The organism is Salinivibrio sp. PR932, from assembly GCF_001996125.1.
Taxonomy (GTDB): domain Bacteria; phylum Pseudomonadota; class Gammaproteobacteria; order Enterobacterales; family Vibrionaceae; genus Salinivibrio; species Salinivibrio proteolyticus.
In genome coordinates this window covers 1-88,842 of sequence record NZ_MUFM01000014.1, presented here as the reverse complement: position 1 = coordinate 88,842, position 88,842 = coordinate 1, and the positions used below count along the sequence as shown (strand labels likewise).

77 protein-coding genes, 4 tRNA genes and 1 riboswitch are annotated in these 88,842 nt (G+C 51.3%); of the genes, 52 read left to right on the top strand and 29 right to left on the bottom strand.

Annotation, left to right across the window (positions count from 1 at the left end; genetic code table 11):
• Positions 1–102 precede the first annotated feature (102 nt).
• Positions 103–179: transfer RNA gene (locus tag BZG84_RS09030), tRNA-Asp, on the top strand.
• A gap of 191 nt (positions 180–370) precedes the next feature.
• Here BZG84_RS09030 and ilvY read toward each other — a convergent pair.
• Positions 371–1,234, bottom strand: coding sequence for an HTH-type transcriptional activator IlvY (gene ilvY / locus BZG84_RS09025; RefSeq protein ID WP_077479963.1), 864 nt, complete (start codon positions 1,232–1,234; stop codon positions 371–373).
• Between the two features lie 131 nt (positions 1,235–1,365).
• Between ilvY and ilvC the strand changes: the two genes are divergently transcribed.
• Complete coding sequence (gene ilvC / locus BZG84_RS09020; RefSeq protein ID WP_069590337.1) at positions 1,366–2,853, top strand: ketol-acid reductoisomerase; 1,488 nt, start codon at positions 1,366–1,368, stop codon at positions 2,851–2,853.
• Between the two features lie 55 nt (positions 2,854–2,908).
• Here the strand turns inward: ilvC and ubiK are convergent, their stop codons facing one another.
• From ubiK to BZG84_RS09000, 4 genes are all read right to left on the bottom strand, one after another.
• A complete protein-coding gene (gene ubiK / locus BZG84_RS09015; protein ID WP_069590334.1) occupies positions 2,909–3,169 on the bottom strand; it encodes a ubiquinone biosynthesis accessory factor UbiK in 261 nt (86 codons plus the stop codon).
• A gap of 91 nt (positions 3,170–3,260) precedes the next feature.
• The gene (locus tag BZG84_RS09010; RefSeq protein ID WP_077663235.1) at positions 3,261–6,353 is read right to left on the bottom strand and encodes a multidrug efflux RND transporter permease subunit; all 3,093 of its coding nucleotides are present in this window, start codon (positions 6,351–6,353) and stop codon (positions 3,261–3,263) included.
• Between the two features lie 12 nt (positions 6,354–6,365).
• On the bottom strand, positions 6,366–7,472 hold the full coding sequence (locus BZG84_RS09005; RefSeq protein WP_077479960.1) for an efflux RND transporter periplasmic adaptor subunit: 1,107 nt from the start codon (positions 7,470–7,472) through the stop codon (positions 6,366–6,368).
• Positions 7,473–7,493: 21 nt separating this feature from the next.
• Positions 7,494–8,093 carry a TetR/AcrR family transcriptional regulator gene (locus BZG84_RS09000; RefSeq protein ID WP_232112113.1) on the bottom strand — a complete coding sequence of 200 codons (600 nt, stop codon included), beginning with the start codon at positions 8,091–8,093 and terminating at the stop codon, positions 7,494–7,496.
• 130 nt (positions 8,094–8,223) lie between these two features.
• On the opposite strand from BZG84_RS09000, the gene rep reads away from it, so the two are divergent.
• On the top strand, positions 8,224–10,245 hold the full coding sequence (gene rep / locus BZG84_RS08995; RefSeq protein WP_077479958.1) for a DNA helicase Rep: 2,022 nt from the start codon (positions 8,224–8,226) through the stop codon (positions 10,243–10,245).
• 55 nt (positions 10,246–10,300) lie between these two features.
• Here rep and BZG84_RS08990 read toward each other — a convergent pair whose 3' ends face one another.
• Entirely contained in the window at positions 10,301–10,735 is a 435-nt protein-coding gene (locus tag BZG84_RS08990; RefSeq protein ID WP_069590326.1) for a c-type cytochrome, read from the bottom strand.
• Positions 10,736–11,057: 322 nt separating this feature from the next.
• Here BZG84_RS08990 and BZG84_RS08985 point away from each other — a divergent pair.
• The 8 genes from BZG84_RS08985 to BZG84_RS08950 all read left to right on the top strand — a co-directional run bounded on the left by BZG84_RS08985 (position 11,058) and on the right by BZG84_RS08950 (position 18,385).
• Positions 11,058–11,134: transfer RNA gene (locus tag BZG84_RS08985), tRNA-Arg, on the top strand.
• 34 nt (positions 11,135–11,168) lie between these two features.
• Positions 11,169–11,244 (top strand) — tRNA-His (locus BZG84_RS08980).
• A gap of 25 nt (positions 11,245–11,269) precedes the next feature.
• Positions 11,270–11,346: transfer RNA gene (locus BZG84_RS08975), tRNA-Pro, on the top strand.
• Positions 11,347–12,112: 766 nt separating this feature from the next.
• Positions 12,113–13,831 carry an ABC transporter ATP-binding protein gene (locus BZG84_RS08970; protein ID WP_077479957.1) on the top strand — a complete coding sequence of 573 codons (1,719 nt, stop codon included), beginning with the start codon at positions 12,113–12,115 and terminating at the stop codon, positions 13,829–13,831.
• Positions 13,832–13,923: 92 nt separating this feature from the next.
• On the top strand, positions 13,924–15,477 hold the full coding sequence (locus tag BZG84_RS08965) for an ABC transporter substrate-binding protein (RefSeq protein ID WP_077678147.1): 1,554 nt from the start codon (positions 13,924–13,926) through the stop codon (positions 15,475–15,477).
• 56 nt (positions 15,478–15,533) lie between these two features.
• The gene (locus tag BZG84_RS08960; RefSeq protein ID WP_077479955.1) at positions 15,534–16,511 is read left to right on the top strand and encodes an ABC transporter permease; all 978 of its coding nucleotides are present in this window, start codon (positions 15,534–15,536) and stop codon (positions 16,509–16,511) included.
• A gap of 3 nt (positions 16,512–16,514) precedes the next feature.
• Complete coding sequence (locus BZG84_RS08955) at positions 16,515–17,453, top strand: ABC transporter permease (protein ID WP_069590317.1); 939 nt, start codon at positions 16,515–16,517, stop codon at positions 17,451–17,453.
• Between the two features lie 119 nt (positions 17,454–17,572).
• Positions 17,573–18,385, top strand: coding sequence for a hypothetical protein (locus BZG84_RS08950; RefSeq protein WP_077678146.1), 813 nt, complete (start codon positions 17,573–17,575; stop codon positions 18,383–18,385).
• 74 nt (positions 18,386–18,459) lie between these two features.
• Here the strand turns inward: BZG84_RS08950 and BZG84_RS08945 are convergent, their stop codons facing one another.
• Genes BZG84_RS08945 through hemC form a run of 4 tightly spaced genes read right to left on the bottom strand, consistent with a single transcriptional unit; the run spans position 18,460 to position 22,472 of the window.
• Positions 18,460–19,656, bottom strand: coding sequence for a heme biosynthesis HemY N-terminal domain-containing protein (locus tag BZG84_RS08945; RefSeq protein ID WP_077479953.1), 1,197 nt, complete (start codon positions 19,654–19,656; stop codon positions 18,460–18,462).
• Positions 19,653–20,783, bottom strand: a complete 1,131-nt coding sequence (locus BZG84_RS08940) for a uroporphyrinogen-III C-methyltransferase (RefSeq protein ID WP_077479952.1) — start codon at positions 20,781–20,783, stop codon at positions 19,653–19,655. Before BZG84_RS08940 ends, BZG84_RS08945 begins: the two co-directional genes overlap by 4 nt.
• The gene (locus BZG84_RS08935; protein ID WP_077479951.1) at positions 20,776–21,540 is read right to left on the bottom strand and encodes a uroporphyrinogen-III synthase; all 765 of its coding nucleotides are present in this window, start codon (positions 21,538–21,540) and stop codon (positions 20,776–20,778) included. The genes BZG84_RS08940 and BZG84_RS08935 overlap by 8 nt, the downstream gene beginning before the upstream one ends.
• Positions 21,537–22,472, bottom strand: a complete 936-nt coding sequence (gene hemC / locus BZG84_RS08930; RefSeq protein WP_069590307.1) for a hydroxymethylbilane synthase — start codon at positions 22,470–22,472, stop codon at positions 21,537–21,539. Before hemC ends, BZG84_RS08935 begins: the two co-directional genes overlap by 4 nt.
• Positions 22,473–22,862: 390 nt before the next feature.
• Between hemC and BZG84_RS08925 the strand changes: the two genes are divergently transcribed.
• On the top strand, positions 22,863–25,448 hold the full coding sequence (locus BZG84_RS08925; protein ID WP_077479950.1) for a class I adenylate cyclase: 2,586 nt from the start codon (positions 22,863–22,865) through the stop codon (positions 25,446–25,448).
• Between the two features lie 50 nt (positions 25,449–25,498).
• On the opposite strand, the gene cyaY is transcribed toward BZG84_RS08925, so the two are convergent.
• Positions 25,499–25,810: an iron donor protein CyaY gene (cyaY, locus tag BZG84_RS08920; RefSeq protein ID WP_077455777.1), complete on the bottom strand. Its 312-nt coding sequence runs from the start codon at positions 25,808–25,810 to the stop codon at positions 25,499–25,501.
• A 77-nt stretch (positions 25,811–25,887) separates the two neighbouring features.
• On the opposite strand from cyaY, the gene lptM reads away from it, so the two are divergent.
• From lptM to uvrD, 7 genes are all read left to right on the top strand, one after another.
• On the top strand, positions 25,888–25,998 hold the full coding sequence (lptM, locus tag BZG84_RS16205; RefSeq protein WP_101494787.1) for an LPS translocon maturation chaperone LptM: 111 nt from the start codon (positions 25,888–25,890) through the stop codon (positions 25,996–25,998).
• Between the two features lie 24 nt (positions 25,999–26,022).
• A complete protein-coding gene (gene lysA / locus BZG84_RS08910) occupies positions 26,023–27,276 on the top strand; it encodes a diaminopimelate decarboxylase (RefSeq protein WP_077678145.1) in 1,254 nt (417 codons plus the stop codon).
• Between the two features lie 8 nt (positions 27,277–27,284).
• A complete protein-coding gene (gene dapF, locus BZG84_RS08905; protein WP_077479948.1) occupies positions 27,285–28,115 on the top strand; it encodes a diaminopimelate epimerase in 831 nt (276 codons plus the stop codon).
• Positions 28,112–28,801, top strand: a complete 690-nt coding sequence (locus tag BZG84_RS08900; protein ID WP_077678144.1) for a DUF484 family protein — start codon at positions 28,112–28,114, stop codon at positions 28,799–28,801. Before dapF ends, BZG84_RS08900 begins: the two co-directional genes overlap by 4 nt.
• Positions 28,801–29,772: a tyrosine recombinase XerC gene (gene xerC / locus BZG84_RS08895; protein WP_077479946.1), complete on the top strand. Its 972-nt coding sequence runs from the start codon at positions 28,801–28,803 to the stop codon at positions 29,770–29,772. Before BZG84_RS08900 ends, xerC begins: the two co-directional genes overlap by 1 nt.
• Position 29,773: 1 nt before the next feature.
• Positions 29,774–30,502 (top strand): HAD-IA family hydrolase, encoded by a 729-nt coding sequence (locus BZG84_RS08890; protein WP_158011475.1) that lies wholly within the window; start codon positions 29,774–29,776, stop codon positions 30,500–30,502.
• 123 nt (positions 30,503–30,625) lie between these two features.
• The gene (gene uvrD, locus BZG84_RS08885; protein WP_077678143.1) at positions 30,626–32,806 is read left to right on the top strand and encodes a DNA helicase II; all 2,181 of its coding nucleotides are present in this window, start codon (positions 30,626–30,628) and stop codon (positions 32,804–32,806) included.
• Positions 32,807–32,892: 86 nt separating this feature from the next.
• Here the strand turns inward: uvrD and BZG84_RS08880 are convergent, their stop codons facing one another.
• Both BZG84_RS08880 and rarD read right to left on the bottom strand, forming a co-directional pair.
• Complete coding sequence (locus BZG84_RS08880) at positions 32,893–33,537, bottom strand: LysE family translocator (RefSeq protein WP_077479943.1); 645 nt, start codon at positions 33,535–33,537, stop codon at positions 32,893–32,895.
• Positions 33,534–34,466, bottom strand: coding sequence for an EamA family transporter RarD (gene rarD, locus BZG84_RS08875; protein WP_077479965.1), 933 nt, complete (start codon positions 34,464–34,466; stop codon positions 33,534–33,536). The genes BZG84_RS08880 and rarD overlap by 4 nt, the downstream gene beginning before the upstream one ends.
• A gap of 237 nt (positions 34,467–34,703) precedes the next feature.
• Between rarD and recQ the strand changes: the two genes are divergently transcribed.
• From recQ to BZG84_RS08855, 4 genes are all read left to right on the top strand, one after another.
• Positions 34,704–36,518 (top strand): ATP-dependent DNA helicase RecQ, encoded by a 1,815-nt coding sequence (gene recQ / locus BZG84_RS08870; protein WP_198536722.1) that lies wholly within the window; start codon positions 34,704–34,706, stop codon positions 36,516–36,518.
• On the top strand, positions 36,505–36,807 hold the full coding sequence (locus tag BZG84_RS08865; RefSeq protein ID WP_077479942.1) for a DUF3630 family protein: 303 nt from the start codon (positions 36,505–36,507) through the stop codon (positions 36,805–36,807). The genes recQ and BZG84_RS08865 overlap by 14 nt, the downstream gene beginning before the upstream one ends.
• A gap of 112 nt (positions 36,808–36,919) precedes the next feature.
• Entirely contained in the window at positions 36,920–37,588 is a 669-nt protein-coding gene (locus tag BZG84_RS08860) for a 7-cyano-7-deazaguanine/7-aminomethyl-7-deazaguanine transporter (RefSeq protein ID WP_077479941.1), read from the top strand.
• Positions 37,589–37,649: 61 nt separating this feature from the next.
• A complete protein-coding gene (locus tag BZG84_RS08855; protein WP_077479940.1) occupies positions 37,650–38,102 on the top strand; it encodes a GNAT family N-acetyltransferase in 453 nt (150 codons plus the stop codon).
• A 543-nt stretch (positions 38,103–38,645) separates the two neighbouring features.
• Here the strand turns inward: BZG84_RS08855 and elbB are convergent.
• Positions 38,646–39,296 carry an isoprenoid biosynthesis glyoxalase ElbB gene (gene elbB, locus BZG84_RS08850; RefSeq protein WP_077678142.1) on the bottom strand — a complete coding sequence of 217 codons (651 nt, stop codon included), beginning with the start codon at positions 39,294–39,296 and terminating at the stop codon, positions 38,646–38,648.
• 451 nt (positions 39,297–39,747) lie between these two features.
• Between elbB and polA the strand changes: the two genes are divergently transcribed.
• Together polA and BZG84_RS16620 are read left to right on the top strand one after the other, a co-directional pair.
• Positions 39,748–42,498 (top strand): DNA polymerase I, encoded by a 2,751-nt coding sequence (polA, locus tag BZG84_RS08845; RefSeq protein WP_077482015.1) that lies wholly within the window; start codon positions 39,748–39,750, stop codon positions 42,496–42,498.
• 196 nt (positions 42,499–42,694) lie between these two features.
• Positions 42,695–42,742, top strand: coding sequence for a hypothetical protein (locus tag BZG84_RS16620; protein WP_438616993.1), 48 nt, complete (start codon positions 42,695–42,697; stop codon positions 42,740–42,742).
• A 516-nt stretch (positions 42,743–43,258) separates the two neighbouring features.
• On the opposite strand, the gene yihA is transcribed toward BZG84_RS16620, so the two are convergent.
• Positions 43,259–43,912 (bottom strand): ribosome biogenesis GTP-binding protein YihA/YsxC, encoded by a 654-nt coding sequence (gene yihA, locus BZG84_RS08840; protein ID WP_077482013.1) that lies wholly within the window; start codon positions 43,910–43,912, stop codon positions 43,259–43,261.
• Between the two features lie 149 nt (positions 43,913–44,061).
• Here yihA and BZG84_RS08835 point away from each other — a divergent pair, with 149 nt between their 5' ends.
• The 5 genes from BZG84_RS08835 (at position 44,062) to hemN (ending at position 48,565) form a co-directional block, all read left to right on the top strand.
• Positions 44,062–44,679 (top strand): c-type cytochrome, encoded by a 618-nt coding sequence (locus tag BZG84_RS08835; protein WP_069590267.1) that lies wholly within the window; start codon positions 44,062–44,064, stop codon positions 44,677–44,679.
• Positions 44,680–45,392: 713 nt separating this feature from the next.
• A complete protein-coding gene (locus BZG84_RS08825; RefSeq protein WP_077481536.1) occupies positions 45,393–46,034 on the top strand; it encodes a class I SAM-dependent methyltransferase in 642 nt (213 codons plus the stop codon).
• On the top strand, positions 46,031–46,510 hold the full coding sequence (gene yihI / locus BZG84_RS08820; protein ID WP_077481524.1) for a Der GTPase-activating protein YihI: 480 nt from the start codon (positions 46,031–46,033) through the stop codon (positions 46,508–46,510). Before BZG84_RS08825 ends, yihI begins: the two co-directional genes overlap by 4 nt.
• A 13-nt stretch (positions 46,511–46,523) precedes the next feature.
• On the top strand, positions 46,524–47,018 hold the full coding sequence (locus tag BZG84_RS08815) for a DUF2489 domain-containing protein (RefSeq protein ID WP_077640167.1): 495 nt from the start codon (positions 46,524–46,526) through the stop codon (positions 47,016–47,018).
• Between the two features lie 173 nt (positions 47,019–47,191).
• Positions 47,192–48,565: an oxygen-independent coproporphyrinogen III oxidase gene (hemN, locus tag BZG84_RS08810; RefSeq protein WP_077481528.1), complete on the top strand. Its 1,374-nt coding sequence runs from the start codon at positions 47,192–47,194 to the stop codon at positions 48,563–48,565.
• A gap of 60 nt (positions 48,566–48,625) precedes the next feature.
• Here hemN and add read toward each other — a convergent pair whose 3' ends face one another.
• The 6 genes from add to glnA form a co-directional block, all read right to left on the bottom strand.
• Positions 48,626–49,627: an adenosine deaminase gene (gene add, locus BZG84_RS08805; RefSeq protein ID WP_077481538.1), complete on the bottom strand. Its 1,002-nt coding sequence runs from the start codon at positions 49,625–49,627 to the stop codon at positions 48,626–48,628.
• 85 nt (positions 49,628–49,712) lie between these two features.
• On the bottom strand, positions 49,713–52,256 hold the full coding sequence (locus tag BZG84_RS08800; protein ID WP_158074968.1) for a bifunctional diguanylate cyclase/phosphodiesterase: 2,544 nt from the start codon (positions 52,254–52,256) through the stop codon (positions 49,713–49,715).
• A gap of 120 nt (positions 52,257–52,376) precedes the next feature.
• The gene (gene glnG, locus BZG84_RS08795) at positions 52,377–53,786 is read right to left on the bottom strand and encodes a nitrogen regulation protein NR(I) (RefSeq protein WP_077481532.1); all 1,410 of its coding nucleotides are present in this window, start codon (positions 53,784–53,786) and stop codon (positions 52,377–52,379) included.
• On the bottom strand, positions 53,779–54,843 hold the full coding sequence (gene glnL, locus BZG84_RS08790) for a nitrogen regulation protein NR(II) (protein ID WP_077678141.1): 1,065 nt from the start codon (positions 54,841–54,843) through the stop codon (positions 53,779–53,781). The genes glnG and glnL overlap by 8 nt, the downstream gene beginning before the upstream one ends.
• 124 nt (positions 54,844–54,967) lie before the next feature.
• Complete coding sequence (locus BZG84_RS08785; RefSeq protein ID WP_077480058.1) at positions 54,968–55,525, bottom strand: DUF4124 domain-containing protein; 558 nt, start codon at positions 55,523–55,525, stop codon at positions 54,968–54,970.
• 111 nt (positions 55,526–55,636) lie between these two features.
• Positions 55,637–57,046, bottom strand: a complete 1,410-nt coding sequence (gene glnA, locus BZG84_RS08780) for a glutamate--ammonia ligase (RefSeq protein WP_069591248.1) — start codon at positions 57,044–57,046, stop codon at positions 55,637–55,639.
• 516 nt (positions 57,047–57,562) lie between these two features.
• On the opposite strand from glnA, the gene typA reads away from it, so the two are divergent.
• Positions 57,563–59,389 carry a translational GTPase TypA gene (gene typA / locus BZG84_RS08775; protein WP_077455753.1) on the top strand — a complete coding sequence of 609 codons (1,827 nt, stop codon included), beginning with the start codon at positions 57,563–57,565 and terminating at the stop codon, positions 59,387–59,389.
• Positions 59,390–59,447: 58 nt separating this feature from the next.
• Here the strand turns inward: typA and BZG84_RS08770 are convergent, their stop codons facing one another.
• A complete protein-coding gene (locus BZG84_RS08770; protein WP_077480055.1) occupies positions 59,448–60,083 on the bottom strand; it encodes a DUF2959 domain-containing protein in 636 nt (211 codons plus the stop codon).
• Between the two features lie 70 nt (positions 60,084–60,153).
• Between BZG84_RS08770 and BZG84_RS08765 the strand changes: the two genes are divergently transcribed.
• Genes BZG84_RS08765 through BZG84_RS08755 form a run of 3 tightly spaced genes read left to right on the top strand, consistent with a single transcriptional unit; the run spans position 60,154 to position 62,482 of the window.
• Entirely contained in the window at positions 60,154–61,107 is a 954-nt protein-coding gene (locus BZG84_RS08765; RefSeq protein WP_077480054.1) for a virulence factor BrkB family protein, read from the top strand.
• Positions 61,079–61,513 (top strand): D-aminoacyl-tRNA deacylase, encoded by a 435-nt coding sequence (gene dtd / locus BZG84_RS08760; RefSeq protein WP_069591243.1) that lies wholly within the window; start codon positions 61,079–61,081, stop codon positions 61,511–61,513. Before BZG84_RS08765 ends, dtd begins: the two co-directional genes overlap by 29 nt.
• Positions 61,514–61,537: 24 nt before the next feature.
• Entirely contained in the window at positions 61,538–62,482 is a 945-nt protein-coding gene (locus BZG84_RS08755; RefSeq protein WP_077480053.1) for a bifunctional GNAT family N-acetyltransferase/hotdog fold thioesterase, read from the top strand.
• Between the two features lie 4 nt (positions 62,483–62,486).
• Here the strand turns inward: BZG84_RS08755 and BZG84_RS08750 are convergent, their stop codons facing one another.
• From BZG84_RS08750 to hslR, 4 genes are all read right to left on the bottom strand, one after another.
• A complete protein-coding gene (locus BZG84_RS08750) occupies positions 62,487–64,337 on the bottom strand; it encodes an AsmA family protein (protein ID WP_077678140.1) in 1,851 nt (616 codons plus the stop codon).
• A gap of 126 nt (positions 64,338–64,463) precedes the next feature.
• A complete protein-coding gene (pckA, locus tag BZG84_RS08745) occupies positions 64,464–66,092 on the bottom strand; it encodes a phosphoenolpyruvate carboxykinase (ATP) (RefSeq protein WP_077678139.1) in 1,629 nt (542 codons plus the stop codon).
• Positions 66,093–66,421: 329 nt separating this feature from the next.
• Entirely contained in the window at positions 66,422–67,297 is an 876-nt protein-coding gene (gene hslO, locus BZG84_RS08740) for an Hsp33 family molecular chaperone HslO (protein ID WP_077480050.1), read from the bottom strand.
• A 42-nt stretch (positions 67,298–67,339) separates the two neighbouring features.
• Entirely contained in the window at positions 67,340–67,744 is a 405-nt protein-coding gene (gene hslR / locus BZG84_RS08735; RefSeq protein ID WP_077455747.1) for a ribosome-associated heat shock protein Hsp15, read from the bottom strand.
• A 202-nt stretch (positions 67,745–67,946) separates the two neighbouring features.
• Between hslR and gspC the strand changes: the two genes are divergently transcribed.
• The 14 genes from gspC to cysQ all read left to right on the top strand — a co-directional run bounded on the left by gspC (position 67,947) and on the right by cysQ (position 80,608).
• On the top strand, positions 67,947–68,909 hold the full coding sequence (gspC, locus tag BZG84_RS08730) for a type II secretion system protein GspC (protein WP_077678138.1): 963 nt from the start codon (positions 67,947–67,949) through the stop codon (positions 68,907–68,909).
• A 71-nt stretch (positions 68,910–68,980) separates the two neighbouring features.
• Positions 68,981–70,960 carry a type II secretion system secretin GspD gene (gene gspD, locus BZG84_RS08725; protein WP_077480060.1) on the top strand — a complete coding sequence of 660 codons (1,980 nt, stop codon included), beginning with the start codon at positions 68,981–68,983 and terminating at the stop codon, positions 70,958–70,960.
• A complete protein-coding gene (gspE, locus tag BZG84_RS08720) occupies positions 70,957–72,483 on the top strand; it encodes a type II secretion system ATPase GspE (RefSeq protein ID WP_077480048.1) in 1,527 nt (508 codons plus the stop codon). The genes gspD and gspE overlap by 4 nt, the downstream gene beginning before the upstream one ends.
• Complete coding sequence (gene gspF, locus BZG84_RS08715) at positions 72,483–73,718, top strand: type II secretion system inner membrane protein GspF (protein WP_077480047.1); 1,236 nt, start codon at positions 72,483–72,485, stop codon at positions 73,716–73,718. The genes gspE and gspF overlap by 1 nt, the downstream gene beginning before the upstream one ends.
• 4 nt (positions 73,719–73,722) lie before the next feature.
• The gene (gspG, locus tag BZG84_RS08710) at positions 73,723–74,181 is read left to right on the top strand and encodes a type II secretion system major pseudopilin GspG (protein ID WP_077480046.1); all 459 of its coding nucleotides are present in this window, start codon (positions 73,723–73,725) and stop codon (positions 74,179–74,181) included.
• Position 74,182: 1 nt separating this feature from the next.
• Positions 74,183–74,734 carry a type II secretion system minor pseudopilin GspH gene (gene gspH / locus BZG84_RS08705; RefSeq protein ID WP_077678137.1) on the top strand — a complete coding sequence of 184 codons (552 nt, stop codon included), beginning with the start codon at positions 74,183–74,185 and terminating at the stop codon, positions 74,732–74,734.
• Positions 74,734–75,099, top strand: a complete 366-nt coding sequence (gspI, locus tag BZG84_RS08700) for a type II secretion system minor pseudopilin GspI (protein ID WP_069591266.1) — start codon at positions 74,734–74,736, stop codon at positions 75,097–75,099. Before gspH ends, gspI begins: the two co-directional genes overlap by 1 nt.
• Positions 75,083–75,721, top strand: a complete 639-nt coding sequence (gspJ, locus tag BZG84_RS08695; protein WP_077480045.1) for a type II secretion system minor pseudopilin GspJ — start codon at positions 75,083–75,085, stop codon at positions 75,719–75,721. Before gspI ends, gspJ begins: the two co-directional genes overlap by 17 nt.
• Entirely contained in the window at positions 75,718–76,722 is a 1,005-nt protein-coding gene (gspK, locus tag BZG84_RS08690) for a type II secretion system minor pseudopilin GspK (RefSeq protein WP_077678136.1), read from the top strand. Before gspJ ends, gspK begins: the two co-directional genes overlap by 4 nt.
• Positions 76,691–77,956, top strand: coding sequence for a type II secretion system protein GspL (gene gspL, locus BZG84_RS08685; protein WP_198536720.1), 1,266 nt, complete (start codon positions 76,691–76,693; stop codon positions 77,954–77,956). The genes gspK and gspL overlap by 32 nt, the downstream gene beginning before the upstream one ends.
• On the top strand, positions 77,953–78,447 hold the full coding sequence (locus BZG84_RS08680) for a type II secretion system protein M (protein WP_077663208.1): 495 nt from the start codon (positions 77,953–77,955) through the stop codon (positions 78,445–78,447). The genes gspL and BZG84_RS08680 overlap by 4 nt, the downstream gene beginning before the upstream one ends.
• A gap of 2 nt (positions 78,448–78,449) precedes the next feature.
• Positions 78,450–79,196: a type II secretion system protein N gene (locus BZG84_RS08675; RefSeq protein WP_077480041.1), complete on the top strand. Its 747-nt coding sequence runs from the start codon at positions 78,450–78,452 to the stop codon at positions 79,194–79,196.
• Positions 79,197–79,237: 41 nt separating this feature from the next.
• On the top strand, positions 79,238–79,792 hold the full coding sequence (gene nudE, locus BZG84_RS08670) for an ADP compounds hydrolase NudE (protein ID WP_069591222.1): 555 nt from the start codon (positions 79,238–79,240) through the stop codon (positions 79,790–79,792).
• Between the two features lie 3 nt (positions 79,793–79,795).
• Positions 79,796–80,608 carry a 3'(2'),5'-bisphosphate nucleotidase CysQ gene (gene cysQ, locus BZG84_RS08665; RefSeq protein ID WP_077480040.1) on the top strand — a complete coding sequence of 271 codons (813 nt, stop codon included), beginning with the start codon at positions 79,796–79,798 and terminating at the stop codon, positions 80,606–80,608.
• A gap of 62 nt (positions 80,609–80,670) precedes the next feature.
• On the opposite strand, the gene sthA is transcribed toward cysQ, so the two are convergent.
• Entirely contained in the window at positions 80,671–82,086 is a 1,416-nt protein-coding gene (gene sthA, locus BZG84_RS08660) for a Si-specific NAD(P)(+) transhydrogenase (protein WP_077675680.1), read from the bottom strand.
• A 195-nt stretch (positions 82,087–82,281) separates the two neighbouring features.
• Between sthA and fabR the strand changes: the two genes are divergently transcribed.
• Positions 82,282–82,917 (top strand): HTH-type transcriptional repressor FabR, encoded by a 636-nt coding sequence (gene fabR / locus BZG84_RS08655; RefSeq protein WP_069586866.1) that lies wholly within the window; start codon positions 82,282–82,284, stop codon positions 82,915–82,917.
• An 11-nt stretch (positions 82,918–82,928) separates the two neighbouring features.
• Positions 82,929–83,312, top strand: coding sequence for a YijD family membrane protein (locus tag BZG84_RS08650; protein WP_077480038.1), 384 nt, complete (start codon positions 82,929–82,931; stop codon positions 83,310–83,312).
• An 89-nt stretch (positions 83,313–83,401) separates the two neighbouring features.
• On the opposite strand, the gene trmA is transcribed toward BZG84_RS08650, so the two are convergent.
• On the bottom strand, positions 83,402–84,505 hold the full coding sequence (trmA, locus tag BZG84_RS08645; RefSeq protein WP_077480059.1) for a tRNA (uridine(54)-C5)-methyltransferase TrmA: 1,104 nt from the start codon (positions 84,503–84,505) through the stop codon (positions 83,402–83,404).
• A gap of 121 nt (positions 84,506–84,626) precedes the next feature.
• Positions 84,627–84,859: riboswitch (cobalamin riboswitch) on the top strand.
• A gap of 31 nt (positions 84,860–84,890) precedes the next feature.
• Between trmA and BZG84_RS08640 the strand changes: the two genes are divergently transcribed.
• Both BZG84_RS08640 and murI read left to right on the top strand, forming a co-directional pair.
• Positions 84,891–86,705 carry a TonB-dependent receptor domain-containing protein gene (locus BZG84_RS08640; protein WP_077480037.1) on the top strand — a complete coding sequence of 605 codons (1,815 nt, stop codon included), beginning with the start codon at positions 84,891–84,893 and terminating at the stop codon, positions 86,703–86,705.
• A gap of 80 nt (positions 86,706–86,785) precedes the next feature.
• Positions 86,786–87,604 carry a glutamate racemase gene (gene murI / locus BZG84_RS08635; protein ID WP_077480036.1) on the top strand — a complete coding sequence of 273 codons (819 nt, stop codon included), beginning with the start codon at positions 86,786–86,788 and terminating at the stop codon, positions 87,602–87,604.
• Here the strand turns inward: murI and BZG84_RS08630 are convergent.
• The gene (locus BZG84_RS08630; RefSeq protein ID WP_077458406.1) at positions 87,558–88,007 is read right to left on the bottom strand and encodes an RNA recognition motif domain-containing protein; all 450 of its coding nucleotides are present in this window, start codon (positions 88,005–88,007) and stop codon (positions 87,558–87,560) included. The two genes, murI and BZG84_RS08630, sit on opposite strands and share 47 nt — an antisense overlap.
• Between the last annotated feature and the right edge of the window lie 835 nt (positions 88,008–88,842).

The window sequence follows — 88,842 nt, the reverse complement described above, 5'->3', positions numbered from 1 at the left end:
GTAGTGTGGGGTCTCCCCATGTGAGAGTAGGACATCGCCAGGCTTTGAATACAATTGATTAAAGCAAAGAGATATAAGTCTTTAGTCATACAGAATTGGTGCGGAGTGGTAGTTCAGTTGGTTAGAATACCGGCCTGTCACGCCGGGGGTCGCGGGTTCGAGTCCCGTCCACTCCGCCACTACTTTAGAAACCCTAGCTGAGAAGCTGGGGTTTTTTGCATTTAAGCTCCCCTGAGCCAGACGTCTTGGTCGCGGCACTTGCAGTGCGCGTTGACTCCCGTCCACTCCGCCACTATTTAGAAACCCTAGCTGAAAAGCTGGGGTTTTTTGCGTTTAAGCACCGGCATCATTGTGTTGGGGCTTTTTGTGTTTATCGCATGACATCGAGTAGAGCGTTGAGTAAAGGTTCTTTTGCGCGGGAAGCTTTACAACAAAGGCCTAGTTCGAGAGGTTGCACAATTTCTTGGCGTAATCGCTCAACCTTGTCTTTTACTGGGCTGTTATCAATCACCACATCTGGCGCGACACCAATACCACAGCCCAATGCCACCATACTGACAATCGCCTCATGGCCGGCTATTTGTGCGTAGACGTTTGGCTCGATACCTTTACCGGTCAACCATTGATCAGCGAGTTCGCGCGCTGTCCCTGCTTCGGGCAAGATTAATGGTGTGTGCTGCCAGTCAATGGCTTGTAGGTCAATGCCACTGCTGGCCATTGCCGGTGCGATAACCGACAAACTGACTGTATCAATTGGTTGAAACACTAAGCTGGATGACAAGCGTTTGGGTTTAGCGGCAATGGCAATGTCGGCACTATTGTCTTGCACCTTCTCTTCTGCTTGAGCGGGGTCGCCGGTTAGCAGTTGTAGCTCGATATTTGGGTATTGTTGACGAAAGCGCGCGAGGAGCTCAGGTAAATGGCTATAGCTTGCCGTGACTGAACAAAAGAGCGTGAGCTTACCGCCGAGCAAAGAGGCATGTTCATTGATACTGGCTTTAGTGGTGTGCCAAAGCTGCAGGATATCGCGTGCGACGGGAAGCAGCGTTTTACCTGCTGGGGTGAGATCGACCGCTTTATTGGTGCGAATAAACAAAGGCTGACCAATATCTTCTTCGAGACGTTGGATGATTCGGCTCAGCGCAGAAGGGCTGACGTGCATTGCTTGTGCGGCTCGGGTATAGCTTTTGGTGTCACAGAGGTGGAGAAAGCCTGTGAGTTGCTTTGCATTCATAATTTATTGTTGCTGTAACTGCAATGTTATGTTGTGAATATATCACTTTAGGCAATATAGTGGTTAGGGTAGTATCAAAAATACGCGGTGAAAACACACCCAATCACGGATTTGAATCAATGGAGCACCCCATGGCGAACTACTTTAATACCCTGAATTTACGTCAACAATTGGAACAATTAGGCGTATGCCGATTTATGGATCGTGATGAATTTGCCACCGAGGCCGAATTTCTCAAAGGTAAAAAAGTGGTGATTGTGGGCTGTGGTGCACAAGGGCTCAACCAAGGCTTAAACATGCGTGACTCGGGTCTTGATGTGGCTTATGCACTACGTCAGGCTGCTATTGATGAAAAACGGCCTTCTTATCAGAACGCGGTCGAAAATGGATTTGAAGTGGGCAGCTACCAAGATTTGATCCCACAGGCAGACTTGGTGATTAATCTTACGCCAGATAAACAGCACTCCAACGTGGTTGAAACCGTGATGCCACTGATGAAAGAGGGCGCTGCACTCGGTTACTCACATGGCTTTAATATTGTCGAAGTCGGTCAGCGTATCCGTGAAGACATTACTGTGGTTATGGTGGCGCCAAAGTGCCCGGGCACCGAGGTGCGTGAAGAATACAAACGCGGCTTTGGTGTTCCGACGCTGATTGCCGTTCACCCAGAAAATGATCCTAAAGGCGAAGGCTTTGAGATTGCGAAAGCATGGGCCGCTGCAACCGGTGGTCACCGTGCTGGCGTACTCGCCTCCTCATTCGTAGCAGAAGTGAAATCCGATCTGATGGGTGAGCAAACTATTTTGTGTGGCATGCTGCAGGCCGGATCCATCGTTTGCTACGAGAAAATGATCGCAGAGGGTGTTGAGCCAGGTTATGCGGGTAAGCTTATTCAGTACGGCTGGGAAACCATTACGGAAGCGCTGAAGTTCGGGGGCATCACCCACATGATGGATCGCTTGTCCAACCCAGCGAAAATCAAAGCCTTTGAACTGTCGGAGTCGCTTAAAGAACTGATGCGTCCTCTATATAACAAACATATGGATGACATCATTTCTGGCCATTTCTCCGCGACCATGATGGCCGATTGGGAAAACGGCGATAAAGACTTGTTCACATGGCGTGAAGAAACGGCACAGACCGCGTTTGAAAACTATCCCGAGTCGGATGTAAGCATCAGTGAGCAAGAGTTCTTTGATAACGGTATTTTGATGGTTGCTATGGTGCGTGCAGGGGTCGAGCTTGCTTTTGAAGTTATGGTGTCATCCGGCATTATCGAAGAGTCAGCGTATTACGAGTCATTGCATGAATTACCTTTGATTGCCAACACCATCGCGCGTAAGCGTCTTTATGAAATGAACGTGGTCATTTCAGATACGGCTGAGTACGGCAACTACTTATTTGCAAACGTCGCAACACCGCTACTGCGCGAACACTTTATGCCAACAGTGGGGGCTGATGTGATTGGTAAAGGACTCGGAGAAACCTCTAACCAGGTCGACAACGCCACCTTAATCGAGGTCAATGATCGTATCCGTAACCACCCGATTGAGTATATCGGTGAGGAATTGCGAGGCTATATGACTGATATGAAGCAAATCGCAATTAATAACCACTAACGACACAGTATGAGATGAAAGCCTGGCCAGTGGTCAGGCTTTTTTAATGATGGATTTAGGCATCAGTGTCTTGGTTGAGCTTTTTTTCCATCTCTGCAAGCTTGGCTTCAAGCTCGGTCAACTTTTGACGGGTGCGTAGTAGCACCTGGGTCTGCACATCAAACTCTTCACGGCTTACCACGTCGAGCTTGGTCAACTGGCCTTGAATGGCTTGGCGCACACGGCTTTCCATATCCGTGCCTAACTCTTTGACAGGCTGAGGCATGGCGTCGTGAATTTGCTTGGCCACTTGCTCAAGTTTTTTGGGGTCAAACATGGAATACTCCTTCATTAACTGCCTTTATTCTATGTAAATACGGGCAGCTTGTCGAAAGATGACAAAAGAGAAGGGCCCGAAGGCCCTTTAATTAGTGTGACGCGTGATAGTCTTTATCGAGCTTGTCGAGCTCATCGTCTTCGACAAACACAGGCAGTGGTTTGTGTTTGCTGGCCAGATAGGTGTAAATCACTGGCAAAACGAATAGGGTAAACAAGGTACCGATAGCAAGACCTGCCACGATCACAATCCCGATGCTAAAGCGTTGCTCGGCACCTGCGCCGGTCGCGAACATCAGAGGGATCAGGCCAGCAATCATTGCTGCAGTGGTCATTAAGATCGGGCGCAAGCGAATTTTAGCCGCTTCTTTGACCGCATCCATCCGACTGGCTTGATGATGCAGCTGCTGCTCTTTGGCCACCTCACAGATCAAAATACCGTGTTTGGTAATCAGACCTATCAAGGTGATCAACCCGACTTGCGAGTAGATATTCATCGACGACAGCCCCCATGCGAGCGCAATTAATGCACCACAAATGGCGAGCGGTACAGAGACCAAGATCACCAGTGGGTCGAGCAAGGATTCAAACTGAATCGCAAGGACCAGATAAATGATCGCTAAGGCGAACAAGAAGGTGGCATAGAGTGCGCTACCTTCTGTGACGTATTGGCGAGATTCACCGAGGTAATCGTGTTGATAGCCCTTAGGCAACTCTGCAGCTTTGCTTTCAAACCAGTCAACAGCAGTTCCCATGGTCACGCCAGGCGCTGCCACTGCACTGATTGTAGCGGCATTCAATTGGTTGAAATGCGGCAGTGAACGAGGCTCTGCGGTAATGTCGATATCAATCAGCGAACCGAGTGGAATCGACTCACCATTTGCCGCGCGTACGTAATAACCTTCGATAGACTCAGGGTTGAGGCGATATTTACGCTCAACTTGTGGGATCACTTCATAAGAGCGTCCATCAAAGTCGATACGATTCACATAGCCATCCGCCATCATGGTGCCAATGGTGGCACCGATGTCTTGCATGGTTACGCCGTAAGAGCCCGCCTTGTCTTTATCAATGCTGATGTTCATAGTGGCCGAGTCAAAGTTAAGGTTCAGCTCCGAATAGACGAAATTCGGACTTGATTGAACCTCTGACATGATTTCAGCCGTCACCTGATAGAGACTTTCAAAGTTATTCGGCGTCGTCACCACGAACTGGATTGGCAAGCCAGACGAGGCGCCGGGGAGCTCTGGCATCTCAAAGGTTGTGACGTTCATGCCCGGAATGTCTTTCACTTCCTCGGCCATGCGCTTCACGATTTCTGACTGGCTGGCTTCACGCTCACTCCATGGCACCAGAGAAGCAATACCAAATGCCTGATTCGACTTAGGTACGCCAGAGAAGACCTGAGAGAAGGCCACCTCTGGTTGTTCGTCGAGCTTTTGGTTCACTTCTGCCATGGTGTTTTGGATGTAATCCAAGTTTGCGGTCGAGGGGGCAGTACCCATCATCACGACCACCCCTTTATCCTCTGAAGGCGCAAGCTCGCTGGGGATAAAGCTGAACAGAACGGGCAACGACGCAAACACGATCACCGCGAAAGACAAGATAACCGGACGACGTTGCATCACCTTATCCAGCATGCCCGCGTAGCGCTCTGTCATACCGTCTAAGAGGCGATGGACTGTCAACTCAAAACGGCTAGGCTTTGCGTGGGCTTTTAGCATCGATGAACACATCACTGGCGAGAGGGTCAGTGCCACAATCCCAGAGACAAACACGGCCCCGGCAAGTGTTAGCGCAAACTCCTTAAACAATGAGCCGGTGATCCCGCCCATCATGGCGATAGGGGCATACACAGCCGCCAATGTCAGTGTCATTGAGATAACCGGCACGGCAATTTCTCGCGTACCAATAATGGCCGCACGGAAAGGCGATTCACCTAGCTTAATATGCCGGTCGATGTTTTCGAGTACCACGATCGCATCGTCAACCACCAAGCCGATGGCCAATACCATCGCCAGTAGCGTCATCAAGTTCAGCGAGAAGCCAATCATCTCCATGACCAAGGCCACACCAATCAAGGACAATGGAATGGTGATGATTGGGATGATAACGGCGCGGAATGAGCCCAAGAACAAGGTAATCACCACCAGTACGATAATGGCCGCTTCAATGATGGTTTTTACTACCTCATGGATGGACTCGTTAATCGCTTTGGTGGAGTCATACAGTACGTTCATTTGGATATTGCCCGGCATGTTGCGCTCGATTTCTGGGAGCATTGCAATCACGTCTTCGGCAATATTAATGGGGTTGGCGGTAGGCGCGGCATTGACCGCCGCGACCACTGCCTCTGAGCCATTCGCAATGGCACGGTAGCGATCGTGGCTTTTCTCTAGCGAGACTTTGGCAATATCCCCAAGGCGCACCACGCGACCCTCTTGGGTTTCGACCACCAAGTTACGGAGCTCCTCTGGGGTCGACACCTGGGTGTCGGCGCTACCGTTATAAACCATATAGGTACCGATAGCTTGACCGGTGGCGGACTGGTAGTTATTGGCACTCAGTACCGACATGACATCCGTGGCCGTTAGGTTAAACCCGGCCATTTTCTGAGGATCCAGCCAAACACGTAGACCGTATTTCACCCCGCCGTATAAGTCGATTTTCGACACCCCATTCACGGTAAACAGCTGAGGCTTCACGACCCGTTCGAGGTAATCAGTGATCTGGCTTGAATCGAGCTCCGGTGAGGTAAAGCCGATGTACATCACCGCAGTGGTTGAACCCGTCGACATCGATACTGAGGGGTCTTCTGCCTCAGTCGGAAGCTGCGCACGTACCGAATTGACCTTGGCAAGAATATCCGCCAGTGCCGCATTCGGATCTGTGTTTAGCTTCATGTTGACGGTAATCGTCGAGGTCCCCAGCACCGATTCTGAGGTCATAAAGTCAATATTGTCAGCTTGGGCGACTGCCTGTTCGAGTGGGGTGGTGATAAACCCCTGAATCAAATCAGCACTGGCACCATAGTAGCTGGTTGTGATGGTGACCACGGTATTGGTCATCTCCGGGTATTCCCTGACTTGCATCTTAAAAAGCGACTGCAAGCCTAGCAGCGCAATCAGTATACTGATTGAGGCTGCCAGTACTGGGCGCCGGATAAAAATATCAGTAAAGCGCATCACATCCTCGTCTTACAATTGAGGTAATTGTTCTGGTGGTGTGAGAGCGTCATTTTCGACGATTTTCACTTTTGAACCGTTGCTCAAGCGCACTTGGCCGGACGTTACCACGAGATCGCCAGGTGCGAGACCATCAATGATTCGGACTTGGTGGCCACGACGCTCGCCCACTTTAAGCACTTGCTGATAAGCACGCTTTTCGCCATCTTCTTCACGGATCACATAAACACTTTCGCCATACAAAGTGAAGTTAATCGCGGTTTGGTCAATCACGATTTGATCTTCAATGGTGGGCAAAATGATGTCTGCACGGGCAAACATCCCTGAGCGTAGTTGCCCATCGTTGTTGGGAATGTTGGCCTCCACTTTAATCAGGCCGCTTTGACTGTTGACGGCTGGCTCGATAGCACTAATTGAGCCGATAAATTCCATTTCTGGATACGCATCAACGGTGATACGCAGTGGCTGACTGAGACGGATTTTAGCAATGTCCGTTTGTGGCACGGTAAAGCGAAGCTTCATTACAGAGGTATCTTCTAAACGAGCAATATCGGTACCTGGCTGCAAATATTCACCCATAAAGACATTACGCAGACCAATAACCCCATCAAACGGCGCTTGGATATTACGACGGGCGATGGTGGCTTTCAGCGCCGCGATATCCGCTTGTAACGAACGATAATTCGCCTCGGCTTCATCGAGTGCTTCTTTGGAAATGGAGCCTTTGGCAAACAGACCTTGATAGCGTTTAAATTTTGCTTCCGCTGCAGGCAGGCGCGCTTGAGTGCTGGCGAGGTTGGCTTTTTCAACACTCGAGTCGAGCTCGACCAGGTTTTGCCCACGCTCGACGGTTTGGCCTGATTCAAAATTGATCACATCGACCACCCCTGCAATTTGCGTGGTTAGGGTAATCCCTTGATTTGGCTCGATAAAACCAATAGCGTCGATGGTGGGGGTCCATGGCTCAGCAGCAACCGTCACGGCCGTGACCGGATGGGTTGGTTCCGGCATATTTGCCATGTATTCCGCTATCTTTTGCTGCTTGAACAGGTTAAAGCCAATCACACTGCCAAACAGCAGCAGTGCAAGGATCAGCATGACAAAAAACCATTTTTTCATCGAAGTTAGCTCCGAACGTCGTTAGTGAAGAGAAATTGCATCCCAGCAAGCGCGAATTGCATCTGCGATAGTATCATCGCTCAGGGTTATAACACCCCGAACCTGTTTGCGAGCTAAACAAACCGCCGGTTCTAGCCCGAGAGCGATCAAAACTTCATCGTTCATGGGTTTGAATAGCCCTTGGTCTTTACCTTGTTGAATCACATGATAAAGATCAGCAAATGCAATGCGTTCCTGCTGAGTGTGTGCATGGTCATCACGTGGTAGTGCTTCGAATTGATCACGTGATAACAGGAGATGGTCGCGCTGTAACATCATGTGCCACGTATTGCGCCATAGGCGTTCAAATTGGTCGCGCAGTGTTGGTTCATCCTTAACCCCATGTTGAATGTGTGTCGCGCATTGCATCATCAGATGCGCCGATAATTGACGGAGTAAGTCATCCTTGTCATCGAAATAGCGATAAATGGTGCCAGCTGCTACGCCAGCATGCTTGGCGACTTGCTGCATCGAGACTTTATCGAGCCCACGTGTCGCAATGAGTTGCTCAGTGGCTGACAAAATTTGGGTGCGTTTATCCATACTGTGCATGGTATCAATAGTGAATGAACGTTCATTCATTTTAGTCGGATTTTTGCACGAATGACAAGGGCAAAGTGTAGTCAATCTTTGCGACAATCGCGCGGTAAGATAGACATGTGAGTGTTTCCCTCTACAATGCCAACTCAGGTTAAAAAGAGGCGTTGTCACCATGAAACTTAACCCCGCGCAGTCTGATGCGGTGCGCCATATTTCCGGTCCTTGCTTGGTTTTAGCGGGTGCTGGTTCAGGAAAAACACGTGTTATTACCCACAAGATCGCCTATTTGGTGCAACAATGTGGATATAAAGCGCGTCATATCGCGGCGGTAACCTTTACCAACAAAGCAGCGCGAGAAATGAAAGAACGTGTCGCGCAAACGCTCGGTAAACAAGAGTCGCGCGGCCTGATGGTGTCAACCTTCCACACTCTGGGTCTGAATATCATTCGACGAGAATACAAAACCTTGGGGCTCAAGGCGGGCTTTTCTCTCTTTGATGACCAAGACCAATTAGCGTTGCTCAAAACTTTGACCGAAGATGAGCTGGATAATGACAAAGATTTGCTGCGTCAATTAGTGCATACCATCTCGAATTGGAAAAATGCGATGCTGGGGCCTGATGAGGCACTGGCGCAGGCGCAAGGTGAGCGCGATCAGCTATTCGCTGCCTGCTATGCGCGTTATCAAAAACAAATGCGGGCGTACAATGCGTTGGATTTTGATGACTTGATATTGATGCCGGTGGCGTTACTTAGTCAGAATCAAGCGGTTCGGGAGCGCTGGCAAGCACGCATTCGTTACCTGCTCGTGGATGAGTATCAAGATACCAATACCAGCCAGTATCAGTTGGTAAAACTGCTGGTGGGCGAGCGTGCGCGCTTTACGGTGGTTGGGGATGACGATCAGTCGATTTACTCATGGCGAGGCGCCCAGCCGAAAAATCTCGTTTACCTGCAGCAAGACTTTCCTCGCTTGCATGTGGTGAAATTGGAGCAAAACTACCGCTCAACCAGTCGCATCCTCCGCGCGGCCAACATCTTGATTGCCAATAATCCGCATGTTTTTGAAAAAACGCTTTTCTCAGCATTACCTGATGGGGACATGCTAAAGGTATTGACGGCGAAAAATGAAGAACATGAAGCCGAGCGCGTGGTCGGCGAGCTGATAGGCCATCGTTTTCTCGGACGTACCCAATACAAAGATTACGCCATCCTTTATCGCGGAAACCACCAATCGCGTTTAATCGAAAAAGCGCTGATGCAAAACCGCATCCCTTATAAAATATCGGGCGGCACCTCCTTTTTTGCTCGCGCAGAGATTAAAGACATCATGGCTTATTTGCGCTTGCTGACCAACCAAGACGATGACAACGCCTTTTTACGTATTGTGAATACCCCGCGACGCGAAATCGGCCCTGTCACGTTGGAAAAACTGGGTAGCTACGCAAACCAGCGAGGCAAAAGCTTGTTTGCGGCGAGCTTCGAGTTGGGGCTGACACAGCATTTGTCGGGCCGAGGGTTGGCCTCGTTACAGGCGTTCACACGTTGGATTGTTGAATTGTCCGATCAGGCTGAACGTGGCGATACAGTTGCCGCAGTACGGGCGTTATTGCGCGATACCCATTACGAAGACTGGCTATATGAGACCTCATCCAGCCCCAAAATGGCGGAAATGCGGATGAAAAATGTCTCGGATCTCTACAGCTGGATAGTGGCTGACTTAGAGGGTGACAACCCGGATAATGTCGAGCGCAGTTTACGAGAAGTGGTTCAGCGCCTTACGCTGCGCGACATGATGGAGCGAGGCGAAGACGATGATGATGCCGATCAAGTACAGCTGATGACCTTACATGCGTCTAAGGGGCTCGAATTTCCCTATGTATATATGATTGGCATGGAAGAAGGTTTGTTGCCTCACCAGTCGAGCATCGACGAAGACAATATCGATGAAGAGCGGCGTTTGGCGTACGTGGGGATCACGCGGGCACAAAAAGCGCTGACTTTTGTGGTGTGTAAAGAGCGTCGCCAATTTGGTGAATTGATAAAACCGCAGCACAGCCGTTTTCTTGACGAATTGCCGTTTGAGGATGTGGAATGGGAGGCGAACAAGAAGCCCGTTTCACAACAAGAGCGCATGGAGAAGGGACAAGCCGCGATCGCGAACCTAAAAGCGATGTTAAACCAAAATAAATAAGCGCCGTTGATACGGCGCCTCTTATCACTCAGTCGAACGTAATAACCATTCCGTCTTAGAGTGCGTCTAGCATGTGCTCAATCGCGGCAACGATCTCGTCGTCAGAGCAGTCCATACAGGTGCCTTTAGCAGGCATCGCATTAAAGCCATTGATAGCGTGTTTGGTGAGGGTTTCCATGCCTTTATCGACACGAGGTCCCCAAGCGGCGGCGTCACCGGTTTTTGGTGCGCCTGCTGCGCCTGTGCTGTGGCACGCAGTGCAGTAGGTATTATAAACCTGATCGCCGGTACGCGGACCCGTCGGTTCAGCGGCAGCCGTTTCGACCGGGGCTTGACCGTCAAGGTATACATCACCCACTGGGGCAATGCGCTCGGCAATGGCGGATTTTTCACTCTCTGAGACTTCAAGCGCCTGTGCGGCTGAAGCAAACATGAAGGCAGCCACAGAGGCAACCATGATATGACGTAGACTCTTTCCCTTTGCGCTCACAATGACACTCCCACATTACTGGTGGCTTACGCCTTTTTCGTCTTATTTTGTCGCCAACCTCAAAGGGTGAATCAATGAAGACGTGATTCGGCCGCGACATTCATATTTCTCTACGGGCTCACCCAAACAGGGTAGGTTAACCCCGTGTAAAGATTAGGTGATTATAGCGCTTTAGATTGTTACGTTAAACCGTTATAGTAGAGACCTAACTGACGATTTCTACGCAATTTGTCCAAAAAGAGACCAGTCAGTAAAAAAATTAAAAAAAGTGCTAGACGGCTGGTAACGATATCCGTAATATTCGTCACCGCCAACGGGGCAAGCGCCCGTAGCTCAGTTGGATAGAGCGTTGGCCTCCGGAGCCAAAGGTCACAGGTTCAAATCCTGTCGGGCGCGCCATTCCGGGATAGAAATAGATGGCAAAAAATCAGTGGTGGCTGTAGCTCAGTTGGTAGAGCCCTGGATTGTGATTCCAGTTGTCGCGGGTTCAAGTCCCGTCAGCCACCCCATTATTCCCGCTAAAAGCGAAAATGTCGGTGAATAGCGCAGTTTGGTAGCGCATCTGGTTTGGGACCAGAGGGTCGGGGGTTCGAATCCCTCTTCACCGACCACTATTCAAACCCCAGCCTAACGGCTGGGGTTTTTTCGTTTTTACCTGTTCGTTTGGGATAGCGGGTCGGGGGCCGGAAGCCCGGTCGCGCGGAAGGCCGCCCCATCGAATTCCTCTTCACCGACTACCATTCAAACCCTAGCCTAACGGCTGGGGTTTTTTCGTTTCTAGGTCTGCTTATCATGATAGGTGCGTCTGTATAGACCCCTGTCTGATTTACCTACCTTGCCTGCCTATTTATTTTTTGTCGCGATGATGCGGCTTCATGAAGAAAAAGTCAGAAATTAGAGCTTAATCAAGAATCCCACACAGAAAAAACCCTGAATCTGCCCGATATCAGCGGCTACGCGATACTGCTGCTATACCTTAGATTAAACAGGGTAAAACACTGCTATTTTTGTTATTGATAAAATAGATAACAATTTACGCCGTTAATATCAGGGTAAAGCACTGGCAGTGTTTGATGAGTGTTAACAGGTTAGGCTTTATCTTATGCGTAATTTGTTTTACAACTGTGACACGGTAATGAGTCTGTATTTCACTGATATGAAATGTGTTTTGTATCTTTTGGTGTGAGTTTACAGAGAATGACTGTGAATGATTATTCGACCCTTAAGCAGGATTATGGCATATCCTGCTGTGTTGTTGATTTTTTGTGAAATGTTTGCCAGATTGGAATCCCCCTATTTTTTACTGGGTATCGGTTGAACAGGGCTCAGTCTGGACAAGGAGTACATCGTCACATTCGACGATGCCAAGGATGATAAATGGCACTGCTAGAAGTAAATAACCTACGAATAGAGTATCCGTCTCGTCATGGCGTTCATGCGGCAGTGAAATCACTGTCATTTACCATTGAACGCGGCGAGATCGTTGGTGTGGTCGGTGAGTCCGGCGCGGGTAAGTCGACGGTTGGCAACGCGGTGATTGACTTACTTAGCCCACCGGGACGGATAGCCAGCGGCGATGTGTACCTCGATGGCAAAAAGATTTCTGGTCTGACGCCCAATGAGATGCGCAAGGTTCGTGGGGATAAGATTGGCTTTATCTTCCAAGACCCCATGACATCGTTAAACCCACTGTTCACGGTGGAGCAGCAGCTGACTGAAACCATTCTTACCAATTTAAATGTGACTCAGCAGCAAGCCTATCAGCGGGCGTTGACCTTAATGGAGCAAGTGGGGATTCCAGATCCAGAAATCCGCATCAAACAGTACCCCCACCAATTCTCTGGCGGCATGCGTCAGCGTGTGGTGATTGCTATCGCCCTAGCCGGTGAACCCGATTTAATCATTGCCGATGAGCCTACCACTGCATTGGACGTATCAATACAGGACCAAATCCTGACGCTCATCCGTGACTTGTGTCAGCAGAAAAACGTCGGCTGTATGTTGGTGACCCATGATATGGGTGTGGTCGCGAATGTCACTGATCGCGTTGCGGTGATGTATCGCGGTGATTTGGTGGAAATTGGCACCACCCGACAAGTACTCGGTGAGCCACAACATCCTTACACGCAAAGTCTGATTTCGGCGGTACCACGCTCAGATATCAAGCTGGATCGCTTTCCACTGGTTAACTATATCGAAGAAGCTGGCGAAACCGTCGAGCTGGATATTAAAAACCATTGGCTGGGGCAAAGCCAAGATCAACGCGCTTATACCGGACCGTTATTGCAAGTCAAAGACGTATCGCTGCGTTTTGTTACCAAAGATTCGTTATTTGCCAGCCGCCGCGAATATGTTCAAGCGTCTGATCATGTCAGCTTCGATATTGTCGAAGGTGAAACCTTCGGGCTGGTGGGCGAGTCAGGGTCGGGTAAGTCGACCATTGCCCGTGCGATTACGGGGCTGTATCCGCCCAATACCGGACAAATCATTTTTGAAGGCATTGATCTCACCGCGATTAAGAGCGAACGGGCGCGACGGCCGATTCGTCGTCAAATGCAGATGGTGTTTCAGAACCCGTATTCGTCGATGAATCCGCGGATGAAAATCTATGACATTATCGCTGAGCCTATTCGCTTCCACCGCTTGGCAGACAATGAGTCTCAGATCCGTCAGATCGTGGGGGATTTATTGGATTATGTTGGATTAGGACGTGGCGCGGGGATCAAATACCCTCACGAGTTCTCTGGTGGTCAACGTCAGCGGATTTCAATTGCCCGCGCACTGGCAACGCGCCCGCGCTTATTGATTTGTGATGAACCTACGTCGGCGCTGGATGTGTCGGTGCAGGCCCAAATTCTAAACCTGCTTAAAGACCTACAAGACGAGCTCAATCTCACCATGCTGTTTATCAGTCACGATTTGCCAGTTATTCGACAAATGTGTGATCGCATTGGTGTGATGCGCAAGGGTCAGCTGTTGGAAGTGGCACCGACCGAGCAACTATTTACCGATCCTCAGCATGAATACAGCCGCAAGCTGATTTCATTGATGCCGGAATTTAAGGGAATGAGCACGGAAGGTTTGCAAACGGCATAGTTAGCCTGTGCCGTCGCGGCCAGATGGCCGCAATTGATTACCGATGCAAACACAGCAGGGGACACTCCCCTACGCATAAAGGAGCTATGCAAATGAAAACAATGAAGAGCAAGATTGCCGTGGCGCTGATGGCCGCAGGCCTAAGCTTTAGCGCAGCCGCTGCGGATATCACTATTGCTTACGATGCGGATCCTGTCTCACTTGACCCGCATGAGCAACTGTCTGGTGGCACGTTGCAGCTTTCTCATATGGTCTTTGATCCGCTAGTCCGTTTCACCCAAGAGATGGACTTTGAGCCACGCCTCGCGACCTCTTGGGAGCGCATGGATAACAAAACGGTGCGCTTTAATCTGCGTGAAGGTGTGACGTTCCACTCTGGTAACCCATTTACTGCTGATGATGTCGTATGGACGTTCAAGCGCCTCAAATCCTCGCCAGACTTCAAAGGGATCTTCACCCCGATTGTTGATATTAAAAAAGTCGATGCGCATACGGTAGACGTGATCACGGATGGCACCTACCCATTGGTTGAAAACGTGATGACCTATGTCTTCCCAATGGACAGCAAATACTACAGTGGTAAAACCGAAGACGGGCGTGACAAAGCAGAGCTGAAGAAAAATGGCTCAACCTATGCGTCAACACACCTGTCAGGGACCGGTCCTTACGTGGTTACCGAGCGTGAGCAAGGCGTTGTCGTGGAATTTAAGCGCAACGAAAACTACTGGGACACAGAAAGCGAAGGCAATGTCGACAACATCACCTTACGCCCAATTAAAGAAGACGCCACCCGCGTCGCTGCCTTGTTGTCAGGTGATGTGGATATGATTGCGCCGGTGTCACCGAATGATTACCGCCGTATCGAACGCTCTGATAACTTGCAGTTGGTGACCATGCCAGGGACGCGCGTGATCACTTTCCAAATGAACCAAAGTGTTGTTGATGAGTTTAAAGACCCGCGTGTTCGTCAAGCGGTTGCTTATGCGGTCAATAACGAAGGTATCGCGCAAAAAATCATGAAAGGTGCCGCCACGCCAGCTAGCCAGCAAAGCCCCGTCGGGTATGCAGGCTACAATGCTGATCTAGAGCCGCGTTATGACTTGGCCAAAGCGAAAAAGCTGATGGAAGAGGCGGGTTACCCAGATGGCTTCTCGATCACCATGATTGCGCCGAATAACCGTTATGTGAACGATGAAAAAATCGCTCAAGCGGTTGCGGCGATGATGGCGAAGATTGGGATTAAGGTCGATCTGCAAACCATGCCAAAAGCGCAATACTGGCCAGAGTTTGATAAGTGTGAAGCGGGCATGCAAATGATCGGCTGGCACCCAGATACGGAAGACTCCGCCAACTTTACCGAGTTCTTGACCATGACCCGCAATGCGGACACAGGTAAGGGCCAGTACAACTGTGGTCACTACTCAAACAGTGAAGTCGACAAACTGGTCACGGCGGCGAATTCAGAGACCGATCTCGAGAAGCGCAGTGCCATGCTGCAAAAAGTCGAGAAGATCCTGTATGACGACGCTGCTTTCCTTCCTCTGCACTGGCAGGATCCATCATGGGCCGCCAAAAATAACGTCAACATCAAACCGATTGTTAACGGTATGAACTTCCCTTATTTCGGCGATTTGGTCGTCGAGTAAGGGTGTAAAAGGGGGCCTGATAAGGCCCCTTCATCTCCAATCGCTTAGAGGCAAACATGGTAACGTTTTTAGTCAAACGTCTGGTTCAGGCACTGGTAGTGATGTTTGTGATCAGTCTGGTGGCGTTTGCTATCCAGGACAACCTCGGCGACCCCTTGCGGGAGCTGGTGGGGCAATCAGTATCAGAAGCGGAGCGTAACGCGCTGCGCGATGAGATGGGACTTAACGATCCCTTTATTACCAAGTACACCCGTTTTATCGGCAAAGCGGTACAGGGCGACTTGGGAAATTCGTACTTCTTTAAACGTCCCGTGGTGGACGTGATTTTAGATAAGCTGGTAGCGACACTGGAGCTCGTCGCTGGGGCGGCGTTAATTATCGTTGTCGTGTCGATCCCACTTGGGGTGTATTCTGCCATTCATCCCAATAGCATTCTCACCAAAGTCATCATGGGCTTCAGTATTGTGGGGATCTCGATACCTGTTTTCTTAACCGCCATCATGTTGATGTATGTGTTCTCGATTGAGTTAGGTTGGTTGCCGTCCTATGGGCGAGGTGAAACGGCCAATTGGCTTGGTTGGGAGTCCGGCTTTTTCACCTTGGATGGCTTGGCGCACTTAGTGCTGCCCGCGGTCTCGCTGGCATCGATCATGTTACCGCTGTTTATTCGCTTAGTGCGATCTGAAATGCTGGAAGCGCTTGGCACTGAATACGTGAAGTTTGCGCGTGCCAAAGGATTGCCCCAGAAGAAGGTGTACTACCAGCACGCGTTAAAAAATACCATGTTGCCCGTTGTCACCGTCGGTGGGGTACAAATTGGTACCATGATTGCCTATACCATTTTGACGGAAACTGTCTTCCAATGGCCTGGCACGGGCTTTCTTTTCCTTGAAGCGATTAACCGTGTGGATACGCCACTGATCACCGCTTATGTAATTTTTGTCGGCTTGATATTTGTGATCACGAATACCTTTGTTGATCTGCTCTATGGCCTTATCAACCCAACGGTCAATCTTACAGGTAAGGAGGCATAGGCAATGACACAAACAACCACTCAGCCAAACCGTTGGCAGCGCTTTTTAGCCTCAGATTTTCTCTATCACTTTAAGCGTGACAAAGTCGCGATGGCGAGTTTTACCGTCTTTGTCCTGTTCGTCTTATTGGCGCTATTTGCCCCGCTTATTGCGCCGACCAATCCTTACGATCTGACCATGATTGATATTATGGACTCAGAATTACCCCCGGCATGGATGGAGTGGAGCGATCCGCGTTTCCTATTAGGGACGGATAACCAAGGGCGCGATATTTTATCGACCATGATTTATGGTCTGCGTATCTCCCTGACCATTGGTCTGTGTGCGGTTGGTTTACAGCTCCTATTGGGTACTGTGATTGGGCTCAGTGCGGGCTATTTTGGTGGACGAATCGACAGCTTTTTCATGCGAATTGCCGATATTCAGTTATCGTTCTCGACCATGATGGTGGCGATCATTGTCTCGGCCATTTTTAAAGCCAGCTTTGGCAGTGAGTTTTACAGCCAATATGCCATCTTAATGCTGGTGGTGATTATCGGAGTGGCGGAATGGCCACAGTATGCCCGCACCATTCGTGCATCTGTGCTTGCTGAAAAGAAGAAAGAGTACGTCGAAGCGGCGCGAGTGATGGGCTTTCGCTCCCCGCGGATCATGTTCCGCCATATTTTGCCCAACTGTCTTTCGCCCATTTTGGTGATTTCGACGGTGCAGGTCGCTAACGCGATTATGTCGGAAGCAGCGCTATCCTTTTTGGGTTTGGGCATGCCGGTCGATCAGCCGTCATTGGGCTCACTGATCAGTATCGGATTTAACTATATCTTCTCGGGGTCGTGGTGGATCACTGCCTTTCCTGGCATCGTACTGGTCTTACTGGTATTAGTCATCAACTTGCTGGGCGATTGGCTGCGGGATGTCTTCAACCCCAAAATCTATAAAGGGTGAATAAAATGGCTGCGTTTGCAGCCATTTTTGTTGGAAGCTAACAGGCTGAGCAGCGCTCGCTTGAGTCGCCGCGTCACTTTGCTTAAGCTGACAACATTCGGTTTTCAGGAGAGCAAATCATGAGGTGGTTGCGACGTCTTGCGGTCAGTGCCGTAGCAACATGGGCGATCAGTGCGCCAGTGAATGCGGCGCAAACGCCGTGTGCGGTGATTGACCACCAACAAGGCTGGCCCATTATTGGTGAGCAGTGCGATATTGGTGAAGGATTATGGGGCAACCAAGCGCTTGACCCAAACAGCCATGCGTTTTGGATCCAGTGCGGGGCAACGGAAGGTGTACCATCGCGCGCGTTTTTCCAGTCGCTGCGTCAAGGGTTGCCAGACTTGCCGTTTCAGGTGCATCTCCGTGATGGGCGAGGGCGTTGCCTGATTGGTCCGTATGATAATCCTGACGTGGCCCGTTTGGTGTTGCAGCGTGTGCGCCAGTTCGGACCCACCCAAAAGGCTGTTATGCGTCAAACACGCCAGCCATTATCGGAACCGGCCGTGATTCGCTTACCCCCTTTAGCGACGCAGGCGAAGTCTGTGACGTCCTCATCGACAATGGCAAAATCAACCATGCCAGCTAGTGCGTCCACCATTAACCTGAATCATTTTGGCTTGCCTGAGCCGGAAGATGGTGATCAGCAATATGTGGAAAAGGATATCAATTGGTTGCGTATTGACTATGCAGGCGCGATGGCACGGTGCCAAAAAGAGGGCATGATGCTGGCAAGCCAAGCTGATTTGACCGCGGTATCTAAGGCCACCGATCAGTTGCCTATGCGTTTACCTTATTGGGTGCAAGGAGCAATGGGCGTGGATGCCCGCACTGGGAAAGTGGTGACACGTAATGCCGATGCGGCGTTAAACGTATTGTGCAAAAAGCGTTGACGCTCGGATGAAAAATAACAAACGCCCCGCTTGAAGCGGGGCGTTTTCGTTTGCTTGTGTCTCATTTTCCACGATTAAGCGGCAGGCGGTTGCTCGGGTAGCGCAAGTTTGAGTGCGGTGCGAGAGACATCGCTGGCCGCTTTTCCTTGATTGAGCTTATCCAATACATCGGCGAGATATGCGTAGTCGGTCACGTCCGCACGATACTCGAGGGCTTTCTCAAAGTGGCTACGTGCGTCTTGCCATTTCCCTTGTTGCATCAGCAACTGTCCTAACGCGCTATGGGTGACAGGATTACGAGAGTCGTACCTGAGGAGCTCTTCGAGCATGACCACGGCGAGATGAATGTCAGGCAGCTTTAAGCTGGGGAGCAGCGCAATCAGGCTGTCTTCCGGACGTTTTTTCAAGGCTTCTCGCAGTAGAATATAGGCTTCAGAATCCGCGTTGCGCGCCACTAAGTGGTGTACCAGCCCCACCAATAGAGCGGGTTGGCTGCGTTTGGTTTTCGAGAGTCGATTCCAGTGGGTTAGCAGCCCCTCAGTGCCTTGTTGGCTGGCAATGTGTGCCATGACACCGAGTTCCGCACGCTCACTGAGTGCTTCCAATTGCGTCCCATCGAGAAGCTGAGCTTTTTTCAGCGTGGGCAGCAAATTCAATAATGCCGACCAATCTTCCAGTTGAATATAGGTGTCTTTAAGCAGGGATAGCATCACCGGGTTTCGAGGGTGTTGGCGCTTAATGGCACGCAATGACGCCAGTGCTTCTTCGTACTGACCGCTTTGGCTGTGTAGTTGTGCACGGGTCAGGGCAAGTGCCAAGCTGTTGGCGTTAAGGTCGGCGGCTTGCTGGAGGTACTGATCCCTGGCATGAAGATCTTGACGCTGCTGCGCGGCTTCGGCAGCGGCCAGTAAATTATGCATGGGCGCGTCACTGAAAGGACGGGCTTTTGCTAATAGCTTCTCCGCTTGCTTCCATTCGCCTTCGCGTAATTTCATCAATCCCGTTTGGGTTTGCTTGCGTGCTTTGCGTTGTTTACGTCCTGATAACCAACCGCTCGCGGTGCTACTGAGCGAGAGCAGCTTGCGCAGCACCCACTCGAGCACCCATAACACTCCAATCAATCCAATAATGAGGATAATCAGAGTAGTAACACTCATCTCAAGTGTCTGCTCGGCAGCAGAGATCAGCACATACCCTTGTTGACCAGCAAGCTCCGGACCGACGAGCAGACCGGCAACCAGCGCTAAGACAAGCAGTAGGAGTTTAATCATGACTGACCCCCTGTGAGTGGCGCGATGTCTCGACGCAGTCGGGTGTCGATTTCATCACTGACCAAGGCTTGGCTTTTGAGCTTGTTAGGTAAATCGATGCCGATTCTTTGCTGGTCGAGTGCATCGATTTGCTCGACAAAGCGTTCCGTCACGGTCGCATCTTGGTTATAAAAGCGAAGCGTCCAATCTTTGGCCATACCCAAGGCCTCATGATACAAGGCGTCATTACCTTGATAGACCGCGCGCATCGCTTGATCGAGCTTGTTCTTGACGTTCTCTTGCAAATAGTAGCTTTGCGTTGGCGACAGCAGTGGGACAACATTGCCATCACGTTTTCGGTAGGTGACAAAGTTATCGACAAAATCTTTGACGGAGGTGGTGAGGTTGGTTTGCCAGTCATTAACCGATTCGCTCACCACCGGCTTTTCGGTTTCAATCGCGTCAGGGATCACCGCATTGGCAAGCGGTAAGGTTTCGACTTGCTGTTGCATACTGGTTAAACGCAGCACGATGCCGTCGCGATCAATACGTTTTACTGCTTTTAGCGCCGTAATATCGTCGGCCATCGCCTGACGAATGGGCATCAAAGAAGGATCGTTAAGCTGGGCAATGCGATGGTCGGCCGCCTCCATCAGCGCGGTGGCGCTTTGCGCGTCATGCTCGAGCCAAATTTTGCGTCCAGCCATACGAATAAGGTAATCCGCTTCGGCAAGCAGCCAGTCATTCGGACGGCGCCCTTTCACTTCGGCTACCGCTTTTTGCAAGCTCTTCAAGGTATTGTCTTGCTGCGCTAAGCGTGTTTGGGTGTCATCAACCACTTGCGCCCGCGCTTTTTCTGCTGCCTGTTGCTGGTCATTTAGGGCTTGCTCAAGACGTGCAATCTGCGCTTGCTGCGCGGATAGCGTGTTTTGCAGCACGGTGGCTTGTTGGTGGCCGTGGTAGAAAAGCCAACCACTCGAGCCCAGTGCAATGGCGATGGCAACCGCACCTAATACTAGTCCACCTCGGCTGCGTGTGGCAGGTTTAGACTTATTAGGCGCCGCTTTATTGTGCGAGGCGTGCGTATCTGGTGAAGAGGGAGTCGTGGCCTTGCTTTGCTTGGTGTCGGTGTTTTTGTTGTCAGTCATCCGAAAGTCCCGTTTTTCTTAACCTCAGCAGCGTGTTAACCAGTGCGTCATTGGCCACGCTGTCAACGGTCGTAATCGTGTCAAAACCGAGCGCAGTCGCTTGATCTTGAATCCTTTTACTGGGCACCAGTATACGGCATTGGCGCAGCCAGTGCTGTCCGCTCAGTGTGATAAGTTGATCAAAGTGGGCTAATTGTTGACCACTGGTTACCACCACGGTGGTAATCGTGTCTTGTGGCCAGCTTACTACTTGCGATACTAAAGGCTCAATCGCCCATTGTCGTAGATAGGCCTCGCAATAGTGAACTTGCCCGCCTTGCGACTGCAAGGTTTGCCCCATCATATCGCGTCCGCTCTCTCCACGAAGAATGACCACCTGCTTCCCTTTTATCACGTTAAAAGGCGCCAATGAGAGCATGCCTTCGCTATCTTCTCGGGCAGGATACTGTACTGGCTGGTTGGTAACCTGCTGCCATTCGTTGGCCGTGCGCTGACCGACGGCCACATAATGACAATGACGCGGCCACGCCATTCCCTGTTGTTGCAGAGCTTGATGGGTAAATGCGACCGCGCGGGGGCTAACGGCCACTAACACACTGCCAGCGGGGAGAGAGGAAAGTAGCGCGGGCAGTGACGGTAAACCTCGCCCCGGCGCAAAGCTAACCAGTGGGCAAGGCAAGGCCGCCAGCTTGTGTTGGGCAAGCTGGTCGACTAATTGGCTGCAATCCGGCTCGGGGCGAACAACAACAATGGTCATGCGTCGTCTTGATATAGCTTATCCAAGATTTGACGTGCGCCTTGGGCGAGCAGTTGCTCGGCGAGATCGGTGCCCAGTTGTTCGCCTTTCTCGAGCGGTCCTGTAATTTCGCCGCGCAGAATGGTAGAGCCATCGGGCTCACCGACTAAGGCACGTAGCCAGATTTTGTCGCCTTGGATTTCTGAATAACTGCCAATCGGCACCTGACAGCCGCCTTCGAGGCGATTGTTCATTGCCCGTTCGCACAATACGCGTTGGGTGGTGTTGGCGTCAGACAGCGGAGCCAGCAAGGTACGAATACGTTCATCATCCAATCGACACTCAATCCCTACCGCGCCTTGGCCAACCGCGGGTAAGATCACTTCTGGCGGGATTTCGCTGCGAATGCGATCGTGCAAGCCCAGTCGTTTTAACCCAGCTGCTGCGAGGATGATGGCGTCATATTGGCCATCGTCGAGTTTACCGAGACGCGTGCCGACATTGCCGCGCAATGTATTGACCACCAAGTCGGGGCGGCGCTCACGAAGCTGGGATTCTCGACGTAAGCTGGAGGTGCCTACCACCGCCCCTTCGGGCAATGCATCAATGCTGTCGTAATGATTAGAGACAAAGGCGTCACGCGGGTCGCCACGTTCACAAATGGTGACCAGCCCCAGTCCTTCAGGAAATTCGACTGGAACGTCTTTCATCGAGTGCACGGCGATGTCGGCGCGACCGTCGAGCATGGCTTGCTCGAGCTCTTTAATAAACAACCCTTTACCGCCAATCTTGGCGAGCGGCGTGTCCAGAATCACGTCACCTTTTGTGACCATCGGCACCAGCTCGACGGATAAACCTGGGTGTGACTGCTCAAGAGCCGCTTTAACAAACTCCGCCTGCCACAAGGCCAGAGGGCTTTTGCGTGTCGCAATGCGTACGGGGGTTGAATACATGATTTGCTTTCCTTCTTACACAATGGCGCCCATCCTATCATTGGCGCTGCGCTGGACGTAATCTCTCCTGACGCGTTTGCGCATTTATGGCGTGCTGGTCGTGATATAGGTGAAAAAATGTGATCAATCGCTTATTATTACAGCAAATTGTTACTTGGAAAGACGGCATTTTTGCTGGTCTACGACTAAGGTTGTAGAGCGAAAAAGATTGATGTTGGTCTCAAAAATCGCCTATAGTGCGGCATAGATACCACCACACAGGCATCGGGGTTATTGGCTTTACCCGAGTTGTCTAGAGTGTTACATTGATCACGTTTTGTTATCTGCAATTGGGCGGATACGGTGAAGACAGTAACGTCGACCTGTTGACCGGGATGTCAACGAATCTGGATGATTGCCTTGCAAACATACGTTGAACAGCAAACTGAACGCATCGAGGCGTTTAACCGTGTGAGAATGGATCGCGCGCGGTCAGCCATGAGCCGACAGGCTCAAGCGGTTTTCGATGTGCTGCCAGTGCTTTTACATCTAAACCATCCGGCTTTACCGGGGTTTTTTGACGACAGCGTGCCCTTTGGCATTGCCGATTACGAGCTTGATGAGACACAACGTCAGTTTGTCTCCGATTGCCTGATCCACACAGACACCCGCTTCTCCTCTCTAACTGCGCGTTTTGAGCACGATCAGCGCCTGCCGATTAAAGGCATGTATACCATGGGCAGTACCGGCTCCATGGGACAAAGCCTCACCAGTGACCTCGATATTTGGGTATGTGTGGATGCCTCCGTCAGCGCGGCGCAGCGCGAGATGCTGGATGCCAAGTGCACCGCTATTTCAGAGTGGGCCCTCAACCAAGGAGTAGAAGCGAACTTCTTTGTGGTCTGTGAGGGGCGTTTTCGCCACCACTTGTCACAGGCGATGACCAGTGACAACTGTGGCACCAGTCAGCATTTTCTTTTGCTGGATGAGTTTTATCGCTCCTCCATGCGACTCGCTGGCCAAAAACTGTTGTGGTACATGGTGCCACCAGAGATGGAAGCGTGCTACGAGGACTATGTGGATACGCTGGTCGCTGACCATGGCCTTGACCGTCGTGATTGGGTCGACTTTGGTGGTCTACCGACCATCCCAGCCGAAGAATATTTTGGCTCAAGCTTGTGGCAACTGTATAAAAGCATTGATTCACCGTATAAGTCTGTCCTCAAAGCGATTTTGCTCGAAGCCTACTCATGGCAGTATCCCGGCACCCAGCTTCTGAGTGTGGATGGCAAACGCCGTTTCTATGCCGGTTGGGTCGATGTGTATCAGTCCGACGCCTATTATTTGATGCTGGAAAAAGTCACCCGTTATTTGGAATCCATTGGTGACACCCGTCGTCTTGACCTTGTACGTCGTTGTTTTTATCTAAAAACCCATGAGAAATTGACTCAGGCGCCGTCGACTGGCTCGGTCGCATGGCGTCGTGACGTGTTGCGATTGCTAACCCGTGAATGGGGCTGGGATGAACAGGCGCTGGCCTACCTCGACAACCGCCGTTACTGGAAAGTCGAGGAGGTAAAATACGCGCACAACGAGCTGCTTGACGCCTTGATGCAAAGCTATCGGAACCTGATCCGCTTTGCCCGCCGCAACGATATTACGTCCGCGATTAGCCCACAAGACATCAGTATTCTCGCGCGTAAACTGTATGCCGCCTTTGAAGAATTGCCGGGTAAAGTGACCTTATTGAATCCGCAAATTTCGCCGGATTTGCACGAATCGGATCTCACCTTTATTCAGGTCTCGGAAGGGCGCACCAATGCGCCGGGTTGGTATTTGTACAAGCACTCGCTTGACCCGGTCGATATCATTGGTCGCGCGCCGCTAGAGCACAATGCTTATTTATCCAAACTGGTGGCGTGGGCGTTTTTCAACGGCTTGCTGACGGAGTCAACCCATTTGCACACCGTGGTGCGCGATGCGGATGTTGATATTGATACCTTGTATCAGCTGGTCAGTGACATGCGGAACACCTTCTCCTTGCGCCCACCGCGCCCGACATTGGATGCGCTGTCGAGCCCGTGTGAAATTCGCCAGCTCGCTCTGTTTGTCAATTTAGAGCAAGACCCGACATCGGCATACAAAAAACCGTCGATGCGTTTTGACTTCAAAAACAGTGATATTTTCAGCTACGGTCCCGAACAAACTTGTTTGGTGGGGAGTGTCGATCTCGTTTATCGCAACTCGTGGAATGAAGTTCGGACCCTGAATTACCGTGGCGATGATGCCATTTTGGAAGCATTGAAAACCATGCTGGGCAAAATGCACCAAGACGCGCTGCCCCCAGAGTCTGTGGACGTGTTCTGCTATTCCAGCAAGATGCGTGGCTTAATTCGTAATCTGGTCTATCAATTGGTCGCAGAGTGCATTGAATTGCGCTTAAAACCGATTGAAAAGGAAAAGCGCCGCCGCTTTAAAGCATTACGCATCGGCAAGCAGACCCATGGCTTGTTCTTCGAGCGCCGTGGCGTGTCAGTCCAGCGGTTAGAAAACTCGGTGGATTTTTATCGCTGTATTTCCACCAACAAGGTCAACGGCACACCGGTGATGGTGGTCGACAACCCACAAGATGTGCATCCGCCTGAAGTGGTTGATGCCTACGCCAGTGAAGGCTTGGTACAGTTTTTCTTTGAAGATTGTACCAATGGCTACAATCTCTATATTCTCGACGAAAACAATCGGGTGGAAGTATATCGCCAGTGCAGCGGGGATAAAACCGAGATGGTGCAAGGGGTAAACCGTTTCTATACCTCCTCTCATGACCGCTACAGCTACAGTGCCAATTTTATCAACTTTAACTTGCCGCAGTTTTATCAAATCGTGACCGATGAGCAGGGTGAAACCCAAGCCTTGCCGTTTAAATGCGATCCACAATGGCAGCCGCCGCGACAGCCGCCACATCAAGGGTTAGCCGGTCAGGTAGCGTCGTTTAAATAGTCAACGAGCGCGGCCCGAGAGGCTCGCGCTCTGTCGATTGTTCACCAAGATCACCAAGAAACAGGCTCGCCCGCGTGCTTACTGCATTCTTGTTGCACCAGATCCATCAGCACGAGTCCCGTTTTGCTGCAAGTCCATTCGCCGTCTTTGAGGGCAAAGTGGAACCCACCGCTTTTCGACGCCAGCCAGATTTCTTGCATCGGCTCTTGGCGGTTAATGATGATTTGGCTGCCATCATCGAACTCCAGCGTCATTACGTTGCCAACGCTCTCATAATCGATGTCGGCGCCTGAGTCATCGATACCTTCTTCAATGGCCTGCATTTGTAAATCGACCAACTGATGATATTCCGTTGTGTTCATCCCGTTACATCCTATTGCTTTTCATGGTTGTGATGCGATTATAGAGGGCATTGACTCGATAATCACTGGCATTCACTATGCGAAAACTCGTCATTTTACTGATGCTCACTGGCATCATGACACTGACCGGCTGTGGCCAACAAGGGCCCCTGTATTATCCGGACCAACAACCGACGCAAAATCAATAACCAACGACGACAGGGAAGAACACCTTGGATTATTTCAATTATCAGGACGACGGCCAGCTGTGGGCCGAATCATTGCCTTTGACCCAGCTTGCCGATAATCACGGCACACCCTTGTACGTCTATTCACGTGCAACCTTTGAGCGCCATTGGCACGCATTTGATCGCGCCGTGGGCGATCATCCGCATTTGGTGTGCTATGCCGTTAAGGCAAACTCCAATATCGGTGTGTTAAATGTGCTGGCACGCTTGGGGTCAGGATTTGATATTGTCTCTCAAGGTGAACTCGAGCGCGTGCTCGTCGCCGGCGGTGATCCCGCGAAAGTGGTGTTTTCTGGCGTGGGGAAAACGGCCGCAGAAATGCGTCGTGCACTGGAAGTAGGCATCAAATGCTTCAATGTGGAATCCCACTCTGAACTCGATCGCTTAAACCAAGTGGCGGGCGAGTTGGGTGTGCAAGCGCCGATATCGTTGCGTATTAACCCTGATGTGGATGCCAACACCCACCCCTACATCTCAACGGGCTTAAAGGAAAACAAATTTGGTATTGCCTTTGCGGAGGCGTTGAATAGTTTTCGTTATGCAGCCAGCTTGCCACACCTTAAGGTCGAAGGCATTGACTGTCATATCGGCTCACAACTGACCGAACTCGCGCCTTTTATTGAATCTACCGACCGCTTGTTGGCGTTGATTGATACCTTGGGCGATGAAGGTATTACGATTCGTCATCTGGATGTGGGCGGCGGATTAGGCGTGACCTATAGCGACGAGAAACCGCCTCAGCCATCGGAGTATGCCAAAGCGTTGTTGGCGCGTTTGGACAATCATCGTCATCTTGAGCTGATTTTTGAGCCGGGCCGTGCGATTGCCGCCAATGCGGGGGTGTTGCTGACCAAGGTTGAGTTTCTCAAGCACAGTGAGCATAAAAACTTTGCCATTATCGATGCGGGGATGAACGATTTAATTCGTCCTTCACTGTATCAAGCCTATCAAGAAATCATTCCCGTGGTGCCGCGCCAAGGGGAACCACAAACCTATGATTTAGTAGGACCAGTTTGCGAAACGGGTGATTACTTGGGCAAAGACCGCTCGCTGGTGTTAGAAGCGGGTGATTTACTGGCGGTACGCTCAGCCGGCGCATATGGCTTTGTGATGGCGTCAAACTATAACTCACGCTGCCGCCCCGCCGAGGTCATGGTTGATGGCGACCAAGCACACCTTGTGCGCGAGCGCGAAAACTTGGCGTCGTTATGGCAGCTTGAACAGCGCCTACCAGAATAAGGATTGGCATGCAGGTACAGTTTGCAAAAATGCACGGGCTGGGCAACGACTTCATGGTGGTTGACTGTGTCACGCAAAACGCGTTCTTTTCGCCGGATCTGATTCGGCGTTTGGCCGATCGTCATCGTGGCGTCGGCTTTGACCAGCTATTGGTCGTGGAGCCGCCCTACGATCCTGAGACAGATTTCCATTATCGCATTTTTAATCCTGACGCATCGGAAGTCTCGCAATGTGGCAATGGTGCGCGCTGCTTTGCGCGTTTCGTGCGAATGAAAGGGCTAACCAATAAGCATCAGATCAGCGTGAGCACCCAAGCCGGTAAAATGCTGCTGCACATTGAAAACGACAATCAGGTGCGTGTGAACATGGGCGAGCCGGAATTCACGCCGGGGAAAATTCCGTTTCGTGCCAACTCACAAGAAAAAACCTACTTGATGCGGGTGGCGGAACAGACCTTGTTTGTCGGTGCCGTGAGCATGGGCAACCCGCATGTAGTGACTGTGGTCGAGGATGTTGACCACGCCGACGTGGACACCTTGGGACCGCTACTTGAAAGTCACGAACGCTTCCCTGAACGGGTCAATGCCGGCTTTATGCAGATCCTTTCCCGCAATGCGATTAAGCTTAGAGTGTACGAGCGCGGCGCTGGTGAAACCCAAGCCTGTGGCAGTGGCGCGTGTGCCGCGGTTGCGGTCGGGATTATACAAGGCCTGCTTGATGAGCAAGTAACGGTGAGTTTACCCGGTGGAGATCTACGCATTCGCTGGCGCGGGCCGGGCCATTCCTTATCAATGACAGGCCCAGCGACACATGTATTTGATGGACAATTACAATTATGAATGATGGGGTAGAAGCCTCGACACTGGAAACCATGCCGCTGAGCGAAGAGGCGGTGGCGGCGTATTTAAAAGACAATCCAGATTTTTTTATTCGCCATCGCGATTTGCTGACGCAGCTGACCGTGCCACACGGTGAGCAAGGCGCGGTATCGCTGGTGGAAATTCAACTTAAGCGCCTGCGTGAGCGGGTAGCGGAGTTGGAAGAAGACATTACCCAACTGATGAGCCTGGGGGCGAAAAACGATGCCCTTTTCCGTGCTTTTGCTGAAGCGCATCAGGCCCTGTTGCGTGCCAACACGCCACAGGCGGTGGAAGCGGCGTTAACGGCACTTAGCGAGCAACTGCAACTTACCGTCAGTATACGGGTGTATGCGCCTATCGACGGGCTGCAGACCATCTCGCGTCAAGCGGTGGATCAATTAAAAAGCCATCATTTTGCCGGACGTCGTTGTTATCTTGGGCGCTTACGCCGTGTGGATGCGGAAGCGGTGATGGCAACGCCACCGGAGCTAGGCTCTTTTGCGCTGGTACCGATTAAAGGGGAAGGCAAAGAGTGGGGACTGTTGAGCTTTGCGAGCGCAGATGGCGGGCACTTTCAGCCAGACATGGACACCCTTTTTATCGAACAGCTGGCGGCACACTTGGCCATCTTATGTGGTCAGTGGACAAACAAGGGTGAACGTTAGTGACAGCGGTAACGCCTGACCAAGCTGCTCCCCGTTCACTGACGGTCCCTCTTGACCGTTTTTATCAATATCAACTCAGCGAACGGGGCCTTAGTGCCCATACGCAACGCAATTATCAGCGCCAGTTAGATAAGGTTGTTGACTTTCTGACCGCGCGGGGTATCGCCCATTGGCAAGACGTGGATGCGGATTGGGTGCGACAAATATCGAGCCAAGCCAAACGCGATGGCCTTAAACCGGGCAGTATTGCGTTGCGGCTGTCCGCACTGCGCAGCTTTTTCGACTACCTCGTTCTCACCGAGCAGCTCGCGGCTAATCCGGCCAAAGGGGTCGCCGCGCCTAAGCAAGGGCGTCAGTTGCCGAAAAACCTTGATGTGGATGAAATGAATCAGCTGCTCGAGGTGGATCAAGACGACCCGCTGTCGGTGCGGGATCGGGCGATGATGGAGCTGATGTATGGCGCAGGATTGCGGTTAGCCGAGCTGGTTGATTTAAACGTGCGTGATGTCTCGGTACGTAAAGGGGATTTGCGTGTCACCGGTAAAGGGGAAAAAGAGCGCATCGTGCCTTTTTCCGGCATGGCCAAAACTTGGGTGATGAACTGGCTGAAAGTGCGCAACCAGCTCCTCAAAGGGCCAGAAGAGGCACTGTTTATCTCTAAACTTGGCCAGCGAATTTCGCACCGTAGCGTGCAAAAACGTATGGCGGAGTGGGGACAAAAGCAGGCGGTGAATAGCCACATTAATCCTCACAAACTGCGCCACAGTTTTGCCACTCACATGCTGGAATCGTCCGGGGATTTGCGCGCAGTGCAAGAGCTTCTCGGCCATGCCGATTTAAGTACCACACAAATTTATACCCATTTGGACTTTCAACACCTGGCGAAAGTATATGACGCGGCGCATCCCCGTGCCCGCAGCACAGGGGCTAGCAAACCTCGCGCAGGTAAAAAAAACAACTCGGAGTCGTGATATGAAATTTTATCGTCGCTTAAACACGTTTGATGCGGTGAGTTTTGACTTGGATGATACCTTGTACGATAACTGGCCGGTGATCGCACGTGCGGAGGCGGCGCTAAACGACTATTTGAGTGAGCACTGCCCGCCGCTCGCCGCGCTTGATAAAGCCACCCTTGCGGGATTTCGCCGCCAAGCCCGTGACCAGAACCCAGCCCAACGCTTTGATGTTACCGCGATGCGGGTTGCCCAGCTGACGCTTGCCGGTGAGCATGTTGGTTTAACCGCGGAGAAGGCGCGCGCACAAGCCCAAGCGGCGACCACCTTCTTTTGCGGATATCGCAGTGACTTTACTCCGCCGGCGCAAAGTTTGGCTTACTTAAAAGCCTGGTCCGAGAAACTGCCATTGGTGGCCATCACCAACGGTAACGTCGACACCGATGCGATTGGCCTGACGCCGTTTTTCCAGCATATTTTCCGTGCCGGTGAACACGGGGCGGCCAAGCCGAGCCCAGAGATGTTTGATAAAGCCGCGCAGGCCTTGGGCATCGCCCCGGCGCGTATTTTACATGTGGGCGATCATTTAAGTTCGGATGTGGCTGGCGCGCGCCAAGCGGGCATGCAAGCCTGTTGGATCCGCCCTGAGCGCCAATCACCCATGATGCATAAAGGGCGCACCTTACCGGATGTGGCGATCGACGATTTATCTGAGCTCGATACCCTTATTCAGCAACGGCACCGCTAAAATCACCTCAGTTTCAATCACTCAGCGAGCTAAAACACGCATTATGATCGGGCGCGCAATTTAGTGGCGAGCTGGTATAATCGCTAACCAGTGTATAAATACCCAGTAAAATGGCAGGTGGCGATGGACGTATCAACTCTTCTTGACGGACTCAACGACAAACAGCGTGAAGCCGTGGCCGCGCCGCTCGGCAACCATTTGGTGTTGGCAGGTGCTGGCAGTGGTAAAACCCGGGTGCTGGTTCATCGTATGGCTTGGCTGATGCGGGTCGAAGAGGCATCGCCGTTCTCGGTGATGGCGGTCACCTTCACCAACAAAGCGGCAGCGGAAATGCGCGGCCGTATCGAGCAATTGATGCAAGGCACCGCCTCTGGCATGTGGTGTGGCACCTTCCACGGCATTTGCCATCGTATTCTCCGTGCCCACTATTTAGACGCCAACCTGCCACAAGACTTCCAAATTCTTGATTCAGATGACCAGCAGCGCTTGCTGCGTCGGTTAATTAAAGCGCAAAACTTGGATGAAAAACACTGGCCCGCCAAGCAAGCGAGTTGGTATATCAATGGCAAAAAAGATGAAGGCTTGCGCCCCAAGCACATTGATACCCGCCATGATCCGGTTGAAAGTACTTGGCTGCGGATTTATCAGGCGTATCAAGAAGCCTGTGACCGCGCCGGTTTGGTGGATTTTGCGGAGATCTTGCTGCGAACCTTAGAGTTATTGCGTGATAAAGCGGTGATCCGCGAACACTATCAAGCACGTTTCCAGCACATTTTGGTGGATGAGTTCCAAGATACCAACAACATCCAATATGCGTGGCTGCGTATGATGGCGGGCCAACAGGCGCATGTGATGATTGTGGGGGACGACGACCAATCCATTTACGGCTGGCGTGGCGCGAAAGTCGAAAATATTCAGCGTTTTCTGGATGATTTCACCACCCCGCAGACCATTCGTTTGGAGCAAAACTACCGCTCAACCAGTACGATTTTGCAAGCGGCGAACACCCTGATTGAAAACAATGCCGATCGGATGGGCAAAAGCCTGTGGACCGAAGGCAAAGAGGGTGAGCCCATCTCTGTGTATGCCGGTTTTAATGAGCTGGATGAAGCGCGTTTTGTGGTCGGGAAAATCAAAACCTGGCAAGACGAAGGCGGCGCGCTCACCGACAGCGCGATTTTATACCGCAACAACGCCCAATCTCGAGTGCTGGAAGAAGCCTTAATTCAAGCCGGTCTCCCTTATCGTATCTACGGCGGCATGCGCTTTTTCGAACGTCAGGAAATCAAAGATGCGCTGGCCTATTTACGTTTGATGGCGAATCGCAATGACGATGCGGCGTTTGAGCGGGTGGTAAACACGCCCACTCGGGGGATTGGTGATCGCACCCTTGAGACGCTTCGTGGCGCGGCGCGCGATCGTGGCCAAACTTTATGGCACACGGCCGAGCAAATCTTGGCGGAAAAAGCACTGGCAGGACGGGCGGCCAATGCGTTGGGCCGGTTTATCGAGCTGGTCAATGCGCTAGAAGATGACACCCGTGACATGGCACTGTATCAACAAACCGATGCGGTGATCCGTCACTCCGGCTTGCGCGCCATGTACGAGCAAGAAAAAGGTGAAAAAGCGCAAGCGCGTGTCGATAACTTGGAAGAGTTGGTGACGGCTACGCGCCAATTTACTCCTCCTGAAGAGGCGGAAGCGGAAGGGATGACACCGCTGTCGGCGTTCTTGGCCCACGCCGCCCTTGAGGCCGGTGAAGGCCAAGCGGACGAGTTTGATGATGCGGTCCAATTGATGACCTTACACAGTGCCAAAGGCCTCGAATTCCCCTTAGTCTTTATGGTCGGGGTGGAAGAGGGCATGTTCCCCAGCCAGATGTCAGCCGAAGAAGCAGGCCGCTTAGAAGAAGAGCGTCGCCTTTGCTATGTCGGCATGACGCGCGCGATGGAAAAACTCTATCTGACCTACGCAGAAATGCGCCGTGTGTACGGCAAAGACATGTTTCATAAGATCTCGCGCTTTATTCGTGAGCTGCCCGAGGCCTGCTTGGAAGAAGTGCGAATGCGTGCCAATGTCTCACGCCCTGCTACAAGCGGGGGTCGTTTTTCCAAAACGCAGACTCAGGAGAACTTTAACCAAACCGGGTTTAGTTTGGGTCAGCGGGTTCAACACCCTAAATTTGGTGAAGGCACCATCATCAACTTTGAAGGCAGTGGCGGACAAAGCCGCGTGCAAGTTGCCTTTAATGGGGAAGGGATTAAGTGGTTGGTGACTCAGTACGCCAAACTGGAAGCGCTTTAAGCTCGACCGGTTAACGGTAAAAAACGCCCAGCCTCGGCTGGGCGTATTGATATTTATCCTACCACCTGCGTTTTTCAGCTGCGGTGTTAGCCGAACACGCCGGCTTGCCAAACGACCGCACCACCTAGCAGCAAAAACAACAGCGCACACAGGCCATCGATAACCGGGGCGACTTTGGTGAGCACTTGCTGTACGCGACTGCCTGATAGCAGCCAGGCGAGTGACGAAAACCAGCCTAATGAGAGCAGAAACACCACCGCCACGGCCATGGCTTTGCCGCTGGCAGACATGCTGGCCGGCACCAAGGTACTCATCAACGAAATAAAAAACACCAAGGCTTTCGGATTAAAAAGGTTGGTCAGCACCCCTTTCCAAAAGGCCTGTTTTTGGCCGCGTACCGCAGGCGCATCATTGGCGGTTTGCGCCGGTGCTGTGGTGGCGGCGAGCAAACCTTTGATTGCGCTAAGGCCTAAATACATCAGCACACTGCCCCCCGCCACTTGCACCCACATAAACAGTTGTGGGTGCTGATGCACCAACAAGCTGATGCCGGTAATGCTCAGTATTGTGTGCGCCAAAATACTCAGCGATAACCCTAGTGCAATCGCCAAGCCAGTGGCACGGCCATAACGGGTCGCATTTTGGAGCACCAAGGCAAAGTCGGGCCCGGGGCTGAGCAGCGCAATCATATGCACCCCCGCCAGCGTGGCGAGAATAGCGAACTCATTCATCCTGATTTTCCTGCTGACAAAGGCGTGGTCTCTATCTTGGCTTCTTGCTGTCGTTTCGCCCGATAGGCATCAAAGCTAAATATCGCCAAGGCGGCCCAGATAAAGGCAAAGGTGGTGGCTTTATCTGGGGTAAAGGGTTCGTCATACAAGCCGACGGCGAGTAAAAACATTAAGCTGGGGCCGATATATTGGAAAAAGCCCAATACCGTCAAGGGTAAGCGGGTGGCGGCGCCGGTAAAGCACAGTAAAGGCACCGTCGTGATCAAACCGGCAGCGGCCAGTAGCATATTCAGGCTGATGGGATTATCGAGCAGGTTGGCGCTGGGTGTATCGGCAAACTGCCACAGATAAATCAGCGCAACGGGCAAGAGTGTGCAGGTTTCCACAAACAAACCCGGCACCGCAGGGAGATTGATTTTTTTGCGCAGTAAGCCGTAAATCGCAAAACTGGTGGCCAGCACCAACGCAATCCAAGGCAGTGAACCAAAGGTGATCAGTTGTACCAATACCCCTACCAACGCCAGCGCGGCGGCAAGCCACTGTAGACGGCGGAAACGCTCACCAAGAAAGATCATCCCCAGCGCTACGTTCACCAGTGGATTAATGTAGTAGCCAAGGCTGGCATCCAGCATGCGGTTATTGACAATCGCCCAGATAAAAATCAGCCAATTACAGCCAATAAAGCAAGAGGTGAGCATCAACATCAACAGTTTTTTCGGCTCGCGGACAATCGGCTTGAGCTGATAAAAGCGACGGGTGAAAAAAAGCAGCAATGCCAAAAAGACAAACGACCACAATACCCGGTGCGCTAAAATTTCGGGCGCCGGAATATGGTTGACCGTTTTAAAGTACATGGGGGCGATACCCCACATAATGTAGGCCGCAAGGGCCAGTAACACGCCTTGGCGTGTGCGTTTTGGATCAGGAATCACAGCGCAGTCTCGTTATAAGTGTCGGTCAGGGATGAACACGAACGTGTGCATGTTGACTAGATGTAACAAGTTGTAAGGGCGGGCGCAAGCACCTTTCTCTGTGCTCAGGGTTTCATCGCTTACGGGGTGTCGGTAGAATGAGCGCCAGTTTGAGTAATGAGCTTGATTATGTCCGCCACCCCCGCCCATGCCGATGCGTCAACCGAAACTGGCGCCGCTACCGCTGATCCTGCCATGAGTCCTGCCCATCAGGTACTCAAAGCGGTGTTTGGTTATCACCAGTTCCGCGAGGGTCAGCAAGCGGTGATTGATGCGGCGATTGCGGGGCGTGATGCCTTGGTGATTATGCCGACCGGGGGAGGGAAGTCTCTGTGTTATCAGATCCCCGCGTTGGTGCGCACTGGCTTGACCGTGGTGATTTCACCTTTGATTTCATTGATGAAAGATCAGGTTGACCAGCTTAATGCCAATGGGGTTGCGGCGGCGTGCTTAAACTCAGCGATGACGCCTGAGGCGCAAGCGGATACCTTGCGTGCGCTAAATCAGGGGGAGGTGAAACTACTCTATGTATCGCCTGAGCGCGCGTTAGGGCGCGACTTTATCCATCGCTTAACCGAGTGGCAACTGGCGTTGATTGCGGTCGACGAAGCGCACTGTATTTCCCAGTGGGGGCATGATTTTCGTCGCGAATATGCCTCTTTAGGCCAGCTCAAACAGCACTTTCCTGATGTGCCTGTGATGGCGCTGACAGCCACCGCGGATGCCACCACGCGCGAGGATATTTTATCCCGCCTTGCCCTGCACGATCCCTTGGTGCATCTGGGTAGCTTTGACCGCCCTAACATTCGCTACACCTTGCTGGAAAAGCACAAACCTTTGGCCCAATTGGTGCAGTTTCTGAGCGGTCAACGCGGCCAATCAGGGATTGTCTATTGCAATAGCCGTAAGCGGGTTGAGCAGGTCACTCAAAAACTGTGTGATAACAATATGCTCGCCGCTGCCTACCATGCGGGAATGAGCACTGAGGCGCGCGGCTCTGTGCAAGAGGCGTTTCAACGTGACGATGTCAACATTGTGGTGGCGACTGTGGCGTTTGGGATGGGGATCAATAAGCCCAATGTCCGTTTTGTGGTGCACTATGATGTGCCGCGCAATATTGAATCTTACTACCAAGAAACCGGCCGAGCAGGGCGAGATGGACTGCCGGCTGAAGCGGTGTTGTTGTATGACCCCTCCGACATGGGATGGCTCCATCGCTGCTTGGAAGAAAAGCCGGATGGGCCCCAAAAGCAGGTCGAAAGCCATAAACTGACTGCGATGGGCGCATTTGCCGAAGCACAAACCTGTCGCCGTTTAGTGCTCCTAAACTACTTTGGCGAGCATCGGCAAACCCCTTGTGGCAACTGTGATATTTGTCTCGACCCGCCTACCCATTTTGATGGCACCGAACAAGCACAAAAAGCGCTGTCGTGCGTGTACCGTGTTAACCAAAGCTTCGGGGTTGGATACGTGGTGGAAGTGTTGCGTGGAATGCAAAATCAGCGCATTAAAGATCATGGCCATGACAAGCTCTCTACCTACGGCATCGGGCGAGAGTGGAGCCATGAATACTGGGTAAGCATTATTCGCCAATTGATCCATCGCGGTTATCTGGTGCAAAACATTGCCCGTAGCTCGGTGCTGCAGTTAACTGAACAAGCGCGACCATTACTGCGCAGCGAGATTGCCCTTGAGCTGGCGGTACCGCGTATTGGCCTCAGCCCTCGCACCAAAGCCAACAAGCTGAGCCAGCGCCATTACGATAAAAAACTGTTCGCCAAGCTGCGTAAGTTACGTAAAGCCATTGCTGACGAAGAAGATATTCCACCTTATGTGGTGTTTAACGACGCAACCTTGATGGAAATGGCCGAGATGCTGCCGTCATCGCAAGCGGAGCTCCTAGCGGTCAGTGGCGTCGGACAGCGCAAGCTAGAAAAATTCGGCGATGCGTTTTTGGACTTGATTGACGATCACTTGAGTTTGAGCGAGTACGGCTATGGCACCGAGTAATTGGCAATTGATAGCGTCCGACAACACCTTGGCGTTTTATCAGCCGCAGCTGGATGCGGATAATGGCAAAGAAATCTGTCAGCCATTGCTGCAAGCCCTCGAAGCCTCTGTGCTTGAGAGCCAACAAGACGCGGACATGATGACTTGGCTGATTGATTTTGAAGGCGCGCGTTTGATGCTCAAAGCAGCACATTACACCCAGAGCGTGTGGTTAGAAGCGTTGGATGAGGAGGGCGATGAGGTGATTAGCTTTTTGCGCCACTGGTGGACGCGTCATCCGCCTCTTTAAATTGCGCTGGCACCGTTTCTTGATTGCTGTATAATTCGCCACCTCGCGCTGCCTGTAGACGGGTAGCTAAGTATTTTGGGTTCCCTCGCCCCCAATGACAAAAAGGTGCACTATGAGCCACTTTTCTCTTGCTCAGCAGCGTAAAGCGCTGGGTTACCTCGTGATTTTTCATCTACTGATCATTGCCTCCAGTAACTATTTGGTGCAGATCCCCTTTACGGTTTGGGGTTTCCACACCACGTGGGGGGCGTTTACCTTTCCGTTTATTTTCTTGGCCACGGATTTAACCGTCAGGATCTATGGTCCGGCATTGGCACGCCGTATTATCTTGCTGGTAATGGTGCCCTCGCTGCTGATTTCCTACGTGTTATCCGTCTTGTTCTATCAAGGCAGTTACCAAGGGTTTGCGGAGCTGGGCACGTTTAACCTCACCGTCGCTCGGATTGCGATTGCCAGCTTTATGGCTTACTTACTGGGTCAGATTTTAGATATTCATGTGTTCAATCGGTTACGCCAGCAGCGCCAATGGTGGGTGGCACCGAGTTGTTCCACTTTGTTTGGTAATGCGTCAGACACGCTCGCGTTCTTTGCAATCGCATTTTACCAAAGCCAAGATACCTTTATGGCCGAGCACTGGGTTGAAATTGCTTTGGTAGACTATGCCTTTAAGCTGATTATTAGCTTGGGGCTGTTTATTCCTATGTATGGGGTATTGCTCAACCTGATTATTCGACGAATCACACAGGTGACGCCGTCGGCGACGGTGCAGCAAACGTCCTAATTAGTAGCAGAATAAAGAGTCGCATCGCGGCTCTTTTTTTACGTCAATGCGGGGAGGTGAGATGGAAATTCGTGCCGGGCACTTAGAGGAGGCGGTAACGGTGCTTAACAGCGTGCCCGAGTTGGATACGGGTGTATCCTTGGAACAATGCCACGCGCGATTAGCGGGACGCACAGCATTGGTATTGGTGGCGTATCAAAACGGTGAGCCTGTCGGTGCCAAAATAGGCTATGCCACCAGTAAGACGCAGTTTTATAGCTGGCTGGGCGGGGTGACCAAAGCGGCCCGAGGTCAAGGGGTGGCGAAAGCCTTGTTACAAGCGCAAGAAGCGTGGGTAGCGGCTTCTGGCTATCGAACGCTTGCGGTCAAATCACGTAATCGCTTCACGGCGATGGTGTGCATGCTGATGCGTCATGGCTATCAGATGGTTGCGGTGGAGCAAAAAGGTCAGCCTGCCGACTATCGCCTTTATTTTGAGAAGCAGATCAATAAATGTACAGCGAGTGGAAAATAAGCGTATTTTTTTCTTGATAAACGATAATGAGAATGGTTATTATTAACTTGCGCTCAGGGCCAAGCCCACATGCTCAGCTCTGAAGGCACGACATTGCTCACATTGCTTCCAGTGTATTAGCGGGGCGCTTATCAAACAGTGATTAAGTTAGCCTATTTTTGCTAGGCGACACCTTTCGGGGTGTCGCTTTTTTCTTTTCTGGACACTGGCTTTTCGAACCAGAGTTGTTGGCGTGATGACGGTGGATGCAATGACAGTTTGATGACAACGAGTGAGTCTGAGCACAAGATCAATAAATGAAAAAGATTCTCAACTAAGTGTTGAAAGTGGGAATGAGAATGGTTATTGTTAACTTGCGTTCGGGGCAAAGCCCACATGCTCAGCTCTGAAGGCACGACATTGCTCACATTGCTTCCAGTGTATTGGGGCCAGCAAACTGTTCTGATAACAGCTTTGTTTTTGCGCTCACTTGTTATAGCGACGCCCATCTCGGCGTCGCTTTTTTCTTTTTCTCTGCTGCGTTTCTGTGCGGATGAGCGTGTTTTAGGCGAGCTCCACCAATTTTTTCACCATCCGATTGATCCCACTGGCGGCATCCAGTACTGATGTCGCGAGCATATAGGCGGGCGTGGACAGGAGATGGTGGCGCTGATCTAATACATAATCTGATACCGGACACTCAATATGCTCACCGCCCATCCGGTTAAAGGCGGCAGCGATATCGGGCTCATTACCAATGGTACCTTTGACGCCTTTTGGATAGATCTGCGGGATCATGATAGGGGCAATACACATGTAGCCGGCGGGCTTTTCTGCACGGGCGAAGGCTTGGCAAACCGCAAACATCTCTTGGTTGACTTGCACCGGATCGCCATTGTAAGCAAAGTCCGATAAGTTTTTCGCCGCGCCAAAGCCGCCGGGAACCAGTAAGGCGTCGAAGTGGTCGACGTTTAAATCCGTTAGCGGAAGGATCTCCCCACGAACAATACGGCTGGCTTCGGTGAGTACATTGCGTGTCTCTTTCATCGCTTCGCCGGTACGATGATCGATCACATGGTGCTGATCGATATCTGGTGCGAAGCATTGCCATTGGGCATCGTTTTGCTCGAGGGCAAGCAGGGATAGGACCACCTCTTGGATCTCGGCACCGTCAAACACGCCGCAGCCAGATAAGATAACAGCCACCTTTTTCATGATGCTCTCCTTGTATCGAGATTAAAATTATCGCAATTAATATGGATCATCGACCAAACGCGTCTACGCTTAATTGCGTTCAACAGTGTCGCATTGGTGCTGGGTTAAGCGAAATAGTAGCCAAGTTCGATAACCAAATTGGTGATTATCTCCGCAGTTTGTGATGACTTTCTCTGCAACCTCATGCAGAGCAAGTGATTTCTTTTTCCACACCTAAGGATCCTTTTTCGATCAAGATCCTTTTTGTGTGATATGGCATAAGTATTTGTTTTTAATCTATTTAAAAATCAAAATTCATGTTTATTTAGACGAAATCAAAACCCTATAAAATATTTACCAACAAACTTATCCACAGCTCAGGCTATGGATGTGAAAAACCGTGGTTAACAGGAATGACGACTCGTGGCATGCTTAGCAGCTAACGTGTTTAACTGGCAACCAAGATTCTGATATGGCAACTCTTCCCGACAATCCGTTAATCCTTGTGGATGGCTCTTCGTACCTTTACCGGGCATACCATGCGTCTCCTAATCTCACCAATAGCCAAGGTGAACCCACTGGAGCCGTCTTTGGGGTGGTGAACATGCTGCGTAGTTTGTTGCGACAATTTCCCCATTCACATGTGGCGGTGATTTTTGATGCCAAAGGGAAGACATTTCGTGACGATATGTACGAGCAGTACAAAGCCAATCGTCCACCCATGCCAGATGACCTACGCGGGCAAATTGAACCTCTGCATAAGATTATTAAAGCCATGGGGCTGCCTTTACTCGCGGTAGAAGGGGTGGAGGCCGATGATGTGATTGGTACACTCGCCACTCAAGCCTCAAAAGCGGGAATGCCGGTACTGATCAGCACCGGTGATAAAGACATGGCGCAGCTGGTGGATGAGCACGTCACCTTAATCAACACCATGACTAATGTGGTGATGGATCCTGAGGCGGTGCGTGAAAAGTATGGCTTTGGTCCTGAGCATATTATTGATTACCTTGCCTTGATGGGCGACAAAGTCGATAACATTCCTGGCGTACCGGGTGTGGGTGATAAAACCGCGACCGCGTTGATTGCCAATCTAGGCGGCTTGGATGATATCTACGCGAACCTCGATAAGATTGCAGCGCTCAGCTTCCGCGGCGCGAAAAGCATGGCGAAAAAACTGACTGAGCATCAAGACGCCGCTTACCTGTCTTATCAGCTCGCCACGATTAAATTGGATGTTGAACTGGATTTCACCCCTGAACAGCTAGTCAAGCAAGAGCCTGATAATGACACCTTGGTGACCATGTATCGTGACTTACAATTCCGCCGCTGGCTCAAAGAGCTGGATGAAGGCGATGCGCCGGAAGAGGCGGTGTCTGATGAGCCTATCCCACAAGAGACCACGATTGACCGCAGTGGCTACCAGACGCTATTAACGCGGGACGCACTGGACACTTGGCTGAAAAAAATTCGTGACGCTGAGGTGGTGGCGGTCGATACGGAAACCGATAGCCTCAACTATATGGAAGCCAATCTGGTTGGAATTTCATTTGCTGTCGCGCCGGGTGAAGCGGCGTATGTACCGGTAGCGCATGATTATCTGGAAGCGCCGGCGCAATTATCGCTGGATGAGGTGCTGGAGGTGTTGCGTCCTTGGTTGGAAGATCCCTCAGCGGCGAAAGTCGGCCAGAATTTGAAATATGATGCCAGTGTGTTTGCGCGTCACGGGATCACCTTAAAAGGGATCGCCTATGACACCATGCTGGAATCGTACGTCTATAACAGTGTGGCGGGACGTCATGACATGGACAGCCTCGCTGAGCGTTACTTGCAGCACACCTGCATCAGCTTTGAAGAGATAGCGGGGAAAGGCAAGAAACAACTGACCTTTAATCAAATTCCTCTTGAGCAAGCGGCACCTTATGCGGCGGAAGATGCCGATATTACGTTGCGTTTGCATCAATACCTGATTAGTAAAGTCACCAGTGACGAGAAACTGAAAACCATCTTTGAGTTCTACGAGATGCCGCTAGTCAGCGTGTTGTCGCGTATGGAACGTCATGGTGTGCTAATTGACAAAGACAAGTTGGCGACCCAATCAGAGGCGTTACATACTCGTTTGATTGAGCTTGAGCGTGAAGCGTTTGAGATTGCCGGCGAAGAGTTCAACTTAAGCTCGCCCAAGCAGCTACAAGCGATTTTGTTTGAGAAAATGGGCCTGCCGGTGGTGAAGAAAACCCCATCAGGTAGCCCTTCAACCAATGAAGAAGTGCTGCAAGAGCTCTCACTCGATTACCCGCTGCCAGCACGGATTTTGGAATATCGTGGGCTGGCAAAGCTCAAATCGACGTACACGGACAAATTGCCGCGCATGATCAATGCGCAAACCGGCCGCGTGCATACCTCGTATCATCAAGCCGTCACCGCGACGGGGCGCTTATCGTCCACCGATCCGAACTTACAAAATATCCCCATTCGTAACGAACAGGGTCGCCGTATTCGAGAAGCCTTCACCGCGGAACCGGATCACACCATTTTGGCGGTCGATTACTCGCAAATCGAATTGCGAATTATGGCGCACCTATCCGGCGATAAAGCCTTGCTAGAAGCGTTCCGTGATGGCAAAGATATTCACGCCGCCACCGCAGCGGAAGTGATGGGGGTGAGTCTTGACGAGGTCACCAGTGAACAGCGTCGCCGCGCCAAAGCGATTAACTTTGGTCTGATTTATGGTATGAGTGCTTTTGGTCTGTCCCGTCAGTTAGGGATTGGCCGTCAAGAAGCACAAAGCTACATGGATACCTACTTTGAGCGCTACCCAGGCGTAAAGGCCTACATGGACCGCACCCGTGAGCAAGCGGCGGAAAAAGGCTATGTAGAAACCATTTTTGGCCGTCGTCTCTATTTGCCGGAAATTAAATCGCGTAATGGGATGCGTCGTAAAGGGGCCGAGCGCGCGGCAATCAATGCGCCGATGCAAGGAACCGCGGCCGATATTATTAAGCGTGCGATGATACTGGTTGATCAATGGATTCAAGCCAATGCCGCGGATGACGCCCGTCTGGTGATGCAAGTTCACGATGAACTGGTACTGGAAGTTAAAACGTCATCTTTATCCAAAGTTGAAAGTGAAGTACGGAAACTGATGGAGTCGGCGGCGGACTTGGACGTGCCTCTGATTGCCGAGTCTGGACACGGTAATAACTGGGGTGAAGCCCACTAAATCACGGCTTTTCCTGTGGTTTAATAACAAAAAAGCTAAAGCCGACACCCTGTCGGCTTTTTTTTCGTCCGTTTATCTTGCTGTTTTGGCGTCTTTTTGTACATTTCGATACAAATTTATGAAAAAAAATTACGTAGGATACTTTTCAACGCTGTGCATTTGATATACAGTTATTGGCGTAGGGTACAGAGGTAAGATGTTCTATCTTTCAGACCTTTTGTTTCACGTTATTGGATTTGGCTGATTCAGCAGCCCCAGTCAGGATACTGACTGGGGCTTTTTTTATTGGCAATTTCCCAACCGATGAAGACACCCTGCCACTGCCTTTTTATGTTTCGCTGGCTCGCCTATTCCCATTCTTTTCAAAAAAATTAGAGTAATTACTTTAATTTTAGTGATGAGCTTGGTTATAATGCGCGCAGCTTCTTGTTCTTTATGTGTCTACGGGGTCTTATCAGATCGCTTACGCACAAAGATTCGCCGATCCTGTCTTAGGGTCGGCTTTTTTTTGGGCAATTTTGCCCGAAGTGATGGTTTTGTGACCTTGAGGCAGGAATCAAAGTGAATGTGCGGCGAGACTAATGGTTCGACAAAGCGATACTTGCGTTATGGGCGATTGTCTATAAAACTTGTCGCGATAATAAGATAAATCCTATTTCTCTCCCGTTGCCCCACCTGTTCAGGTGGGGACTTTATTTTCTCTGCCATCTTCAGGCTAGACGAGCTCATAAATTCAGCTTACTCGGCGTATAAGAGGCGATCACTCCGGCTCTGCATCAGGGGAAGTCTCGTCGAGAACGCTCTCCTCAGGCGCTTGGTGGTACCAAGTGTCGAGCTTACGGCGAAGCTTATCGACGCCAATGCCTTTTAGGGATGAGAACAATTCAATCTCTACATCGCCACAAAACGCCAGTGCGGCTTCACGGATCTTCATCAGTTGTTGCTTACGGGCGCCGGATTTTAGTTTATCGGCTTTGGTCAGTAACACCATGACAGGCAGGTTGGATTGCACCGCCCAATGAATCAACTGTTGATCAAGATCCTTCATGGGATGACGAATATCCATCAACACCACCAGTCCGCCCAACTGCTCGCGTTTTTGTAGGTATTCACCCAGCGAACGTTGCCACTTTTCTTTCATCTCCAGTGGCACTTGGGCAAAACCATAGCCGGGCAGGTCGACAATATGGCAACCATCGTCCACCTTAAAAAGGTTAATTAATTGTGTCCGCCCCGGCGTCTTACTGGTCTTTGCAAGGCTCTTTTGGTCACAAAGACGGTTAAGGGAGCTAGACTTGCCGGCGTTGGAACGACCAGCAAACGCGATTTCTATCCCAGTATTATCAGGCAGATGGCGAATATCGGGTGCGCTGGTAACAAATTGGGTGTTACGGTAATTAAGCGATTGCTCCACTGTTAACTCCGTCTCGTCTTGGTGTAGTAGACTGATTACTTTTGTGTGAATTTGTGTAAAATAACCGTGCTCGGTTTTTGATCGGTTATTGTACCATGACGGTAACGAAGTAGTGGTACTGGAAGCTTGATAATTATAAATGGAATGTCATGAAGAAATTAGCGCTAATATTGACCCTCCTCGCCAGCGCCTCAGCCTGGGCCCAAGGAGATGCTGAAGCGGGCAAAGCAAAAGCCAATACCTGTGCCGCCTGTCACGGTGCCGATGGTAATAGCATTTTGCCTGACTACCCCAACTTGGCGGGTCAGCACGCCAACTACATTGAAAAGCAATTAAAGGAATTTAAGCTCGGCGCGCAAAGCGGCGGAGAGCAAGGTCGTTACAATGCTGTGATGGCAGGCATGGTTGCACCGCTTTCAGAGCAAGACATGGCTGATCTCGCGGCTTACTATGCGACCTTGACGCCAAAGCCTGGCACTACGCCTGAAGGCTCGGTGGCGATTGGCCGTCAGCTTTATATGGCAGGTGATCCTGAGCGTGGCATTGCAGCCTGTACTGCGTGTCATGGTCCGCGCGGTAATGGTACGCCTTCTTCTGGTTTCCCCAAAATTTCTGGCCAGCCCGCGAAATACCTAGCGAGTCAGCTGAAAATGTTCCGCGATGGTGATCGTCATAACGATATGAATCAAATGATGCGCTCTGTGGCGGCGAAGCTGACCGACAACGAGATTGATGCGTTGTCGAAATATCTTGGTGGCCTGCACTAAGACAGCATTGCCTCGCGGCGACACGAATATATATTGAAAGCGAAAGGGGCGCAGGCCGCTTTCGCTTTTTTGTTGTCTGACGTCTTACCCGCTTAGCTTTTATCTTCGGTTTTTTACTCATACCAACCGACTCCGTCCAGCTGACCCATTGACGCAGACGGCCTTACCGCGAAAAGAGCGATTTTTTCTGTAAGAGATCGCCCATAGATTGCCGTGGAAAATAGATAAAATTTATGCGAGATAATAAAAAATAAACAATAGAATCAAAACCTTAAAACTAAATCTTATTCTTGTACTGATTTGTTTTTGGCTGCAATTCTAGGCAATGGGCGTGGTTGTAGTATTCTATCCCCATCGACAGGACGTTGATGCATCACCCGCACGGAGCGCGGGGGAAACGCCAGGAAGGTGACGCCACCAAGGTGGTGCGCATGGAGCGCGTTAGCACAAGGAGTGTGATGCACGAGGACAGTGCCGTGGTTGTCATGATGACAAGGACGCAGGAGGCGACGGTTAGGCAGGTAGCCACCACAGCAACAGGACGTTGATACAAAGGGCGCACAGCGCCACCAAGCAGGGACGAAAGACGTACCAGGACGGACGACACCCGCTTATATCGCTCTGGCGATACCGCGACAGGCTTTATGCCTGTCGCTTTTTTATTGACCCACTTTCTGCTACATTCGCGCCAGCTTCTGGCATTGAAGAATGATATGCAGCATTGCCCATTATGTGCGCACCAAGGCGTACACCCTTACCATAGTGATAAACAGCGAGCGTACTTTCAGTGTGCAGTGTGTGAGTTAGTATTCGTTGACCGTGATGCGTTGCTATCGGCGGATGACGAGAAGGCGATTTACGACTTGCACCAAAATCATGCTGAGGATGAAGGCTATAAACGTTTTCTGTCCCGCCTGTTCACACCGTTAATGACACGGTTACCTCAACATGCTTACGGGCTCGATTTTGGTTGTGGACCGGGGCCGGTGTTGGCGAGGATGCTGACTGACGCAGGGCACACTATGGCCTGCTATGATCCCTTCTATGCGCCAGATGCACAGGTCTTAGAGACGCAGTACGACTTTATTACCTGTACAGAAGCTATCGAACACTTTTATCAACCCGACGTGGCTTGGCAACAATGGCAAGCCATGCTGAAGCCCGGTGGATGGCTCGGGGTGATGACCAAGTTGGTCACAGACCAAGCGGCATTCTCACGTTGGCATTACAAAAATGACCCCACACACGTGAGCTTTTTTAGCCGTCATACTTTTGAGTTTTTAGCCGCGAAATCGGGCCTTGCGCTTGAATTTGTTGGCAACGACGTAATTTTAATGAGGAAACCACTGTCATGACGCGTAAAAAGAAAACGCGCCGCGTAGGATCGGAAGGCCCGGCGCAATACGTAGATAAAAATCAGAATGAACAAGATCGCATTGCGCGTATGCTGAAAAAGCAGAAAAAGCGCAAAGGTAAAAAAGCCGGCTCGCGTCATTCGGAAGAAAGTAAAACGCAAACGCGCCGCAGCGGTGGTAGTAAAGACCCGCGCATTGGCAGTAAAAAGCCTATCCCACTCGGGACGGATGCGGTGAAACCAAAGCAGCCTAAACTCACGCCTGAGCAGGAGCTTGCCAAACTCGAGCAAGACCCACAACTGAATGTGTTGTTGGATCGTATCGAAAATGGTGAGAAGTTAGGCTCTGGTCTGCAAGCGTATGTGGATGAAAAGCTCGATCGCATTGAAGTGCTGATGGATAAGCTTGGCTTACTCAATGACGACGACACTGATGAAGACGACCTGCTGGCAAAATTTGAACAACAGGACGACTAACGAGGAGTAACTGGTGCAGGATTGGATCTGGGTATTAGCCGGACTAGGCGGATTAATTATTCTCGGCCTATCCATTTATGCGGGGGTGTTGCTGGCTAAATTAAAACGCCAAAACACCTTACAAGCGCAGCAAAAAGAGGCTGCGATTGCCAAGCGCAACGATAAAATTGTCGAGAGTGTCGACGTGATTGCGTTTGCCGCACTTAACGATCAGTGTGATTTATCGGAAGCGGCGATTCGGCTCTATATGATCATGGATCATTTGCAAGGCGATAAACGGGTCGAGTTTGATAGCCGTTACCCCGCATTGTTTGAGCTGTATGAAGCGGTGAAAGATACCCCACGCGGCGAGGCGCGCAGTGCGCTTAAAAAGAAAGAGCGTATGAAGTTTGACCTAGAACGGGCGAAACACGAAGCGCGCCTTGAGCAAGCGATTAAGGCCGAGTTGGCCGAGATTCTCGCGTTTACGGGCGGTCGCCATATCCCTGATCATATCCTGACCCATTAAAGCCAGTCGCGCGGTCTATCTTCTGACCGCGCAATACCCCTATAATTATTGGGCGAAACTCGATCTCACCGACACTTTCGCATCGCTAGCGCCGGTTAGTGCTCAACACTTCACCAAAAGCTGTGGCACACTAGGCGCTGTTGTCCTGAGCGCTCTTTGCGGAATTGTAAGCTATGTCCTCACCACAAGTTATTTGGGATCAAGCCCTTATCAATAAGTACAACTATTCAGGGCCCCGCTATACCTCGTATCCTACCGCGTTAGAATTTCACGAAGCCTTTACGGCCGCTGAATTTGATATGGCCTGTAGCCAGTATCCTGACCGGCCCTTATCGCTCTACGTACATATCCCGTTTTGCCATAAGCTTTGTTATTACTGCGGATGCAATAAAGTGGTGACGCGCCATCAGCATAAAGCGGATGAATACCTGGATGCGCTTGAGCATGAAATTCGCCAGCGTGCGTTTTTGCTGGGCACGCGTCGCGTGACTCAGCTGCATTGGGGTGGGGGAACGCCGACATTTTTAACTAAACCGCAAATATCCCGCTTGATGAGTTTGCTACGCCAAGAGTTTCACTTTGAGGCTGAGGCAGAAATCAGCATTGAAGTCGACCCGCGTGAAATCCCATTGGATATGCTTGATCACTTGCGCGGTGAGGGGTTTAACCGCATTAGCATTGGCGTGCAGGACTTTGATAAAAAAGTGCAGCAGTTGGTCAATCGAGAGCAAGACGAAGACTTTATCCACGCCTTGGTTGAGCGTGCGCGTGAGCTGGGATTTCGCTCCACCAATCTTGATTTAATTTATGGTTTACCCACCCAGACGCCAGCGGGTTTTGCCAAAACCTTAGAGCAAGTGCTGACGATGCGTCCGGGACGTTTGTCGGTGTTTAACTATGCGCATTTGCCATCGCTGTTTGCTGCGCAGCGCAAGATTAAAGACGACGATCTCCCATCGCCAGATGCCAAGCTGACTATGCTGCAAGAGACCATCACCACATTAACCAATGCTGGCTACCAATTTATCGGCATGGACCATTTTGCTCTGCCCGATGATGAACTGGCTGTCGCGCAGCGTGAAGGGCGTTTGCACCGCAATTTCCAAGGCTACACCACGCAAGGTGATTGTGACTTACTGGGGTTGGGCGTGTCGGCGATTTCGATGATTGGCGATTGTTACGCGCAAAACCAAAAGGACATGAAGCAGTATTATCAGCAAGTGGATGCTGAGCGCCATGCATTGTGCAAAGGCGTGATGCTAGAGCGCGATGACCGGATCCGCCGTGATGTGATCAAAGCACTGATGTGTAATTTTTACTTGGATAAAGCCCAGATTGCGGCCGAGTATGACATCGACTTTGATGGCTATTTTGCTGAGGATCTGAAACTCTTGCAGTGTTTTGTCGATGATGGTTTGGTCGCCTTGACCGACACCAGCATTGCTGTGACCAAAACGGGGCGCATGTTGATTCGTAACATCTGTATGAGTTTTGATGTTTATTTACGGGATAGAGCGCGCCAACAACAGTTCTCGCGAGTGATTTAAACAAAAAACCGCCAAACGGCGGTTTTTTTCTTGGCGCCTGGTTGGCGCTTGGTTCGCGAATTAGCGGGCCGCGGCTTTAGCGGTCAGTGCTGCTTTCTCACTGTCAGACAAGAAAGCAATGGTCAGGCCATTTTCTTGCAGTGTGTGGATTTGCGCAGTAGTTAAGCCCGCAGCTGGGGCAGCCACTTCGTATTCATACGGGAGTTCAATGCCTTCGACGGCGGGATCGTCGGTATTTAACGAAGCAAGAATACCGTGATCGAGGAACTGACGTACCGGGTGCTGAGACAAATCCGCCACCGTACTGGTTTGAATGTTCGACGTTAGGCAGCTTTCAATCCCGATACGGTTTTCGGCTAAGTAGTCCATCAGTTTTGGATCCTCAATCGCTTTAACCCCGTGCCCGATTCGGGTCGCGCCGAGTTCATTAATGGCTTGCCACATGCTGGCCGCACCCGCGGCTTCACCCGCGTGTACGGTCACTTGCAGATCGCTGGCACGGACTTTGGCAAAGTGTTGGGTAAATTGATCGCCAGGTTGGCCCAGCTCATCACCGGCCAGATCGATGGCGACCAATTGATGTTTCTGGGTCAGCAATGCATCTAGCTCAGCCATACAAGCTTGAGGGCCAAAAGTGCGGCTCATGATGCCAATCAGGTTGGTTTTTACGCCAAAGTCACGGCTACCGGCTTGCACGCCATCGACCACGGCTTCCACCACGCCTTCGAGAGGCAGTTGATGTTTCATCGCCATGTAGTAAGGCGAAAAGCGTAGTTCCGCATAATCAATGCGTGCGTTTAATGCGTCTTCGACGTTCTCATACGCCACACGGCGCACTGCATCCAAGTCACCCAGCACGGCGACGCCCCAGTCCAGCTTAGACAAAAACGCGACCAGATCCGGCTCGTTTTCAACCACTTGCACATGTGGGCGCAATGACTCGATATCAGTGGCGGGCAGAGGCATCGCGAATTTTTGCCCCAACTCTAAAATGGTCTCGATACGGATGTTGCCGTCCAGATGGCGGTGTAAGTCCGTCAAGGGTAGGTTTTTTCTTATCATCATCGGTTCCCAGCAGGTGAGTTGGCGCTCAGTATAGCGATTGACCATCACATCGTCAGTAGCCAGTATGCCGATGACGTGACAACTATCGCGTGGGGAGCTTATCCGTTACCCGTTCTGTTGGCAGTTCGGCCAAAGGAAGCGGCTTGGCAAACAAGAACCCTTGGGCGTAGTGGCAGCCAATTTCACGCAGTCGAATCGCTTCTTCTTGGGTTTCAATCCCTTCGGCAACCAGATGGACGTCCATGCCACGGGTCATGGCTACTACGGCTTCAATGATGCGCTGGTTGGTCACATTTTCAGTCATCGAATGCACAAAGCTGCGATCGATTTTTAAACTATCAAAGGCCATCTGGTGAAGGTATGCCAGTGAAGAATAGCCGGTCCCAAAGTCGTCAATGGCTATTTTGATGCCCAGTGCACGGATTTTAGTTAGCCCTGATGTTGCCAGTTGCTCGTGGCTCATCAATTGAGATTCGGTGATCTCTAAGGTGAGGTTATCGGCGGGCAAGCGGGTACGTGACAGGACATCTTGCAACTTATCGATAAAATCAGCGGATAAAAGCTGGCGGGCGGATAAGTTTACGTGCAGCTGAAAATCCGCTGCCCACACGCCTTTTTCGATTTGGGCAACGGTATCGTACGCAGCCTGTTCGAGCACTTGCATACCAATTTGATTGATTAAACCGCTTTGTTCGGCCACCGGAATAAACTCGGCGGGCGATACCATACCCCGACTGGGACTTTCCCAACGGACAAGTGCTTCGGCGCCACAGAAACGGCCATCGACAAGACGCACAAGAGGTTGATAGTAAACTACAAACTCATGGTGCTGCACGGCATGATGAAGCTCGAGAAGCAAGCGCGACTGCTCTTGGACACGCGCTTGCATACTGGCCTCAAAGAAAACATAGGCATCGGTTTCACTGCGTTTTGCCTCACTCAGTGCCAATCCTGCGTGTTGCAAGCCTTCGTAAATGGCATCGCCAAAGGTGTGGCCAAAGACTACCCCAGCACATGCATCGACCAAGACCTCATCGTTACCGATTTTGACCGGACGCTTAAACAGGCTGAGTAATTGATTCACCAAGGCTTCTGACTGAGTGCGGTTGGTGGTGTTGGGAGCCAGTACTGCAAACTCATCACCGCGAATTCGTGACACCAACATTCCAGTGCCATCCGCGAGATCGGTTAAGCGCTGAGCAATGGTGCATAGCAGTTGGTCGCCGCCGTCTTGGCCAAGGCTGTCGTTGATGTTGCGAAACCCGTTGATGCCGAGGATCACTAAGGTGTTGGGCGTGTGATAGCGGATGGTGTTGGCTTGTTCTAATAAGCCTTCTCGGGTGTACAAACGGGTTAAGTTGTCTTGACGGACCTGTAGACGTAATGCATTGAACGAGTCCTGCACTTTGTCGGACATGTTGTTAAAGGCATCTTTAAGAATGGCGATTTCTCGCAAACTGGCAGAGGTATTGATCCGATACGTCAGGTTCCCTGAAGCAAGCTTGGCGGCAGCTTCCGCGGTATCGCGCAAAGGGCGGGTGAGTTGGCGAATAATCAAATACACCACCATTAACCCAACTAGCGCCATGGTTATCACGAGGTAGACACTGATCTTTTGTTGGTTGAGTAAGCTCTCCAGCAGTAATTGATCGGGCAAGGCCACCACCACATACCAGTCGTGTTGGAAAGGTGCTGCCATGTCTACCTTCTTGATTATGCCGTAAAAATTGCCCTTGTCGGCAATCTTAAAATAAAAAGGTTGCCCCAATTGCGAGGGCGCAGGGGGCCAGTCATCGGAGATATTTCTGATGGTATTGTTGAGCACCGAGTTATTGGGGACGCCTGGAAAATGAAGAATATTGGTCGGACTGTCTTGGCCGCTATGTGCCAGCATGCGCCCTTCACTATCGACAATAAATAAGGCACCGCCCAGCTTTTGCTGACGCTCACTTAAAAACTGATTGAAAGCAGTTAGTTTGATGTCGCTGGCAACCACGCCCCATACTTTGTCGTTTATTTGAATGGGGGCAATGGCAGAAAGCGAGACTTCTCCCACTTCATCAGCATCGCGATAAATATCGGTCCAGCGAGGCTGCTCACGGTTAAAGGCAGGAATATACCAAGGACGCACACGGGGGTCGTAATCCCCATCTTGATAAATCACATTGGATAAAGGCGTACGCCCATCGAAGATGCGTAAGGCGCGGTTGGTCTCATCACTGCGCTCCATGAGGATGTATTGGCCACTGGTGCTTTTGCGGTAGCCGTAATAGTCGCCGCGGGCATCGACACCAATACTCAACACCTGCATATGAGGCATAGCTTGAAAAAGGGAGGTATAGCTGTTGAGCAAGTAATTGCGAATGTCTTGTGGGGTGGGGTTGCGATCTTCCGCCCACGCCGCCACGCTGTCAGCGACAAAGACATTGGCGTAAAACGGATTTTCGAGGTATTGGCGTAAGTCGTGCTCAACCCCCTGAGAGTAGTCGGTAAGCAATAACTTACCAACGAAACGCGAACTGGACTGGTAATGATTGTTGATTGTAAAAACGATCACAATCAGTGTCAGCGTGAGTACGAGAAACACGGGTAACATGACAGCTGCTCGAATCGAAAGGGGACGCATGTTTCTCATTAGTACAACAACTTAACTCTTCTTAAGAACCCAACACAATTGGCGGATTGTACCCCAATCACTGTTATTAAATTTAGCAGAGGTTCAAAGTGTTTGAGTTTTAATAATGAGTCATGACTCAATATTAAGCTCTTTTAGCTTGCGGGTGAGTGTATTTCGTCCCCATCCGAGTATTTTCGCTGCATCCTGCTTGTGGCCATGGGTGTGTGCCAATGCTGACTCCAACAATATGCGCTCAACACTCGGTAGTGCCTGTTGCAAAATGCCGTGTTGGCCACTGGCAATCGCATGTTCTGCCCATTGCGCCAATGCGTGCTGCCAGTCTTGCTCTTCGTTCTCAGCGAGGCGGATGGGCTGGTGAAGCAGCTCACGAGGTAAGTCGCTGGGTAAGACCTCATTGCTACTGGCCATGACGGTTAACCACCGGCAGGTATTTTCTAGCTGACGTACATTTCCCGGCCAAGGTAGTTGGCTCATGATGGCCTTGGTATCTGGATGGAGCTGTTTGGCTTCGACGCCGAGCTCTTCCGCAGCGCGGGCGAGAAAATACTGACACAACTGAGGAATATCTTGGCGTCGGTCTTTAAGAGACGGTAAATGGACGCGAATGACATTCAGGCGGTGGAATAAGTCTTCTCGAAATGCGCCTTCCGCCACTAAGCGCTCTAAATCTTGGTGGGTGGCGGCGATGATCCGCACATCCACATCCACGGCGGCGTGACCACCGACGCGATAGAATTGTCCATCCGCCAGCACACGGAGCAAACGTGTTTGCACATCCAGTGGCATATCGCCAATTTCATCGAGGAATAACGTGCCGCCATTGGCTTGCTCAAACCGTCCTTGGCGCACCGAGTTTGCACCGGTAAAGGCGCCTTTTTCGTGGCCGAACAATTCAGACTCAATCAAATCTTTAGGAATCGCGGCCATGTTGAGTGCGATAAAAGCATGGTCAGCGCGGGGGCTATGGCGGTGCAATGCTTGCGCCACTAACTCTTTCCCTGTGCCAGACTCGCCATTAATCAAGACTGAAATCGATGAACGAGAAAGACGACCTATGGCGCGAAACACTTCTTGCATGGCGGGCGCTTCACCAATGATTTCTGGCATGTCCGCTTGAGAAGGCTGGGTGGTTTGCTGCTTTTGCTGTTCTTTGCGATGTGCCAGTGCACGCTCGACTAAAGCTAGGGCTTCATCAATATCAAACGGCTTGGGCAGATACTCGAATGCGCCCTTTTTGTAAGCATTCACCGCGGCATCCAAATCTGAGTGTGCGGTCATAATGATCACGGGCAAATCTGGATGCTGCTCATGAACGCGATGGAGAAGGGCGAGCCCATCCGTGCCTGGCATGCGGATATCGGAGACCAACACATCGGGTGTTTGCTCGCGGAGTGCGCTTAACACACTGTCGGCATCACAAAATGTCTGACACGCTAAATTGGCGGCGCTTAAGGTGCGCTCCATGACCCAACGAATGGAACTGTCATCATCAACAATCCAGATGGTTCCTTTACTCATGCGTGGTGTCCTTTTCAATAATCGGTAATTGGATGATAAAGCAGGTGTGCCCTGGCCAGCTATTAACCTCAATCTTTCCTTTATGCTGATCAATGAGGTGGTGGGTAATCGCAAGCCCGAGGCCATTTCCGTTCACTTTGCTGGTGACCATGGGGTAAAACAAGGTGTCTTGCAGCTCGGGGCTGATGCCCGGCCCGTTATCGATAATCTCGATTTGTGCCACGACGCGATGACGCATGCCATGAATCACGGTTTGAAACCCTGTGCGTGTACGCAAGGTAATTTGTCCATCGGCTTGCTCGCGCACCGCGTCGGCAGCATTGGCCACCACGTTGAGAATCGCTTGCTCGAGTTGTTCGGGATCCATGTCAAAATCCGGCAAGCTAGGGTCGTAGTCGCGAATGATGTTGACCGCGCCCTGCGTGTCGAGATTGACTAACTGACGGACCTTTTCCAGCACCACATGAATATTTTGCTTTTGTCGCAGCCCCGGACGCTGTGGGCCCAGTAGCCGGTCGACGAGGTTACGAAGCCGGTCCGCTTGCTCAATGATGATTTGGGTGTATTCGGCCAAACTGGCATCGGGCAACATTTTTTCCAACAGTTGTGCCGCACCACGTAAGCCACCGAGCGGGTTTTTTATTTCGTGCGCTAACCCTCGGACTAACTCTTTGGCCGCCTGTTGCTGTGCTTTTTGGGCGAGCTCTTTACTGATCCGTTGCTGCTGGCTGACCACATTGACTTCGAGCAGGATTTTCCCGCCGTTTGGATCATCAAATAGTGGACTCGCGCTAAGCTGGACTTTTTGTGGTTGGCCGTCGACCACCCAAGTCACATCACTGTCGGTCAAGCTCTGTCCGGCTTGTGTGGTACTGACGATATGTGACCAATCCACACTGGCATGTTGAAGCTGTTCTGTGAGCGGTTGGTTAACTAAACGGCGGACACTTTGGTGCATCAGCTGCTCAGCGGCTGCATTGGCGTACAAAATGCGCCATTGTGTGTCGACCACGACAATGGCCGTTAGCAGATGATCGAACAGTTGCCCTGGCATCATGTGCGGCTGAATCCTTGTTTGCACTACAATGGTGCATTGAGTGTAATCAAACTCTGTACACCGTGCAGCCCCCGTCAGTGGCTTTGTGAACTCAACCGGTTGTCATCAGGCGATAACCGCGTCGCTAGTGCGTCTGACGCGACGGTTGATTGAGATGTGCTCGGTGCAAAAAGAAACGATGAACGGGAGATGATGCAATAACCTTGCCGTTTTCAATGTATTGAACTTGCACCGTGTGAGTGCCCCGATCGACCGGCTCGATATGCCAATGCAACGTTCGCTGATCTTGCTGTGTGGTTTGCTGGGGAGAAAGCGCTACCTTTGCACCATCGAGGAGCAATATCACCGACTCTGTGGATGCATGGGCGGGGCGGACTGATGCCGAGACTGTGAGCTTACCGGGATTGCTGCGCAAGGTCGCACCTTCTACAGGGTGAGTGAGTGAGAGCGCCACCGCGACGTCCGGCTCGGTTGAGGAGGCGGCAGGCGTCAGGTTTGATGAAGGCGAGACAGGCGGCGTGGATGGCGTAAAGGATGTCACCGTATGCTCAGTGACCGACATCTCGCCAACCGGCCGCGTATCACTGAGATGCAAAACCCCCTTCGCATCAGTCCATTGATAGACGCTGGTGGCTGCACAAGGCAGTGTGATAAGCAACCAAGTTACGAGAAACCATTTCATGTTTGTTGTGCCTCGTCACTGTAAAACATTGAGTGTAAAACGGCAGTAGGCGGGCTCAAGCATAAAAAAGCCCACCTGCGAGGTGGGCCGTAATTTCTGTTGGTGGGCGCTTTACACTGAGTAGTAAAGTTCGAACTCAACAGGGTGCGTGGTCATTTGGATACGCTCCACGTCACCGGCTTTTAGGCCAATGTAAGAGTCGATGAAGTCATCCGAGAACACGCCACCGGCCGTCAAGAATTCACGATCGGCGTCAAGGGCTTGCAAGGCTTCTTTCAAAGACTCGGCAACGGTTGGAATTTCTGCCGCTTCCTCTGCGGGTAAGTCGTACAAGTCTTTATCCATCGCATCGCCTGGATGGATCTTGTTTTTAATCCCGTCAAGACCAGCCATCAGCATCGCAGCAAAGCACAGGTATGGGTTCGCAGATGGATCGCCAAAGCGGACTTCGATACGACGTGCTTTCGGGCTCGGCACCACCGGAATACGGATGGACGCAGAACGGTTACGCGCGGAGTAAGCCAGCATGACAGGCGCTTCAAAACCAGGAACCAGACGCTTGTACGAGTTGGTCGAAGCGTTGGCAAAGGCGTTGATGGCACGCGCATGCTTGATGATACCGCCAATGTAATAAAGGGCGGTTTCGGATAGGCCACCGTACTTGTCACCGGCAAACAGGTTTTGACCGTCTTTCGCGAGTGATTGGTGTACGTGCATGCCCGAGCCGTTATCACCAACCAGTGGCTTTGGCATAAAGGTCGCGGTTTTACCAAAGGCGTGGGCGACGTTATGCACGACATACTTGTAGATCTGAATTTCGTCCGCTTTGGTGGTCAGGGTATTAAAGCGGGTTGCGATCTCGTTTTGTCCTGCAGTTGCCACTTCGTGGTGGTGCGCCTCAACCACGAGGCCCATTTCTTCCATCACTAATGACATGGCAGAGCGGATATCTTGTGATGAATCCACAGGGGCAACTGGGAAGTAGCCGCCTTTTACGCCTGGACGGTGGCCTTTGTTACCGCCTTCCAACGCCGAGCCTGAGTTCCAGCTCGCTTCGACATCATCAATTTTATAGAAAGAGCCGGCCATATCGGTGGCGAATTTCACGTCATCGAACAAGAAAAACTCTGGCTCAGGACCGATCAGGACAGTATCAGCAATGCCAGTTGCGCGCATGTAGTCTTCGGCGCGCTTCGCAATCGAGCGAGGGTCACGCTCGTAGCCTTGCATGGTTGAGGGCTCGAGAATATCACAGCGAATGTTGAGCGTGCTTTCTTCGGTAAATGGGTCCAGCACGGCTGAGCTTGGGTCAGGCATCATGATCATGTCTGATTCGTTGATGCCTTTCCAACCGGCGACGGATGAGCCATCAAACATTTTGCCTTCTTCGAAAAAGTCAGCATCGATTTGGTGTGAAGGAATAGAGACATGCTGCTCTTTACCCTTGGTATCGGTAAAGCGCAGATCGATGAATTTCACCTCGTTCTCTTGGATCAATGCGAGCACGTTTTCTACTGACATGTGAAATAACCTCCGGTGTCAAAATAAAAGGGTAAGCTGGGTTTGCTCCTTGCACAGTACAAAGCGAAAACTGTGCCAACAATTTTAAACGAGCTAATTGCCCCATTGACGGGCAACGCGACGAGTAATGGGCACCGAAACACTGTCTGTATGCACCATTATTGTGCATCAATGCATTACTATGGTGCAAATAACTTGGCAGTGGTGTTGGATTCGCACGACAGCCGTGCAGCCCTCGAAGTTATAGCAGACAAATGGCGGTGAGAGTGTGGTTTGCCTTTAAAAATTCATCTTGGTCTTTTTCTCACTGAGCCTTTGTATTTGCTTAATAATTCACCAGTGTGAACACAAGAGTCCGTCATTGTCTTTGCGCTGATTCACATATTTAGGTGGGTTTTGCGACAAAATCTGGTACATTACGGCCGTTTTTTTAATCAGGTGGCGGCACCGTCGTGGTAGGTGTGTTTAACCCAAGGTTCGGCGCGCGCCCCCGTCTATCGAGTGAAAAGAGAGTCCATGACCAACTTACAGACTGATAAATTGAGAAATATCGCCATTATTGCCCACGTTGACCACGGTAAAACCACGCTAGTGGATAAGCTACTGCAGCAGTCCGGCACGCTAGCAACCCGCGGTGAAGTGGAAGAGCGTGTCATGGACTCGAACGACATTGAGAAAGAGCGTGGCATCACCATTTTGGCGAAAAACACCGCCATTAACTGGAATGATTACCGCATCAACATCGTCGATACTCCAGGACACGCCGACTTCGGTGGTGAAGTAGAGCGTATCATGTCGATGGTTGACTCTGTGCTGCTAGTGGTTGATGCGGTTGACGGCCCAATGCCACAAACGCGTTTTGTCACCCAAAAGGCGTTTGCTCACGGTCTGAAGCCAATTTTGGTTATCAACAAAATTGACCGCCCTGGTGCGCGTCCTGACTGGGTGATGGATCAGGTATTCGATCTGTTTGACACCTTGGGTGCGACCGACGAGCAGCTAGATTTCCAAGTGGTTTACGCATCCGCACTAAACGGTTGGGCGAGCCTAGACGAAGCCACCGAAGGCGAGAACATGGAACCGCTGTTCAATGCGATCGTTGATAACGTTGCAGCGCCGGATGTTGACATCAACAGCCCATTCCAAATGCAAGTCTCTCAGCTGGACTATAACTCTTACAAAGGCGTTATCGGTGTTGGTCGTATTACTCGCGGCTCGGTGAAGCCTAACCAACAGGTGACCATTGTTAGCGCCGACGGTAGCAAGCGTAACGGTAAAGTAGGTGGCGTACTGGGCTACTTGGGCCTTGAGCGTAACGACGTTGAGCAAGCGACAGCGGGCGACATCATTGCTATCACCGGTCTTGGCGAGCTGAAAATTTCAGATACCATCTGCGATCCAAGCAATGCAGAAGCGCTGCCAGCGTTGACCGTCGATGAGCCAACGGTGACCATGACCTTCCAAGTGAACACCTCGCCATTTGCGGGTCTGGAAGGTAAATACGTTACGTCGCGTAACATTCTTGAGCGTTTGCAAAAAGAATTGGTACACAACGTTGCACTGCGCGTTGAAGAAACGGATAACCCAGATAAGTTCCGCGTATCTGGTCGTGGTGAGCTGCACCTATCTATCCTGATCGAAAACATGCGTCGTGAAGGCTACGAGCTTGCGGTATCACGTCCAGAAGTGATCATCAAAGAAGAAGATGGTCAAAAACTGGAACCGTTTGAAACCGTGACCATTGACGTACTGGAAGAGCACCAAGGCGGCGTGATGGAGAACATCGGTCTGCGTAAAGGTGAATTAACCAATATGTTGCCAGACGGCAAAGGCCGTGTCCGTATGGACTTTATGATGCCGTCTCGTGGCCTGATTGGCTTCCAGACTGAGTTTTTGACCCTGACCTCGGGCTCTGGCTTGATTTATCACACGTTTGACCACTACGGCCCATTTAAAGGCGGTGATATCGGTCAACGTGTTAACGGTGTACTGATTTCTAACGCGGCGGGTAAAGCACTGACTTATGCTCTGTTTAACTTGCAAGAGCGTGGCCGTCTGTTTGCTGAGCACGGTGATGAAGTGTACGAAGGTCAAATCATCGGTATTCACAACCGTTCTAACGATCTGACAGTTAACTGCTTGAAAGGTAAGCAGCTGACCAACGTGCGTGCGTCTGGTACCGATGATGCACAGGTACTGACACCTGCCATCAAGTTTACCCTTGAGCAAGCGCTTGAGTTTATCGATGACGATGAGCTGGTGGAAGTGACACCAGAAAGCATCCGTATTCGTAAGAAGTTACTGACTGAAACTGAGCGTAAGCGTGCAGGCCGTAAAGGCTAAATCGTGAATGCGAAGCGTCAAAAAGGCACCCTCGGGTGCCTTTTTTTGTGCCTATGGATTAATTAAGGGTTTGAATAAACCGATCGGATGCTTGAATGGCACGCTGCATATCGGCAATAGCGCGATCGATATCGCCGGCGAGATTTTTGAATTCGCCTTGGAGTGCACCGATGGCGCGTGCATTCAGATTGTGTTTCAGATATAAGCGGTTATCTTGCAGCGTATTTAGCACGGGTGTCATGGTGCGTTCGGCGCGTTGCATGGCATCATACAAGCGCTGATACTCGGCTTGTGTGGCTCGCAAACGCTGGGCACTCTCGCGTTTGAGGCGTGGATTGGTGTATAGCGCCAGCTCCTCGTCCCACTCGGAAAATAAGGCCTGCGCCACAGCGTCCAAGGCATCAATGCGGTCACGCACCTGAGTCACTGCTGCTTCGCTTTTTTGATAGTGCTTATTGACCGTATCATAAGCCGCTTGTAACTCGCCGCCATCAAACTGCGTCAATGCGGTCAATGCTTCAAGCGCGTCGTTAAACTGGGTTTGTGCCTCTTGCTGCGCACTGGCGGCATCTTCAACACGATCGACCATGATATCGCGCTTATGAACGCCGACTTGCTCCATCGCGGCGTAATAGGCAGACTGACAGCCGGTTAGCAGGGTTAAACTGGTCAAAAATAGTAGCACGGCCCGCACAGGCAACTCCTTGGTTATAAATCATGTACACTGAATAAGCGTAAGGCTAACACAAGGTTAGGAACAAGGTATGCTCGATAATCCGCTGCGTGACATGCCCTCGTGGCAATGCTCACGTGACTGGCTACAGGCCATGGTTCGTCATTTGTGGCAACGAATGGGAGAAGATAGGCTCACTGTGAGTGCCGGCTATATGGCTTATGTCACCTTGTTGTCCTTGGTCCCGCTTGTCACTGTGGTGCTGTCTGCGTTCTCGAGTTTTCCCGGCTTTTCGCAAGTGGGCGAAACACTGCAGCAATTTGTGATCAATAATTTCGTCCCAGCGGCGGGCGAAATCGTCGCGCATTACCTCAATGAGTTTGTCGCCAATGCGGGCAAGATGACCGCGGTGGGGGTCAGCTTTTTGTTCGTGGTCGCCATTATGCTCATTTCTGCCATTGATAAAAGTTTGAACCACACCTTTAAGATTAAGACCAAGCGACCAATGATGATCGCCTTTTCAATTTACTGGATGGTGCTGACACTGGGCCCTATCTTGATTGGTACCAGTATTGCTTTGAGCTCGTATTTGACGTCGCTATCGCTCTTACAAAGCGGTGTCGCCAGTGATTTATTTACTACATTGCTGCGTGGATTACCCTTTGTATTAACCACGCTCACGTTTATGGGGCTGTATACGCTGGTGCCGAATACCCGAGTGCGATTACGCCATGCGTTAGTGGGCGCGGCAGCTGCCAGCATTTTGTTTGAATTGAGCAAAAAAGTGTTCGCGTTGTACGTCACGCACTTTCCTTCCTATCAGCTGATATACGGTGCACTGGCCGTGGTGCCGATTTTATTTGTTTGGGTGTATTTTAGTTGGTGCATCGTGTTGTTTGGTGCGCAAGTGACAGCCACCTTGCATGAGTCAGCACTGTGGCGTCCCCAAGGGGATGCGGCGCCGCGAGACAAACCTGTCCCTGCTGTGATTGAAAATGAAGACAATAAGGAGCGTTATGATCGCCTTAATTCAACGCGTGAGTGAAGCGAACGTCACGGTTGAGGGCAATACCCTCGGTACCATCGGCAAAGGGCTGGTGGTGCTATTAGGCGTAGAAAAAGGAGATACCGATGCGCAGGCTGCCAAACTGGCGCACAAAGTCACTGGCTATCGGGTATTTGAAGACGATGCCGGCAAAATGAACCTCAATGTTGCTCAGGCTGGAGGCGAGCTGCTGGTGGTTTCGCAGTTCACCCTTGCAGCGGATACTAAAAAAGGGATGCGGCCGAGCTTTTCAGGCGCGGCGCCGGAAGAGGCGGCGCGTTTGTACGATTTGTTTTGTGATCACTGTCGCCAAGCGGGGCTTCAGACCCAAACTGGGCAGTTCGCCGCAGACATGAAAGTGAGTTTGGTCAATGATGGACCGGTCACATTTTGGCTTCAGGTTTAACCAGCCTAACAGGGAGAGACAGGCATGTTCCGAATGGTGACGCCACAAACAGAGCAAGATCTGGCGCGTTATTACGATTTTCGTTATCGCATGCTACGCGAGCCTTGGCATGCCCCGCGTGGCTCTGAGCGCGACGCATATGACGTGAGTGCCTGCCATCGAATGATTGTCGATGGCAATGGCGAGCCTGTAGCGATTGGCCGGTTGTATCTGACCCCAGATAACGACGGTCAAATCCGTTATATGGCGGTTTCACCGGACTATCGCAGCCGAGGTCTGGGCGCGTTGGTGCTGATGGCGTTAGAGTCCTTAGCGCGCCAAGAAGGGGCCAAGCGCTTAGTCTGTAATGCGCGTGAGGACGCGGTCAGTTTTTACGCCAAGCATGAATTCATTAGCCAAGGTGAGTTGAGTGATGAGCGTGGCCCTATCCGACACCAACAAATGGTGAAGCATTTAGACCCACTGTCGGATGTGGTGCGTCGACCTGAATGGTGCGCTGAACTGCAAAGGCGTTGGCAGCACCAGATCCCCATTAGTGACAAAATGGGGGTCAAAATCAATCAATTTACCGGTTATCGCTTCGAAGTGTGCGCTAACCTCAATGCCAACTTAAACCCGCATCACACCATGTTTGCAGGCAGCATTTTCAGTCTTGCCACGCTCGCTGGTTGGGGCATGGTGTGGTTGCTGATGAAAGAGCGCCAGTTGAGTGCTGATATTGTGCTCGCAGACAGCCATATTCGCTATCGTCGTCCGGTGGCAGAGCGTCCCCGCGCCAGCGTGTCTTTAGACAGTTTAAGCGGCGATCTAGACCGACTCGAAAACGGGCGTCGAGCGCGGGTGACGCTAGAAGTGGCGTTTTTCAGTGGTGACGAACAGGCTGGGGTGTTCACGGGCACTTATGTTTTACTGCCATCGGATGATGCGGCAACCACGCAACCGGCCCCGCAACTGGCTCTGCTGCGTTAGCGCTTTATTCGCCGACGTTAGGCTCTGTCGCTTGATAAATCGGCCAGCGAAGTGACAGGGTTTGCTCGCCGCTGAGCGTGGCGCGAATGTCACCGCGATCGGCATTGAGCGTCAGCGATGCAAAGGGTAGCGGAACTAAGCGGCTTTCCTCAGGCGGAACAGTCTCCCCTTTCAACCAGTGTGCAAGCCGAATAGACCATGGCTCGTCCACAGATGGGTCTGTTTGCGCCGCTGCGCTGTCGAGGAAAGTCACGGCTAATTGACCGTTCAACCCCACCTTAAAGCTGTGTGCGTCTCCTGCCAATCCTGACCATTGCCCCTCAATATCGTGAAAGCCATCTAGCGGCAATGGCCACTCAAACCAAGCATGGTAAATGGACAAGGGAATTTGCAAACCGTCAACGGCCAGCGACCAAGGTCGGCTTGGTGCGGCGAGATTGATCTGTCCAGATAGCGCCAGTTGGCCATCGGGAAACCCCAGTAAAAATTGGTGTAGCTGAAGCTTGCGATCATGAGCCTCAAGACGCAGGTAGGGCTCTGCGAGCCACTGCTGGTTAATACTTGCATGGTTGGCGCTGGCTGTGATGAGACCATTGACCAGCTCGCCGTCGCGGATCTCAAGAGACTGGCCATCCACATCAATACCACTGATTTTGGTGGCAAAGTCAGGGGATAAGTTGAGCCACTCGTTATGCTTTAACTGTAAACTGGTGATGCTCAGTTGGGTCGGTATACCGGGTAACAGGGCTAGAATGGGAGCAAGTTCTTGGCGAGAGAGGGTTAAACCGTTGGCTTGGAAACGGTCTATTTGCCAATTGTTCTGGGCGAATTGGCCAGACACAGCAAAAAAGCCTTCCTGCAATTGGCTGGTGAGCTGATTGACGATCACTGTGTTATCTCGCCACTCGATATCGCCCAGCGGTTGTTCCCAAGTTTGGCCTTGCCAGCGTAGATAATCGGCGTTGAATGACAATCGCATCGCCGGTTGATACCACCAAGGCGTGTCGGGTGCGAAACGAAGATTTTGTGCCGAGAAGGTTAACTGGTTCACCGACAGGGGATGCGTTTCTGCGCTGAGTTGTCTTACGTCGGCGCGGGCGACGGTTAACACGGTATCATGAGGCCAAGCCGCGAGTGCTTGCGCGAGCGTCTGGCGGGTTTGCTCGCTATCAATCACCGCATCGCTGATGGTGAGTTGCTCGAGCGCGAGGGTACCGGGTTGCCAATGGCCCTGCGCACTGATTGCAGCGCGTTGCCACTGCATCGAGGCGCCTAGAATGTTCCACCCTTGGTCGCTCGGTTTCGCATCCAGTAGTAACTGGGTTAAGGCGATACCTTGTCCGTTAAGCGAGCCTATTTCCCATTGTGCTCGTCCTTTCACTGTGCCATAGGCTTGGGCGCCTTTTTGCCAATTATCGAGTTGTGCACGGACATTGGTGGCTTGCCAGTGCCCCGTGTGTAGGGTGACATCACTTAGTAGCACTCGACCAATAGTCAGCCCTTGAGGTAATTCCTGAAATGGGTTGGCGTCCAGCGCATCAAGGTCAATATCCATACCATCAATGCGTAGCCAAGCAATGTGTGGAAAGGTGGCGGGGTCTATATAAAGTTGTAGTTTGTCCGCATGCCAATCGGTTTGGGAGGCTTGATAATCCGGTTGAATCAATGTCAGTTGCAGCGGTGAGCGCCAGTGATACCCCACTTGTGCCGCGGTGAGTTTACCGGGTAACAGAGTCTGGGAGACGGTATTAAAGACAGGTGTGCTGTATCGGGTATGCAAAAGCACCACAACCACGAAAAGCGCGGTGACAATCAGGATGATCAAGCTGGCAATCAGTTTGGCCAGGATGCGCATGGGCAAATCCTATCGGAGCGAGAAACGGTGACGATGAATGGATTAAGACTGGCGCAAAAGTGGCCTAAATTCAACTGCTAGGCAAAAAGTACGCCCCATATTGCTATGGGGCGTAAGTGGGATGATTTAGTCGAGCAGAGGCCCGGCTGAAACCAAAGCAGCCCCTTCTGGGGTGTCGGTATACTTGTCGAAATTATCGATAAAGCGTTGGGCAAGGTCCTTCGCTTTGCTTTCCCACTGGAGTGGATCGACATAGGTATCACGCGGGTCAAGGATGCCATCGTTGACCTCGTCGAGTGAGACGGGCACGGTGAGATTGAAGATAGGAATCGTCTTCGTTTCTGCTTTCTCAATCGAACCATCTAAGATAGCGTCAATAATGGCGCGGGTATCTTTAATCGAAATACGCTTGCCTGAGCCGTTCCAACCAGTATTCACTAGGTAGGCTTCTGCACCTGCCGCTTCCATACGTTTGACCAACACTTCTGCATACTTGGTTGGGTGCAAGGTCAAGAATGCGGCCCCGAAAGCAGCTGAGAAGGTAGGTGTCGGCTCGGTAATACCACGCTCAGTGCCGGCCAGTTTCGCGGTAAAGCCAGACAGGAAGTGATACTTGGTCTGCTCAGGCGTCAGTTTAGACACCGGCGGTAGCACACCAAACGCATCCGCGGAGAGGAAGATCACCTTGTTGGCATGTCCGCCTTTCGACACTGGCTTAACGATATTATTGATATGATAAATCGGGTAAGAGACTCGGGTGTTTTCGGTTTTGGAGTTATCGTCAAAGTCGATACGGCCATCACCGCGTACAGTGACATTTTCAAGCAGCGCATCGCGGCGAATGGCATTGTAAATATCGGGCTCTGCTTCTTTGGACAGCTTAATGGTTTTTGCATAGCAGCCGCCTTCAAAGTTAAACACACCATGATCGTCCCAGCCGTGTTCGTCGTCGCCAATCAGCTGACGCTTCGGATCGGTGGAGAGGGTTGTTTTACCCGTGCCAGATAGGCCGAAGAAAATCGCGACGTCGCCGTCTTTGCCCATATTTGCCGAGCAGTGCATGGACGCGATGTCTTGCAAGGGCAAGAAATAATTCATCATCGCAAACATGCCTTTTTTCATCTCGCCGCCGTACCATGTCCCGCCGATAAGCTGCATGCGCTCGGTAAGATTGAAGACCGTGAAGTTTTCCGAGTTCAAACCCTGCTCGCGCCATTTATTGTTGACGCATTTAGCACCGTTCATGACCACAAAGTCGGGCTCAAAGTCTTTTAGCTCTTCATCGGTAGGACGGATAAACATGTTTTTCACAAAGTGCGCTTGCCACGCCACTTCGGTGATCACACGGATCCGTAAACGTGTGTTAGGGTTGGCACCGCAGTAGCCATCAATCACAAACAGACGTTTGCCAGAGAGTTGCTGGGTGACTAAAGCTTTTAAATCTTTCCAAACGGCGTGATCAATCGGCTTGTTATCGTTTTTCCCTTGATCGGACCACCACACGGTATCGCGGGTGGTGTCATCACGCACAATGTATTTATCTTTTGGTGAACGGCCAGTAAAAATACCGGTATCCACCGCCACAGCGCCGAGCTCAGTCACCACGCCTTTTTCGTAGCCTTCCAGCCCAGGTTTGGTTTCTTCCTCGAACAGCTGTTCATAAGAGGGATTGCGAATGACTTCTTTGACATTTTCCAGACCATGACGGGAAAGATCGATGCCGGCGACTTCGGATTCGACGTTCAGGACAGTCATAGGTGCTCCTTGGGGTAAGATGTTGTTAACTGTCTTTATGCTAGCAACCTGAATAGTGCCATTCAGGGAGTTACTGCAAAAAATTACCGCACGCACACTAGGGCTATTTTGATTGTAGGGTACTGACCACCAGGTGACGTGACTCCCTCTATGGTAACGCTTAGTTAAACGTTTGCGCTACCCACAGAGCTCTTATTGTTTGTACAAAATTAATGCGTAAAAAAATGTGAGATGTGTCCGAGGAGACCAAGAAAAAAGCCAGCTTGATGCTGGCTTTTGAACTAAGTTGGGTTTCTTTGTTTTATGCAACTAAATATGTAGCACGTTTTTCACTGCATTTGTGACGATGAATCGGCATTCTGCTCAAAGATGGCTGCGACATCGACGCTGTCAAACGCATAATCACTGCCGCAATAATCACAGTGCAAACGAATTGTGCCCATTTCTGCAATCATTTTATCGATTTCGCTGCGCTCAATCGCGGCTATCGCTTGTGCGCTGCGCTCGCGTGAGCAGCTGCATTTAAAGCATACTGACTGAGGATCGAAAACGGTGACGCTTTCTTGGTGATATAGACGATAAAGGACGTCTTTTGCGTCAAGGCCAAATAATTCGTCATTTTTAACCGTTTCGGTCAGCTTCGCCAAATGGTCAAAGTCGTTATCGTCCCCTTTGCCATCCGGTAGCACTTGCAGCATCATTCCGGCCGCGTGGCGTTTGCCTTCAAACTCACCGGTGCGCAACCAAAGTCGCGTTTCCAGTTGCTCTGAACGCGCAAAGTAGTCTTCAAGGCAGCCTTGCAGATGATCCGAGTCTAAGCCCACAATGCCTTGATAGCGTTCGCCGTCGACTGGTTCGATGGTGATAATGAGCTGCCCCTTACCGAGCATTTCAGGTAGAGTTGCATCGGCTTTGATGTCGCCTTTCAGGCGTGCGGTACCGCGCAGTTGCTGCTGGTGGTCACCATTGATCACCGCCAGTGATACCGGACCGTCGCCTTGTAGTTGCACGGTAATCGAGCCTTCAAATTTTAAGGTGGCAGTGAGTAAGCTGGTGGCGACAAGCATCTCCCCCAATAGCGCTTGGACGGGCGCAGGGTAGTCTTGGTTTTCCAAGATGCGTTGATAGGTTTCATCGAGCTTGACCAGCTCACCACGCACAGACACATCTTTAAATAGGTAACGGTGTAGTTGATCGTTTGACATGCAATCTCTCTCCGGCTTAGGGCCTGGTTAGTGGGATCGGCCTTACTCTATGCCTTGTTTAAACTTACGAATATCTCGGCGTTGTTTCTTATCCGGCCGGCTTTCTGGGCGCGGATTGTGTGCGTGTAAGCGACGCATTTCCGTGTTGTGCTCACGCTGTTTGATACTGTCTTGGGTTTCTTGATACAGCGTCTGCGCAATCGGCGCACCCTGACGCTGCTCTGATAATTCTAATACAGTAATGGTTTTTTCTTCGTGTCCTTGCCGAAGTCGGATCTCAGCACCTACTTCAACCATTTTGCTAGGTTTGGCGCGCTGGCCATTATAATGCACCTTACCACCGTCAATCATGTTGCGTGCGATTGACCGTGTTTTGTAAAACCGTGCGGCCCATAGCCACTTGTCTAGCCTGACTGCCGTCAAGGGCGCCGATGCGTGTGTTTTCATGACTCAACTCCTGCGCAATCCGGATGGGCGACATTAGCACAAAAATTCCTTTAGAGCAGTATCACAACGTCGAGGTACAATCTGACCTAAATGTGTTGGCTTGGTTAGGATGTGGGGTTACGACAAAAATGAAAATTATCTCAATATCACATCGTGTTTTTGCTAGTATGCCCAGCTTTTCGTAATCTAATGATGGAACTTGATGGTAAAAAAAGCCATCAATGGACACTCGGTGACTCAATTTGGTTTGGAAGGGATGATGCGTAAGGCAGGACGCCAGCATGGCACGTTCACTGTGTCACCGCAGCAGGTGGCACGACTTGCGACGTGGCTAAACATTTTACTGTTCCTCGTTCTGGCATGGTTGGCTGGGCGAATGGTGTGGGCGTTTTATGCGCCTGCACCCGCACCTGTATTGTCCGTAGCAAGCCAGTCGGCGTCGTCCTCTCGCGCTGCGACGGATCCTTTTTCGTTGGCTCCTATCGTCAATGCCCAGCTGTTTGGTCGCTATCAAGCAGCCGCTCAACCCACGCAACACGCAGTAACCAATGTCCCTGAAACCCGGCTACGCCTAACTTTGGTTGGCGTGGTGGCCAGTACCGATCCTAAGCGTGCATTGGCCGTGATCGCGAACGGCGGTCGTCAAGTGACTTACGGTGTGGGTGAGCAGGTGAAAGGGACCCAAGTCAGTGTCGATCAAGTCTTATCCGATCGGGTGATATTACGCCAAGGGTCAAGACGCGAAGCGCTCCTTATGCCAGGGGTCGATGCAGATAGTACACCGCAGACCGTTTTTTCCTCCCCTACTGATGCGTCGACGCCCCCAAAGTCGATGGCGACCAAGCGGCAGACCAGCCCTGACTGGCCTGCCGACTTAGCGCAGCAGCTTAGCCAGAACCCGCAACGCTTATTTGACTTTGTGCAGCTGTCACAAGTGCGCGAAGGCGATCAAATAAAGGGCTTTCGCCTCACTCCGGGACGCAATCCAATCTTTTTTGAGCAATCCGGCTTACAGGCAGGGGATATTGCTGTCGCTATCAATGGCCTGACGTTAAGTCAGTCCGCAGCACTGCCTGATATTCTAGGACGCATTCAACAACAGGGATCGCTTGACTTGGTGATCGAGCGACAAGGACAACAACATGACATCTCGATTCAACTTTAATCCACAGCATTCGCCGTCAGCGGCAATAGGAGTGTGACGTGAAGGTCAAACAACGACTGATCCCCTATCTGATGGCCGCGAGCCTTCTCTTTTCTGGTATCCCAGCCGGTGCCGCTGAGTTTAGTGCCTCTTTTAAGGGCACAGATATTCAGGAGTTTATTGAGATCGTTGGCCGCAATCTCGAAAAAACCATCATTGTTGATCCCTCGGTTCGTGGCACCATCAATGTCCGCAGTTACGATACCCTGACTGATGAACAGTACTACCAGTTTTTCTTAAACGTACTCGAAGTGTATGGCTTTGCCGTGGTCGAGATGGAAAATGGTGTCGTTAAAGTGGTCCGCGACAAAGATGCCAAAACCTCACCGGTACCTGTGGTCGGTGAAGACGATAGTGTGGTGGGAGATGAAGTTGTCACTCGCGTAGTCGCGGTAAAAAATGTGTCGGTACGTGAGCTATCCCCTTTGTTGCGTCAGCTTATTAACAATGCGGGAGCGGGTAACGTAGTCCACTACGATCCGGCTAATGTGATCATGATTACTGGGCGTGCAGCGGTCGTGAATCGCTTGACCGATATTATCCGTCGTGTGGACCAAGCCGGTGATAAAGAGGTAGAAGTGGTGCGTTTAGATCACGCCTCTGCCGCAGAAATGGTACGGATTGTTGAAGCGTTAAACGAGCGAGATAACGCCAATAATGCCCCCGATCTCCTTAAACCACGCTTTGTCGCTGATGAGCGCTTAAACGCCGTTTTGGTCTCAGGTGAACCTAAGGTACGCGAACGAGTGAAAAAGCTGATCAGACAGCTTGATCAGGAAATGGCGACCACAGGTAATAGCCGAGTCATTTACCTGCGCTACGCCAAAGCGGAAGATGTGGTAGATGTTCTTCAAGGTGTGTCAGATAACTTACTGAAAGAAAAAGAAGAGAAGAGTAAACCGGGTGCCCAAAAGCAAGCGGTACAAATTTCTTCGCACCAAGGCACCAACTCGTTGGTGATCACTGCGCCGCCCGATATCCTCAAAACCTTGGAAAGTGTGATCTCTCAGCTGGATATTCGTCGTGCGCAAGTACTGATTGAAGCACTAATCGTAGAGATGTCAGAGTCTGATGGCGCCAATTTAGGCATCCAGTGGGGCTCGCTTGAAAATGGTGGCATTCAGTTCACCAATACAGGAGTTGGTGTATCGAGTTATCTCGGTGGATTAGAGGCGACCAAAGACAGGACACGTACCGAAACGCGGATCATTGACGGTGAAGAAAAAACTGTTGAAATCAAAGAGTCAGGTGATTACTCCGCGCTCAATGAAGTTTTAGGTGGATTAAATGGTATTGCCGCCGGGGTCATTATGGGAGATTGGACCGCGTTGGTGACTGCGGTGGCCTCGAATAACGAATCCAATATCCTTTCTTCACCTAACCTGATGGTGCTGGATAATCAAGAAGCGTCGTTTATTGTCGGTGAGGAAGTCCCTGTGATTACCGGTTCACGGACCGGTTCGAATAACGATAACCCGTTCCAAACCGTCGAGCGTAAAGATGTGGGTATCAAGCTAAAAGTTACCCCACAAATCAATGAAGGTTCTGCGGTGCTCTTGGATATTGAGCAAGAGGTGTCGAATGTCTTGGGGGCCAGTGGCGCCGTGGATGTGCGCTTTGGTAAACGCCAATTAAACACGTCAGTGATGGTGGGCGATCAGCAAATGATTGTGCTCAGCGGTTTGATTGATGAGCGTACTGTAGAAAGTGAGTCCAAAGTACCGTTATTGGGAGATATTCCGGTGTTGGGTCATCTGTTCAAATCCACTTCTACGGGGACAGAAAAGAAAAACCTGATGCTGTTTATCAAGCCCACCATTATTCGTACCGGCTTAACCGCAGATGGTGTGACACAGCGTAAGTATAACTACATCCGTGCCGAACAACTGCTGCGCGCACAAGATGGGGTCAAATTGATGCCAGATGCGCAAAAGCCTGTATTACCTGATTATAAGAGTGATGCGGTGATGCCGGCCGAAGTACGTGCATTACAAGCGGAGCTAGCAGGATGACGGATCGAACGGTCGCACTCGCGAACGAGCCAGAGAGTAAATGGCAGTTACCGTTTGGTTTTGCGCGTCGTCATGGGGTTCTAATTCAGTCCGATGCGTCGCAGGCACGGCTATTGTGTTTGCCGTCGGTGGCTCCTGAGACCTTGGTGGAAGTGCAACGGTTATGGGGTGCGCGCTTAGTGCCAGAAACCGTGGATGAGGCCTATTTTGAGCAGCAATTGACGGTGCTCTATCAGCGAGACAGTGCGGATGCGCAGCAGCTGATGGCTGACATTGGCGCCGATGCAGACAGTGATGATTTCTTCTCATTGGCTGAAGAGTTGCCGCAGAGCGAGGATTTGCTTGAGTCCGAGGACGATGCCCCTATCATCAAGCTGATTAATGCCATGCTGGGTGAAGCGATCAAGGAAAGTGCCTCGGATATCCATATCGAAACCTTTGAGCATGCATTGTCGATCCGTTTTCGTGTCGATGGGGTGCTGCGCGAAGTCTTATCGCCGAGCCGCAAGTTAGCCCCTTTGTTGGTATCACGTGTCAAAGTGATGGCCAAACTCGATATTGCCGAAAAGCGCGTGCCACAAGATGGACGCATCTCGGTCCGCATCGGCGGTCGCGCCGTCGATGTACGGGTATCGACTATGCCGTCCTCTCACGGTGAGCGTGTGGTGATGCGTTTGCTCGATAAAAACGCGGTACAACTCGACTTGGCTCAGTTGGGGATGGTGCCTGAATTGCACGAGAACTTCCGTCATCTTATTCATAAACCGCATGGGATCTTACTTGTCACGGGTCCAACGGGGTCGGGGAAATCGACCACGCTGTATGCGGGCTTACAAACCATTAACAGTGAAGATCGCAATATTCTCACCGTAGAAGATCCGATCGAATTTGATCTTCCCGGTATCGGGCAGACCCAAGTTAATCCTAAGGTCGATATGACCTTTGCGCGAGGGTTGCGTGCCATGCTGCGTCAAGATCCTGACGTGGTTATGGTGGGGGAAATCCGCGACTTAGAAACTGCTCAAATCGCGGTGCAAGCATCTCTCACTGGTCACTTGGTGATGTCGACTTTACACACCAATACCGCCATTGGTGCGGTAACACGTTTGCGCGATATGGGCATCGAGCCCTTTTTGCTTTCCTCCTCCTTGCTTGGCGTGCTAGCACAGCGCTTGGTTCGCACCCTTTGCAGCGATTGCCGTATCCCTTATCAAGCCGATGCTAGCCAGCAGCAATTGTTTGTGGATGTGGGGTTGGCTCAGCCTGGCGATAACGTCACCTTGTATAAAGCGGGGGGCTGTTCGCGTTGTCACCACAAAGGTTACAAGGGCCGAACGGGGATTCATGAACTACTGACGGTCGACGAGAAGGTGCAAGCACTGATTCATCACGATGCGGGTGAGCACGCCATTGAACAAACGGTGCGCGCACAGAGTCCGAGTATCCGCTACGACGGACTGGCCAAAGTGCTACAAGGAAAAACCACGCTTGAAGAAGTGATGCGAGTCACCAAGGAGACCTGATGGCGGCGTTTGATTACCAAGCTTTAGATACGCGAGGGCGTAAACGCAAAGGTGTGATTGAAGCGGATACGCCTCGACAGGCCCGGCAGCAGCTCCGTGACAAAGGGCTGACGCCATTGGTGGTCAATGCGACCACACGTAAGCGTAGCCAGCAAAAGGCCGAGACGTCGCGGCCTTTATTTTCATCTCGCAACCGCGGTATTAGCACCCAAGAGCTGTCATTGATCACGCGTCAATTGGCGACCTTGATTGAGGCTGCGATGCCACTGGAAGAGTGTTTACGGGCGGTGGCGGAGCAAGCCGAGAAGCCGCGTATTGGCAGTATGATGACCAGTGTGCGCGCGCGGGTGATGGAAGGCCATACCCTTGCTGATGCGCTCGCCGATTATCCGCAAGTGTTTGATGAACTGTACCGTGCCATGATTGCGGCGGGCGAAAAAGCCGGTCATTTGGGCACGGTGCTGGAGCGATTGGCGGACTATGTGGAAAATCGTCAGCGCATTCAATCAACCCTACTACAAGCGATGCTTTATCCCGCCATTTTGACGTTTTTCTCTGTGGTGATTGTCGCCTTTTTGTTGGCGACCGTGGTGCCTGACATCGTCGGCCAGTTTGTTCAAACCGGCCAATCCTTACCCGCATCGACACAGTTTCTCCTCAACGCCAGTGATTTTATTACTCAATGGGGAATTTGGGTCGTGGGTGGCCTTGTCTTACTCAGTGCGGGAATACGTACATTGCTGAAGGACAAGCAACGGCGACTGGCATGGGACAAACAAAAGTTGTCGTTACCGGTCTTGGGGCGTGTTGCACGTGGCCTCAACACATCGCGCTTTGCACGTACTCTCGCGATTTGTACCGCCAGTGCGATCCCGCTTTTGGATGGCATGAAGGTCGCCGCACAGGTGATTACCAACCAGTATGTGCGTACCCGAGTGCTCGAGGCTGCGGATAAGGTGCGAGAAGGTGCCAGCTTGCGAGTGGCACTGGATCAATCTGGGCTTTTTCCGCCCATGATGTTGCATATGATTGCCAGCGGTGAACGCAGTGGGGAACTTGAACCCATGCTCACACGGGCGGCCGATAACCAAGATAAAGATTTTGAGGCGCAGGTGAACGTGGCATTAGGTGTGTTTGGGCCGCTGATGATCGTGCTCATGGCAGGTCTGGTGCTCTTTATTGTCGTCGCCACTTTGATGCCAATTATTGCCATGAATAACATGGTGGGGTTGTGATTTTATGATAATAAACAAGGAGAACAAGATGCGTCGTCAACAAGGTTTTACGCTTCTCGAGGTGATGGTCGTGGTGGTCATCATTGGTTTGCTAGCCAGCTTTGTCGCCCCGAACTTATTGGGCAACAAAGATAAAGCGGCAGTGAAAAAGGCGATCGCAGATGTTAGCGCGCTCGAAAATGCGCTGGATATGTACAAACTGGACAACAACCAGTACCCCACCACTGACCAAGGACTTGATGCACTTGTGACCAAGCCACAAAGTGAGCCCGTGCCACGGAACTATCCGGCACAAGGTTATATCAAGCGTTTGCCTAAAGACCCTTGGAACAATGACTATCGCTATGTGAGCCCAGGTGAGCATGGTGTGATTGATGTGTTCTCGCTAGGCGCGGATGGGCAAGAAGGCGGTGAAGGGATCAATCAAGATATTGGTAACTGGAACCTGAACGAGCTGCAATAACATGCGTCATGCGGCGGGCTTCACGTTACTCGAAATCCTGTTGGTGGTGGTGATTATTGCTGTCAGCGCTTCAGGCGTGGTGATGGTGTGGCCCGAGCCTGTTGATACCCGGACCGAGCAAGCCGGCCAAGCTTTGTATCAACGCATTAAGTTGTGGGCAGAGCAAAGTTGGCTGGAAGGACAGACTTACGGGGTGCGGATCAACAACCATGATTATCAGCTGCTGAAGTTAGGCGAAGAAAACTGGCAAACGGTGAGCAGTGATCGTTGGGCAACCCAAGGAACCTTGCCTGAACAAAGCCGCTTTGCGTTGAGTATGGATGGCTTTGGTTGGCAGCAGCAGGATCGGTTATTTGAAGACAAACCGCTGTTCGAAAACATGTTTGAAGAAGACGGAGAAACCGCCGTGGCGCCCCCTCAGATTTGGCTATTACCGAATGGCGAAATCACTCCCTTTACGCTCACCATCGAAACCGACGGTCGTGCCATGTGGCAATTAAAGGCCAATGAATTGGCGCAATTTCGCTGGCAGCGTGCCGAGGAGGATGGATGATGCCTAAGACCCAACATGGGATGACGCTACTGGAGGTGCTGGTTGCAGTGGCCATTTTTGCGGTAGCCGCGCTCAGTGTGATGAAAGCTACTGGGCAGCATACCCGCTCACTAAGTCGCCTTGAGCAAAAAACCTTGGCGGCGATGGTGGCTGACAATCAGTTGGCTGAGGTAGTGCTGAGCGGCAAGGTGCCCGACAAAGCCACCCAAGGCACCACGGAGATGGCGGGGCAGCGCTGGCAGTGGCAGTTGACGCCGATTGCGACTAACACGGGACCACTGCGAGCGGTGGATCTCGCCGTTGCAGCGGCAGAATCGACAGACAATCCACTGGTAACCGTGAGGACCTATGTCGCCACGCGCTGAAAAGGGGTTTACCTTACTCGAAGTGTTGCTGGCGCTGGTGGTCTTCGCCAGTATTAGCCTGACTGCGTATCAAGTACTACAGACGGTGCAGCGCAGTGACGAGCAATCGCGCCAAGTGGGAGAAACGCTGCAACAATTACAGCGTGCACTGGTGATCATGGACAGTGATTTTCGCCAAATGGCCGCGCGACGCCAGCGTATGGATGGCCAAGCCCCTAGTGAGCAATTACTGACCGCAGGTAAAGAGGTACTGGGCGGAGATGCTATGGGCGTGCGCTTTACCCGTACCGGTTGGATTAACCCCCAATATCGTTTTCCGCGTAGCGAAGTGGTGGCGGTGGGGTATCGCCAACGAGATGGTAAGTTGGAGCGGTTACGTTGGCGCTATCCGGATCAAGCGGCAGGTGAACAACCGGCGGTGATGACATTGCTGGACGATATTGATGATCTCACCTTCCGCTTTAACGTGAAGGGGACTTGGCAGAGCAGCTTTGATACCCCTCACGCACTGCCCGATGCCATTCAATTGCGTTTTACCCATCCTCGCTATGGCCAGCTAGTACGGACGTATTTATTGGCTGGGCAAACGCTGCCTGCGGCGCTACAGCGGGAGGCAGAATGAGTCGTCAACGTGGTACAGCGTTATTGATCGTGATGTTGATTATGGCGTTAATGACAGCGATAGCTGGTAGCATGGCATCGCGGTTATTCACCAATTACAACCGCGCTGAAAATCAGCTTCATTTTCAGCAAGCCTATTGGTACGGCATGGCCGTCGAAGGGCTTGCCGCAGCGGTGCTGCGAGACAGTTTATCTGGCAGTGAAACGGTGAATTTAAGTCAAAGTTGGGCCGAGAAAGAGCGCAGCTTTCCGCTAGAAGGTGGCACAGTAAGTGGTCACTTACGAGATGCACAAGCCTGCTTTAATTTGAATAGTTTGCAGCTGCGTGGCGCGACCCTAGGCAGTGCGGTGCCCTATGAAGTGACGGTACTCAGAGCCTTGGTCGGCAGTGGGGTCGATGATGAGTACCAAGCGGATGTGATTGCCCAATCTACGCGAGACTTTGTCGATGAAAACAATCAACTGGACCAGTCGCTCGGGGCCGAAGATGCCCACTATGAGAGTTTACGTCCTCCCTATGTGACGGCCGATGCCGTGTTGGCCGATCGTAGTGAGTGGCGTGCGGTCAAAGGAGTCAATGCGCAGGTCTTTCAGCGTTTATCCGCTCAGGTTTGTGCGATCCCCAGTGCGGAGCTGAAAATCAATGTCAATACACTGACGGATAAGCAGGCGCCTTTGCTGGCGGCGCTGTTTACCCCTGCACTGTCGATAGAACAAGCCAAACAGGTGATCGCCCAGCGCCCTGATGCTGGGTGGAAAAATGTCGACGCCTTTATGGCGGTGTTAAACCTGAGTGAATTCGATGACAAAGCCCGTGAGCAAGTGATCCCACATCTCACGGTGACCAGCGAGTTTTTTTTATTACAGGCCGATGTGACCGTGGCGTCTGCCCAACGTCACATTCAGGCGTTATTGCACTATCAAGACGATGGCACCACAACTGTGGTGCGTCGTCGCTTTGGAGGAATGCGTGAGCGAGCGACTGATAATAAGGATCAGTGATGCCAGCCAGCCGATCTTTTGGGCCCAGGTGCGTGTGAGTGACAATCAGGTCACCGCGACCGGTGAATGCGATCATCTGTCAGCCTTGACGGAGCAAGCGCAAACGCGGCGTGTGGTGATCTTAGTGGATAGCACTTGGGTGACCCTCAGGTCGGTGACCTTGCCGCCCGGCTCTCGGCGTCAGCGCGATAAAGTGGTGCCTTACTTACTTGAAGAGGCATTGGCCGATGATGTGGACAGGGTACACGTCAGTATTTTGAGTGTCGCGGGCAGTCTTGCCCACGTAGCGGTCGTGGCCCACGACAAAATGCAAGCCTGGCAGCAAGCGCTAACGGATGCAGATATCCATGCGCGGCAATGGTTACCCGATGTGCTGTGTTTGCCGTGGCAGACAAACCATTTGACGGTAGCGCCACTGGGTGAGCAATGGCTGTGTCGGCATCATGACAGTCAAGGTGTGGTGGGATCGCGTGACTGGCTTCGTTTTTGGGCGCACGCGTGGCGAAACCAACAACAAAAGGCGCTGGAACAAGATCCGGTGGACGCAGATAACGAGGACAAAGCCCCATCACTCACCTTGCATGGATATTGTCCGTCCCATCTTGACCTTGATTGGCCAGTCAGTGGACTGAATGAGGCAGAGGCTAAGTGGCATCCCTGTGATACCGTGATAGGGCTGTTGGCGACACAAAGTCATGCTCTGTCTGCGAACTTGCTAACCGGACCTTATCGGCCACAAAGCCAGACTAAGCAAACGCTCAAACCTTTATTGCCTGCCGCCTGTTTAGTGTTAGCCATTAGCGCCTTATTGGGCGTTGAACAATGGCTGACGATTCGTGATACCCAGCAGCAGGCTCAAGCGCTACGCGCACAGAGCGAGTCTGTTTTTCGCCAAACGTTGCCACAGTACCAGCGCATCCCGACGCAATCGTACATGGTTCGACAGATGGATGCGGAAATTGCGCGTCTTGAAGGACAGCAACACAATGCTGCGCTTTTGCCTTGGTTAGCGAAATTAGCGCCGATGCTAGAAAAAACGCCCGGTATTCACCTGCAAGCGTTACGTTATCAAGCAGCACGTGAAGTCTTAGTGATCCGAGCCTCCGGCAGCGATTTTGCCCAGTTTGAGCGACTGCGCGGCTTGCTAAGCGAACACTATACGACTGAGCTTGGGCAGCTCAACCGTAATGGTGACAGCGTAAGTGGTGAGTTTACCTTGAGGAGCGAATCATGATGAGTCAGTTAAAAGCACGCTGGCAATCGCTCAGTGAACGTGAGCAGCGTTTATTGATGGTGGCTGCACTGGTGATGCTGCTCAGTGTCTTGTACTGGGGGATCATTGCGCCGATTCAAGCCGAGGCGAACAATGCCCGAGCAGCGCTCACGAGTGAGAGACGTTTGCTGAGTGATGTACAGCAAAAGCATCAGCAAATTGTTCAGTTGCGCGCACAGTCAGGTGCAAGCAGTCGCGCACCAACCAGCAGTAATCAGCCATTAAACCAAGTGGTGGCGGCCAGCGCAGGGGAGTTTAGTGTCACCATTACCCGCTTGCAGCCCGGTGAGGCGAGTGTCCAATTGGGTGTCGAGCCTTTGCCATTTAACCAACTTTTGCGTTGGCTCGACCAACTCGCTCGTTTACATGGCATTCAGGTCGTGCGTCTTGATACGGAAATGACAGATAACGCTGGGGTTGTGAAGGTTAATCGCCTGCAATTAGAACGATAGTCATGAAGAAAAAAATAGTCTTGGGCTTAGCTTGTACGCTGGTTTTTGTACTCAGCGCCGTGATCCACGCACCCGCATCACTATTGCGTCTGGCCCCCTTACCGCCTGAACTTAACGTGGGCGCGATTGAGGGGACAGTGTGGAAAGGACGCATTGCGCAAATACGCTGGCAAGATTACACCGTCGGGCCACTTCGCTGGGATATTAAGGTGCACCGTTTATTCACCGCGGCAACGTTAGAAGCGAATATTCGTCTTCGCAGCCCAGATGGGGTGAAAGGGAAAGCAACCGTGGGCTTTGATGGTCATGCTGTTTCTTTATCCCGTGCGCTGGTGTCAGCACCGGCCGATTTGCTTGCCAGTTCGGTGGCACTCCCTGCCAATATGGCGATTGAAGGCCATGTGGATCTGGTATTACGCGATCTGGCCTTTACCGAGGCGGGCTGTCAGCGACTCGATGGTCAGCTGCAGTGGCAGCAAGCCGCATTACGCTTACCAATGGGGCGTTTAGCGGACATCCCAGCCAGTGCCACACTCCGTTGTGAGCAGCAAGGTATTCTCGCCGAAGGCCAAGGCGCGTCTTCCTCGCTGAGTAATAAGTTTTCATTGTCAATCACACCGTCGGGGCGATACTCTGTTTCGGGATGGCTCAAGCCGGAAGCCGCGTTCCCACCGCCAATGAAAGAGCCACTTGCTTGGCTGGGTGCGCCGGATCAACAAGGGCGCTATCGCTTTTCTTTTCGAGGCTAATCAAGCCTGTTAGGCTTATCAGTAAAGGGTGCAAATAGGATATGACGCAGCGAAAACCTCCCCAGATCCTGTCTAAGCAAGTGGTTGCCGCTTCTCGTTTATTTAAGGTGGAATCGCTCGACCTCCAGTTTAGTAACGGCGTAAATCGTACCTATGAACGCATGAAGCCTTCGGGCCGCAATGCGGTCATGATGGTGCCGCTGACCGAACAGGGGGATTTGTTGCTGGTGCGGGAATATGCAGCCGGCACGGAGCGATATGAGCTAGGCTTTCCAAAAGGGTTAATCGATAAAGGGGAAGTGCCAGAGCAGGCAGCGGTGCGTGAATTGAAAGAAGAAATAGGTTTGGGCGCCCGCGAGCTTATTCCACTCAAAGAGGTCGTATTGGCTCCGTCGTATTTCTCAAGCCGTATGACACTGATGTTGGCACGTGATTTGTATCCTGAAACCTTGGAAGGGGATGAACCCGAACCACTTGAGGTGATCCGTTGGCCATTAGCTCAAGCGGAGGAGTTGCTGACCCACGGCGATTTCTGTGAAGCGCGCAGTATCACCGCACTAATGATGGCGCTGAAGTACTTACAATCTGAGAGGTGAGGCATGCCATTGCCTGAGTTGTTGCCCGATGTGATTGAAATTACCCGTGCAGCGGGACAAGTGATTCTCGATATTTACCAAGACGGTGATTTCGAGGAAATGACCAAAAGCGATGAAACCCCCGTCACCAGCGCGGATCTTGCCGCACATAAAATGATCAGCGAGAAACTGACGGCATTAACCCCGGATATTCCGGTGTTATCGGAAGAAGATTGTGGTGTGCCGCTTAGTGATCGCCAGCAATGGCAACGTTACTGGTTGATTGACCCACTGGATGGTACCCAAGAGTTTATTGCGGGAAGTGGCGATTTTGCCACCATTATTGCGCTGGTGGAAAATAACCATCCGGTGATGGGAGTGGTCTATGCCCCGGTCTCGGGTGTGACTTATTATGCGTGCCAAGAAAAAGGGGCGTGGAAAATCACCCCCGATGGCGAAATGCATCGCATCTCGACAATGAAGCGAGAAGAGGCCATTACCTCGCTCTCTATTGCCATTAGCCGTCGTCAAGATATTCATGCCGTGACAGAAAAACTCGCCCCTGAGATCAACTATGATTTGGTGCCACTAGGGTCCGCAGCATTGAAAGCGTGTTTGGTCGCTGAAGGCGCGGTAGATTGCTATTTGCGTCTAGGTCCGACAGGGGAGTGGGATACGGCAGCCACCCAATGCATTGTCGAACAAGCAGGGGGGCGGATTTTAAGTACCGAGTTGGACCCCTTGTCATATAACGAGCGTGACTCGTTACAAAACCCCAATTTTATTGTTCTGGGTGATGAATCGCTCGCTTGGTCTTCGATATTGCGTGCATCGTAACAGTCGCGCGAAACGGCACCCTCGGGTGCCGTTTTTTGGTAAGAGACAGCGATTAGTACCGCTTAGAACAAGCGATTTAAGCCGTTGAGTGCAGCAACGCGGTACGCTTCGGCCATGGTCGGGTAGTTAAAGGTGGTATTGACGAAATAGTCGATGGTATTACCGGCGCCTTTTTGCTCAAAAATCGCTTGGCCAATGTGAATGATCTCTGAGGCACGCTCACCAAAGCAGTGGATCCCCAAAATCTCACGGGTATCGCGATGAAAGAGGATCTTTAAACTGCCAACATCCATCCCGGCAATTTGGGCGCGAGCGAGATGTTTAAATTGCGAGCGGCCGACTTCATACGGGACTTTCTCTGCCGTGAGCTCTTGCTCCGTTTTCCCCACAGAACTGATTTCTGGGATGGTATAAATCCCGGTGGGAATATGTTCAATGAGGCGTGCATTGGCATTGCCTTGGCTAATTGCTTCTGCGACGACCCGTCCCTGATCATAGGCCGCGCTGGCCAAACTTGGATAGCCAATCACATCCCCAACCGCATAAATATGGTCAACCTCGGTCGAGTAATTGTCGTCGACGCTCAGCTGGCCGCGAGAGTCGGGCGTCAGTCCCACCGCACCAAGATTCAACGTATCTGTGTTACCGGTGCGACCGTTAGCATAGAGCAGGCAGTCGGCTTTCATTTTTTTACCTGAGGCAAGATGGACAATGACGCCATCATCTGTGCCCTCAATGCGCTCATAGGTTTCATCATTGCGGATCAGGACTCCGCTATTCCAAAAATGGTATGACAGGGCATCGGAAATTTCGTTATCCAAGAATGAAAGCAAGCGATCACGGGTATTGATTAAGTCGACTTTAACGCCAAGCCCACGAAAAATAGATGCATATTCGCTGCCAATCACGCCTGCGCCATAAATAATCACGTGGCGCGGATCATGCTTGAGTGACAGAATTGAATCACTGTCGTAAATACGTGCGTGGCTAAAATCGACATCGGCTGGTTGATAAGGGCGTGAGCCAGTCGCAATCACAAAATGATCGGCGGTGTAATGTTCTTTGCTGCCGTCAGGGTGGCGAACGGCTAAAGTATGTGCGTCAACAAATTCCGCCATACCATGGAGCAGCGTGCACTGATTGCGATCGTAAAAACCCTGACGAAGGCGCGTTTGTTTGCCAATCACGGAATCGGCATGGCTTAGGATTTGAGAGAAGGTACTGTGAATACTTTTGGTGTTCTGGGTGTAGATCGGACTTTGATTAAATTCAATAATCCGGCTAACGGTGTGACGCAGTGCTTTGGAAGGAATGGTGCCCCAATGGGTACAGCCACCACCGACAGTGCTTTCGCGTTCTATCACGGCCACGCGCTTGCCCGCCTTGGTTAGCCCCATTGCCGCGCCTTCGCCGCCTGGGCCACTCCCTATTACGATCGCATCAAAATGGTCAACAGGGCGAGGATTCGACTTGCTCATAGGATTCAAACCTTATTTTCATTATTGCAACATCCATTTATGACCAGTTTAACGCTTATTGGCAGTAAGGTTAACTTTCCTGCATGATCTGGATGTGAGCAGGGGAAAGGCAAGGCGCTGTTCAAGAGGGTGTTTGGCTGATTTAGGACGTAAAAATGCGTATAGTGGCGCCATGATGACTGCAGGTTGAGTGTGATGGGTATTCGAGCAGAACAAAAAGAAAAGACGCGTCGCTCATTGATTGATGCGGCCTTTAGCCAATTAAGTGCAGAGCGAAGCTTCTCGAGTTTGAGTTTGCGAGAAGTCGCGCGAGAAGCAGGCATTGCGCCAACCTCATTTTATCGCCACTTTAAAGACATGGATGAGTTGGGATTAACCATGGTCGATGAAGGGGGGCTCCTGCTTCGTCAGCTGATGCGTCAAGCCCGTCAGCGTATTGCCGCTGAAGGCAGCGTGGTGCGTACCTCGGTCGAAACCTTTATGGAATTTGTTGAAAGCAGCCCCAACGTTTTTCGCTTGCTGCTTCGCGAACGTTCTGGCACCTCAGCGGCGTTCCGTGCGGCTGTAGCACGAGAAATTCAGCACTTTGTCGCAGAATTGACCGAGTATTTGCAGTCTCGCACGCAGCTCACCTATGAAGAAGCGTACAATCAGGCTGAAGCCTGCGTGATCTTGGTATTCAACTCCGGCGCGGAAGCGTTAGATCTTGATACACATTCACGGGCAGAATTGGCCGAGCGAATGGTGATACAATTGCGCATGATAGCCAAGGGAGCTTACTGGTATCGTAAAGATCGTGAGCGGCGGGCATTACAGAAAAAGCTGTCATAACAGGTGAAAACATGGAACATGAGCAAGTTAAATCTGAGCGTAAATTCTTAGTACTGTCATTGATCACAGGTATTTGTGGCAGTGCCACTCTCGCTACGCTTTTTATCGGTGGTGTGGCGTTTTCTATCTTTCCCATTCTAGCGTTTGTGTTGGCGGTACATGCTTGCTACCAATTGCATGAGCGCCAACCCCTCACTGAAGGTACGCCGCTGATCGCGTTTGCGTGTTTCTTAGTGGGTGCGTTTGGGTACTCTGCGTTTATGCGTATGCAAATGCCAGAATTGGGCGGTAACTTCTTCTCGATTTTGGTTGCTATGGTACTGGCGTTTTGGGTGGGTCATAAGCTGGGCTTTTTCAGCCGCAAAGCAAAAAACGATACTGCCTCTGACGTATAAGCCCCGCGCGGCGAATCGCACACTAACGAGTGAATAAAAAAGGCGTCGAAAGACGCCTTTTTACGTTGTAACGAACTCGCTTCCTGTGACTATTTACGCTCCAACCACACACCCGCTTCGGTATGGTGGGTGAACGGGAATTGGTCGAACAGCGCACAGCGACTAATGCGGTGTGTTTGGCTGAGGCGTTCTAGGTTCTCGACCAAAGTCTCAGGGTTACAGGAGATATATAAAATCCGATCGTAACCTTGCACCATTTTGCAGGTTTCATCATCCATGCCCGCACGAGGGGGATCGACAAAGATGGTATTGCACTGATAGTCACTTAGCGTCACCCCTTGGTCTTTTAAGCGGCGGAATTCGCGCTCGCCATTGATCGCTTGAGTGAACTCTTCGGCAGACATACGAATAATCTGCACATTGTCGATGTGATTCGCGGCAATATTGTATTGCGCCGATTGTACCGAGGGTTTCGCCAGCTCGGTGGCGAGGACGCGGCGAAAGTTTTTCGCTAATGCCAGTGAGAAGTTGCCATTCCCACAATACAGCTCCAGCAAATCACCTTGGCTATCGCGGGTGCAATCAATGGCCCATTCCAGCATTTTCTCCGCCACGGGCCCGTTTGGTTGGGTAAAGCTGTTTTCAATTTGCTGGTAGATCAATGTCTGACCATCGGCATTGAGTTTTTCCAAAACGTAGTCGCGGTCTAGCACTTTCTTTTGCTTGCGCGCACGGCCAATCAGGTTGAGGTTAAAGCCCTCATCGTTCAAACGTTGTTTAAGCGCTTGCGCGGCCTCGTCCCACTCTTCGTCTAGCTGGCGGTGATACAGCAAAGACACCAAGATCTCACCGCTTAAAGTGGAGAGAAAATCAACTTGGAAGAGCTTACGTCGCAACGCGTCGTTAGGCTTGATGGCATCCATCAATAGCGGCATGAGGTCATTGATCAAACGGCTTGCGGCAGGAAAGGTATCGACCCGATATTTCTGCTTGGTCGCAGGATCAAACATGATGTAATACAGGTCGTCGCCTTCATGCCATACTCGAAACTCTGCGCGCATCCGATAGTGGGTTTCCGGTGAGCGAAAGATCTCTAGCTCAGGCGCATGAAACGGCGCGAGTTGGGTAGTGAGTCGTTGGACTTTCTCAGCAAGCTGTGTGTCGTAGTCAACGGCGGTGTGAGCCTTGGTCATGATGGCTGCCTCAGCGATTGGAAAATGAGCGCAGATTTTAGACAAATCCCCAGCCATGTCCACCCTTGCTCACGATTCTCCTTTATTCGATAGGGGTATCAATGGACAATATCCATCTAGACGGCTACTATCCGTGGGCGGGTACGTGATCAGCAAGTATAAGCCTGTTGGTCACTGGAATGCGGTGAGAATCCGCAACTGACGCGCAGCGGTGTAAGAGAACGACCCTAACTCGGCGCTAGGCCAGACACTGTCGCCAATACTGTTTAACAGTATGCGATGGGAAGTCGTTAGCAGTAGGCGGCGAAAGCCACGCTCTTAAGTCCGAACACAGCCCGCCCCGCAGCACAATGCTGCATATTCTCGCGATAGAAAGGAATAACCAATGAACAAACAGATTGTGGCGAGCCTAGTGGCGGCGTCATTACTCCCTGTGAGCGCGTGGGCCGAGCAAAACACCGAAACGGTGGTGGTGACGGCAAGTCGGTTTGAACAGTCCGATGCCTCAGTGTTGCAATCAGCAACCATTTTGACACGTCAAGACATTGCACGCTTGCAGGCGCGAAGCCTTGTCGATGTATTGCGTACGGTGCCGAGCATTGAGATTGCGCAAAGTGGGGGCCGTGGACAAATTGCCTCTATTTTTATGCGCGGCACGGAATCAGACCACTCTTTAGTCTTGATTGATGGCATGCGTATGGCGTCATCCATCAAAGGCTCGGTGGATTTTAATCAGATCCCAGTAAACAGTATCGAGCGTATTGAGATTATTCGCGGCGCACGCGCCACACTTTATGGGTCGAGCGCGATTGGTGGGGTGATCAATATCATCACCAAAAGCAATAGAGAGCGAGCCAATGTCTCAGCGACCGTAGGCAGTTTGGATCATCATGCTGTTAGTGGCGCATGGGCAACAAAATTAGGCGATAACGGTCACTTCTCTGGTATTGCTGGGTATGAGTCGAATGATGGATATAATGTTCATCCAACGGCGAGCAACCGGGGAGATCAGCATGGTTTTACCGGCCGCAATGCGCAGCTTGGCTACAGTCATCGCTGGAATACATCTTGGTCGGCCGATGTGACGGGGCGCTGGTACCAGAATGAGTACGATTACGATAATTTTGGTAGCTTAAAACATGGTTGGTTAGAAAGCCAAGCACTGGCCAGCACGCTGAACTATCGCTCTGATACTTGGAGTGCAACACTCAGCGCAGAAATCTCCCAACAAGAAAACTTTGACTACAGCCCTGGCAGTGACCGTAAAAACAATAAAACTTCAGATGTTGAGCAAATCTCTACCTCGTTGGGACTCCAGTATCAAGCCACGGAGGATTGGCTGCTTGGTGGTGGTGTGGATTATCGTCAAGATACCTTTAATGAAGGAAGCTTGATTACCAACCCCGATGATATTGCAATCAACCCGCGCGATAACCTGGGCACTTACCTTTTAACGCAATTTAGCCCAGTAGAAGCACTATCTATTGAGGCAAGCGCACGCTCGGATGATAACGAACAATACGGACAGCATACGACGTGGCAGACGAGTGCGGGTCTTGCGATAGCGGAAGGGTATCAATTGGTCGCTAGCTACGGTACTGCTTTTAAGGCACCAAGTCTGACTGAGCTTTACGGATGGGGCGGTAATGCAACGCTCAAGCCGGAGGAGTCATCCAACACCGAGCTTGCTCTTCGTGGCGTGACCGCTGACGTTGATTGGTCACTCACCGGCTATATCAATCGCATTGATAATCTCATTCAGTATGCAGGTAGTTACCCCAACGGTCAGAACCAAAACGTGGGCAAAGCTAAGATCGAAGGCGTTGAGTTTATTGCCAATTTTGATGTGCACGCTTTAAATAACCGTATATCGTTAGAATATAAAGATCCTAAAAATGAACAAACAGGTGAGCAGCTTGCTCGTCGCGCTAAACGGATAGCGAAATGGGATGCATCCTACCAATGGGAGCGACTGCAGCTCGGTACTCAGTGGCAGTATCAAAGTGAACGTCTGGATTATGCCGGTGGAGAGATGTTGGGAAGCTATAGCCTGTGGGCGGTCACTGCATCCTATCAGGCGACCGATAATCTGACCGTAAAAGGTAAAGTCGATAATGTATTTGATAAAGACTACGAAACCGCGGGTGGTTATCCGTCAGCTGAACGCGGCTATTTTATGACGTTAGACTATCAGTACTAGTGCCTGTTTCACGGCGAAACTAGCTTTAATCACGCCTTTATCGTTATGATAAGGGCGTTTTTTTATTGAGTGGCTGGATCATGGCGCAACCCCATATTCTGATCTTTGACTCCGGTGTCGGAGGCTTATCTGTCTACCAAGCGATCAAGGCAAGCTTGCCGAGCGCTCAATATACCTATTTGTTCGACAATGCCGCTTTCCCCTATGGCGAATTAGAAGACCAACGCCTAGTGCATCGCGTGCTCACTCTGATCAAAGCGACCTGTGAGCGCCATGCAGTCGATATCATCGTCATTGCGTGTAATACAGCCTCGACACTTGTGCTGCCGACACTGCGCGACGCACTCTCTATACCGGTTGTTGGCGTGGTACCAGCGATCAAGCCAGCGGCGGCTTTGAGTCAACACAAAGCTATCGGTCTGCTCGCGACCCCAGCCACCGTCAGCCGGCCTTATACGGCACAACTGATCGCAGATTTCGCCAAAGATTGCCGAATTGTCTCGGTAGGGACAACAGCATTAGTACATATGGCAGAGCGTAAACTGCGAGGGGAGGCGGTGAATCAGCAAGACCTTAGCGCCATACTTGCACCGTTTGATTCGCACATCGATGTCTTGGTGCTAGGCTGTACCCACTTTCCACTCTTACATGATGAAATACAGGCGGCGATGGGTAAACAGGTCCAGGTGGTTGACTCCGGCAGTGCCATTGCACGTCGTGTTGCCTCATTGGTCACGCCGCAAGCATCTATCACTAGCGATAACAGTGATGGCAATCGCGCATACGCGACGGCGACGCCTATAAAAGCCGCCGCCTTGTCTGATTATATCCGCTCGATTGGATTAGAGCGCGTTAGCTATGCTCCCGCTTTTTTGGATCGTTCGCTTCACGCACTTTAAGTGTTCGCTCGCCGTAAACATTGTTGTTTAGGGCATCGATAGCATCATCTGCATGCGCAGCCGCCATCACAACAAAACCAAAGCCACGACGTTTACCGGTACGCTTGTCCTTCATTAACCGTACCGCAAATACTTCTCCATGCTCGCCAAACAGGGACTTCACATCATTTTCATTGGCGCGATAGGGCAGGTTGCCGACATAAATCGTCTTACTCTGAGGGGGCTCTTCCTCTTTTGTTGCAACGGTCACTGTAGCTTGGGGAGCATATAAGCAGGCAATACCACTGATAACTGCACCTGCAGCGAAAGCCAAAGCGGGAGAAACCGTACTCATTAGGTTGACCACAATGGCACCGAGGATGGCGATGGTGATAATCAATACAAAAGCAATTGGTGATTTCATAAGCGTCATAAGCGTTAATACAAGTAATAAAGTGATGGTACGCAAGACAATTTGGCAGCGGCGTACCCTTAAATGGTTCTTAGAAAATCAACCAGCGTTACTTCTTGGTAAAAGGCGCGTAGCTATAATGTTTCAAATCGCTGGTTATTCATCATTTTAGGTGGATTATTGTCCACTCGAAATAAAAAACGCGAAAAACCCTTGTCAGTGTGATCCGGGTCGCTATAATGCGCCTCCATCGACACGGCACACAGGGCAAGGGCTCAGCGGCCATGTCGGGGCAAAAAATCAAATAAAAATAAACGCTTGACGTCAGTTTTTAAATGATTAAGATAGCCCACCTACTTAACGCAGACAACGCGTTAGGGGAGTCAAAAAGAGGTTTTGTTTTCGCCGGTTGGCATCAACAAAAAGATAAAATTTCTTCTTGACTTCGTCGGCAAGGCGAGTAATATACGCAGCCCTGACCGAGCGAAGCAACGCTTCGCAAGTCAACGCTCTTTAACAATTTGACCTATGCAATCTGTGTGGGCACTCGTTGAGAATAGACAAAAAGATTTATTCGATGAACTGAGTGACCAAACGACAACTTTTAYAGTTGTTCGGCACAGTCAATTCGTTTTTCTCTTCGGAGAGRAACAGTAATCAGTATTCATTGAGCTGAAACTTCGGTTTCGAAAAAACTTTAATTGAAGAGTTTGATCATGGCTCAGATTGAACGCTGGCGGCAGGCCTAACACATGCAAGTCGAGCGGAAACGGCAGTATTGAAGCTTCGGTGGATTTACTGGAGTCGAGCGGAAACGGCAGTATTGAAGCTTCGGTGGATTTACTGG

Coding starts and splice junctions, on each gene's coding strand:
- ilvY (WP_077479963.1), bottom strand. CDS start 1,234: ATGAATGCAAAGCAACTCACAGGCTTTCTCCACCTCTGTGACACCAAA.
- ilvC (WP_069590337.1), top strand. CDS start 1,366: ATGGCGAACTACTTTAATACCCTGAATTTACGTCAACAATTGGAACAA.
- ubiK (WP_069590334.1), bottom strand. CDS start 3,169: ATGTTTGACCCCAAAAAACTTGAGCAAGTGGCCAAGCAAATTCACGAC.
- BZG84_RS09010 (WP_077663235.1), bottom strand. CDS start 6,353: ATGCGCTTTACTGATATTTTTATCCGGCGCCCAGTACTGGCAGCCTCA.
- BZG84_RS09005 (WP_077479960.1), bottom strand. CDS start 7,472: ATGAAAAAATGGTTTTTTGTCATGCTGATCCTTGCACTGCTGCTGTTT.
- BZG84_RS09000 (WP_232112113.1), bottom strand. CDS start 8,093: ATGAATGAACGTTCATTCACTATTGATACCATGCACAGTATGGATAAA.
- rep (WP_077479958.1), top strand. CDS start 8,224: ATGAAACTTAACCCCGCGCAGTCTGATGCGGTGCGCCATATTTCCGGT.
- BZG84_RS08970 (WP_077479957.1), top strand. CDS start 12,113: ATGGCACTGCTAGAAGTAAATAACCTACGAATAGAGTATCCGTCTCGT.
- BZG84_RS08965 (WP_077678147.1), top strand. CDS start 13,924: ATGAAAACAATGAAGAGCAAGATTGCCGTGGCGCTGATGGCCGCAGGC.
- BZG84_RS08960 (WP_077479955.1), top strand. CDS start 15,534: ATGGTAACGTTTTTAGTCAAACGTCTGGTTCAGGCACTGGTAGTGATG.
- BZG84_RS08955 (WP_069590317.1), top strand. CDS start 16,515: ATGACACAAACAACCACTCAGCCAAACCGTTGGCAGCGCTTTTTAGCC.
- BZG84_RS08950 (WP_077678146.1), top strand. CDS start 17,573: ATGAGGTGGTTGCGACGTCTTGCGGTCAGTGCCGTAGCAACATGGGCG.
- BZG84_RS08945 (WP_077479953.1), bottom strand. CDS start 19,656: ATGATTAAACTCCTACTGCTTGTCTTAGCGCTGGTTGCCGGTCTGCTC.
- BZG84_RS08940 (WP_077479952.1), bottom strand. CDS start 20,783: ATGACTGACAACAAAAACACCGACACCAAGCAAAGCAAGGCCACGACT.
- BZG84_RS08935 (WP_077479951.1), bottom strand. CDS start 21,540: ATGACCATTGTTGTTGTTCGCCCCGAGCCGGATTGCAGCCAATTAGTC.
- hemC (WP_069590307.1), bottom strand. CDS start 22,472: ATGTATTCAACCCCCGTACGCATTGCGACACGCAAAAGCCCTCTGGCC.
- BZG84_RS08925 (WP_077479950.1), top strand. CDS start 22,863: ATGATTGCCTTGCAAACATACGTTGAACAGCAAACTGAACGCATCGAG.
- cyaY (WP_077455777.1), bottom strand. CDS start 25,810: ATGAACACAACGGAATATCATCAGTTGGTCGATTTACAAATGCAGGCC.
- lptM (WP_101494787.1), top strand. CDS start 25,888: ATGCGAAAACTCGTCATTTTACTGATGCTCACTGGCATCATGACACTG.
- dapF (WP_077479948.1), top strand. CDS start 27,285: ATGCAGGTACAGTTTGCAAAAATGCACGGGCTGGGCAACGACTTCATG.
- BZG84_RS08900 (WP_077678144.1), top strand. CDS start 28,112: ATGAATGATGGGGTAGAAGCCTCGACACTGGAAACCATGCCGCTGAGC.
- BZG84_RS08890 (WP_158011475.1), top strand. CDS start 29,774: ATGAAATTTTATCGTCGCTTAAACACGTTTGATGCGGTGAGTTTTGAC.
- uvrD (WP_077678143.1), top strand. CDS start 30,626: ATGGACGTATCAACTCTTCTTGACGGACTCAACGACAAACAGCGTGAA.
- BZG84_RS08880 (WP_077479943.1), bottom strand. CDS start 33,537: ATGAATGAGTTCGCTATTCTCGCCACGCTGGCGGGGGTGCATATGATT.
- recQ (WP_198536722.1), top strand. CDS start 34,704: ATGAGTCCTGCCCATCAGGTACTCAAAGCGGTGTTTGGTTATCACCAG.
- BZG84_RS08865 (WP_077479942.1), top strand. CDS start 36,505: ATGGCACCGAGTAATTGGCAATTGATAGCGTCCGACAACACCTTGGCG.
- BZG84_RS08860 (WP_077479941.1), top strand. CDS start 36,920: ATGAGCCACTTTTCTCTTGCTCAGCAGCGTAAAGCGCTGGGTTACCTC.
- BZG84_RS08855 (WP_077479940.1), top strand. CDS start 37,650: ATGGAAATTCGTGCCGGGCACTTAGAGGAGGCGGTAACGGTGCTTAAC.
- elbB (WP_077678142.1), bottom strand. CDS start 39,296: ATGAAAAAGGTGGCTGTTATCTTATCTGGCTGCGGCGTGTTTGACGGT.
- polA (WP_077482015.1), top strand. CDS start 39,748: ATGGCAACTCTTCCCGACAATCCGTTAATCCTTGTGGATGGCTCTTCG.
- BZG84_RS08835 (WP_069590267.1), top strand. CDS start 44,062: ATGAAGAAATTAGCGCTAATATTGACCCTCCTCGCCAGCGCCTCAGCC.
- BZG84_RS08825 (WP_077481536.1), top strand. CDS start 45,393: ATGCAGCATTGCCCATTATGTGCGCACCAAGGCGTACACCCTTACCAT.
- yihI (WP_077481524.1), top strand. CDS start 46,031: ATGACGCGTAAAAAGAAAACGCGCCGCGTAGGATCGGAAGGCCCGGCG.
- hemN (WP_077481528.1), top strand. CDS start 47,192: ATGTCCTCACCACAAGTTATTTGGGATCAAGCCCTTATCAATAAGTAC.
- add (WP_077481538.1), bottom strand. CDS start 49,627: ATGATAAGAAAAAACCTACCCTTGACGGACTTACACCGCCATCTGGAC.
- BZG84_RS08800 (WP_158074968.1), bottom strand. CDS start 52,256: ATGCGTCCCCTTTCGATTCGAGCAGCTGTCATGTTACCCGTGTTTCTC.
- glnG (WP_077481532.1), bottom strand. CDS start 53,786: ATGAGTAAAGGAACCATCTGGATTGTTGATGATGACAGTTCCATTCGT.
- glnL (WP_077678141.1), bottom strand. CDS start 54,843: ATGATGCCAGGGCAACTGTTCGATCATCTGCTAACGGCCATTGTCGTG.
- BZG84_RS08785 (WP_077480058.1), bottom strand. CDS start 55,525: ATGAAATGGTTTCTCGTAACTTGGTTGCTTATCACACTGCCTTGTGCA.
- glnA (WP_069591248.1), bottom strand. CDS start 57,046: ATGTCAGTAGAAAACGTGCTCGCATTGATCCAAGAGAACGAGGTGAAA.
- typA (WP_077455753.1), top strand. CDS start 57,563: ATGACCAACTTACAGACTGATAAATTGAGAAATATCGCCATTATTGCC.
- BZG84_RS08765 (WP_077480054.1), top strand. CDS start 60,154: ATGCTCGATAATCCGCTGCGTGACATGCCCTCGTGGCAATGCTCACGT.
- dtd (WP_069591243.1), top strand. CDS start 61,079: ATGATCGCCTTAATTCAACGCGTGAGTGAAGCGAACGTCACGGTTGAG.
- BZG84_RS08755 (WP_077480053.1), top strand. CDS start 61,538: ATGTTCCGAATGGTGACGCCACAAACAGAGCAAGATCTGGCGCGTTAT.
- BZG84_RS08750 (WP_077678140.1), bottom strand. CDS start 64,337: ATGCGCATCCTGGCCAAACTGATTGCCAGCTTGATCATCCTGATTGTC.
- pckA (WP_077678139.1), bottom strand. CDS start 66,092: ATGACTGTCCTGAACGTCGAATCCGAAGTCGCCGGCATCGATCTTTCC.
- hslO (WP_077480050.1), bottom strand. CDS start 67,297: ATGTCAAACGATCAACTACACCGTTACCTATTTAAAGATGTGTCTGTG.
- hslR (WP_077455747.1), bottom strand. CDS start 67,744: ATGAAAACACACGCATCGGCGCCCTTGACGGCAGTCAGGCTAGACAAG.
- gspC (WP_077678138.1), top strand. CDS start 67,947: ATGGTAAAAAAAGCCATCAATGGACACTCGGTGACTCAATTTGGTTTG.
- gspD (WP_077480060.1), top strand. CDS start 68,981: ATGGCCGCGAGCCTTCTCTTTTCTGGTATCCCAGCCGGTGCCGCTGAG.
- gspE (WP_077480048.1), top strand. CDS start 70,957: ATGACGGATCGAACGGTCGCACTCGCGAACGAGCCAGAGAGTAAATGG.
- gspF (WP_077480047.1), top strand. CDS start 72,483: ATGGCGGCGTTTGATTACCAAGCTTTAGATACGCGAGGGCGTAAACGC.
- gspG (WP_077480046.1), top strand. CDS start 73,723: ATGATAATAAACAAGGAGAACAAGATGCGTCGTCAACAAGGTTTTACG.
- gspH (WP_077678137.1), top strand. CDS start 74,183: ATGCGTCATGCGGCGGGCTTCACGTTACTCGAAATCCTGTTGGTGGTG.
- gspI (WP_069591266.1), top strand. CDS start 74,734: ATGCCTAAGACCCAACATGGGATGACGCTACTGGAGGTGCTGGTTGCA.
- gspJ (WP_077480045.1), top strand. CDS start 75,083: ATGTCGCCACGCGCTGAAAAGGGGTTTACCTTACTCGAAGTGTTGCTG.
- gspK (WP_077678136.1), top strand. CDS start 75,718: ATGAGTCGTCAACGTGGTACAGCGTTATTGATCGTGATGTTGATTATG.
- BZG84_RS08680 (WP_077663208.1), top strand. CDS start 77,953: ATGATGAGTCAGTTAAAAGCACGCTGGCAATCGCTCAGTGAACGTGAG.
- BZG84_RS08675 (WP_077480041.1), top strand. CDS start 78,450: ATGAAGAAAAAAATAGTCTTGGGCTTAGCTTGTACGCTGGTTTTTGTA.
- nudE (WP_069591222.1), top strand. CDS start 79,238: ATGACGCAGCGAAAACCTCCCCAGATCCTGTCTAAGCAAGTGGTTGCC.
- cysQ (WP_077480040.1), top strand. CDS start 79,796: ATGCCATTGCCTGAGTTGTTGCCCGATGTGATTGAAATTACCCGTGCA.
- sthA (WP_077675680.1), bottom strand. CDS start 82,086: ATGAGCAAGTCGAATCCTCGCCCTGTTGACCATTTTGATGCGATCGTA.
- fabR (WP_069586866.1), top strand. CDS start 82,282: ATGGGTATTCGAGCAGAACAAAAAGAAAAGACGCGTCGCTCATTGATT.
- BZG84_RS08650 (WP_077480038.1), top strand. CDS start 82,929: ATGGAACATGAGCAAGTTAAATCTGAGCGTAAATTCTTAGTACTGTCA.
- trmA (WP_077480059.1), bottom strand. CDS start 84,505: ATGACCAAGGCTCACACCGCCGTTGACTACGACACACAGCTTGCTGAG.
- BZG84_RS08640 (WP_077480037.1), top strand. CDS start 84,891: ATGAACAAACAGATTGTGGCGAGCCTAGTGGCGGCGTCATTACTCCCT.
- murI (WP_077480036.1), top strand. CDS start 86,786: ATGGCGCAACCCCATATTCTGATCTTTGACTCCGGTGTCGGAGGCTTA.
- BZG84_RS08630 (WP_077458406.1), bottom strand. CDS start 88,007: ATGAAATCACCAATTGCTTTTGTATTGATTATCACCATCGCCATCCTC.